Source organism: Thermoanaerobacter thermocopriae JCM 7501 (genome assembly GCF_001310975.1).
In the GTDB taxonomy this organism is placed as follows: Bacteria; Bacillota; Thermoanaerobacteria; order Thermoanaerobacterales; family Thermoanaerobacteraceae; genus Thermoanaerobacter; species Thermoanaerobacter thermocopriae.
This window is the reverse complement of record NZ_BAZY01000001.1, coordinates 57,672-173,014: the sequence shown is the minus strand read 5'-3', so window position 1 is coordinate 173,014 and position 115,343 is coordinate 57,672. Positions and strand designations below refer to the sequence as shown.

The following is a 115,343-nucleotide window of genomic DNA, read 5'->3' as shown; positions in this document are numbered from 1 at the left end:
TTCTTCTCGAATGCTTTTTATTGCTCTTTCTAATTTGTCTTTTGAAGTAGCATAGTGAGAAGCCGGAAATATAGCCACGTGTTTTCTAAAGCCTAATATTTCACCTGTTAGCACATCAATCTCCGCTATTCTGTCAATTTCATCTCCAAAAAGCTCAACCCTTATCGCCTTATTAGAAAAAGAAGCAGGGAAAATTTCTATTACATCTCCTCTTACCCTGAACTTGCCTCTTGTAAAATTCACATCATTTCTTTCATATTGTATATCCACAAGCTTTTTAATTATTTCGTCTCTGTCTTTTATCATCCCTGGCCTTAGAGAAAGCATAAGATTTTCGTAATCTATAGGTCTCCTAACCCATATATACAAGAAACACTGGCGACAATTATGACATCTCGTCTTTCAAAAAGTGCTGCTGTAGCAGAGTGCCTCAATTTATCTATCTCTTCATTTATAGAAGCGTCTTTTTCAATATAAGTGTCGGTTTGGGGTATATAAGCTTCCGGTTGATAGTAGTCATAATAACTCACAAAATATTCCACAGCATTTTCAGGAAAAAATTCTTTAAATTCACTGTACAATTGTGCAGCTAAAGTTTTATTATGGGCAATAACAAGAGTAGGTCTGTTTAGCTTTTGTATTATATTAGCCATAGTAAAAGTCTTTCCAGAACCTGTGACACCTAGTAAAGTTTGAAATCTATATCCTTTTTTTACTCCTTCAACTAATTTCTCTATAGCTTGAGGTTGATCTCCTGTTGGTTTAAAATTAGATACCAACTTAAATCCACTCATTTTTTCTACCCTCTTTGCAATTTATCATCTATTTATTATAGCACACCCTACTTGTCAACACAAACATAACCAAACAGCCGGCCTTTACAGGTCGGCTGAATTTCTTATGACTCCATCCTTGAGTTTTGGTACAATATCAAACTTATCAACTGTTAAACAAAATTCTATGTCTTCTTTATATCCTAATTCTTCTAATCTCTTTAAGTGATAGCCATGTTTCATTATTTCATACAAGTTATCTTCATAGGGTTTATACAAAAAATAGCTGGCTTTTGACAAATCATCACTTTTAAAATCCATTAAATCTTGCAGCTTTTTATATATGACTCCGGCAGTTATTATATCATCAAAAGAAATTTTCCTTCTGTACCAGCACATACAATTATTGTATCTTTATTATTGTTGTGTATATACTTAGCAATAGCAGAAGCATTTAAAAGGCATCCTAAAATTACATTATCTGCTAAAGAAACTTTTTTTAAAGCTTTTGTCCCATTGGTAGTAGTGAAAATTATTGTTTTATTTTCTACCTTTTCACGAGTATACTCCAGAGGAGAATTAGATAAATCAAAGCCTTCAATCTTCATGGAGTTCCTTTCCCCGCCCAAAAGATAAGCCGTTTTATCTAAATTTTTTACAAGTTCCATCGCTTCTTCTACTTCCGAAACTGGAATAATCTCTTTAGCTCCGTTATACAGAGCAGTAGTAATAACACTTGTAGCTCGTAGGGTATCTATTACAACCACGTTTTTATTTTTTAACTCTCTTTCATTAAAAGAATTATAAGTCTCAAAGGTTTGTAAAAACACTCACCTTTCCTCCTTATTTATTTCTCTTAAAGATGTTCTTGATTATTTCTTTTAATTTTTTAATAAATATTCCTTCCTCATTAATTTCATAAATCATAGAAGTTGCCTTTGGCACTATTAAAATTCCCAATCCCAAAATTCCTTGGGGATCTTTATATTCATAGTTAATATAATTGCCATTTAAATCCTTCACAGTAATCCACATAACAGAAGGTCTTTCATTAAGTACTCGTATTATATCATCCGGCTCCTCAATAGTAACGTCATTAATTTTTAATATTACATCTCCCGGCTTAATCCCTATTTCTCTAGCAGGAGAACCTTTGGCTGTCGCTAAAATCATCACTCCTTTATCCGGCGCAACAAAAAGAGGTGGATTTTCCTTTTCCTCCCTTTGTCCAATTAATATCAAAAGCTCGTGAACAGCTGGTGCAAAAACGGCTGCTAAATATTGAAAAGATTTAATATAAATTCCCAACACCGCTAATGCAATTAAAACTACACTAAATCCAAATAAACGCAGGGAAGAGATTCGAGTTTTTTTCTCTGGAAATTGACTTAAAGCTAAATCTCCGTACCCCAAAGCCGCAATTGCTGGCATCATCAAAAAAATTACATTATTTAAATTAATTCCAGATGGTTTTATAATGGGCCACCAATCTGGCATGCTTATAACCTGCCCTGTGATTGTAGTTCCAGTTACAATAGTTAATGCAGCAAAAGGAATAGGCCAAAACTTCTGCATAGTAAAGCCTCCTGCTACTCGCCCATCCTTAAGCCTTACAAAGATAGGAGTAGTATTCCTTGGACCATCTATATATATTAAAAGGCTTTCCATCAAATGAAGAACACCTACAATGGACATAAGGGCAGGAACATTTATATTAGGAAATCCAAAAAACAAGCTGAATAAAGAAACTATTCCTCCTGCATAAGAAAAACAAATATATCTAGGATTGACAAGCATCAATACTATGGCCAAAGGCCATACATACTGAAGCCCTATATTTTCTATTGTTATTCCTAAAAATATCATGAGAAAGCTCCCAATTATTGCAGCAATTACACCATAAAAGACAGAGTCAAGAACCAATTCTTTCATCGGTTCTTGTTCTTGTCCCATAATTTCTCTTTCTATGGCTATTTTGTTTCTATATTGCATTACTATCAGAATTATCACTATCCAGAAAAAGGGATTAAAAACTGATAAAGCTATCGTCTCTATTGCCCACCAAAAAACTTTAATAAAAGCTATCATTTTAACACCCTACTTTATCTTACTTTTTACAATTTCAAAAGCTTTTATAAGCTGAATATCTGCTTTTAAGTCAGGAGTATCTTGAAGAGTGTAATTTTCAGGAAGCTCTACTACATAGTTTGGCTCAATTCCTTTGCCTTGAATATTTGTGCCATTTGGCGTATAATACCTTGCAATAGTATATTTTAATCCTGTACCATCACCAAAGTCAACAATAGTTTGTACAAGGCCTTTTCCAAAAGTAGTGGTTCCTACTAAAACTCCCACTTTTCTATCTTTTATTGCACCTGCTAAAATTTCTGAAGCACTAGCACTGCCTTTATTTACAAGCACAGCAAGTGGCAATCCCAGACCTGGTCCTTTAGAATAATATTCTTTACTGTCTACTCTCCCTTTGGTTGTCACAACAACCCCTTTTGGCAAAATTAAATTAGAAATATCTATAGTTTCCTCTAAAAGTCCACCAGGATTATCTCTTAAATCTAATATAAGTCCTCTCATGCCCTGAGACTTTAATCTATCAAGAGCTGCTTTAAAATCTTTTGCCGTGTTTTGGTCAAACATTGTAATCTTAATATATCCAATCTTATTAGGAAGCATTTCATCATATACTGTTTCTAATTTTATTATCTCTCTTGTTATTGTCTTAGTAAAAGTTTTTCCTTCTCTCATTATAGTAAGGGTAACCTTTGTTCCCTCTGGTCCCCTCATCAAAGCTATTGCTTCATCTAAATTTTTACCACTTACTTTTTTATTGTTCACCTCAATTATTATATCCCCGGATTTTATCCCTGCTTTCTCTCCAGGGGTATTTTTTATTGGGGAAACCACCACAATATGGTCATCTTTATCAACTGCTACAACTATCCCTATTCCCCCATAAGTACCTGTTGTTTGAGTCATAAACTCAGAAAATTCTTTTTTATTCATATATACAGTATAGGGATCCTCTAAAGAGTTAGCCATTCCCTTTATAGCACCTTCTAAAAGAGCTGAAAAGTCAACTTTATCAACATACCTATTTTTGAGAATTTTCTCAACATCAAAAAGCTTATTATATTCTTTTATCAACCGGTATTCCTCACGAGAAACAATAACTTTACCATTAGGAAGGACCACTGATACTGCATTTGCTAATACAAAAGTTATAACATTTGTGACTATTAAAAGTGCTGCTAATAAAATATAAAATCTTTTTTTAGTCATAATATTCCCACCTTTTTTAGTCTCTTAAAATTTATATATATGAAGGTTCTTCTTTATTATACAACATTCACGAAATAAAAAAACAGACTGGCTATTTTAACCAGTCCATTGGGTTTACTGGAACACCATTTTTACGCACCTCAAAGTGCAAATGAGGTCCTGTACTTAAACCTGTGCTTCCTGCCTTTGCTATAACTTGCCCTCTTTTAACTGTATCTCCTTCTTTAACTAGCAAAGCAGAATTGTGCCCATACAAAGTGGATATTCCGTCCCCGTGGTCTATAATTACTGCATATCCATATCCACCGTAATAACCCGCAAAAATGACTTGTCCATCTGCTGCAGCTAATATTGAAGCTTCTGTTTGCGCCGCAATATCAATACCTGTATGCGTTCTATACTGCTTAAGTATAGGATGATATCTCGTCCCAAAAGGTGATGTTATAACGCTACTGGAAGGAACAGGCCATAACAATTTTCCGCCGCTATATTTGATTTTTGACTTCGCTTGTAATTGTTGAATAACTTTCTCCAGTTGTTTGGACTGCTTCAAAAGCTCATCTTCCTGCTGTTCATATAGTTTCTGCTGTCTCTCCAGATCTCTCATCAAACCTTCCCGAGAAGCCATAGCTAGTTGTAATTCCCTTTGTCGAGAAATTATTTGGTTTTTATAATTCTGCGCTTCTATTTGCATTTGCGCTAGTTCCTTTTCCTTTTGTTCGACAAGTTTTCTTTGTTGCTTATAGGATTCGAATAGATTAGAATCATAATCTACTATGCGTTTTACAACATCCAATCGTGTTATAAAATCTCCAAAATCTTTAGCACCAAGAAGTACTTCTAAGTATCCCAATTCTCCACTTATGTACATAGCCCTTATACGCTCTTTCATTGTTTTAAGCTGGGTATTTTCCTTTTGTTTAGCGACTTCTAATTCTTCACGCGTTTTGTTAAGTTTTTCAGTAATATCAGCTAATCGCTTTTGTACATTTGCTAATTCTTGCTGTGTAACATTAAGTTTTTTTATCTAAATCCGCTATTTGAGCAGCAATATCATTTTTTTGATTAATTACCTCTTCCTTTTTCTTTTTAGTCTCAGTAATTGTTTTTTGGATTTGATTTAATTTGTTTTTAGCATCTTGAAGTTGATCTGCTTTTGGATAAGAAGTAAAGAGTGTGGTAAAGAAAAACATCGCACCAAAGAATAACCATTTTAACCTATCTCCTCGCAACGCTACTTCCCCCTTGCTTTTTTACACATTCAAGAACCTTTTGATTGAAAGTCCACTTCCTAAAGCTCCGATTATTGCACCAATCATGGAAAAATACAGTAAAATGCCCCCTACTATTTTTTCTAATGGCAATAACTGGAACATTATCAATTTATTATTCATAACATCAAGCACATATCCATAAGCCAAAACTAATATTATAACTGATAATAAAGCACCTATCAGGCCTAATATTACACCTTCAATCAAAAAAGGCCAACGTATAAACCAATCAGTTGCTCCAATATACTTCATTATGTTGATTTCTCTTCTTCTTGCAAAAACTCCTAATTTTATTGTGTTTGAGATTATCACAATTGAAATTATAAAGAGAATAAGTATAATGGAAAGCCCCACTATCCTTATTATCTTTATAATTCCAAGAAGCTTATCTACAACATCTTGCCCATAACTTACCTTCTCAATTCCATTTATCTGCTTTATTTTATTTGAAATATCTTTCATCAAATTAGCATCTTTCACCTTTATTATATAAGATTGGGGAAGAGGGTTGTCATTTTCTAGTCCTTCTGCTAAATAGCTTTTATCTCCTAATTGTTGCTTAAATTTTCGTAAAGCTTCTTCTTTAGACTCAAAAACTACTGAAGTAACACCCTCTATTGATTTTATATCATTGCCTATCTGCGTAACTTGTTCTTTAGAAATATTATCTTTTAAAAACGCTTTAAGCTCTAATTGAGATTCCACTTGATATGTCAAACTATTAACATTTAAAATAATAACAACAACCAAACCTAAAATAAGCATTGCTGCCATTACAGAAGTTATAGAAGCTATTGTCATAAGCCTATTTCTCGCTAAATTGCTAAAACCTTCTTTTAAAAAATATTTAAAATTTCTAAAGAGCATATCCATAAACACCCCTTGCTTCATCTCGTACTATATTCCCTTTTTCCAGAGCTATTACTCTTTTTTTCATGGCATCTACTATGTCTTTTGCATGGGTGGCCATAACAACAGTAGTACCTCTTTTGTTAATTTCAGAGATGAGTTTTACTATTTCCCAGGAAGTATCAGGATCAAGATTACCCGTAGGCTCGTCTGCTATAAGAATAGAGGGTTCATTTACAATGGCTCTTGCTAAAGAAACCCTTTGTTGTTCCCCACCAGATAGCTGCCTAGGATACTTGTTCGCTTTATCACTTAACCCCACTAATGATAATACCATCGGGACTTTTCTTCTTATCACTTTGGGATGGGCCCCAACTATTTCCATAGCAAAAGCCACATTTTCAAACACTGTTTTATTAGGAAGCAATCTAAAATCTTGAAAAACTACTCCCATGCTCCTTCTTAAATAAGGTATTTCTCGCTTTTTAAGTTTTGTTATATCTTTTTTATTAATCACAATACTGCCAGATGTAGGTTCTTCCTCTTTCAGCAATAATTTAATTAAAGTGGATTTTCCTGCACCACTAGGCCCAACAATAAATACAAACTCTCCATTTTCAATTTCAAAACTAATATTTGAAAGGGCAATTATATCTTTATTATATCTCTTAGACACATTTGTAAATTTAATCAAATTTTCTCACCCCGAAATATTGTATAATTTTGTCAAAACCATAATCGTTTTTAACAGAACAGCATCATCAAAATTTTTGGCATCTAAACCTGTCATTTTAGAAATTTTATCAAGTCTGTAAACTAATGTATTTCTGTGGATGTATAACTCTCTCGCAGTCTCACTCAAATTTAAACTATTTCTGAAAAAGGCATTTAAGGTGTGTATCAATTCCTCATCTTTAAAAATAGAAAAATCAACATTTGTTTTCTTAATAAAATTATTTACTTTTTCTATATCAATTCCCCATAATAATTCCGCAAATCTGTAATCTTCGTAAATATATATTCCTTTTTCATCATCCAACTTTTGCCCAATAAGTAAGGCTGACTTCGCTTCCTCATAGGCAATATGTATATCAGCGATCGGCACAAAAGAAGAAGAACTAGCTATTTTCACTTTCACATAGCCTTCAGATTCAATCATATCTTTTATAGTTTTATAAAATTCTATCAAAGAATTCCCTTTGTAAGAAAATATCACTACAAATCTTTTATCGTCAAATTTTACTGTATATAAACTGCCTTTTTCAAAAATATTCCTAATTATCTTTATCGCATCGTCAATTTCACTACTTGATTCGACAATTGCTACTGTGTACCTCGTGTTTTTATTTATTTTATATTTTTCAGCATAGTAAGCCACTAAATCTGGCCTTAATTTACCCGTTAAGGCCTCTATCAAAAAATCTTCTCTACCATAGTTGGAGAGTAATTGCTTAAAAACTAGAGAGATTAGATAAAGCACTCTTTTTGAATGTTCATCTTTTTTTTCTAAAGCGATAGTAAAAAAAGGAATATCATTGTAACATATGTTATAGCATAAAAATTCCCCTACTTCATATATCTCTTTTTCATCAATATATTCTACATTTATCTCTAAAAATCCTGCTTTTTTTTCAAAAAATCTTTAGCGCCGTAAATTAAATTTCCAGACTTATCTATTATATATAACGGCATTTGAATATTTTTTTGAATATCGTAGGCCACTTTTTTTATAAGGTCATAACCGATCATCTTGATACCACCTTACTTTATATAGTATACAATAATTATACACTATTTCCTAGAAGAAATAATAGGCAAAAGTAAATCTATGTGGCATTTTGTCATAAAACATAAAAGGCGGAATTAACCGCCTTCAAACTTTTCACTATAAAAAGTCTCCTGCCTTTATGCTCAAGCTAGGCTATTATCTCTGAGCCAGTCTTTGGTTGTATCTAAAGTTTCGCCAAACTAACTTCGAGACTCAAACTTAACTTTGACTTTCTTCTAAAAGGCAGAAATAACCGCCTCTTCGCTTATTGTCCTATTTAAAATTGTCATTTCTGTTTCTTTATCAAACATGTGCAATTTATTTATGTCAAATCCTATTTTGATTACATCTCCTGCTTTTGCCCTTGTTCTTGGATCTACTCTTGCTGTCAACGAAACACCATTCACGTCCAAATATAAAAATGTCTCTGGCCCCATCAGCTCCGTAACTTCCACTTTTGCCTCAACTACAGCCTCTGGATATGCTTCTAAGAACACTTGTTCGTCATGCAAATCTTCTGGCTTATTCCTAACACAATTTCTTTTCCCACATAGCTTGGATCTTTTAATCTCTTTATAATTCCTTCTGGCACCAAAATGCTGAATCCCTTAAAAGTAGCATATACTTTGCCATTTTTATTCTCCAATCTTGCATCAATAAAGTTCATTTGAGGGCTTCCAATAAATCCAGCGACAAATAAATTATTTGGATACTCATAAATAGTCTGAGGTTTATCTACTTGCTGAATAACTCCATCTTTCATAACCACTATTCTTGTACCCATAGTCATAGCTTCTGTTTGGTCGTGCGTAACGTATATGAAAGTCGTCTGTAATCTATCATGGAGTTTAGCCAACTCGGTCCTCATTTGTACTCTCAATTTTGCATCCAAGTTGGACAAAGGTTCATCCATTAAGAATACTTTTGGATTTCTGACAATAGCACGTCCCAATGCAACCCTCTGCCTTTGTCCACCTGACAAAGCCTTTGGTTTCCTGTTTAAATACTCTTCCAATCCTAAAATTCGAGCTGCCTCTTTTACTTTTTTATCAATCTCTGCCCTTGGAACCTTTCTAAGCTTAAGACCAAAAGCCATATTGTCATACACTGTCATATGAGGATAAAGAGCATAGTTTTGGAATACCATTGCAATATCTCTATCTTTTGGTGGCACATCATTCACAAGTTTACCATCAATATAAAGTTCCCCACTTGATATCTCCTCAAGCCCTGCTATCATCCTCAGCGTAGTAGTTTTACCACAACCAGAAGGTCCAACCAATACTACAAACTCTTTGTCTTGTATTTCTAGAGAAAAATCTTTAACTGCGGTAACACCGCCTGGATAAACTTTGTAAACATTTTTGAGTACCACATCAGCCATTTTTAGATTCCCCCTATCAGAAAACGTTTGTTGTCTTTATTATAATACTATTTTTTTTATTTTACCATCGTCAATAAATATGATAATTAGCACAAATTTTTGTACAATATATCTACAATAGTAGGTATTTTTTTCTTTAACCTTATATCTCTTGAATTTTATTCAAAAAATTAAACCACAAAAACGCCAATATTCCATCAATGCCAATCAAACTTAAAAAAACATATAGTTTCACTATCTTCCCCTCCTCATCCAGGGGGATAATCTAAAAATGGTGATGAGATTCCCTAAAGCTAAAAGTACTGCCACGTCTATAATTAGACTATATAAATAGCGCCAGTGAAGATACTTTAGTGCCCCTATATATATTAATGAATATTCCATTATAAAAAATAATGCTGTCAAAACAAACACATTTATAAGGCGTAAAATATTATTTCTAGGATAAGTTTGTGCATACAAAATACCTACGCAAAAAGGCGCTCCCAAAGTAAAAAATAAACTTGAATTCAAAATTGTAATTTCAACATTAGAAAAATCGTAAAGATTTAGAGCAATTGCAATTTCATCTACAACAAGTTGAAAGCTTAAAGCTAATAGGCCTCCCCATACTGTATATTTTATATACCTCCAATCAATTAATAAAAATAAAATAATCCATGAAACTATGAAAGTTATCATCCATGGCATTTATATCACCTCCTACTTAGTTTGCCCAATTTTTCATTACCAATAAAAAATTTTTTGAAAATCTATTGACAGCTGTTTTCATAAATGATATTATAATTAAAAAAATTGAATAACAATACCTCATCTTCTTGGAAGGTGAGGTAGAGGCGCGGGTCATCAAGAGTAGTATACCAGAGGTATTTAAGGACCGATGAAGGTATATGAAAGGGATGCTCGCCGAAGCGCGTAAATTCCTTAAAGTTTACGCAGCTGGGCCTATGCCGAATAGGTATAGGACTGTCACTGAAGGTTTCCCGAGCCTTCAGTGAAGAGCTATCTCGCTATAGGGGGGAAGGAGGTATTACCGTGTCTATGAGGATAATAGGCAGCTGAGGTAATACTTAGCTGCTTTTATTTTGCTATTAGGTTTCATAATGTAAATTATTAAAGTAAATGAGGTTGATAGAATGTTTCATGGAACAATGAAAATAAATTCAAAAGGTCATTTGGAAATAGGTGGGTGTGATACGGTAACTCTTGCAAAAAAGTTTGGCACACCGCTTTATGTAATAGACGAAGAACTCTTAAGGCAAAATTGTAGAGCATTTTACAATGGTTTTAAAAAAGATTATCCAGGAAATGAAGTAATTTACGCGAGCAAAGCTTTTATGACAATGGCAATATGTAAAATAATTGAAGAGGAAAAATTGGGTCTTGATGTGGTCTCTGGTGGAGAATTATACACTGCGTTAAAAGCAGGGTTCCCTCCCGAAAAAATATACTTTCACGGTAACAATAAATCAAGAGAAGAACTTATAATGGCATTAGAAAATAATATTGGAAGAATCATTGTAGATAACTGGTATGAGCTAAATATGTTAAATGATTTAGCAAAAAAAATGAATAAAGTTCCTAATATTTATATAAGGATATCTCCTGGGGTAGAAGCCCATACTCATCAATATGTAAAAACAGGACAAATAGATTCAAAATTTGGTTTCCCACTTTTTAATGGAGATGCAATAAAAGCCATAGAATATGCTTTAACTTTGGAAAATGTAAATCTAGTAGGTCTACATTCTCATATCGGTTCTCAAATTTTTGATGCAGAATCTTATAAAGCTGAAATAGACATTATGATGAATTTCTTAAAATTATTAAAAGAATTTTTAGGCTGGGAAGTAGGGGAACTAGATTTAGGTGGTGGTTTTGGAATAGCATATGTAGAAGAGGACGATCCTCAGCCTATTGAACAAATAGCCTCCGAAATAATGCAAGCAGTAAAGGAATATTCCGTTGCTTTAAATATAAAAATGCCAAACATAATTGTAGAGCCAGGTCGTTCAATAATAGGAAATGCGGGAACCACTCTTTACACAGTAGGAGCAATTAAAGATATACCAGGTGTTAGAAAATATGTAGCAGTAGACGGAGGAATGTCTGATAATATACGTACAGCTTTGTATGGAGCAAAATATGACGCTATTGTAGCTAATAAAGCTAAAAATATAAAATCAGAGAAAGTATCAATAGCAGGAAAGCTTTGTGAATCAGGTGATATGTTAATTTGGGATATTACTCTTCCTAAAATTGAAGAAGGTGATATATTAGCTGTAACTTGTACAGGTGCTTACAATTATTCAATGGCCAGCAATTATAATAGGTTGCCACGTCCTGCGGCAGTTTTAGTATATAATGGTCAAGCTGATATAATTGTTGCGAGAGAAACTTATGAAGACTTAATCAGAAATGATGTAATTCCAGAAAGGCTAACTAATAAAAAAATAAAAATCGCTAACTATTAAAAAGAGAGAGGAGTAACCCTCTCTCTTTTTTATTGATCACCTTCTTTTTCTGTTTCAGCAGCTTCTTCTGCCTCTTCTTCACTTTCTCTAGGTGCCAATACAGAAACTACAATCTCATCAGGGTCATCTATAACTTTTACTCCCTCAGGAACTTGTATATCTTTTACAAAAAGTGTATCTCCAATCTCTAACTTGCTCAAATCCACAACAATTTCTTGAGGAATTTTGTCAGGCAAGCTTTCCACTGTCAACTCCCAAAGCTGATGCTGTACAATTCCACCTTTACTTTCAATAAGCCTATTCCTTCAAATTTTAACGGAACGGTGGCTTCAATTTCTTCATGCATCGATACTCTTTGGAAATCAATATGAATTATTTTCCCTTTTAATGTATCTTCTTGAATCTCTTTAACAACAGCATTATGAGTAGAACCATCCACAATCACATTGAAGAGGACATTTCTTCCATGTTGTTGTAGCAACCTTTGAAATTTGTTATATTCAACTGCCAATGGAATGTTTTCAGTCATATCCTTACCATACAAAATACCAGGAATATAACCTTGCTTTTTTAAACGGCGAGCTGAATTTTTCCCAATATCTCTTTTTATAGCTTCAATACTGACGCTCTGCATTTATCACTCCTCCTTTTGTTTATTGTTTCCAAAATATTATTTTACCACTACGTTTAATAATTATCAAACCCATTTGACAGCCTAGTCTTTTCATAGTAAACTTTTATATGTAAGGTGTGCGCCTGTAGCTCAGCGGATAGAGCGTTCGGCTCCGGACCGAGAGGTCGCAGGTTCGATTCCTGTCAGGCGCACCAAAATGCTTGAAAATACTGAGTTTCTATCAATATATATTTTTGCTTTTTTCTTTTTCCCACACTTTTCCCACAGTAAAAAATTACCTAAAGCACAAATAAAGTGCAGCCAATAAAGAGCTGCACTTTATCTGTTTAATGCTTTTTCTTTTTGTTTTTGTTTATGATATTCTTTTAGCGTTGGAGCATCAGGGTCTGTTTTTATTTCGTCTACGTATATGCATTTTATACTTTTTAAGCTATCAGTTGTTTCGTACAGTACAGAAAACTCTTTTTCGTTCTTCTTTATTGAAGTGGATAAAACTAAAGGTTTTTGTAAAGGGAAATTAAGTTCTTCGTACATTTTATTTTTTAAATCTTCTCTTGTAAGGGTTTTGTTTGTTTTTAAAAATTCTTTCACTTCTGGTAAAAGTATCAGTCTCATAAAAAACACTCTCCTTTTTGTTTTTTTAGGAAGAGTGCACAAAATATAAATAGAGGGTTATGCACTCTTCCCAGTCCAGTGCATACCCTCTATATTTCTAATTTTATTATATCAAAAATATTTTTTTTGTCAATCAAAACAATGATTTTATCGTGTAGATTTTTAGGAACAAAACTTTTGCCTTTATTAACTACTGTGATTATTCTTATTTTATTAAAATCTTCCACTTTACCCACAATAGAAATATTTGCGAAACTATCAATTATCACAAAAGTATCTCCCCTTTTTATCTCTCCCAATTGTTCTTCTGCACTTTTAATGTCGTTAAAAACTAGTGAAAGAAGAATGTCTCTTTCTCTTTTTCTTTTAAAAGCATGAACGGAAATTTCTATCCAGATTTCACTTCCCCAAAGCTCTATTAACTTTATGTTTTTATCCAACATTTATTCTCCTTTCCTTCAAAATTTAAAAAAGAGAGGCAAAAGCCTCTCTCATACGATTTTTCTCTGTTTCCTCTGAGACAGCAGGTAATCATCTATGCCTTTATATCTGCTGTCCCACGTTTTTGTTTTTACTATAAACCCTGCTTCAATAAGTTTCTTTTCTAACCTTTCTTTTGCTTTTTGTACTGCGGGATTTGTTAAAAGGTCCATATCAAAAGCAATATAGACCTTTTTGGCCTTTACTTCCCGCAGCACAACTTCTATTCCTTTTATCGCTGTTACTCCTGGCACGGATATAAACGTAAGACGTGATAAGTAGTGTGCCACGTCTGCTTTTAGAGGGCCTTCGGTGATAATTACAACTTCAGAAGGCCCGCCGTGCACTCCCTGCCAGGCATGTGCAGGGGTGCCGTTTGGTTTCCCTCTGGAGGAAAACCAAACATATTTTCTTCCCTTTTCTTCTTCATCCAGTCTTATCTGGAAGCCCTGTATTCGCCCCTGTACGTCTCTTACAGGAATCAAAAAGCCTTTGTAGTCGACAAAATCCCAGTATTTTCTCCCATCCTTTTCTCTTTCGTAAAAACCAGGGATACCCTCTAAGGAATATCCCTCTTTGATTAGCTCTCTGCATATTTCCCAGCGCTGCTGTGGTTCTTCCGGTAGAGTTTTATAAAGGTTCTTAGCCGTTTCTTCCCATGAAAGACCTCTTTTAAGGAGATTTCTGATATGTTTATGTTCTAAAGTAAGTTTGTCTAAAAAAGCTCTATATGTTTTGTCTCTTATTTCAATTGGTGCAACTGAGTTGTGCTGTGTCCTTTTGAGATTTTCTTTGACTGCCGGAAGGGTAACATTTCCTTCTTTAAGTTCTTTGTAAGCCTCTCTTGTATCAATATTTTTTAGCTTTGCATATAAACCTACTGCACTCCCACCTTCACCACATCTGACACAATAATAAGTATCTTTTGATACATTTAAATAAAGGTGTCCGTGTTTGGGATTTTCTGAATCCCCGCAGAACGGACACCTTGCAGTGTATTCTTCAAAAGAGGCCCTTCTTAAAATTTTAATCCCCAGCCTTTCTGCAACCTCTAAAATGTTAAAATTTTTAGACATTTTAAGACCTCCCTTTAGATTTTGTAATAAATTGTGTTGTCAATGTCTTTAAATCCTTGATTATAAGGCCATTCTGGAATAATAACTGTTTTGTTTATTGTAATTAATGTTTTTATTTGAGCAGGGTCATCCTCAAAATATACGTCAGCGTCTAATTGGTGCTTTTCTTTTGTGAAGTATATTTCCGGTTCGTTTTTAAAATATCTTTTTATCCAGTCTTCTGTAAGTTTTTTTAGTTTGATATTTCTGCTGGTTACAATTACAACCTCTGCACCAAAATTTATAAAGGTGTTAACTGTTTTTATTGTTGAAAAGATTGGTTTTGCATTGTATAGTGTTGTTATCCCCTCTAATGTTTCCCAGAATTTTTCAGTAAGTTCTGGGTGGGGATATACATTGGTGCTATAACCCCTTTTTTCTAGTTCGCTGTTGACATTTGCGAGTGTATTGTCAATATCAACAGCGATTATTTTCCCCTCCATTGTGTATAAAAGTTTTATAAATTTGTCTAAGTCCTTAACTCTACAAGAAAAGTAGATTAGATCTTTCATTTTAACCTCCTCCTTAAATTTTAAATTTAAAAAGGAGCTATACGGAAACATATCTCCGCAGCTCCTTTTTTGTCCTCATTATAATGTCTGGTCCGCCTTCAATCCATGTGTCAGTGTCTTTGTAAACCGTTATAACTGCTATGCTGTTTGGATTGTCGAATACGGCCATGTAGGCTGTTTTTAGTACGTGGTCGAATATTACAAATCTGTGCTGCTTTTTTCTAAGTTTTTTTATTTTAGGTTCAGCAGCCTGCAAAGACCGAAGGATGTCTAATGTAGTGATAGATGTTCTGCTTTTGAGACGTTTTAGCGCATGTTCTGTAAAGGTTACTTTTACAAGAACACCCCACAAAGAGACTATATATTCTTCCCTCCTTTTACTCATTTTTCTAGTCCTCCTTGAAATATGTTATTTTTAGATGTTTTTACTAATAACTTTGTAGCTGTAATAGATGCAGTAGGTACAACCTTTGGGATGCATATTGTTTTCTTTTTTGCATTTTTTAACCGTACTGTTAGTAATAAAGTCTTCGTATTTTTTGCACCAGTTCCCTGCTTCTATAAAAAACCTTTGGTTTTGTGTTTTCTTAATTTGCTTTTTGTCTTTTCCATTTTTACAACTCCTTTCTTTATTTTTTTATAAAAGAGCATGTGTCTGTACAAAAAGACACATGCTCTTCATTTTTTATTTTTGTGTACCTGATTAAGCAAAAGGTACACTTTTAAGTCCTTTTTGTACCGCTTTTTACGGCAGAGGGTACAGTGCCGTGAGCTTTTCCTGACAACCTCTCCTTATGCTCTTTTCCTGCACTGCACAGTGGGAGAGGTACAGCAACCGCAGGAGAAGTGTTTTACGTCAGGATAAAGCTCTATGTACAATCAGAGCAGAGATTAGCTCTGCCCTGATTTTTTAATTAAGGTTTTATTTCCTTCAATTTCTTCAAAATGTTTTCTAATTCTTGTATATGTTCTTTTGTAACGCTGAAAGACATCTCTGTACTTCGTTTTTCTTTAATAAAGTTTGTTAATGTTTCTATTTCAGTTTGGATAAGGTTAGCAACAATTTCTTTTTCTTTCTTTGTTAAGCGCATAGGAAATCATCTCCCTCTTCTGATTCTTCTTCCGATTTAATTCCAAGCACATAATCTACTGCTTTTTGTGCTTTGCCTGCTGCAGTGAAAATCCAGTTTTTATTGTTTTGAAGCTGTTTCAACCACGCCTGTATATAAGCCGTGTTGTTTTTCATTGTTTTTTCAGCAATGCCTGCATATTCGCAGAGCATTGCTGCACCTATTTCTGCGACGAGTTCTTCGATTGAGTAGGAATTTGAACCAAATATGTCTTTTTCATTTTCTTTAAAACGCTTTAGACGCTTTGGATGACCGGTTGAATGAATAATCTCATGAAATAGTGTAGAGTAGTATTCATAAACGTTTTGGAAAAAGCCTTTTTCAGGTACGTTGATTATATCTTTTTCGGTAATGTAATATGCTGCATTGGGGTCATTGTGGCTTATTACAGGCGCATTTTTGTAGCCTTCTAGGATTTTTTCCGCTTCTTCTATGGGATTATGTTCTGTCTTTTTAAGCTTGGAGGGGATTCCTTCGATGTCGCTTAGGTGAAAGACGTGGTAATACCTCAAAACAAGCAGCTCTTTTTCTCTTTCTACAATTTCACCTGTTTCCGGATCTCCTTCTTTAACAATTTTGGTATACGGCTTGAAAAATACTACTATTTCACTCTTTGCTCCCTTTTTGATTCTTCCCCCAAGCTGCTGTACCTGCCTGAAGGTGAGATATTCTCCGCCTTTTGACAGCAGCAGTACGTTTATTCCTGTATAAGGTTTCCTTGTGATGTAATTTATGGGTTGGTTGCTTCCCCAACCTTTATCCATGGTATTTCTCCCTCTTCCATCTGCCGGAGTATTTTCTCCAGCACAATATCATGTACTTTGGACATTCTTACTTCCCCCTTTTTGTTTTTGATTTTAAAAAGAAAAAGGCGGGAGCTTTTGATTGCTTCCCGCCTTTGACTTTGCCTATTTTTTAAGTAAATTTATAATTTTTTGTACACATCTCCACGATTGCCTATAAGTGAACCTCTCTCCACTGAAGTGGAGAGCATCTGGATTAAGAGCCTTCTGTATCGTTTCGGCTCGTGGAATTGTTCCACTACCTTCTCGATACAAACAGCATCCAATCCATGACGCCATATCGGCCGGTTCAGAATAACCAAAACCGGACTCGATACTCTTCATGCCATAAGGCACTAGAGGTTCATATGGCTCTTGCTTGCGCTTGAGCTGCGCTATCCAAATATTCTCTGTGCCTGTTTTTTATCAACTCTTTTATTGCTTTGTGTCTTTCTTTTTTATTGTATCTGTATTTCTCAACTATTTCTTCAATTTCTTTGTCTTCTGCACGTGCTTTTATATTTAATGCCGCTACATAATCAGCATCACTTTCGTAACCACAATATGTGCATTTAAAATGTTTGCCATTCCTATTTTTTTTGTCAACATTATGGCAAATAGGGCATTCCTGTGAAGTATATGCTGGTTCCACTTCTTTATATTTTTTACCATTCCAATCTAGTGTTTCCTGTAATTTCTGAAGAAGTTTCCCTTTTGCCCAGTTGGAATCATATTTGTTTCTTTTTTTGCCACGATCAAATTCTAATATGTTTAGATCTTCCATTACTATAAGTACTTTTTCGTTTTTTATATCGTTTATAAATTCTTTCACTGCACGTGCAATTTCCATTTGAACTGCATGGTTATAAGACTTTAGAACACGGTTCAAAGTCTTTCTGCCCTGCAGCATTTTATTTATATTGTTTATCTTCCTTCTTAATTTTTCTTTTCTTTGTTCATTTGTTTCACTTTTTAATTCTTTTTTGTATTTTTTCATCAAAGCTCTTAACTTACTTCTATTAGCCAATTTGGGAATAACTATCTTGTCATATTTCTCTGATAAATATTTAAAACTGCCATATACTTTATTTTCTGAGGTATGTATTAAATCTGTTTCTCCTGCATCCACTCCTATAATTTCCTTATATTCATATGTATGTGTCTTTTTTGCTATTGGAATAGCTACTTTTATTAGTCCGTTTTTTAATATTTTTATTGTTGGTGATCCATTTTTATATTGATTTAATCTTCTTTTTGAATTTTTTGATGTTGTTAGCGGAATTTCTATCCATTTGCCTCTTTCTAATGTCTTAACTCTAATTACATAGTCTGCTTTAATGTTTTGAGCTTTTTCTATTTCGCATAATCTAGTATCTAATTGTATTGGTGCCTCTTTTATATATGGCAGTTTTCTTGCAGTGAGTTCTTCAAAAAAAGTCATTCTTATTATTGATTTCATTTCTTCTATTTCCTGTTTAGTGTGTGTTTTAAGCATATTTAACAACTCATTATAATACTCCAATTGTTTTTGATATTTTTCTTTTATAGTTTTATTTCCTATATCATTTAAAATATTTGTTATTCTTTCTATGTTTTTTAGCAGCTCTTTTTGAGGATCAAGGTCACATATTGATGCATTTAATAGTGTTATTGAAGACACGAAATTTGAAATATCTCCTTTATTGAAATATAAACTATACATATAGTTTCTTATTCGGACGAAATGATTATGTAATTCCTTTACAGCGTGATCTATGGCGTTTTGCCCCAATGCACTTCCCAATTTATTCAATCTGTTTTGTTTTCGATTATTCTTTTCAAACTGACGTATTTGAGAATCTTTGCTGTTATTTAAGAAAATTGGCAGATATAAATTCTTGTCTTTTATAAGAAGTTCAATATAGGTATTGATGAGATCAGTATAGAGATATTCCATTTCTTTTATTTTCTCTTTTTTGGCTTGCGTTGGTTTCCCATACAAAAACACACTTTTTGTAACTTTACTCACATTTTTCACCCCCTTGTCTTTTGATTTTCAATATATTTTTTAACAGCATCTTCTGATATTGAACCTATTGTTTCGATATAGTATGAAGAATTCCAAAGATGTCCTTTCCATAACTGTTTTTGCAGTTCTGGATGATTCAGTAGTAATTTTCTTGCACTTATTCCTTTAAGCATTTTAACTATGTATGATGGTGCAACTTGTGGGTGAGCTGATGCAAATATATGAACATGATCCGTCATTATTTCCATCGTTGCTATAGTGAACCCTTTTTCTTTGGCAATTTCAAGGAATAAATCTTTTAATTCTTGTTGAAGCTTTGTGTCCAGAACCTCCTTCCTATATTTTGTTGACCAAACAATGTGATAATTAACATTGTATACACAAGTTCTTGCATGAATAAGATTATTCTTTTTCATACATATAGTATATAATATTTTTCATTTAATGTCAAATATATTAAGATATTTTCTTATTCATATAGTATTGTTTGCTTTTTATGATAAAACAACCGGCTTTCATCTCTCCAATAAATTGGAGAGGATTCCCGTCGGCTTCTCCTAAAATGCGAACTAATAGTTGACCTTGATCGATTGTGAAAATAACTCTATAATCTCCTACTTTTAGCCTATAAAGCTTATTGTATCCCTTTAAAAGTTTTACATCTCCCTCAGGTAATTTGCTAATTGCTTTTGCAAGTCTTTTTTTGTTGTGGAGGAGGCTGGTCTTTGAAAAATTTTGAAGCCTTTTTGCTAAATTCTATTTTATAGTTCTTTTTCATCAATCCCAGCCTCCTTTAACACCTCCTCAAAAGGTATAAATTCGTCTTTATTTTCATCGGCAAGTACTTTTTCAGCTTCTTCTATAAGCTGAATATCAAATTCGTCTAATTCTTCTTCTATCAATTCTTTTAAGTTTTCAAGAATGGCTATTACTTTTGCCATCTTTTCTTCAGGGATTTCATCTATTATTTTATAAGCCTGCTCCTTCAAACTCATTGCACTCACCACCATTTTTTGTTTTCCCTCTTTTTATTATAACTCTTTTTTAATACTCTTTGTACCCGTTTTTTACAGCAGAGGGGTACAGTGCTGTGAGCCTGCCCAACAACCTTCTCTTAACGCACAACGGAGAAGGGACGACTGCTGCACTTTTATGCTGGGCTGGGCTCTATGTACAGAAGAAGAAGGCAGAGCGCCTTCTTCTCACAAGCCTGCAAAAACTAAATCCTGTGAAGTATCAACTTCAATTGCTTTTACACCTTCTTTGACTCTTGCTTCAATTATTTGCGTGTTCGGTGCAGTATATTCTGTGATGCTTTCTGCATTATCGATAAAGATTGGAAGCTTAATATCTGTTAGTCCCATTATGAGATTGGCTATTTCAAGTCCTGCTTTAATTCGTTCAGAGTAGGAGAGTATGCCGAATTCTTTGCCGTCGTAAAGGATTTTGAAGTCGTCCTTAATCTCTCCTGTGCTCTGAACTATTTTCCAAAGCTGCAGTGATACTTTGTTTAAATATTTGTTTATTTCTGCTGCTTCAAGTTCTAATTTTTTAGAATTGAATGTTTTTGCATATTCTATTAGAGTTTTTACTTCATTAATCTTTTGTTCGGCCAGTTCTATATCTTCTTCTACTTCTTTTAGTTTTTTCTTTGCCTCTTCCTTTTGCATGAGTAGTGCTTTAACATTTTCATTATGGCTTATTATCTCTTTTTCCTCATATTTAAGTCCTTCTATTTGCTGCATTAATTGCTGTATTTGTTCTTTGTTTGTGTTTGTATTCAGAAGGGCTTCAAGCTTTTTAATTTTAGCCAGAATATTTTTCCTATATTTTTCTATTTTCTCTTCATATTCTTTTTTCATTTTTTCGTTTTCTTCAATAACAGTTTTCAGCTCTGCAGTAACTTTTGTGCCTTTTTCTTTTATTTCCTGCAGCTTTAATAACAAGTGTTGTTTTTCTTTTTGTGTAATATCTATTTTATTGCCACATTTGTTGCAGGTAATGTATTGTGGCGTAAGATTTTTAATTTGTTGCTGAATCTGTTTGTATTCCTGTAGAAGTTCTTCTCTGGTTTTCTGCAGAATGATTGTATCTTTCAACTGTGGTTTTTCTACAGGAGGATTTTTATACTGTTCTTTTAGTACAGCTAGTTCTCTCTCTATTTCTACGTTTTGCTCTTTTTGAAGTTCCAATAGTTTTTTTTCTAATGTTTTTAATTGAGTTTCATCAAAGTTTTTCATTTCAGGAATTTTTGCTTTTAAAATCTGTTCATATATTTCTGCATTCCCTTGTAATCTTATTTTGCTTTCTTCCCATTCTTTCAAAATTTCTCTTTGCTTTTCAATAAACGTATTTGCATTTGAAAAATTGTTTTTCTTTAAAACCTCTGTTATTTCTGCCGGAAGCTCTTTAAAAACCTCTTCATTGGAAACCTCCGGTAAAACTTTATATAGTATAGTTTTAGCATTTTTTGGTGCAAGACTTGTAAAATATAAAGGGTTAAATATAGTGAAAAATATGTCTTTGTCCTGTATGAATTGAACATATATGTCCATTTGCGTAGATTTAATCCCATTTATAGTTATTTCTATTTCGTTTTTCTTCTTTGATCGGGTTATTTCGTATTCCTTTTTGTCCTTTTCTATAATTAAAGTTACAGACATTTCATTTTCCCCTATAGTTACTAATTTGTTTGTTACATTTTCTGTAGCAAACAAATTTGCTCCTGTAAGACACCAGGTAATTGCTTCTCCTATAGAGGTTTTACCGATTCCATTATCTCCGTAGATTATGGTGTGTTTATTGTCAAAATTAATAGTCGTATTTTTGTGGCTCTTAAAATTTTTTAAGGTTATTGATTTTATTATCATTTTGCCTTTCTCCTCCTTTTTCTTTTGGGCATATTTTGAAAGCTGTTCTGCCTGTGAGAAGAATTCATCAATTTCCTCTTCTGATTCAAAGTCCGGCCAGTGACCGGGAACAGTAGTAATCCCTGTTTCTTTTATTTTTGAGACAAGATAGTTTTCTAATGTTTTATTCATTTTTCTCTCCTCCTTTTTCTTCAAAAAAAGTTTTCAAATGATTTTTTGATAACATAAATCCATTCATCAACCTCTTCTCTTGTTTTAAGCTTAGGGTAATGTTCTGGTAAAATACGAACTCCTTCTTCTTTTAATCTTTTTATAAAATATTTGTGAATTTCTTTTTCCATTTTGCACTCATCCCTTTCTTTTTATTTTTAAAACTTTAAAAGCACGTCCCTATCAAGAGACGTGCTTTCTCCTTTTATTTTTTTATTTTATAGCCCTGTTTTGATAATGGCTATTAGGATGCTTATTATTCCAATCACTGCCGTAGCTGTTGTTGCTATGAACCATTTATTTGAGCTATTAAGATCATGTAATATTCTATCCACCTTGTCATCTATTTTCTTATTAAGTTCATCTATCTTGTCATTTATTTTTCTGTTAAGTTCATCTATTCTACTATTGACCGCATCTATTTTTGTATCTATTTTCCTATCAAGTTCTTTTATTTCCGCTTTTATTTCTTTAATATCGCTTTCTATGTTCGAAATTCGGCTTGTTATATGCTCCAATGAGCCTTCTAAATATGCTACCCTTTCTTCGAGGCTTTTCATGCTATCACCTCTTTCGTCTTTTTCTACTATCATTATATCACTCCTCCTTTGTTCTTAACAGGTACTTTCTTTTTTAAAAATGATAGTCTAATACATTACCAATGTAGTACTTTTGCCCTTCCTGCAGATTGTAGCGTATAAACTCATCAAAAGTTTTCCATGACCCTTTGTGATAAATGTATATCCCGTATTTTTCTTCGATCAGATTTTTTAAAATCCACACTTTTGTGCTGTCTGTCGAAAATTCTTCAATTGTGATATCCTCTACAATTTTTCAGCTTAAAAAACCTTTCACTGAAATATTCTGCTTTAAAGCCCTCAGGGAAGACAATTGACTGTTCTTCTGAGTTGTATATTATTCCATATTGCCCCAAGTATTTTACAAAATAGTTTATTTCTTCTTCTCTATCAACATCTTCGCTTACGTAATTTGCCACGATTCCTACAAAATCGTCATAAAAATCCTCTTCGCAAACAAAATCTTCCTCAAATCTTAAGGGCTTTTCTTCTAACTGAAAAATTGTACTGTGCATAATTTTTTTCCTCCTTTTTACTTTTTTTAAAAAGGGAGAGGGAGAAATTTCCTCCCTCCTTTATATTGCTACTTCATAATTTTTTATTTTTTCTAACAGTTTGTTCCCAAGCTTAGTCTCTTCAAGAGTGTAATTTTTGATTGTTGTATCCTTAAGTTCCTTAAACTCTTCCGGAACAACCATTGTGTACTGGTTACCCTTTACATCTTTTAAAGATGCTACATAGAAGGTTGTCCCATCTTTGTTATAAAAGCCTTTAACTGCAGTAACAGTTAAAGGCCCGTATTTGCTTTCGTCATTCTGGACTTCTTCGGGGAAGAGATCTTCCGGTACTTCGTCTATTTCTTCTTCCGGAGGGAATGTGAAATCTTCGTTTTCTACTTCGTCTACTGCCTCATTTATTAATTCATCTACGTCCTTTTCTTCTTCTGCTGTTGGTGGGTTTACTGTTGCGTTCGGCTGGTAGAGATGCAGTATATAAACTGTTTTATTGTATTTGCCCTCTGCTAGCACCTTTATGGGTACAAGTGTTAGCTTAAGTGGTATCCCGGCAATCTTCCCTCCATTTGCAGATTTTATTATGTCTACAGCCGTATTTATCTTTTTGATGCTGTTAGTTGAGCTTGTATCAATTTGGAATACACCTTCAGGAATTCCCTGCACGTAAAAAAGCAGGTTCCCCACCTCTTTGCACTGGCCTTTTTGATAGTATGGGCAGTTTTTGTATTTGCACTCAATTTCTCTTATTTCTCCCGTCTTCGAATCTGTTTCAAATGCCTTTTCTCCGTCTCCTTTACAGAGAAGCCTGTTATTCCCATACCTTTTAAGCCACTGTGGAAAGAAAATTTCCGAGTCGTTTACAGGGAACATAATGTTTAGTTCTTTTGGCTTTTCCCCGTACAGTGCTTTAAATTTTGCTACAATTTCGGGGGATGTATTCCCATCTTCGTATACTACAAAATAGTCTGTTGCAGTGGGATACAGATTCCCTCCTTTGTTTTTCTGCTTTACCCCTAAATGGATTTTCCCTATACGGCTAAGCTCCTTTTTTCTGTCAATCCTTTAATAGGCATATGAATTCCTCCTTTTTTTTTGATTTTTTATATTGAAAACGTACAGAATAAGCTCTGTACGTTTTAGACTTTTTTAATGCCTTTTTAACGGCAGAGGGCATTGTGCCGTGAGCTTTTCCCGGCAACCCCTTCTTTGCTCTCTCCTGCACCGCTTAAAGGAAGGGGTACGGATTTGCAGGAGAGGTGTTTTACACCGGAATAAAGCTCTATGTACAGAAAAAGCAGGAGAAAAATACTCCTGCTTAGGATTCTTCTGTCTGCCTGTATTTTTGTTCCGTTTGTTCTGCTTTGTAAAAATAAAAAAAGGTATATTCAAAGGCTTTTTTAAAAGCTTTGAATATACCTTAATTCCACATTTTAATTGTTTTTCAATTTTCATTTTTAATAATTTTCAAAAATTCTTTTACTGTTACAATACGTATTCCACCATATTCTTTGATTTCTAACAAATCTTTGTCACCAGATACTATAAAATTACAATTTCCATCTATTGCACAATTAATGAATTTATTATCATCCTTGTCTCTTGACACTGTTACGTTACTTGAAACATGAACAAATTCTGCAAGTTCTTCGATAAAATAAAGCAGTTTTTGCTTAATTTCTTTGCGGAAATTGAACTTTTTATACTCTATAACTTTTTATATTCAGAATATATATCTTCGGATACAACCCATGTAAATTTATGCATTGCACAGTACTCAAAAAGTTCTTTCATGATAGGACTGCCAAACAAAATTGATACAAATACATTTGTATCAATTACAGCCCTAATTATTAGTCTCCCTTATTTCTTTTACAAGTTCAGAAATATTATCTTCTGAGTAGTCGTGTGATTCTAATATCCGCTTAGTTTCTTTTGTTATTTCAAACATATCTTTTACAATCTTTAGCCTTTTTTGTATCAAATATTCTACAAAATCCAGGACTTCTTTTTGTTCATCTTTTGGCATCATTTTTACTTTTTCATATATAATATCATCCAGCCTGTCATTAAGCGCTTTTGACATTTCTATCACCACCAATTTTTATTATCCCTTCTTTTCTTTTAATTATAACATTGTTACGGAAATATAAAAAGATGTATACATACTTTCAAAAATATTGACAAATCTTTTATTCACATTTTTTGTACTTTTTAATATCATTTTTTATAGCCAAAAATCGCTGCAGGTGTTTTGTAATTTTTGGCGCCGTTTTTTACGGCCTCTGGCGCCGTGCCGGCAGTCCCTTCAGCAACCCCTCCTTTCCCTGCAGTATAGTTGGGGACATAGTTTTTTCAGGGAAAGTATTTTTATGCTGAAGTAGAACTGCATCTTCACTATAGATTATGTACACCGTTTTTTCAAAAGTAAACCCTTTATTTTTAAGTAAGCGTTTACTTTAAAGTTTTTAATTACAAGGGCAGGACTTCCCCCCTGCCCTCTTATTGAGCCTTTCTTACAAGCCTTTTTAAGACGCCTGTAATTCTCTGCTTTTTGTGGTCTATCCTTGTTATGCGCACTGTAACTTTGTCGCCTTTCTCTATTTTTGTTTTCCAGTAGGGATTTGGACACAAAACGTCTATTCCTGGTTCTAAATTGACAAAGTATCCATAAGGCTGTGAGCCTGTTACAGTGCCCATGTACTCTCCGCCTTTTTTGTACTTTGTATCTACCTGCTCAAAAGGATTTGGCTTTGCCTGCTTTATTGAGATTTCTACTATGCTGTTTTCTATGTCTAACTTTGTTATTTTGGCCGGTACTTTGTCCCCAACCTGTAAAAGGTCGTTTATTCTGTCTATATAGCCGTATCCTATTTCTTCTTTTGGTACTTTTGTTTCTATTCCGTATACTTCTGCAACAGCATGGTTTTTGCCTATTGCAACTATGCGGGCAAGTATTACGTCTCCTTCTTCATGCCTTGGAAGTTCGTACTTCTTTCTTAGGTTCATTGCAAATTTCCTTGAGGCTACTGCTATTTCTTTTTCTGTGTCTATGCCACGCACTACAAAGTCTACTTCAGCACCTATCATGGAGCGTACAATTGTCTTGTTTATGTTTTCTATGCCCATTTCTTCAAAAGGTATTATTACTTTTACTCCGCCGTAAAATACGACTGCAAAGCTTTTGTCGTTCTGGCTTTCTATGGCGCTTAAAGTGCCTGTCAGGATTTTGTTTGACTGCCTTGAGGCATAAATGTCCTGCCATGCTTCTGTCATTTTTAACCTCTCCTTTCATTTTAGTTTTTTTATTTTAAAAAGAGCCCAGCATGTTTTCCAGGCTCTTTTTAAGGCTTAATATGGAATTTTTGAGCTGTTCTTTTACTTCACTGCTGCAGAATGAAATTTCTTTGAGGGTAGATATTCTGTCATTCAGTCTATTAATTTCTTCTGCTGTCTTTCTTGCTCTTTCGTCTGCTGTGGCCTGCTTTTTCAGCTCTTCGTATTCTCTTTTTGTTTTTTCAAGTTCCTGCTGCAGCAGATTTAGCTTTTCAAAAGCTTCTGCACGTTCCTTTTTTAAAGCTTCAAGTTCTTTTTTTATGCTGTCAGGAATAACTTCTTTTACTGTCCCATTTTCTAATCTTTTTATTTTTTCGCTGCTTAATTCTATTGCTGCTTCATACTGCTTTATCAGGTTTTCTTTCTTTGAGATTTCTTCTTCTTTTAGTTTCAGTGTGTATTCTCTGGACTGAAGTTCTCTTTTCAGCTTATTTATTTCGTCTATGAGCTGCTTTATGCTTTCTTCTGATTCTTCTTTGATTCTTTTTATCTGCTCTGCTGTCATTTTGTTTATGTCTTCTCCCAAACCGTAATAAAGCTTTCTCTGCACCTCTTCATCCAATGCTGCAAGCTGTACACCTTCTGCTGTTGAAAGCTTGCCTTCGTCTATCAGCTGCTGTATCTCGGGAATTAGATCGTTTAGCTTGGTAATCCGCCTTAACTGCCTTTCTGAAATGCCTATCAGTTCGGCTAAGTAGGTTTGGGACAAGTTTGGAGGTAATTCGGACATTATGTCCTGTTTTTCTATGCTATTATTGGAATTAGATGGTCTGCCTCTTCTGATACCGTATATTCTCATTAGTTCCACAAGGCATTTTGCAAGCTTTAAATCGTTCAAATTGCCTTTTCCTCTCTGCCTTAAATTTGTCTCTATTAAGTCTTTCAGTATCCAGTCTTCTTTTGTGATTCCGTCTCTCTCTTTGTATGTTCTTACCTCACACGGTACCTCTTCGATTCCCAGCTCTTTTGCAGCTCTTAATCTCTGCGAACCTGATATTACCGTATAGGTTTCATCTTCATTCTTTGTTACTACAAGAGGCGTTATTATTCCGCTTGTTCTTATGCTTTCTAAAAAGTCCTGCCATGCCTGCCCCTGTATGTCGTCAAAAAATTCTTTATTCCTCGGATGTTCTTTTAAAAGATTGGTACTTATCATTTTCAACTGTTAAAACCTCCTTTTACCAGAATTGTTTTTTGTTCTTTTTGCCCTTTGTTTTTTCTTTTTCAGCAGCAGGCTCTTTTGGGCCGTCTGCTTCACTTATTTTTAACTGCCCATTTTCTGCTGTGCTGAATGCGTTTGATATGAAAAATACTTCGTTTTCCGCAGTAATATTTTCAGAAGGCTCTTTACCGGCGGCAGGTCTGCTGTTATTTTCAACTGCTTCTGCAGGCTCATTTATTGGTTTGTTCGCAGATTCATCTTTGTGTCCTTTTTTAAGCTCATTTTTAAGTCCATCTACAGGTTTGGGTTCAGGCTTTTTATCTTCTTCTTTTGCCCATTCAGGTATATATTCATTGATTGGTACAGGCTTGATTTCCTTTGACAGCGGATGCTTTGTGTAGTCCATTTTTTCTACTAAAAGTGGCTTCTGGCCTCTCAATATTACTATTGCGTTTCTGTGGTCTAATCTTAATATTTCATCAGGAGTTAAAAGTGGCCTTTTCTGTGCGCTTATTGATATGTCTCCAAAGTCAAAAAGACCTTCCAGTCCTGCATGTCTCCTTAATGTTCTTGCTTCAACCGTTGCCTGCCCAAGGAGGTCTGATACAAACTGCGCTGTTGCAACGTCTGTGCAGCCCAAAAAAAGTCTTGTGTCGCAGTTGCCTATTATCTCCTGCCATGCATCGTTCGGGTACCTGTTTTTAAGCTGCGATATGTTCTGGAACACCACAGTTGAATGTATTCCCCTTGAGCGCATTGTGCTTATTTTCTTCGTAAAGTCAGGTATTGCGCCTATGTTAGGAAATTCGTCTAAAAGAAAGTATACGTTCGGGTTCAGTGTTCCTCCGTTCATGTCAGCGTATCTTGTGAGCTTTATGAAGAGAAAGGAGAAAAATAGGCCTGCTAAAAAGTCAAACGTTGAGTCTGTGTCACTGGATATGCAGAAGTATGCGCATTTTTCTTTTCCCGGAAGTTCTAAATCTATATCGCTTGTTTCTGTTATTCTCTGTACCAACTTGTTTTGAAAAACCTGAAGCCTTGTGCCCAAACCTATTATGATACCTGTCCTGACTGTTTCATTTGCCTGTGCGTAAATGTTATAAGGCATTTTTGCTGGATGGCTGTTAGGCAGTCCTTTAAAAATAGATTCTACTGCTTTTGGTTCTGCGCTTGCTAAAAGGGAGTACACGCTTGCAAGATTTCTTTCATGCTTTGGATATTCCATTGCTACGTAAAGTGCCAGTGCTTTTAAGAGGTTCTGCTCTGCTCTGTCCCAGAATGGATCCCCTGATTTTGCTGCTGTTACTTTTGTGTTGCTTATGATTACTTCTACGAAAAGCTGGGCGTCTATGTCGTCCTGTATGGTTTCAATCGGGTTCCACCTGTCTGAGTGCTTCATGTTTACAAGGTTGAATACTTTGACAGCGTAGCCTCTATTTTTTAAAAACTGCGCCATGTCCCTAAATATTTCTCCCTTTGGATCTGTTATTACCATGCTTTGCCCTTCTTTTGCCAGCTGCAGCATGTTTGTCCTTATATACGCTCTTGATTTCATTGAGCCGGGAGATCCAAATACTGCTACGTTCCTGTTTAAAAAGCTGTCAGGAGGTAGTGTAACTACTTTGCTGCCTATTCTGCCCAGTATTAAGCCTTTGTTTGTGCCTATGCCCAGTATTTTCTTCGCTTCCTGTACTGTCATCCAGTTTGCTGTGCCGTGTGTCCCATCGTCTCTTAAGTATTTTATTCCGTGTCCTTTGTAGTCAGTTGACTTTGCCAGAATTACTAAAACTATTATTGTTGGTATGGAGATTACTAAAAAGATAAGATAGGCTTTTAATACTGTTGGGTTTGTGAGTTCTTTCAAGCTTAACAGCGGATTTGCATACATCTGCTTTATGGGTGTAAAGTCTATTTTTGTATCAGTTTGTGGGTTTAGCTGTGAAAGCAGCTGGAACGTTTTGATTAGAGGAACAAAAAGCCATGCTGTGAGGAAAGCGTATAAAAGGAACACTGCTGTGCCTAGGAGAATTTTAGCTGTAGTGCTTTGCGGGTTTTCATTGAGGGAAGAAAAGCCCTTAAAGTCCATTTTATCAGCTCCTTTTTTTGGAGATTTGGAGTATATAAAATAAAAAAGACAGGCTTTGAGCCTGCTTGCTAAATAAAAATTGCTAAAGTATAGAAAAGCAGATTCTAAAATTGAGTTTCTACACTAGAATCTGATATGAATTTTAAAATCATTGCCCTTGTATAATTTACTAAAAACTGTAAATTTCTTTTTTTATCCTTTATATTTACTTTTTCTAAAAATATGGGTTCCCCAATGCAAATTTTAACTTTTGCCCTTTTTGGAATCCATTTTCCTGGAGGAAGCACTCTTTCCGTCCCTATTATCGCTATAGGAAGGATAGGTGCATTTGTTTTAACCGAAAGGAAAGCAAAACCAGGTTTAAATTCTTTAACATTTCTATTTACGCTCACCCCGCCTTCCGGAAAAACGCCGACTATATTGCCGTTTTTTAGCAAATCTATTGCTCGTTTTAATGTCCTTAAATCTTGCTTTTTTTCTTTTACAGGAAGCACACCCACAAGTTTTAAAATTATATTTAAAAACGGTATTTTAAATAGGTATGAAGCAGCGAGAAAAGTTATATAATAAGGTAATATAACCATTAGTATTAATGGATCCAATATGCTTTTATGATTTGATGCGATTATAAGAGGCCCTTTTTCAGGAAGGTTTTTCTTTCCTTCAACTTCAATTTTGATAAATATTTTAAATAAAAAATAAAATATCCACTTTCCTAAAAAGTAAAAAAATTTTCCTATAATCTTCATAGATCTTCACCCGATAAACTTATGTGTTGTTATATAAGTCCATCTTTTGAATTTCACTTTATATTATATTATAATACTTTTTAAATTTTCCCAATAAAAATGTTTTGTAAATAAACGGGTAAATAAAATAGTTGACACTCCCAATCCCCTGAAGAGGATGGGATTCTTAGCAGCTCTTTTCGGGCTGCCTTCCATGGAGTATTTGATACTCCATGACCACAGAGGTGTGGTTTGAATCTTACACCTCTGACGGGTGCCAATCCCGCTACTACTTGGGATTCCCTCCCAAGATACCTCTTTAAGATGTTTATCGCTCCTACCCCGTCCCTGTGATATCTAAATCCACAACTCTTGCATTCATAGTTGCGACCAGCTGGATGATTTTTGCTACCACACACAGGACAAACCTGGCTGGTGTATTCTTCTGGAATGAGTTTTACTTCAATCCCCAGTAGTTGTGCTTTGTAAGTTATCATCTCCACCATCTTTCTGAAACACCACTGATGAATTTTTTGATTAAAGTTATCGTTCCCTTCTACTCGTTCTCGAATATTTGTGACATCACCAATCACAACAGTTCCAATTCCTTTCTCCAAACATATTTTAAGGAAGTTGCTTGTTAACTTGTGCAGTATGTCCTTTATTTGATACCTTATTCGCCTTAACATTCTCCTTTTTGCTTTCAATAATTTTCTGTATCTTCTGGAACCCTTTTTGCAACGACTTAACATCTGCTGAAATTCTGCTAATTTCTTATTACGATATCTAATCAGACTGTTAAGAATGCCACCATGATACGAAATTACTTCAAAACCATCGAAGCAGGTTATTGGACGGAGTACTCCAAGGTCTACAGACATAACTTCAGGAAACTGATTCTTCTTATGATTATTCTTCACCTCTATTGCAAGGTGAAGATAATACTTTTCATCTTCATATTCATAAACAAGTTTTGCCTGTCTGATTTTTGTATCAGTCGATAGTGTTGTTTGTATTAAAATTGGTTCCTGGCTACTACCCATTGAGAGTTTCAGGATCCCGTCCGGTGAAAGTTTTATAGCACTATTTTTCCAGATAAAGGGCATGAAGTTTTTCTTTTTGTATGGCGGTTTCAGGTATGGTTTTGTTTTAATTGCATTAAAGTAACTGTTAAGTGCCTGAAAGTACTGCTGAACCATAGCCTGTTTGGAATGGGTATGGATACTAATATTACTACCCCATCGCAGGATATATTTTTGTGCTGTTCCTGGTGAAAGCCACAAACCTTTCTTCTGTTTTATCTTTTTAACCAGCGACATGGTTTTGTTGTAGATTCGAGCAGCAAGCCTGTTCAGTTCAGAACACAGAGAGTACAATTCTGTTGGAACGGGTACTTTATAGGTTCTGACTACATATCTTGACATTCTTCGATGTACCTCCTGATAGTTTCTTCTGTTCCTGTTGAACCAACATAGTATGTCCTGCTCCATAATCCTTCTTTTGTTTTTAAGTGTGGGAATTTCTCAAGAAGTTTTTTAGAAGATATTCCTTTAAACAAATTAGCTATTTGGGCAGGAGATAAACGTGGTGGTGCTGAAACAAAAAGATGAACATGGTCTGGCTGAACTGATAAAGATAAAATTTCAATCTCATGTTTTTTGGCAATTTCAAAAATAAGTCTTTCAAACTCTTCCTTAACCCTATCAACAAGAATCTTTTTGCGGTGTTTAGGTATCCATACAAAATGATAGTTCAAATTATGAAGGCTCTATCTTGTTTTTCTTAACTGCATAGTTATTACCCTATACAATTATAATACAAATTTCTTTTAGCAAACAAGCCCTTACCCATTCCCCTGAAGGAGAAGGGCTTGCGGGGCTATTTTTCTGTCAAGAAAAGCCTTGGCCCGCCTATCTTCAGAGTATTTAATTTAGCAGCTTTTTTTAACATTTCCTTTGCAATAGCAATTTTATTATTTTTTTGCCTAAAAATATAATACCAAAAAATTACTGTCTGTATAACTCCTATATTTCTTTTCTTTCTGCCGTCTCTTGTTTTAAATTTGATATTTCCTTCATTAAGCTTTCTTTTGCAAAATTAATTAGCTCTTCTTCATTTTTCACATTATCAGGATATGTACCTATGCCAAAATACCATTTCCCCGGAAGTTTATCTTTAAGTTTTTTTATTACAACCGCTGCACCATTAGCTCCTGTAACAGGAAGAATTAAAGCCAAAGTATTTTTATCAACCTCAAATACTGTATTTATGTCACGAAGTTTGTTCTTTAGCTGATCTGCTATTTTTGAAATTTCAATTTTGGTTTCCCCATTGTATTGTGACAGCACTAAAGAAAGATTTTCATTGCCTCTTTTGGCCCGATTTATTTCTTTTTTCAGCAGCTCTTTAAGTGCTGGATAGTGATCTTCTTCTTTAACATATCCTATTAGCTTTACTACACGTTTTACAAGCTCAGCTGCTTTAAAGGGCTTAATGAGATATTCTACTGCACCAACTTCTACTGCCTCTTTAATTGAAACTGGTGTAGCATCTCCACTTAATATCATCACCAGAATGTTTTTGTATTCCGCCTGCGATTTTAGTTTATGTATAAATTCAAAACCATTCTGATTCGGCAGATTAATGTCTACAATTGCTAAATCAAATAATTCTTTTCTATTTTTTTACTTTCAGCATCGCTTCTTCAGCGGTAGCTGCAATTTCAACGTTATATCCTTCTGCCTCTAATATACTTTTAGCCATAAGCCGTATTAATACAGAATCATCTATTACTAGAATATTTTTACTATCTTTCCTTTCCTCCATAGTTCTTTTAGTGAGGCTTCATTACAAGCCTCTCTTTTTATCCTCCTCCCACTTTATATTTTATTTCCATTTTTTATTCGCTCTTTGTGCAATTTCTTCCTTCACTTTTTGCTTCATAAAGCATGTTGTCTACTCGAATAAGAACCGTGTCAGTAGTATCAGTATCTCTGTATTCAGTTACTCCAAAGCTTGCTGTTACATCCTCTATTCCTTGCAGTTCCATCTTACTTATCTGTTTTCTAAGCTCTTCAGCCAGAACAACCGCATCGTCTAGAGAAGTTTCTGGCAGCAGGATTATAAATTCTTCCCCTCCCCAGCGCGCAAAGTAATCTGTTTTTCGTATCCTCTTTTTTACTGTATCGGCAACACTTTTAAGAACCATATCTCCTGCAGCATACCCAAAACGGTCATTTACCTTTTTGAAGTGATCTAAGTCAAACATAATAAGTGAAAAGGGCTTTTTATTTCGTTTTGTTCGCTCTATTTCCTGTTCCAGCATCTGCATGAAAAAACGCCTGTTGTAGATATTTGTGAGAGGATCGGTAATAGATTGACGGTAAAGCAGTTCCTCAAATCTCTTGCGCTCGCTTATGTCGCGAATAATTCCTATTGCATGCCATGCATCTTTAATTTTTACAGCAGAAAGTGAAAGTTCTACATCAATTTCATGGCCATCTTTGTGCCTTGTCTTCATCTCAACGGTCTTACCTACAACACTTCCTTTTCCAGTTAAACGGAATTTTCTGAATGCTTCTCTATATGCTTCGTACAGCCGCATATCTTGTATCATAAACATGTGCAAATCTTTACCTATTATTTCTTCTCTTGAATAACCAAGTATGCGTTCCGCTGCAGGATTCCAGAATGTCACTTTGCCACTATCATCGAGCATAATAATGGCATCTCCTGCATACTCCATTATGGTGCTTAAAATCTCATTCCTTTCTTTTAATTCTCTTTCTATTTTTTGGCGCTCTGTTATATCAACCGCAAGTGTTACAAACACCTTTTCTTTATCAAACTCTACAAGTTCTAGATGGATTTCTACTGGATATAAAGAACCGTCTTTTCTGCGGTGCACTGTGTCAAAGACGATTTGCCTCTGTTCACCTTTTAAAAGGGGCTCAAGAAGTCCTTTAAAGCTTTGTAAGGTAAACTCCGGCTTTAAGTCAACAGGAGTCATTTCTTTAAGCTCTTCTTCAGTATATCCCAAATTTCCCCTTGCTCCACGGTTTACTGCGATGAATTTCAGTGTCTGTGGATGAAATATGTAAATTTCATTAAGTGAGTCTTCAAAAAGATTTTTGTAAATTCAAGTTCTCTCTTTGCCTTCCACTGTTCGGCGATGTCAAAGATAATCAGATGCATCAGTGTTTTTTCTTGATAATCTACAGGGGATGAATATATTTCTACCAATTTCTCTTCCCCGTTAGTTAACCGCTGGAAGCAAATGCAGGGATTACAGCCATTCTTTAAAGCTTCCGAACACCTCTGACCACCATCTATGGTAGAAACTCCAATAACAGCTTCTATGTTCATCTGCAGCATAGCTTCTCTGGAATAACCGTAGAAGTGACAGGCAGCTTTGTTAGCATCAATAATGCGTCCGGCTTGTGGATCAATAAGTATCATTGCTACATCGTGATTTTCAAACATATTGCGGAACAGCTCTTCTCTCTTTTTTATCTGTACTTTAGCCTCATAGAGCTTAAAAGCCATTTCTATTTGAGATATGAGTACATACTCATCTACACCCTTAAGAACATACCCGTAAGCTGAAACTGACTTTATTTTTTTCATTATTTCTTTACTGGTATTGGCAGTAAGAAATAAAATTGGGATATCTTTATGCTGCTGAATTATTCTTGCTGCATCTATCCCGTCGATTGCTCCTTTAAGTTCTATGTCCATAAGAATTAAGTCCGGGCTTTTGCTGTTATTTAGTGCTTTTTCAACAGCCTCTTCGCCTGATGTGACTATCTTTGTTTCGTATCCGTATTTGGCTAGAATATCTGCTGTTATTTGCGCATTAAGTTTACTATCCTCTACAATCAAAACTTTCTTTGGATAGGGAACATTCATTAGTTGATACCTCCCAGCTTGTTTGCAAGCATTTTTAAAAAATTGTTTATGATTTTTATTTTCCAAAGTACTATCGTACTCTTCTCACTTAAAAAGTGCAATAAAAATTTCCTATCATAGTGTTTATTTTCCCCCATTAAAAAGTCTGCCACCTTTTTATATGTCCCACTTTCATCCTCGAATATCCGGTTTCTCCATTTTTAGTCTTTTTGGACTCTTCCATTTGCCAGCTCCAGCTAAACTTCCAAAAAGTCCTTTTGGAATCGTCCACACCACAGTAAGGGCACTAAATGCAAAGAGAAATATAAAATACCAGGGAACCCAGAAAAGTGTTTTCCATAAGTTTTTGTCGTAGTCATAATTCAAAAAAGCAGCAACTGACATTTGCACCACCCTGCAACGGAAAGAAGTGCCCCATACCAGGCTGGAATTGGACTAACTCCCAGAGGATAATGGAAAAATATACTGCTTATAGCCCACAAAAGTGTGCCAAAGACGAAGCAAAATGCCCATAAGTATCCCAGTACAAAGTCAAAATAGACAGGATAAAGATAGCGCCAGTTCCAGCTTTTAAAAATATCTTTATGAGTTCGCAGTAAATGCCAACCTCCAAGTGCCCAGCGCTTGCGCTGCTTCCAGTATTCCCTCAATGTTGCTGGAGACTGTATTAGGCTACTGCCTGAGGCACAAACCAAACTTCATAGAAACGCTTTTGAATCTTCCAGGTTATATCAATATCTTCAGTCGCAGTATATGGTGAAAAACCGCCAACTTCCTTCAAAACTTCTGTCCGAAATGCTACAACACATCCTGATACAGTCAACACCCTTCCCAGCACTCTCTGAGATCTTTTTATAAGTCCAATAATAGAGGAAAACTCAGCTGCCTGCAGCTTTTCAATAAGATTTTTCCTGTTGACAGATATAGGATTGCCAGTGACTGCTCCGAGTCTTGGCTGTTTTAAAAAGGGATAAACAAGATATTTCAGTGTATCTGGTAAAAGAATTGTATCAGCATCTATTACCACAGTAATAGATGTTGTTACCGCAGCAGATAGGGCAATATTTAAAGCATTAGCCTTTCCCTGATTTTCAGAAAGTCGAAGGAGGTGAAAATTGGGATTTAAACTAACAAATTTTCTGATAATATTCGCTGTGTTATCGCTGGATGCATCATCTATAAATACTACTCTGTAATCCGGGTAGTTTAAAAATTGTAGAGCCGTGCATGTTGCTGCAATACTTACCTCCTCATTATGGCAGGGCACAAGAATAGTAACTGACGGCCAATTTTCCGGCCATTGACTGTGTTTCCTTGAATAACTTTTCTCACGCCTCCACCAGAAATATATCCCTGCAGATGTCCAGATTATGCTCATTGCAAGAGGATAAGTAAATACATACCAGCCTATGACTTTCCATACCGTCATTTGCTTTCCTCCTCTTTAGGTATGTATCCGGAAATTTCATGAATAAAGTCCCAGTACAATCCTTTCTCTGTTATTCTTTTTATAACTTCTGGTGTAATTTCTTCACCTTCAGAAATAACAACATCTCCGCCTGGGGTACAAAAATTCTTTTTCATAATCAACGAAGGAAAGGAGGTTAAATACCCATTCTTTTTTACAGAAGCAAAGCTTTTATTGACCTCGCTATATATGTACTTTTCTCCCATGATCTTTTTTATATCTGCAGATTCTAAAGAAAGTTCTTTCCATGCTAATATCGGCGCTTCAAAAACCGGCATTTTTAATTTTCTTTTATTTTTCTTGTAATGCCTATAATAATGATATTGGGCCCATACAAGCATAACTGTCCAAATAATAACAGCCCATCCGAGAGACAAAAGAAAAGCAAAGGCTGTGGAATACACAGCTTGCGGTATAAAAAGATTTTTTCTCCAGATATATGTAAGCAAAAACCAGCCAAATGCTCCTAAAATCCAGATAAAAGCTCCTATAATCCACGACCATACACCTAAAGTGAAAATTATTAGTCCTATCCTTTTAAAAAAGCCTATCAAACCTTTAAAATTGCCTTTTGCTCTACTTTCAAAATTATTATTCCCCATAAACTCTTCCTCTTTCTTTCCAGCACCATCGGTTTAAGTATAGCATATCGTTTCTCAGAAATCAATAACTTCTACAAACAGATAATAATTATTCTCTACTTATAAACAAGGATTTTTATCAAAAACTGGAATGGGTATTTTTTTAAACATATGCTTCTTTTCATTCAATATATTTCTATTTTTCTTTACTTTTTCAAAATCCGCCCAGCAGCCTTTACCACTCCTCAGATATCTCCAGTAAAAGTCCTTCGCCTTCCCATGAAGTTTCAAAAGGAACCATTTCTTCTATCATTATGATTTTTTCTACACCACGTCTATTTAGCTCTTCCAAAGCTGCTTCCATTGCTTTGTCCACAATTTCTAGAGTTGTTGCTGGATTAAGCCAAAAAACTGTGCTTGAAATATGCTTATCTCCTGCATAGACAACTGCTCCAATTGCATCTGGAACAGGTGCTGTGTATGGAAAGTGACTTAAAAAAGATAAACAGGCTTTTATTTCTTCTTTCCCGGTAATTACGCTACTTGGACCGGTTAATATTTGTTCTTCTATTAAGAAATCAGACATAGGCTCAAATACTGGAGCAGCAGTTATCCACGAATCCGGCTGGAAAGGATCAAGATTTTCTTTCTTAAAAAATTCTTCTGCACGCTCAACATTACCAAGTGCTAATTTAAAGGGAATGTTATTCTTCTTTAAGAAAAGCACTGTCGTCTTTAAACTGCGCAAATACTTTGCGTATTCATCTGTTTTTATGCTTTCTCCAATTACAGCAAATTCCTGTGGACTCTCTGATATTTCCTCCAGTTCATCCCAGTATTTCTGCATTTCTGCTTGTATGTCCGGACGCTTAAAATATTCTTTAAATGTGTAGAAAGGTATAGCTATTTCATTAAAAGGTAATAAATTAAAGGACTCTTTGAACTTTTTTGCACTTTCCCATATTACTGGATCTGGCCACCAGCATATTAACCTGTCCGAATTTAGTACCTCTTTTTCTAAATTTTCCTGCTGCTTCGCTGTAAAGAACTTTTCTCCGTATTTTTCACTTAAGCAGGCCGCTATCATTAAGTTCCCTTCTTCCCATAAGTTTACAACGGGAGGCAGCAGTTTTTTCCGTTCTTTTCTCGAATATATGTGCCATGTTAAATCCGCAAGATCTTTTGCTGCTTCTTCTTCATCGGCTGTTGTTTCTTCTTTATCAATGATTGCCTTCAGGGGATTCCATTCTCCTGAATCGCTCTGTTCAGCAATTAATACAACATCAATTTCGGTATCATTTATGTAAGGAAAAACCAGATTAAAACTGCGTTGTTTCCCACCCTTAGATTGAGAATAGTTAATTATAATCTTGTCTTTTTTGTTTACTATTTTTCTCATTATTAGCTCCCTGCCTTTTCTGACTCTTTTTAATTACATTTTAAATTTTTTTGTGTACAGTATCAACCGTTTTTATGTTTATAATTCAAGAACCAGAGCTAAGTTTCGGTGTTTTAAGTTTGGCTTTTGAATATGGTTTATGGATATTAAGAAATAGAGCATTTATTCTAAATGCCTGCTGTAATAGAATGAGAAATAAAATTAAAGGCAGGCATTCAGAAAAAATGCCCACTCCAACTATTGACAAAAAGCCAATAAAAAAGACAGGCTTTGCGCCTGCCTGTGGTAAGTTTTTGTTCTTTATAAGAAGAAAATTGCGAGAAAAATCTTTCAACCCATACAGTAAAGAATTAAAAGCAGGGGTAGTGTCCAGTGCTGTTAATGTTGCCTTTAATTTAATTAAGCCATTCCCATTGGAGTCCACGTATACCTTACCCGGTCCTCTGTAATAGCTGTATGGTAAGCTTTGATTTAAATTATTGGTGGAAGTTTTTGATGAAGATGTATTTGATGTACTGCCGTTCCCATTGCTGCCAGCCATGTAATCTCCCGGCTTGACATTGAATAATATTGTTCTGCCATTGCTTACTGCTACTACAGTACCGCATTCATCTGTTCTATATACTGTTATATTTAATGATTTCAATCTTTCCATTACTTCTTTGTGAGGATGCCCATAGGTATTATTTTTACCTACACTTATTACTGCATATTTTGGATTAACTGCTTTTAAAAAAGCCGGAGTTGTTGAAGTGTTAGAACCGTGATGTCCTACTTTTAATACATCGGCTTTTAAATCATATCCTTTAGCAAGCATTTCTTGTTCGGATTCTTCCTCCGCATCTCCGGTAAACAAAAATGAATTGTTTTTGTATGTTACTTTTACAACTACGCTGTAGTTGTTTAGATTATTATATTCCTCACTGTTGGGAGCCAACATTTTGGCTGTTATCCCCTCACCAAGGTCTAAATCCATTCCGGCTTTTGCAGCGATTATTTTCAATCCTTTGTCTTTTACGGCATTTAAGAAGTTTTCATAGGTTTTTGTTGTATGGGTTACTTTCGGTGCATATATTTTACCTATCTCAAAATTTTTAATCACTGCAGGAAGACCACCAATATGATCAGAGTGGGGATGTGTAGCGATTATTATGTCGATCTTATTAATTCCCTGACTCTTTATGTAGTCTACTACTTTGCTGCCCATTTCAGGCGTTCCTGCATCTATCAGCATTGTTTTGCCTGAAGGTGCTTGAATGAATATGCTGTCTCCCTGTCCTACGTCTATGAAGCTGACTGTTAACTTACTACTTTTTATAGTACCTGCATCATCCTGTGAAGCAAGCGGGGACGTTGTATTAAGTGGATATATTAAAACCTCCTGTTTGCTCTCATTCCAATCTACTGTATATCCAAATGCTTCAGCTACAAATCGTGCTGGTAAATAAGTACGTCCATTTCTTATTATTGGAGCAACATCCATTTGTCTGGTCTTGCCATTTACGTAATAAGTTTTACTGCCAATAATAAGTTTTACTGTTGTGTCTGATGTCTCACCTTTCATTTTTAATGTAATTGTTTGTGTGATACTGTCCCAACCTATGTCTTCTGGAAGCACACCAAGTGATAATGCAAGATATCTTACCGGTACATAAGTACGATTATTTTCTATAAAAGGTTTGGCATCCATTGATTTCATAATATTATCCACAACATATGTTGATTTATTTATTGTAAATACTACAGAATGAGTTGGGTTAGCAAATCCCAATGTATTTATTAAAAGCAAAATGAAACATATTAAAACTCCTGCTATACTTTTTTTCATTTGCTTTGAAAGCATAATTTTATCCTCCTTTTTAATCCTCTATAAAAAAGTTCGTCAGCAAGGTCTTCAATAACTTTTCTGCGCTTTTCTGTTTCTTCTCTGTCTATTGTAATGTCAAACTTAAGCACATCGCCTTCTTTTGCTTCTTTGGGAAGGAGTTCTTTGGGAAAATTGAAGGTTTTGTCTTCGTATTCTATTACTGCCCAATCACTTTCAAAGCGGTCTATGATGCAGAGTTTCATCATGAGACCCCCTTTTTCAGTTTTATAAAAGTGTTCCCTCATGCAGGTATATGCTTACAATGATACGTCAATAATTCGTTCCATAACTTTTATAAAGGAGTGAAAATTAGCTATCTTATTCTAACCCTTTGTCAAACAGCGGATCATCAGGATTTTCCCCTTCATCTAGAAGATGCTTCATTTTTATAAACTGCTCTAGTAGCAATTTTTCCTCATCTTTTAATTTGATAGTGCTGTTGCTTAAGATTTTTACACATCTCTCCTCTAAAAGATCTAAATCTACAAAATCTTTTAACAAATTTATGCTAAGTTTCCAGTAAGTTCTTTCTACCCTATCGCCTCCTTTTATTATTCTAACTTCATGTGAAAACTTTGACAAAAAAGTTATAAGCTTCTCATCTGAAGAGATTATCTCTTTTACCCAATCTTTTACCTCGGATTCGCGTCTTAATTCCTTCCAAAAATACAGAGCAGCCGGAAGAAATGGGGTGTTTAATAATTTACCTTCTCTTGCTGCTTCCTTTACTTTATCTAACGCTATTCCCTTTAACGTTACTAATTGATTTTTGTCCAGCAGAATATTCCTATCAGGCTCTTCTAAATCCTGCTGTTTTCCATACTCTCTTTCCCACTCTCCTAATTTACTCACCATCATAGAAACTGCGTATCCTTTTTCAAAGGCATTTTTTAAAACTTCAAACCTCTTGTTCTTCTCCGGATATCTTTCTAAAAGCCGGTCAATTATTCTAGACATTCTAATATCGTTTCCCCACCAGGAGAAAAGAAAATATCTGCCTTTATCTTCTGGTATTATGAGCTCATCACCTATATTAAAGAAAGTTTCAATCACTGCAGGAATGTTATCTTCAGGAATCTCAGAAATATAATCTTCCATCTTATCTAAAAACACACTTACCTTTGTAGAGCCGTCGGAACGAATTTGTTCAGACAAAGATTTTAAATAATTACTAAAAAAATCTTTATCATGAAGACGCACCAGAATATTCTTCATTTCGTACTCTGAAATATCATCTGAAGGAACAGAAAAGCTGAAAAATCTCGGGAATATTTCTTTACTGCATATTCTGCATTTCCTTCTCCACTCCTTTTCCCAATCAGGCCGTAGCTAACACTGCTAAAAACTTTTTCGAGTTTAGGAAACAGCCTGATTAAGAGCTTCTGCACATTTTTTTTAAAATTTTCAGGAATTTCTAAGCTTGTCAGCCAATTTTCATGAAACTGTTTTAAAGAATCTGCAGAATTCTGTACGGACGAATAGGTAGAACCGCAGAACATATCAGGGTTACTTCTTATTATATGATAAACCTTCGGGCAGAAAATGCGTAGGGCTTCAACAGCAATAAAGTCTACAGCATTAACTTCTCCCTTTACAGAAGGGTAAGTCAGTTTCAGAGCATTAATTAACCTCTTTACGTCTCTAATTGTAGTGATAAATGGGTCAATACCATCCAAATATACATTACCCCAATACGTACGGTCAAAAAGCTCTTCTGGTGTTCCCTGCAAAACTTTGTCAAGTTCTTCTAATAAGATTTTTTTAATAGAAGTCCTGCTAACCCAGGGCAGTTCTATATGGGCCTGAACAATCTTTTCTAAGTACTTACTGCCGTCTCCTTCCTGCACTTTTTCCAAAGCTTTTTCCACGACTTCTTTATCAAAAGCAAGAATGTATACGGTATTCGGAAAATCTGCAACTGCTTTTACAACTGCAAAAAGCTCTCTTATTTCCTCTGCAGTAAGGCGGTCAATATCATCAATCATTATTACTATTTTTCCTTTAATTTTTTCTAAACGCCTGGCAATTTGTTCCTTAGTTTCTTCCACACTTTTTTGCGAAAGTCTAGTAGCCCTGCGCACTGCTTTTGCAAGCGGCCCAACTTTAGGTAGTTCTTCAAGAATTTCTGCATAGATCTCTAATTTATTTGCTATTTTTTCAAATTTTGCTGACTTTTTTAAAGAAAGGCTCAGGTTTTTAAAAAACTGCCACATTAAATTTTCTTTTCCGCTGAACCACCAAGGGTCAAATCTTACAATGCTTATACTGCTGTCATCCTTCAAATAATGAGAGATGAAATTTAAAAATGTTGTTTTTCCAGAACCCCACCTGCCGCAGACAGCAAAAACAACGCTTTCCTCTACCTGCATAGTTTTTATAATTTCAGCTATTCTTTCTGCAGCAGGCGCAAAGCCCAGTCTGTCATGTTCGGGAAACTGAAGAGGTTTATCAGTAAAAACTGTATTTTCTTCCACTGATCCTTCACCTCCCACCTTTTTAAGAAAATAGTAAAGTACTTTTGGAAAACTGAAATTATACCATACTATATACACGTGTTCTGGTTTTTAAATCTCCTTACAAACCAGGAAGTCTAACCGGCTGTGCTGGTATTCTATTTTCATCCTGAGAAACTTGCAGTGATTTAGCTCTTTAATTAATTTTGATTTTAATTTTTGAACAGCATGAGCTCTATTTAGTTCCCACCCTAGTCAGTAAGCATCTGCCTGTATTTCCAGTTATTTGAAATAGCCTCGTCGATTTCTTCACTGCTGAAGCCTGCTTCTTTCAGCAGACAAACCTCAATTATGATCTTCAGCTTTTGGACCGCTCGGAAAAGAGCTTTCCCTTCCAATGCCTTACTCTTAAGGATTCTGTCATAGTGGACAAAGTAATTTCTTGTACTAACTACCTCTTCGATAAATCTCTTTTTGTCAGGAATTAGCTATGTAATGTACTCAACATCAGCTAAGCTGTCAAAAATTTCTTTAAGCCTTTTCCTTAAAGAAGGCTCATTGCTGTATTTAAGCTTTTCTTCAAGCCACTTTTTATACTCTGCCGGCGAAGCCTCTAAAATCCTCTCAATCCGCTTTCTGTGCTCTTCCTGTGGCACTTCTTCATTTCTGCTCTTCCTTCTGTGGTACGCCTCCAGCGCCATTATGAAATTTAAAAATTCATGTTCTAAATAAACGTTTGAATTGTAAACCGTTCCGAAGTACAAATTACAAATCGGCTCCAATTCCTCATTTTTTTCAAGCCAGCTGTCTAAGATGCACTTCAGCTTATCTTTTATGCGGGAATACGAGTACAGCGGTACTACGGCATAAAGCAATTCCTGCCTGCGGACACCTCCGGCAAAAACTATTTCTACATCTGCAGGACTAGAACCGTTCTCTCCGCTGGCATAAATCTCATCTGGGTAAGTTGGTTCAGAAATTAAAAGAGAAAAAAGATTCTGAAACAAAAAAACATACCTGCTAATTTCCTCTAGACTCAGTCCTCCAGGTGCTTCCACAGTTAAGTATACCTTTTCTTTAATACAAACCTCTTTTCTAGGTATTTTTCCCCTAGTAATTCTCGGCAGAACTTCTAGGCAGACTTTAATACCATTTTTTAGGTAAACCTCGATGGGGGCAGGAGCTTCATACCTAACTTTAAAACTTTCATAAGGGTCAGAAGTTTCTTCTAGTTTAATGCCGCTTATCCCAAGCCAATTGTCCAAATAATGGTATGTAACAGAAATTTTCTTAAACCTAATTTCCTCTTTTCTGCTGAAGTCAGCACCTATAAGTGCAGTTTCCACATGAAAAGAAGTGGTAATGTAATGTGAAGGAAGAGAAACTTGATCAAACTTTTTAAAGCACTGGTATAGAATAATAGGCTCTCCGTCATGCGAAGATCCATAGACCACCTCTGCAGAAAGCATTTCTCTGTATTTTTTCATCTCTTCTTCACTGCCTCTAAAAAAATCGCTTATATCCAGCTGCATTTCATTATCCGGCGTAATTATGAGAGTGCCGTTCAGCCATAAACTTTCATGTAATGCTGGAAAGCACCACCTGCCTTTTATTTCCCGGACTTTTTCCATTTTTATGCCTCCCGCTCTTCTGAAAAATTTTCTAAAAACAGCTGATGCTCTTTTTGAGCTCAGCTGTGAGCATCTTTAACATTTTTAAAATAAGCACAAACAGCAGTTAGAGGGCACTTGGAGCACTGAGGAGTTCTAGCAGTGCATACTGCCGCAGCTAAATCTAAAACAGCTAAATTAAATTCTCTGCTCGCACCTTTCGGCACAAGCTTCTGTGCAAACTCCCAGAGCTCCTTATCACACCTTGCCCTCGCTTTCCTGGATTTAAATCCAAAGACCCTTTCTACTATTCTTATAAAATTTGTATCAACCATTGGAACATCTTTTGAGTATACTAGCTTAAAACTGAATTGGTGGCATACATTCCTACGCCCGGCAACTTGAGCAGTACTGCATAGTCGGAGGGAATGACGCCGCCGTACTCCTCTTCTACCACAGCTCCAAATCTTTTAAGAAGTTTAGCACGGGCATGCTCCATTCCTAGAGGCCTCAGCATTTTTTTCAGCTCATTCTCATCAGCTTCTGCAAGAGCTTTGGAATTAGGATATCTGTTGAGAAAGTCATTATATATTTTTTCTACCTGCTGGGCCGTTGTCTTTCTTAAAAGCATTTCTGCAATAAGCACATCATACGGGTTTTTTGTGTGCCGCCATGGGAAATCTCTTTTGTTCCTATCCCACCACTTCAAAAGCTGATCCACAAAAGCTTCTTTTTTCTCCTCACTAGTCCAATCAGCCACTGCTCCTGTCCGCCTCCAAAATTATTTTCACTGCCTGCGCTATCCTTTTCCCAAGCAGCGGAGGAACTGCTTCTCCTATCTGCGCTCTGACCTCTCCAATTTTGCCCTTGAACAAAAAAGTGTCTGGAAAAGTTTGCAGTCTTGCCCTTTCCCTGTTGGTCAGCTTTCCTCTTCCTCTTCTGTAGTGGTACCCCCAAGTACCGCCGCCTCCGTAAGCTACTATAGTATACGAGGGCTTAAGCGGGTGAATTCTCCGGTAGACGAGGCTCATGCCTCTACCTTCTACTTCCCACTGTGTGCCCCTGACAAATTCATGATTTTCATCCGGCGGAATAAACTTAAGCCGCTCTAAAACATCCTGAGCTTCTTTAGAAAGCTCGTTACTCCCGTCCGGGAATAACGCTGTGTCAATTTTCCGCCCATTATATCCGAGCTCTGCCAGCAGCTCTTCATGCTTTTTAAAGGCTTCTTCCAGCTCCCCTCTGTCTGCTGGTACTATCCGATTAGCAGAAAGGTAGTCCTCAACAGCATTGAAGGTGATGCTACTCCATATGGTCTGAGCCCACTCTGACGCCCGCTTCGTCCTCACAATTCCTGCAACTTCCTGATATTCTTCCATTATTTCTCTGTATTCGCTTTGAAGCTCTGGGAGGGGCTTTCCTTCAAATACCTCCAAGGGCGTTAATGGGTATTTTTTTATGATTGAGTTTTTACTAGTAAGAATTTGATTAATTTCCTGTGCCAGCTGGTGCGGAGAGTTCCATAGGACCGCAGTACATCTTCACGCACCCCTATAATAATTAAGCGCCTCCTCCGCTGGGGAACCCCCAGCTCAGCGGCATCTACTACTCCAGCAAAAAGAATGTCGTAGCTTTCTGCTGACTCATGGAGATCATTCCCGACTATCTCTCTTATTTCTTTCCAGCGGAGGTTCAGGTTTGAAAAGTCCTTAAGAATTGTTTCGTAAGCCGCTCCGCCGTTCGCACTCAGCAGGCCAGGAACATTTTCAAAAACAAAAACCTTAGGCTGCTTGCATATCAGTGCTCTTACAAAGTGCGCATAGAGCTTTCCTCTCTTTACTTCAATGCCTCTTCTCTCTTTCTCAGGCCCCCGAACAATTGAAAAGTCCTGGCACGGCGGCCCTCCAACTATTACATCAACATCTTTGCAGATTCTGCAGAAATCTAAACTGCTTACATCTCCAACAACATAAACCGGGTGCTGGTTCAGGCCAACAGCGTTGAACTTGTCCACACTAACAATTTCATGACTAAAATTTGCTGCGTATGTAAGGGCTGGTGTTTGAAGAATATCATTTGCTACTAAAAATTTAAAGCTCCCATCCATATGAAACCCTAAATCCATCCCACCTGCTCCAGAAAAAAGAGATATAACTGAATATTTTTCTTTTAACATCTTTCGTGCCTCCTTACAGTCGCTTAATCAGGTCATTCCAGCTGTCTTCTCCCATTTCAGCCCCCCTGAATGTGCAAGGAAGTGGGTGTTTGTTAGGGCGTCAATTATGGGTTCTATTTCTATTCTCAGCTCTTTTTTAGGATCGAGCTTTTTTATACGCTCGTCATGCCGAAGGTTTTCCGGTGAAAAAAGGCCTATCCCCCTAGTTACAGCTATCCGCTTGTGCTTGTCTCCTCTTATCTTGACCTCAAGGTAGTGAATGGGCATATTAAGCTCTGATTTTTCCAAAAATCCAGAAATATAAGCAGGGATTGAGTCGAAGGTTGGGATTTCATCCCAAAGCTGCTTCTTTTCTTCCTCATTAAGCTCACCCAACGATACAGCTTGTGGGAAAAGCTTATCTTTCAAAAAACTAACTGCTTTCAAAAAGGCTATAAAGTGATGTCTGAGAATGCCAATTTTACTAAGATAAAAACATCAGAGTGCTCAACCTGCGCACCTGGTACATCGAGCCAGCGGGCATTGAATTTCCCTGTCTTTATGCTTACATTAAGATTAGGTGTTCTGCGGGTCCTGTCGGGGAGTATGATTTCCGATATATCAGTGGGAAGAAATTCTTCCAGCTTTCCTCTCTTTGTATCTAAAATAATTTCTACTTTAAAGTTTTCATAAAAAAACTTTCCCACTGCAATTTCGCCGAGAAATCCCCTTGTAGTGTCAGTCCATACCTGCGCTATATCCCGCTGTCTAGAAGCACCAAAGTCGGTGCCTGCAAACTTCGGTGCAAGCCATAAAGCCCTCGTTAAAGCCCTTAAGTAGTCATCTTTATCAAGCCAAACAAGCTGATATTTGAATCTGCTTTCAAGCCATTCCTCAAAACTTGCCTTTTCGATTTCTCCTGCTTCAACAGCTCCCGTCCACAGCTCTTTAGCAAGGGAGTCTAAAGAATTTTCGTCTAACACCTTTTCTGCTAGTATCTTTTTTATCTCTTTTACCTGCTCCTCCTTGGAACCGTATTTGCTCAAGCTGAACACCTCTTTCACAAAGCTTTTAGGTTAACTAAAGACTGCTCTCTTTTATTGTACAAGATTTTAATAAAACTTTCTAGTACATTTCCTCAGCTCTGTGGGGTGCTCAGCTTTTAAATTTTTAAGCAAATTAAGTAAAGATAGGCTTGTCCTGTCCCCTGCATGAGAAGGAAGAATGTTGTTCAGTATATTAATTGAGCTGATAAGGTTACTTTAATTCATCCTTTGTCTGCAAAAATTCTAAAAACTCCTTAACTGCAAATGGTTTTTTATCTTTTAAAAACTCCTTTGCTTTCCCGGGGTAAACAGTAAAAACTTTTTGCTTCCTAACAGCAAAATTATGCCCTGCACAGAGCAGTTACTCCATGCATGGCCTTTATATCAAAATTTAGGGCCAATAATTTGTGATTGTGAGCTGTCATATATTGTGCCCTTCACTCTGACGGTAATAGTATCTACAGCTGTTTTTATTCCTCCGCCTGCCAGCTGCTTCTTATAAGGGGAAAGCAGCCTGGTTCTTTTCAAAAATCTACAAATAAACCTACTAGTGTTCCTGCAAAAGTAGCAGGCATAAAAGGGAGCTTTGCTTTGAATTTATGAAGAATAAGGGAATACAGGAGAAAAATCACAAAGAAGAAAATAAAAGGATATCCCATATCTTAAAGCCAGCATAGAAAGACAGAGCAGTTAAAACTTTTACGTCTCCTGTGCCTATTCCTCCTGAAAGCCAGAAAAGAAAAAGAGTGTAAAATACTAAAAGAAATTAAGCAGTAAAAAATTTAGGCTTATATAAGGCTTTAAAAAATAGATTCATAAGATAAAAAACTAAGAGGGTAGCGGAATAAACATCCCTCACTTTTGTTTTTTGTTCATATCTCTTTTAATCCTATTTTTCACAATTCTTCTTCTTTCATGGTCTTTATACTGCACTCAGGAAACATTTCTCTAAACATTTCTTCCTGCTCTTCCAGACATAATATCTCTATTTCTGTCGCTTTTGTATATCTGTACTGTGCCAGTATTAGATAGTTCTTTATCTTTGCAATCTTTTCTATGTCGTTTAAAATTAAAACCATTACTTCTTTATCTCCTACACTGAAGTCTGCTTCTTTCCAGCTTGGTTCTTTTAAGCTGCTTCCATAAACCTTTACCGCAGCTTCTTTTATTAAGTCTCTCTTCCCATGCTCTTTTAAAAGTTCTACTCCGTACGGATAGGGCAGCAACAGCTGCTCCTTTAGCCCCAGCCCTTCTATACCGTATCTTTTCCTTGCCTCCGGGCTTTCGTAAAACACTATGCTCCTGTATATGCCTAACTTGTGCAGCTTTTCTTGTTCGCTCTTTACAGCGTCTATTTTCTCTTTACTGGGCTCTTTCCCTATGCTGTACACTGCGTACTCTGTACGGCCTATTAAAAAGCCTAAAAAAATGCTGCTTCTGTATATTGAAGGTTTCTGCTCTTTTATTTTACGGCTGTCCACAAAAGTCCAGTCCGTTCCCAAAAAGTCAAAGTAAAGGTCGCTTATTCTCTGTACACGTTCTTTCTGCCCGTACGCTGTGGGAATCCCTTTTCTTTTTAAACCTATGCTCCTTACGTATTCTATCCCTTTTGAGCCCAGCATTACGTACCCTTTCAGCCTCCTTACGTAGTGGGCTTTTCTTAAAAGGGTTATCCTTTTTAAGTAGTATGCCTTTGTTTCGTATATGTGCGACAGGTTTTCTACTTTTATCATGCTCAGTTCTGCTAACATTTCTAAAAGCTTTTTGTCACGTTCTGTTAATTCTACATTTACAGGCATTTGGCACTCTCCTTTCTGGTTTAAAGCAAGTTTTAGTTAAAAAAATAACAAAGTATTGCAATAGTCCCATACAGTTCTTCTATGCTGTAAGGATTTTTAGAGAAAGAACTGTAAAACTTCTTAAAACGCAGAATAACTTTTTGTAAGTGGTATAACTTTGCTTAAACATTCCTGAAAAAGTTTTACAAAACTTGTGTTAAATGTTTAACAAAGTCTTTGCATACTGCTTTTTAAACCTTTAAAAACTACGTTCGAGGCTGTTATTTACCCTGTTCACTGCCTTTTCCGCAGTGCTTCTGCTTTTTTAGACCTATTATAGTACCTTCATTGCCTCTCAATCCCCTGAAAGAAATAAGCTTTCTGGCTGATTTTCTGTAAAACGAAAATAGTTTTAGGAAAGATCATACGTAAAAATTTTTAAAATGCATGTAAAATCTTTGTTTTTTTCAGCAACACTTTTTTATACTTGTTTTTATTGCTTTTTTGTTTCCCTGCTGCTCTTTTACTGCCCTGTTTTTTGTGCCTTTTATGAGATTTGCGAAAGTTTTATGAACTATTGCAAATACATTTTTAACATATCCAAAAAAGAAGACAAAAAAACCAAAAGCCCAATTAAAGCCTTACAAAGCCCTTGAAAAGCCTGCCTTTCCTCTACTGTACTTTGCTGAATGCTCATACGCTGTGTTTTTACACCTTCTCCTTCGGTGAAAGTTTCCTGCCACTCCCTGAAACCCTCTGAGCCTTCCTGTTTGTATTCTCTCTGCTGTGTTAATGAAACTCTTCTCATTTTGTGCTTTCCTTCCTCTGCCAAAACCTTCTATAGTCTTCTTGCTTGTTTTTTACTACATCGCTATAAAAGTTCTTTCTACCTGGTGCTTTTCTTTCTCTGCCTTAAACCTGCAGAACTTTCTACATTTGTGCTGTTCTGTCCTGTTAGTGTAGTTCTTTCTATTTAGTGTTGTTCTTTTACTGCCCTAAACTCCGGCAACTGCCCGCCTGCTTATCAGCAGGCAGACAGTTGCCTATTTTGAGTGAGCTGCTTTAAAAATAATCGAAATTCTGGAGAGTTCGATTAAACACCAGCCCTTTTCCTAGCTATCGATTATTTTCTCTATTATTTAACACTGAAAAGCAACTCATTTTTAACCATTTCAAAAATTTTTTAAGGTATCTTTTGGGGTACCTGTCTTTTTTTAATGTTTTTAGGGATATATTTTTAGGCATTTTTCAGTGCATTTTTGAGTGCAAAAAAAGACAGGTAACTTTTAAAGTTCCTGCAGGATTCTTAAAAGTTTTTCCGGTATTTTTTTGTATTCCAAAAGGTATATTTCTGTTCTTGGATCTTTACTGTACTGAGCATTAAATCCAAAAGAGATGTGTTTGTAATCATCATCCGGCGCTATACCTGCGTATTTAACACCATCTATGATAGGTTTTATATCTGCATTGTCAACATCAGAGTATTTTGAGGGTAAGTAAAATTTTATGAAAACAAATATATGATTAAAAAAGACTTTGTTTTTTATTGTGTTCAAACTATATGCTATATTATTTACCCATCTTTCTTTAACAGCAGTTCTAGCAGAACCAGTAACATATTTTGACGGGTGATCTGGGACAGTCAGCTTAACTATCTCATTATTATCCAGCAGTTCAACTTTCACGTTATCAGCAGGTAAAATATTACTAGGTTTTAAGCCTGCCCTAATAGAGTTATTTACTGCCCAGTAGAGTTCCATTCTTGCTTTCTCAATAGCATTGTAGCACAAAAGGAGGTGATTGAAATCAAGAGATACTTTATCACTCATTATCTCTTTCTCCATAAAAATTTCTCCTTTCTATTTCCTCAAGTCTTTCTACCAAAAAGTCTAGCTTATTTAAAGCCAAAACAGTTTTATCCCAGAAAGTATAGTAGAAATCCAGTGCTTTTCTTGTAGTTTCGCTCATGTTTCGTTCGTTCCAAATAGGAGAATCGACGTCTACACGAACGTTAAGCCTTCTTTTTTGCTCCTTTCTTTTCACCACCTACATCACACTCCTTTTCTACTTTACAGCTTGTATAATGAATGTTTTTGTGAGCTTTGCAATACCTGATAAAAAAAGAGCCGGCAAATCACATATTGAGAAAGTCATTTACCAGCTCTTTTTAAGATTTCTTCGTTTTTGTTTCTATTTCTGTGATTGCTTCGATTGTTTTTTGCTATGTCTCTGCTTGTATTAGACATAGAAGTTTGTTGTTTGAGCATTTCTTTTATCTCGAATATATCCCTTGAAATTTGTTCTATAGTGTTTTTGTTTTTTATATAAAAGTAAAGAGCATCTCTGATAAAATCTGTTCGCTCTTTTCCTTTTAAACCAGAAAGCACATCATCAAGTTCTTTATCTTCTTTTCTTGTTCTAAAGCCGTACTGCATTTTGTGTTAACACCACCTTTATTAATCATAGAAAGCCTTTCAGCTAGTAAAAACGAAAAATGTTAACAAAAGTGTTAACACTGTCTGAGCCTTTTAATATCTAGGTTTTAGAAGGTTAGGTTTGTATTTTATTAACACAAATCTCCTTTTGTTAAAAACATTGTTAACAAAATTGTTTTTTTAATACCTCAAAAAACTTACAAGACAAGGCTTTGAAGCTGTTAACAAAGCTTACTTCTGCATTTCCGCTATCTTTAAAAAGCCTAATGCATTTGCAAACTGGGCATCATTTACAAGAGAAACATTGGAATGAACAGCTTTTAAATACGGATACAAATCGCTTCCTCCACCACCTGCGACGAATACAGCAATAATTCTGTCAAAAACATCTTTTGTAGAAGCGTATATCCTCTTTTCTATTAGCTTTGCAAGCTCTTTTTTTAGCACAGTTAACTCTTCTGTAAAATCAATATATTTTCCTTTGAAGTAGATATTTTCATTTTTAAGGATTGTCATCAAACCTGCTGTATCAATAGTTGAGCCAGTTTTGGCAAGGTATATTTGTTCTATAGCAGTAAATATTTTGGATATTCCTGCATCAATTGTTCCTGAAAGATCTGGTAAAAAGTGAGGTCTGTCCTCTACTAGAAATACAATGTAATCTGTTGTTTTGAAGCCTATGTCAACCAAAATTATATATGAGTCTGTATAGAGGTACTTATCCAGGTCTTCGAGTAAAGCATAGTAAGCTGCACCTGCTGCCTGCGGGAAAACAGTAACTTTTTCAAAACTAACAGTTTTCATCAGCTTTTGCTCCGGAAAGGATACCAACGCTTTGTAGTTTTTTAATTCTTCTTCAAAAACTTTTTTGTGTGCCTGATACTGTTTTAATGGAAGTCCTGTTACAAGATTAATAGGTTCATCAGAGTTACTGTCAAGAGTTAATAAAGCTACTGCTGTTGACAGCAAAACTTTTGCTTCGGGCTGTGTGTATTTGTCTATGTCCAGTGCAAAAGAGTCAGAAAAACCTTCCCTTTTTGCAAGCTCTCCAACGTAATAGGAGCTTTCTCCATTTCCGTTAATTATCTTTACGTGCAGATTTTCTATTATATTGTTTGATCTAAAGATTCCTGCCAGAGGCCTGTCAAAGCCTATTGAAACAATTGAAGGAAAAAGTATTCTCTTATTCTGGCTGTTTACTCCTTTTACGTACCCAAAGCCCAGGTCAAGTCCAATGTTCATGCATAAAAACCTCCTCAAATGAAAATTTTAAACATTAAAAAGATTGTCTAAATCTTCTGCCGTAATTTCTTCAAAGTCTTCGTGAACAAAGCTGATTTCTTCTACAGGCTCAGCTTTTTCTTCTGCAGCTTTCGGTTCTGATACAGGTTCTTCATGTCTTGTATTTCTAGGTCTTGCAAGCAAAGATATTTCCTCTGCAGCAACTTCCAGTATGCGTACATTTTTCCCACTGCTGTCTGTATACCTTCTTGTTTGCAGCCTGCCCACAACTGCGATTAAGGTACCCTTTACTGCATATTGTTCCAGTATTTCTGCAAGTCTGTTCCATGCCACTACGTTTATGAAGTCTGCAGAACGCTTACCCTCTTTATCAGCATAATTCCTGTCTACTGCAAGAGAAAAGCGCACAACAAAATGCCCTGATGGAGTTGTAATCTTCTGCAGTTCTTTTGTTGTCCTTCCTACCAGTACAACTTTGTTGAGACTCATTTTTTTACATCTCCTTTCTTTGTGTAAAATTATACATCTATATATTACCATTGTCAATAAACAAAAATAAAAGAGGCAGAATCTATTTTCCTGCCTCTTTTTCTACCTTTTCCAACTTAAACAGTTCATTTACATCAACGCCAACAGCGTAAGCCATTTTTAAAGCGGTTTCTATCCCTGTACTGCCTTTTCTTATTTTTACTATGTTGTACATTTCCTGTGGACTTATACCCAGCCTCGCTGCAAGCTGCGACCTTTTTAACCCTTTTTTCCTAAGGACGTCATCTACGTATATCTTTACCTCCATTTTTTTAAGTTCTTCCTTTATTTGTTCGTCCCTCTCTTTTATTTCTTTTGTTGTTCTAACGTAAACTATTTTTTCAGGTTCTTTGTATTTACTGCCGATTTTCTCAAGCGTATAAAGCTTATTTACGTCTACTCCAAGTGCATAGGCTATTTTTAAAGCTGTCCTTATGCTTGTTGACTGGTTTTTTGTAAGTATATGAATGTAGTTTGGAGATACCTCCAGCATATTTGCAAGCCGTCTTAAAGATATGCCTTTTTTATTTAAAACTTCCTTTATATGGTTTTGAAATGTATACTGCTTCAGTATGTCTCTTATTTCCTCGTCTTTTTTTATTTCTCTTAATTCTTCAAGCAGCTCTTGTTTGCCTTCAAAGTCTTCAGCTTTTTCTGTTATTGTTATAAACAGGTTTGTGTCTACAAAATATATGTTGCACTTTGGACACGTAAGCACAGGTACGTTTTTTGCCATATGTCCGTCTACTTCAAAGTTTTTGTATTCAATTGTAAGTTCTCCTCCGCATTTTGGACATTTAGTTGGACGAATCATCTTTTGCACCTTCTTTCCGGTTCTATACAAAATTATATACTCATTTATTGATTTTGTATACCTCTAATTTTATAAAAATATTTACAATTTCAGGGTCAAACTGCGTTCCCGAGTTTCTCTCTATTTCTTTTACAGCCTCTTCAATGCTCATAACTTTTTTATAAGGTCTCTCATTTATTATGACATCAAAAGCATCTGCAACAGCTATAATGCGTGAATACAAAGGAATTTTTTCACCTTTTAAACCTATATACCCTTGTCCATCAAAACACTCATGGTGGTAAAGGACTGCTTCCTCAACAGTTTCGCCCATTTTTCTGCTTTTAATGTAGTTGTACCCATACCCGACATGTTTCTTCATGATTTCTTTTTCCTCTTTTGTGAGCTTATCCGGCTTATTAAGTACACTTTTTGGAATCCACAGCTTTCCTATATCATGCAGCTGTGCTGCTAGCAGCAGTTCTATTGTTTCGCTGTACGGTATATTAAGCGCTCTTGCAATTTTTTCACATATTTTTGATACACGCATTTGATGCTGTTTGAGTTGTTCTTCGATAGTTATTGTATTTACTGCTTCGTCAAAAACTTTCAAAAAAAATCCTCCTTTCTATAAAAAAAGATAGGGTCTTTGCAGAATCCCAAAATTCTTATGGATTAAGGGATTCTGCAAAGACCTAATAATTTTACACTATGGAGGGATGCTTAAATAAGCATCCATAAAAAGATTAATAGTCATAATTAATATGTGTTTTATATTTATTTATGCCATGTGTAGCCGTCAGTTGAATAAAGCGTGCCTACAACGTTATAGCTATACCATCCCCAGTGATCAACTCGTTCTTTCCCTATAGCGATAAATTGTCCATTAGAGTATTTTAATTCATATATTGGCCCAATATAGTTTGGCGATACATAATATGTTGTATACGGATAATATGTCCTATTAAGTTTAACCTCACGAACTGCTCTTGTCCACGTTACTCCACCATCGCTAGTAACAAAGATAACAGTCTCTTTTTTATATACACCATCAACTCCACCGCCAATAACTACAGTACCCTTGTTATCTGTAGCTATTGAATATAAAGGAGAACCTTTGTTAGGTTGCATAGTCTTTGTCCAGTTAATACCATCTTTACTGATATAAATATAATCATACCAAATCCAACTGCGCCGCATTTCACCTATACCTATATAAACTTGGTGTACAGAATCATAAACAAAACCTCTGAAAACATCCGCCAAATAAACTGATTCCCACGTCTTACCGCCATCAGTTGTATATTGGATGCCAGTAGAAGTTGCCCTTATATCAGAAGGTGGAATAATTGAAGGTATAGGTTGCTGTAGAGTAATTGAAACAGTTTGATTTAAATTAGAAAAACTGCTACCAACCACCGCTGTTCCTGCTGTTGTACCTGATGTAAACATTGCTGTATATTTGCCTGTTACATCTGTGGTTGGCGCTGTAGTGTTTAGTGTGCCAAGAGTTGCTGTCAAATTCACTGTGCCATCAACCAGAGGATATTGTCCATAGAGAATCTGTCCACTAATGGTTGAGGTTGATTTACCATCTGCTAGCAATTGTGTTGGATTTGCAGTAAGACTCATTGCTGGATAAATTCCTATATCCTTAGGATTGTCAAGATAGATTATAGCGTCAACATTGTCTTCATACGTTGCATTATATGGGCCAAGATATAGTCTGCCTATGACTCCTGTTACATAACCCCCATTAGCACCAACTTTAACAGGTGTTCCATTAGTTCCTACTTTTGCATACAGGTTATTTGCCCACGTACCTGTCGCTGCAATCCTTATAAGCATATTAGGAGTTGTTATGTCTATTCCTGTGTCTGTCCAAGCTTGATTGCCAAATATGATTGGGTCAATTCCCACCATTGGCATTGTTACACCGGGAGCCTTCGCAGTATCTACACTTACTGCTACAGCTTTTGTAACATCAGTCTTTGCAACTTCTACTTTGAAGTGTCCAGTTTCGTCTGTAACAGGTAAATTATCTGATACTGTTCCATTTTCAACCAAAAGAGGCACTCCTACTTCTGTAACAGGTTGGTTATTAAGCATTACAGTACCATCTAACTCGTAAGTATCATTATCAAGTTTCTTCACTTTTATATCAACTTTGCTTCCTTCAGGAGCTGGTTTTACAAAATATACTTCTGCTTTGTAGTTTGTTTTATCTTCAGGATATGTTCCTTGAGTCTCAAAATTTAAAACAACATCCTGTGTTTTGCTTGATTTAATGTGTATTTCCGCAGATCCGTCGTTTAGCTGTGCCTGTACAGGTTCAGCAATGACTCCTTCAACAGGAGTACCTTGCTTATCTACTGCACCAGTGAAAATTAAAGCTCCCTCTGTTGCGCTGTTGTCGTAATCATCGTATGCTTGGCAGTGATTACTACATCTTCAGTTGTTAGAACTTTTCCAGTTTTATTTTGTTCAAACTGCCAGTTTCTTGCTTCTCCTATAGCTGAACCTGTTTCAAACGAGAATTTGTAGTAATGCTCTGAATTTTCTTTTTCAATCATTTTCTGGAATGACTCGCTGTGCTTTTTGCTTTTTAAATAGGATTCGTATTTGTGCAGCGCTTCTTTTGTTAGAAGATACGTATCATATTTTGTATATCTGTCAAACAAAGGATGGTTTAAAGTTATCTCTATTGTGTTATTTGTTGCATTGTAACTAATGTTTAAATTTTGATTGCTTTGTGTTGCTAAAAAATCTCCCTTGTTGCTGCTTATTAAAACACCAATCCTATCTTTTTCTCCTTTAATTTCTTCTCTATTTTTTCCTTGTGTTAAATCATTCTCATCTTTGTAAACTTCTTTATAGACTTCTTGCTGTGTTCCACTTTCGATTTTATTTTCTTCGCTCAAACCCAATTCCTTTAAAAGCTCTTTAGTTGCCTTTAAAGTAATGGTTATATTTGTATCCGGTCTTACCTTTGTCTGTCTATCGGTGGGAGTCGTGGACAAAACAAGGTTCGCAATTGTTTTTGTTTCATGTTTCTGTACTTCTACGTCTTTTCCAGATGCCAAATAAGGAGAAATAGATGTAGTTAACAATGTTACAGATAATACAGCACTTAAGAAAAATTTCTTAAAATTAACCACAAAACCACTCCTTTTCCTTAATTTTCTTAGTTTTAGAAGTAAAACAAAATTTTATTTGATTTATTAAGCTTTTTATAAATTTCCAGTACCACCCCCTCTCTTCGGTTCAATATATTATAAGTCTTGATTTCTCCATTTTTCAGGAGATAAAAAATAAGAGGCAGTATAAATCGCCTCCTAGAAACTTGGTTAAAAAGTTGTTAGTCCTTCTCTTTTTAATTTTTCTGTGAAAGCAGTAGCAATTATTTCCTTCATTTCCCATTCATATTTTTTATAAAAGTCATTATTTTTTCTCTACTCAGGAGACAGCCGGACAGAATGAACTTCATTTGAATCTGCAAAGCATGTTATTGAACATTTTTCTTCTCTGTAGCAGATTTTTCAAGATATAAAAAATGATTGAAACTACAAACAACAATAGGGACAGCACAAATACAACGGCTCCGACAATAAGGTAAGCTGTATTCCATCCTTTTATAAAACCCGCAACAAGATACCCTACCAGAACCCAAAAGTAAATCCAAATATGTAAATCTGTCATACAAAAATCCTTCTTTTTAAAAAACAACCCATGCCAGGGTGATTTTTTAATTTTAACCCTTGTGAAGGTAAGTTTTAGGTACTGGTTAAATCTGAAAATACTTTGTATGCTTTACAGCTTAAGCCTATTATAACAAGCAAATCAACAAGCAAAACTGTTTTTCTCAAGAGAGCTATACTATATAAACTACTGTACATAAAAAATAGTTTAACATCAGAAAGGCTAACAAACCTATTATCAAATATTTCATCTGTAGAAAAGTTTCTTCACGCTTTTGAGGAGTAGTCATCTTTAAATCTCCTTTTTTTGTTTAATCTTTTGATAATAAAGAGGCGGGTTATTCCGCCTCTTTATATGCCTTTATAACGCTTTCTACTATCTCCAGCCTTAGCTCTTTTGTTAAAGGGAAAGCCACAAGAGAGCGCTTTCCCTCTTTGTTAACGTGGTCCGGCAGTGCTACAATTAAACCGTTTCTGCCCTGTACTACACGTGTTACTATTGCAAAAGAATCGTCAAATACTACTCTTGCAAAACCTTTTAACCTGCCATTTTCGTACTTTTTAAACGTGGTTTTTGTTATTTTCACACTAAACCAACTCCTTTCTGTTTTATGCTTGTTTTTGACAAGTAGCAAACTTGTCATTCATCACAATCTCCTAAAGGCAATGCTTTCTAGCTGGGTTATTGTAAACTTGAAGCTGTTTTATAAGCTTCATATACGGAATATATCCATACTATAGGCAGAAGAACAAAACCAATCAAAACAAGAGTTAAAACCATGCAACAATGTCTGCTATTACTAAGAATAGTCCTCATTATAGATTTGTCTTAAACCTGGAGCAAAAAAAAGAAAGTACTGCTGCAATACCAGAATTTTTATTCATTATAATTCTCCTTTTTTATTTGTTAGAAGCTAAAAGAAAAATCAGAAATACAGCGATGAAAATTGAAGGTGCAAAGATTGTCTCTGTTTTAAAATAAGTCTTGTTTTTAAGCCCTTTGAATATTCCGTATACAGTTGCTATTGTTCCAGCTATAATAAGTAAAACTATAATTTTTTCTCTAAAAAAGAAGGCTAATGCAGTAAGTAGCTTTACATCACCTCCTCCCAACTTTTTACTTGAAATAATATATATTGCAACTAGTACTGCAAACGTAGTAAGCATGTACACAATGCTTTCTGTTAACCTTGTTGGAGCCAGCAGGGCATTTACAATTATCCCATGAGTCAGCACAGCTGCTGATACCCAGTTATCAATTTCTTTTCTTTTTAAGTCTGTCCACGCTGCGTAGGCTGTTAGTGCAATTACCGGAAGACTTAGAACAATTGAATGCACTCTTTCTTTCCCCTACCTTTCTAGTATTTCTTCAAGATTTTTTATAGTAATGCAGTTAAAGTCTTTAAAGTAAAGTTTCCACTGCCTGTTTTGAGAATTTATTACGATGATAAAATCTCCATCTAGCTCTTTTATTCTTCTTGCTTCACTTACAAGACCAGATGATACTATAAGTTTTTTGGTTGAGTTTTCTAGCACAGTATTAATAATTTCGTCAACCTTATTAGGCAAGTCAAAGATTATAACGTCAAAAGCAGTTCTTGCAAACCTTATAATGTTTTCCACATCCTCAGGAGTTATGGTTTTTACAAAGCTCAATTTGGGAGGAGCCTGCAATATTGAAACATTTGAACTGTACTCAATAAGGTTCTTAAAAAAGCTTTCTTTTGTCCTTTCTTTCAAATACACTCCTATATGAGGAATAACAGGCAAATCCAATAAAAAGCTTAAATCAGAGCCTCCATCCTGAAAATTGAAATCTATTACAAGAATTTTTATGTTTTTATCAAGCATTTCCATTAGCTTTTTTACAGCAGTAGTTTTACCTACTCCACCTTTTACACTCCAGACAGAGATAATTTCCTGTTTTATCACTTTTGTTTTTTTGTCGTCTGCAGTCCCTTTTAAATAGTCTTTGATATTAACTGCGTTATCAAAAATTCCTGAAACATTAAATCCATCACTTATTATCACGTCATATTTTTTGTGTTTCGCCTTTATCAAAGCTGACTCAAGAGACAAAGCAACATCGCAGGGCTCCTTATTTTTTACTGCCTCAATTGTTTTTGGATTGTTTGATATAAGAAGGTTCAAAGACATCATCTCCTTTCTTTTCTTTTTTGTAAAAGGCATACAAAAAAGGAGTATAACGTGTTTAACGTTATACTCCTTTAGTTGAATGTGGACAAGCTGTTAATAAACCTGTAGATAAGTGCAAAGTTATTAACATAACCTTAATCCTTTAGCTGATATTGAGGTATTATCTTTTTATAGTCTGTCCAGTGAGAAGATTCTGTGTACTGCACATCTTCTACTGTTTCATACGTTACCGTTGTCTCCCAATGTGAAGTATCTTTCCAGTATCCCGGTTGATCCACAACTGTTTTCCAGTAACCCGGCCGGTCTACAACTGTTTCCCAGTGCCCCGGAGGCTGTATCCACACATAGTTAGGACGTAGTTCAAAATATTGTTGAACAGAATATCCCAGCCAATACCAACCAAGACTTACCCCATAATCTAAATAATCACTTCCGTAATAATTACTTGGAAGCAAAATTACATTTGCATCTCCTCCAAATCCTCCCCATACAATACTTATAGTTTTCCAATTATTTATATTAACTTTTCCTCCGTACTGATTTTCATAGTAACTTTCGACACTTGCATATCTATAATACCAATAAGAATTTGATGGAGTAGAAGGAAGTGTTCTTGGAGCATTCTTTATTATAAAATAAAAATCTCCAGATGAAGGTGCAGAAAAAGTTGTATACGGTGGATTTTTAAATGTTTGATGCCAATTTCCGTTTAAGTCAAAAGTACCAAGTTCAAAAGAATTTCCAGTTACATATTGGAGTCCCCATGTAGTATAATCTCTTCTATACTGTTCTATAACATGATAAAGAGTAAAATTTTGCAGTTCATATTGTCCTGGTGGCTGTACCCATACCTGATGAGTTACGGGCGGTACCCACTCCTGATGTGTTACAGGTGGTACCCATTCCTGCGACTGAACCCACACCGTTTTTGGTACTGCTACCTGCTTTGTTACTTGAACATATCCACCTTCATGTACCCATTCTCTTGTCAGACCCTGATTTGTATTGCTATCCTGCAAAATCGCTGCACCTGATATTCCATTGCCTTTCGCAGGAATATAATTAGCCCAATTTGAACTTTGAATAGTTGAATCAGGTACAGGTGGTGGATTTGCATCTGCAAAAGCTGCTGCAGGAAATAAAAACAGAAAAGCAACTACTGCTATTACAGCTATTCTTTTCAAAAAACTCACCTCCTTACAAAAAAAATAGCACCCTACAGGATGTTAATATCTTACAACAGCGATTATTTTGTCATCTTTTACAAGCATTCTTACAATGTCGCCTGCTTTAAAGTCGTTTAGATTGACTTTTTTAACGTCTTTAAGATTGTCGATGTTTTGCTCTGTAGTCTCTGGTGTAACCCGATAAAGTTTTCCGTTACTTAAAACAATTCCATTGCATTTATAGCAAACCTTTTTTACAATATCTATTATTTCAGTTCCTTCTTTTACTCTTGTTTCTTTGTGCCCTGTATAAACTACAAGATATTTTTTATTACCTGCTGAGACAACGTACGCTTTATTTCCTTTTTTAACATCTGAAGGATTGCCTACTGCAATAATTACATCACTAAGATTTATTTTCCGGTTGCCTACGGTTACTTCACTGCCTTTTACCTCTTTTATTTCCTGTAACTTCTGTGTCTCAATCTTTTTTGTCTGTCCGCAGCCTATTAGACTCAAAGCCAGAATTGTTGTTAAAGCATAAATTACGTATTTCTTCATTTTATCATCGCCTTTCCTTTCTATTTATTTATTCTCTTAAGTGCTGCTCTTCCTTCTATAGAAAATACTACATAGTTATTTCCCGGCTGGACATCCCGCAGTTCATAATGCGACGTATCAACCCACTGAGGAGAAGAATAGTTAAGAGGCATATTCTTTGGAGCATCATGCCGACATCCTGCCAGTCCCGTCCATCCTGAGAAAGCTGCCATGCTTCGTCAGTGTGAAGAATCACGTTTCCACTTGAATCTGCTATTGAAGCTATAAATGCACCGGGATTGTCTTTTCTGCTGCTTGTTGTAAAAGAAAAACTGGTAGCAGGCCGTCCTTGATACAAGTTTTGCACGTACGCTTTCACTTCATGAGTACCTGCTGGCAGAAAAATACTTGTAGAATAACCTGTCCGCCAGTTGTTACCACTTAAAACCTGTTTGCCATCAACGTACAAGGTAAAAACGTCATCCGCAGTGGCAGTTATAGTTACTGTTTGAGGTTTAGAGAGGTTAAAACGCTGCTTAACCCAGTAAGCACCGACATTTTCAACACCCCAGATCCATTTTGCGTTGCTGTCTTTCCAGTTTTGTATTACTCTCCAAGGGCCCGTTCCATATACATTAACTGACTGATTATAGCCTGTTTGAGGTACATAGTTGTTTGTATAGTATCCTGACCTTACTAAAACCTGCCTTTTACCCGGTAAAACAGGTTCCTTGTACTTCGTTACTACGTTTCCTGTAATTACTAAATATCTACCCTCTATATGTGCTGAGGCATTTTGAAGTGTGTAGCCTTTTGATTTAAAAAATTCTATAGCTTTATTTGCTGCTGCCTGAAGCAAGTTAATATCTATTTGCCCTTTTGTACTTAGATTGTGAGACTGGTATTGATATATTTCCCAAGCTGCTTTATTTGCTGCCTCGTCTGCTACTGTGTACAAATAGCTTCGTTCTAAAATAAGGCGGGTAGTATTGGTCTGGTACATATAAAGCATCAATGCTATCACAAAAACAAGAAAGAAAAATACAAACATTCCATTACCTTTTTTATCTCTTAAAAATTTTTCATGGTCTTTCCTCCCATATTTGAGTGCTTGAACCGTAAACCGTTTTGGTCTGAAGTGCAGAGAAAAACTGCGGTACAGGGAAAGAAACCTGAACTGTTACCGGATCACCGGGTTTGTTAGGAGTCTGTACCATAGTAACCTGAACCTTGTCTTTCCACCCCAGAATAAATCCCTTTGCAAAGTTTTGCGCAGTCTGAACTGCTGTTGCATAGGGTGTGGGGCTTCTTGCTGCTGCTCTGGCTGCTTCAAATGCTGCCTCATTTACAGCAAGCTGAAGCACTCCAAGGACAGTAAGCTGGATGGCCATTGCGAACAAAATCATAAGAATTGGTATTAAGGTGGCAGTTGTTACATATCCAGAAATTCCTTTGTTATTTTTTAAAATCCGTTTAATCTGCCTGATCAAAAAAAACATACACCTCCTCATAAAAAATAAGAGGGACAGTATGTCCCCCTAGTCCGGGTTTATTCGCCCTGCATAAGCCCAGAGAATAGATCTGTAGCAAAATCAAGTGAGCTGTTCCACAGATTTACTATAGCAGTCCTACCTGCCGGTAATGCCAACACTGCTATACCTACTGCCAAGCTAAAAGAGATGCCTCTACAACGTAATGGTTTATTCCTCTTGTGTCTTTCCTTAAGTCTGCAAGTGTTGACATTACCTTCTCATAAATCCCAAATGTGATCTTGTTGTACATAAAAACACCTCCTGAAAATGTTGTCCCAATAAAAAAGCGCACTGAAGGAGTGCGCCTTTAGTGATTCCCAAATATATTTGTGAAACTCACTATAAATGGAAAAATTACAAATACAAAAAGGGGAACAAAGAAACCTAACAGCACAGGAATTGCCATTACATTATCAAGCACAGAGGCTCTTGATGATTTTTCATTTATTCTGTCTTCTTCTATTTCTTTTAAAAGCTCGTCTAGCTGCTCTGCAAGTCCCTGCGACGTCTCAGAAGTTTTTGCTAGTATTTTTACAGCACGCTGAAAATATTTGTTTAAACTTTTCTCAGCAGCTTCTTCTAAACTAACAAAAAGAGGAATACCAGCATCAACTTTTTGCAGTGCTTCTTGTATCATTTCTTTTATATACCCCTTTTTGTTTTCTACAATGTACCTCATTACGTTCTCCACAGGCATTCCTACAGAAAGGCCCGATACGAATGTCTCAAGGATAGCAGGAAGCTCATTATCTGCCATAAGCCTTTTTTTGTATTTATCGATAGGATCTCTATAACCTAAATATGCTCCAATCGGAAGCCCTACTATTACTATCAGAAAGGCTTTAAACAGAGCAGGATAAAATAGAAGAAGAAAGAGTGAAATAATCAAAGAAAGTCCTATAATTACCGAAAAAGCAGAAAATAATTCTACTGCAGAAGTTGCAGTAATAAACAGTATATTAACCTTTCCAACCGCTTTTATTTCCTTATCTATTCGTGTAAAGAGGTCTTCTCCGGTTATTTTTTTTATTGTCTTCTCTTCTAAAAATTTCACCTTTTCCTCTCTCCTTTATATAGAGTTTATCTGTTTATCAATCGCTCTAAATATGAGAATTGTAGTTATTACATAGCTTGAAACTATATAAATCAGTACTACCTTCCCTGCAGTTGTACGAAAAGCATCTGTATACATGGGGCTTGTCGCATAGGTTGAAAATATTAAAAGAATCATAGTTGCAATTATCATAATAACTGTAGACTTTGTATCCCTCATAAGCGCCCTTATTCTATTGTTCTGCCTTATTCTTCCTTTTATCTTACTAGACATTTTCTGACAAATATCTGCTGTATTTGCCTTCATCAGTCCTGCAAATACCATTGAATCCACCCATGCTTCTACAAGAGGACTTCCTGATTCTTTTGCAAAATCCCTTAGTGCATCAGATAAACTTATTCCTGCATCAACTTTTGTTATAATTTTCTTTATTTCATTTTTTAGAGGATTTTCTAAAGTGTCTACTACTTTTTCCAAGGAGTTTATAAGGCTTCCTGATACTTTAAGGTAGTCTGCTATGTCCTGAACAGCATCAGCAAACTGTAAATTAAACTTAATGTACCTTCTTTGAGCAATTTTCTCAAGACCAAGTGGGACAAGCAAAAAAATTGAAACAGGCACTAAAAATGCCCACAAAATTTCATTTTTAATGATGAAAAAAGTAAACAAAAATGTATTTAAAGTAAACAAAATCAAAATTAAGTTTTCAGCATCAATTTTTCCGATACCTGCTCTTTTAAGAAGAATATCAAAGTAGTTCAGTGCTTTCCCAAAACCTAAAATTTCTAAAATGTTAAATTTTCTCTCCTTTGGCATTATAAGCTGCCTTTCCATTCTTCTTATTATTTCCTGTCTTTTATACTCTTTTGTTAGGTACAAAAACATTACAATAGAAAAAACACTTAAGGCAATTATCAATGAAAGTATCGGTATCAATTCAAACACCTCACTCCAAATTGATTTAACATAATGTTTTTTAAATAAAAAAAGAGGCAGTTTTCCTGCCACTCAACAAAAATTAGAATAAAAGTTTTATTTACCCTGCATAAGCTCAGAGAATAGATCTGTAGCAAAATTAAGTGAGCTGTTCCACAGATTTACTATAGCAGTCCTGCCTGCCGGTAATGCCAACACTGCTATACCTACTGCCAAGGCTAAAAGAGATGCCTCTACAACGTAATGGTTTATTCCTCTTGTGTCTTTCCTTAAGTCTGCAAGTGCTGACATTACCTTCTCATAAATCCCAAATGTGATCTTGTTGTACATAAAAACACCTCCCGAAAATGTTGTTCCAATAAAAAGTAAAAAGGAACACACTCTAAAAAGCGTGTCCCTTTTACCACTTAATGTATCTATAATCAAGAATGTAATCTCCCTTTTCATCAACGCCTCTAAGTTCTGCAACTTCTTTGACTGCCCGTCCTACTATATCACCTTTTTCATCTTCTTCGAGGCCTATGAAGACAAGGACATCAACCGCTTTCGTTATAAGTCGACGGACAACCCTGTCATCAATTGGCTTGAATTCTTTTATAAGTGTTTCAAGTTTATCTAGTGCCATCCCCACATTGTCAGCATGTAGAGTCGTAAAAGAGCCTTTATGACCACTGTTAAGGACATTTATAAAGGTATATGCTGATATTGGTGTTCTTATTTCCGTAAGGATAATTCTGTCAGGATTTGCTCTTAAGCAGTCATAAAGTATGTCTTCATATGTGATAGCTCTTGCCCCTTCTTTCGCCTCTCTTGTTTTTAAGTAAAAAACATAAGGGAGAGGCAGTTTCAGCTCTCTTGTGTCTTCAAGTACAGCAATTATATGTTTAGGCTGGATGTAATGCGTTAAAGCATTTACAAATGTCGTCTTGCCCGCTCCCGTTTCACCTATAACTACAATGTTTCTCCTGTTTCTAACAGACATCTTAAAATATTCCGATAAAGTGCCGTTAAAGCTTTCTTCTTCTTTCGTACGCTTTTTTATCATCTCTATTGTGCCTATACTGTCACCTAGTCCTCTTAGTCCAAATGCAAGCTCATCAAGATTTTTATTTAAGCTTGCGTGCTTTCGTATGATTATATAAGGTTCTAAAGCTTCAGGCGGAATTATTACTTTTACACGGGAGCCGTCAGGAAGTTCAGCATCCTTTGACGGCTCCGCATAAGAGATGTTCTGTCCTGAGTTTGCTACTATTCTTTCATACAGTATTCTAACTTCTTCCATGTTTCCAAATCCTTTTTCATCATCATATTTTACTCCGTCTTTTATATACATTAATCTCGTTCCGAAGCTTATTATATCCGTTACTCCATCCATCTTAAGGTACTTTTCAAATGGCCCCAGCATGTACATTTTGTCATATACTTCTTCAGTTATGGAATAAAGATTATCCACATAGTGAGGAAGGTTCTGTTCAAGGTATTTTTTTACTTCTAACCTCAAAAGTCCTTTTAGATCATCTGTGCCCTGATTCTGATAATTTATCATCTGAGGCCTTACTGCATTTACTATCAAGTCTATATCTATTTTCCGAGCTGTATTTATTAACTTAGAGCGTTCCGAAAGGCTCATGTTACCACTCCTTTACTGCAGAAGCTTCTGAAGTTCTAAAATTATCTTCTTCTTCTCTTCTTCTTTTTTCCTGTACTCATCAATTGCCTTACGAAGTTCTTTTATTTCTTCTTCCTTCTTTGTAATAGCCTCTTCCATTTGCTTTATCATTTTCTCCTGCATAGAAATCCTGCTTTCGTATATTTCCTTGTTCTTTGCAAGTATGTTTTTGATCTCATCTAAGACAATATTAATTTCATCTTTTGCTTCCAGCTCCTCAATGTTTTTAGGTTCCTCGCATTCTTTTTGAGCCATTTCAGAAATTTCTGGCTGTTTTTCCTGGTCGGTGCTATAGTGCAGTACTACAGGTTCTTCTTTTTTTAATTCTATTTCTTCTTTCTTAATTAACATTTTATCTTCCTCTCCTTTTTCATTAAGTAGGTTATTAATTATCTCTTTAGGATCTATAGGGCTGGAATATATGTCTTTGATCCCAATTTCTCTAGCGGTTTCCATAAGCCTATAGTCTGAGTGACCCGCAAGGAGTATAATTCTTTTTCCCGCAGAAAGTAAGTTTTTGATATACTCTTTATTTGAAATATATGAAATTATTGCTGCGTCGCAGTCTGCAAGACTGTCAGCTGGCTTAAATCTTGATTTAAACACCTCATCAAGTTCTTTATAACCGGTATTAACGTAAACTTTCATAGGATAAACATCACCTCTCTCCTCAGTTATTTCTCTTTCCTCAGTTATTTTCTCTTTTTCTTCTTTTATTTCAGTTCTTTCAATAACCCTATGTTTCTCATCTTTCAACTCTGTATTAATCTCTGATTCATAGCCAATTTTTATTACGTCTATGTTAGGCATATTTTCAGTTACAGGTAAAGCTGTAGTTTCTTCAAGAACTTCTTCTGCATTTGGAGTTTCAGCAGGAATTTGTACTTTTTGTTTTTTTCTAAAAAATAAAAAACCTCTTTTTTCTTTATAGAAGATGCTGGGATATAAAATACTTAGAATATTTTCTGCATGTCTTAACATTTTGGAATTTTCAAAGCTGTTTAAATTCTTGATAAAAGGAACTTTATAAATAACCGGAAGTTTTATTTCTGTTATGTTTACGTATGTTAGTTCCCTTTTTCGCACTTTGTTTACAATCATTTTTACTTTCTTTAAGTCTATGAACCCGTTTGCTCTCGCCCAGTCAATATTTCCTATAGCACGACTGTTAACAGAGCGGTCATCTTCTACAATAAACAATATGTCTTTTGACATGTCAAAATATCAATACAGCCTTCCACAAATGCAGGCTGTATGTCTACTATGATAAGTTCATACCGATTGTTCAGTTCCTCCATCATTTTTCTTAACTTATCTGGCCTTATCATCTCGTATGTGTCGGGATAACCTCCGACTATTACATCAAAACTCTGCTTTATCGGCCTCTGTATTGCCCAGTCAAGGTCTCCGTTAACAGCTTCAAAGATATTCTTTTTGCGCTCTAAATCCAGTATTGAAACAAAATCTCCGGGAGAAAAGTCAAATTCAATAGTGCATGTTTTTAGTCTCCGGCTTGCCATCTCGGAAAGGGCAAGAGCTATTGTTGTTTTCCCCACGCCTCCTTTTGGAGAAAAGATTGAAATTATCATTTTTCATCACTCCTTGAAAAGTTTAAAGTTGCCCGCTTTAACATAAGGTGCTATTATTGAGGCTTTCTCAGCGGTCGTTTCCAGTAGTGCAATTGTTGTTACTGTACCGTTGACTGCTGATGTGGTTTGTTCTATTGAGTAAACTTTTAATCCACTTATCGTCTGATTTGTACCGTCTACAGAGTTTGAAAGAAGTACAAGGCTTATTTTGTCTCCAGCAGAAATGAGCTTTGCGTCTTCATAAGGCACATTTATGCTTATTAAAACGTTGCCCGGAGCTATTTCAAGTCCTTTTTGCATAACTATACTGTAAGGAATGAAGTCTCCTTTTACACGTCCAGTGTTTAAACTTTTGCCTACAATCTCTTGAGGATTTTTTACTAAATCTGCTGCAAGACTTACCGGAACACTTTTTGTGGTGAGCATGTCCTGAGTTACTACTGTACCTGCGTTTATCGGTTTTGCTGCTGTAACAACATTTACTGTTCCCTGAACACTGTTAAGTATTAAAAAAGCTGCAAGAAATACGAATACAGCAGTAATAATGCCTATTTTGATTATTTTACTCAACTTCCCTCACCTTCCCATTCCTTTATTTTTTTATGGTAAAAATCAAGCTTCTTTTGGTTTAAAAGATAAAGCTCAATCCCATCTTTTACTTCATCAAAAGGCTTGACCGTCTGTTCCGCTGTTTTTAAAATTATATACCCTTCATTATTTACGGGAATTGGTCCATAAATTGTATTTGGCTTTAAAGACACTCCAAAAAATTTCCGGCTTACAGGAATGTCTCCCATGAATCCTCCGTTTCCGTTTATTTTGTCTATTGAGTACTGCTCAAAAAGCTTGCTGAAATCTTCTCCGTCTTTAAGTTTTTGATATACCATATCCGCTGTATCTTTATCTCTAACTGATATTTCATATACTTTCACTGTTGTGTAGTAGTCTTTGTGTGCTTCATAAAATTTTTTTACTTCTTCGGGGTTTACTGTAATGTCTCTTGTGTATTTGTTGAAGAGCTTATCTGAAAGAAGAATATCTTTCAGGTCCTCTTTTGTAAGCTTTGTTTTGTCCTTGACGTTCTGCCATGCACTATTTAGCTCTTCGTCAGTTACTGTTATTCTTTCTTTCTGTGCCTCATATTCAACTGCTTTTTTGGCTTTCAGGTTTTCTAAGGCTGTTTTTGTCAGTTCTTCATCACTTATTCCTGTAAAATCATTTTTTAAAAGCGCTTTTTCTCTTTCCAGTTCAGCCTGTGTTATTGGTATTCCGTGGATACTTGCTATTTGCTTTGAACTGCATCCTGACAGGATTGAAAGTGCGAGTACAGGCAGTATGAGAAGTAAAATTATTTTTTTCAAGTTTTTTACACCTCCTCTTCTTCGTTACTGTTTGGACATTCTGGCCTGCTGTAGAGTTCATCTTCAACAGTTTCTATTCTGTCTTCGAGATAATCACATGTCACATCAAAATCATCTACTCTTTGATTCAGCTTTTCTATGCTGTCTGCAACTACATCCAAAAAGTCAAAAAATTTTTTAAAAATTTCTCTTTCCTCACCGGAAAGCTGAGAGGCAGCTGTGAACCCTCTCAGAAATGCCAGCTCTTCTTTTAGAGTCATTGTGTCTCCACCTCACTTTTTTAAAAAAATATGCAAAAAACAGGTGTTAAACCTGTTCAATTCTACAATGCTATCCTTTTTAGTTCATCATTAGAAATACCCTCCTCTTCTTTGAGAAGTTCCAGCACTTTTTCTGCTATTTCTTTTGGCGTCAGCTCAAGATTATTTTCATGTCCAAGTACATACATTGCTTTTTCTGAATAGGTGGTTATCAAAAACAGCGCTACTGCTCTCTGAAGCTCTTTTGTTTCTGCCTGCCCTTGTTTTACTTTAATTACTGCAATTTGCCTCTCCAACAGCAAATCTATGCTCCGCATAACACTGTTCGGATTGTTTTTTAATTCCTGCTTTAATTTGGAGTTTTTACTCATGCTGTTAATATTTTTAATAACACTGTCCATGAATTCTGATTTGTTAAGAAATATTATGTGATTACTCTCTGCCAGTATATTTTTTACAATTTTAGACAATACCGGTATGAGATTTGGTGACAGAGGAACATAATTTCTGTACCGGTATTTAGCAAATCTTAAGGCTGCCTGGTATTCCAAATTTGCTTCTTTTTCAAGCAGGCTGCTGAGTTCTGTTACCTGTTTTTTCACGGTTTGTAGAGAAATCAATTTTAATCCTCCTTTCTTTTAAAAAATACTACTTTACCGCTTTTGGCTTTTTGCTCTGCGCTTTGATAGAGTTTTTCAAGCTTATCAATAAATATTATCAAAGTGGTCGAAAAGTCGTTGTATTTGTAGTCAGGCAATTTCTCAATGTCCATAAGCTCCAGTATGCCTGTTGCATTTGCAATAACTTTTTTAATTTCTTCAATAAGCTTATCAGCAAGCTCACACTGCTTTTTTGCCTCAATTCCGTACTGCTGCTTAAGCTGTTCCAGTTCGTATCTTATATTCTTAACTTCCGCTTCTGCTCTTGCTTTTTCTTCTAATGCCTGTCTTTTTTCTTCAAGAGCTTTTCTGCGCAGTTCATCAAGTCTGTTTTTTTCCTGCTCAAGTTCATTGAGGCGCTTTGTTAACTGCTCTGACTGTTCCTTAATTGTCTTTAAGGTGCTTTTTAATTCTTGATAGTCATCAGGTTCTTTTTCAATTATTTCAGGCTTTATTTCTGCAATTTTCTTTTCAAGCTCTTTTTTTATTTCTTCTGCTTCTTTTTTCTGCTTCTCAAGTGCTGCGATTTTGTTCTGCATGTCCATATACTGCTTTCTGTACTCTTCCATTTGCTTTCTTAAGCTCTCTATTTCACTTCTTTTAAGTTCAGCTATGGTTTCTCCAAGAATGTTAAAAAGTTCTCTCTGCTGCTCAGGTTCAAGGTATGCAAGCTGCTCTCCGGCTTTTGTTGTTAGTTTGCCTTCTTCGATAAGTTTTTGAAGTTCGGGAATTAGCTCGTTCAGTTTCTTAAGCTGACGAAATCTTCTGTCTGTAAGTCCTATAACTTCCGCAAGTTCTTTTTGGGAAATATTAGGAGATGCTTCGGAACCGGGTTCCGATCCACTTCCTAAATACTGGTTATTGCCTTTTTTAATGCCGTATATCTTTTCTAATTCTAAAATGCACCTTGCCAGTTTCATAGGATTCAGGTTTCCTATTCCTCTCTGCCTAAGGTTTGTCTCAATCAAATCTTTCAGCATCCAGTCTTCTTTTGTAAGTCCGTCTTTGTCACTATAAGTTCGTACTTCGCAGGGAACCTCTTTAACCCCAAGTTCTTTTGCTGCCTTTAATCTCTGATTGCCTGAAATAACAACATAATCTTGTGTTACTATGAGAGGTACTATTATCCCGCTTGTTTTTATGCTTTCAACAAACTCCTGCCAGCGCTCTCCTTGTATGTCATCAAAAAACTCTCTGTTTCGGGGATGTTCTTTTAAAAGGCTGACATCTACCATTTGCATAAAAATTCCTCCTCTTGAAGTTGTTTTTCTATAAAAAATAAAAGCGCTCTTTTTTTGAGCGTCTTAAACTTTTCTTAATCTATTCTATAAAAAAACATCAAATTACCAAGGACTTATGTATCTAAAAATAAAAAAGCAGGCGTTAAACCTGCTAATTTTACATAAGGTTTTTGATTAATTCTTCCAGATGATGTTTTCTCCAACAACCATACCTGTACAAAGTGTTTTTATTAATTGCATCTGCTTTTTCTAAACTAAACGGTTTACCTGCAGGAATCTTTAAAAGCCAGATTTTTGTCTTTTTATGATCCGGTTCTATAATTATTTCGGTATGTATTTGAATTATCTTTTTAAGCGAAAATATTTTTGTTTTTTTATCTACAGATATGCTAACTTTAATTCCTTTGACTAGTTCTATAAATTCTCCCTTTGTATCAAATCTTTTATCCAATACTGCAGGCTTCCATGAAAGTTCTATGAGCCTCAAATCTTTTAAGTCTTTAAGCCACAAAAGTGCTTTTTCTCCTTCCTGTCTTAAAGAAGAAACTTCCATATAATCAAAAGCAAACCTACTCGGTGTGCCTATTTCAGGCAGCAAAACTTTCCCATCACCAGAAAGTTCATAAATATAAGCTTTTATTTCTTTCACACCTGTTCTTTTTGCAAAACAAACCCTGTGCTTTCCTTCCACAACCCAATAAGTATTCTGATGCTTTAAAAGCTGAATAGGATCTTCTTTTAAAAAAGGAGTTTCTCCAACAGAAAATTTCTTCCAAAAACCACTACAGCGACTGTTTTTCATACATATATCTAGATATTCCGGTGTCTTTGCTGTTTCACTAAGAGCTTCCATGATTTCTTCTTCAGTATCTAAATATGGATTAAGACCTAATTCTCTTAACAATTTGCATCTGTTTCCTAATTGAGTTGGATACTCTTTTATATTTTCCATTTTAACAATTTCAATTTTTGGTTCTATAAAAGGAAAAGGCATAAAAATACTTCCTTTCTATTTGGTTTTGTTTGTGAAGTGCAGCTCATTGTTTAAAATATATCATATAACCTGTTCTTTAGAAATAACGTGCTTGAAATATCTATCCCAATTATCATAATTCTCTTCAAATAACCTCATTTTACAGCCAGGATATTTTTCTGCTGCCTCTTTTGCTGCATCTATAATCTCACTGCCGTATTTTCCACCTATTGGCCTTAAAACAACTTCTCGTCTGTTGTTAGTATCACTAAAAGAGCAAATATCTTTTCATCTGCAAGATCTGGTAAGACATTTAGAATATTTTCTATATTTGATAAATCATGCACCATGTTCTCTTTCATTTTTAACCCCTTCCCTATTTTCAATTTTTTCTAAAATAAGCAAAACAGTTTTTTCCAAGAAAAAAGGCAGAAACGCTTATATAAGCATCCCTGCCCTTTTCTTAAAACGTAATCGTCTCTGTCTGTATGTTCGTCTGCTGCCAGTTTGGATTGGACGTCTTAAAGCCTGGATTGCTGTGGTCTTGATTGTCCTGGAAAAATGTTGCATTAAAGCCGTTCACAGGTATATGAACGTACACACAGAAGTACTTATCTGTTCCATTGAGGTACAGCTTAAAATACAATGTTGAGTCTTCCTGCCCTGCTTTCCTGTACATAAACCTGAACGTTGCCTGCTGATTTGCTATGTCTATGTTCTCCATGACAGGATACTCTGTCTCCCAGTTGTCATCTTCTAAAAGGTAGTTTGTATATCTGTGTATGTTGTGAAAAGCTACAACCTTTGTGACGTATGCCGGTGTTCGCACTTCTCTTGGGCCCGTTGGAGTATCTATAATTGAACCTATCTCTACGTTCTTCCATTTAATTGTTATATCCATATACGCAGGATAGCCGTTTGCATCAGTATGCCACTTTGTAAATACAAAGTTGGGTGTCTTGTTTATTGTTATAGTTGCATGTACAGAATCAGCTGTGACCTGCCTTATCGAGGGTGTATTATTGGAAACTGTCGTATTGCCGCTGGAAGGTGGTGTACTTACTGCAGGAGGATTATTATTCTGCGGAGAACTGCTGCTCTGTGATGGAAGTGTTGGAGATGTTCCATCAGGATTGTCGCCCGGTATTCTGAACGTTGCTATACCTGAGCTTGTAGCGTAGTTTAAAACTGTATTTATAAAGTCCTGGTAGTTAGTAAATTGATCCAAAAAAATAGCTGCATCTCCTACACCACGAAATGCATCTGAACCAAAGTAATTAGCTAAATCTTGATAATAATTTCGTAGTTTTACCATTACAGGTGCACTTTGGTCTAAAGTTCCTACTATTTGGTCCGGTACTTTTATACCATGTTCCTGTAAAATTTCAGCTATAGCTTCATCAATTGAAGGATCTCCTGTTATAACCTTACCTTTTCGGGGCTTCCAGTCCCAGTTATTTGCGTATTTATCTGTCTTCTTAGTAAACTGCAAGATGAATACTCCTGCTTTATCATCGTACATAAAACCGGACTGCTTTAAGTAGTTAATTTGATCTTGAGTAAGATCTTTATATGGTACTACGTATGCTCCGTCGCTTGCCCATCCACCCTGAAACTCTACTCCGTTTACAAGCATTTCCGAACCGTCCGGTTTCACTACTCTTACTGTGCGCAGATCACCTATTATATGGGCATTGCCTAACATTGTGGTGTTGGTAGTATTAGTTCGGCTACCTGCATTTTGTCCACCACTTCCGCTGCTGTTATATCCACTGTAGGTGCTGCCGTTGTAGTTGAACCAGCCGCCCGTTGCGTTTATTGTAGCTACGACCGCCTGCATTTGTTTTGAGTCTGAAAGAGCAGAAGTGGGTACCAATCTGTCTCCCATTCTAGTAGCACTTGTTGTGGATACCTGTCCGTTTGATACGGCTATCAATGTATTATCTGTACCTGCATAGTAGTAGCTTGTACCGTTTATTGTGTAACCAGGGCTTACTGATAGTGTTGCAGTTTGTCCAGAATCTGTTTTAATTGTGGTGTTCAGCTGACCTCCGCTTGCAGCTACTTTCTGGGGAGGTACAAGATGTCCGTCCGGAGTCATTATTCCTGTTGTTGTGTATGTCTGTCCTGTTGTTGGATCAGTTACCTGTATTTGATTCCCTCCAAGCCATTTTACCGTTGTACCGTCAGACATTACATAATCGGCATATGCAGGTATGGTGCAGGAAAGCAGAAAAAGAATTAAAACTGCTACAGCAATTTTCTTCAAAAAGCTCACCTCCCGTTAAAAGCTTTATCAAACAAAAGAGGATAGGTTTTTGTTACCTATCCTCTTTTGACAATTTTTGTTCAATTTAACAGTTTCTTTACTTCTTCTTTAGGGAGTTTAGTTATTTCTACAATTTCATCAATATTCATTCCTCTTTTTAATAGTTCTTTAGCTACTGCTAATCTTCCTTCTTTTTCTCCTTCTTTTTTACCTTCTTTTTTACCTTCTTTTCTTCCTTCTTCTATTAATCTTCTAAAGGTTGCTGATTTTTCCAAATCTAGCATTTTACCACCACTTTAATTTAGCAGTTTCTTTATTTCGTCTACAGGAAGATTTGTAATTTTAGCAATTTTGCTAATATCCATTCCTTCTCTTAAAAGCTCTTTGGCTATTGCTATTTTGGCTTTCTTTTCGCCTTTTTCTATTCCTTCTTTTTCTCCCTTGGCTAGTATTTGCTTGTATATCTTAGATTCCTCAAGTATAGACACATTCATCACCTCCGAAAAATTTTTCTATGACTTTCTCATTATATACTATGTTTGACAAGATCTTTGCCTCTGTAGCTATATTCCCTTTCTTTTCTATGTCTATCGGCATATTATTTATCACTTCTACACATTTTCTTAGATATTTCTCTTTTTCTCTTTTTCTTCTTGCTTTATCTGTTAAAGGCAAAAGTGCATATAAGTCATAATAATTCGTTCCTGCAATATTTTCAAATTTTATTTTCCCGACGTCTATTATTTTATATCTGTAACTCAAAAGATTTTCTTCTCCAAAATTATAATCCAATCTATTTTCCATCTTTAATTCATTTTTCCCTAAATAAACTACTACTTGATAAGGCATTAATTTATGTTTTTCCATTATTTCTGTTGTATATCTTAGCATTCTATAAACCATTTGATTATCATTATATGTCTGAAACTCTATATGTAATACAATATTACCTTTGTCTGTACTGCACTTAAATACCAAATCACTTTCTCGTTTTTTCAACCGTTGTAAATTCTATATTAAGTTCATCCAGTTTTATATGCTTAAAACCTAAAAAATATGATGCTATGTCATCACTTAAGCTGGAAAATATATTTTTAGCAATAATATCATATTGTCCCAATTTATCACTTCCATTCTGTACATTCTTTGTTTATCTTTATCACAATTATACCACGTTTAAAAAGAAAGGGACAGACATTCCTAAAGCCTGTCCCTTATCGTGTCTATCCATTCAAGATCCCATTTCTGCGTTGCGGGGTTATAAACTCCGTCGTATGCTGCAAGTTTCCATTTGCCGTCTTGTTTAACAAGTAATGCATGAGCATAAACCGTTCCCCATACTCCGGGACTGTTAGGTCTATCTGTTCTTTGAGTACATGAATAATATACACTGGCAATATTGCCCATTGTTGATATTTTTATGACTTTATATGAATCAGGCTGTATCCAAATAGCTCCCAGTGGATAAACGTAAGTTCCGTCTGAGAGGTTGCCACCTCTTAGTAAAATACTGTCAACTACACCGTATTCGTTTCTATTTCCAAATGCTCCACCAATTGTAGGGCCTTTATGTCCGTCTGTGTCCCATACGCCCATTTTTGTTCCTTTGTAGAAGTACTTATCCATGTTCGGTAAAAAGCCGTTTTTACATTTGTCATTAAGTATATTTGCTCTATCATCTATAACCGTTGGTTCTGTCCACGGATATAAATTGTATTCTGTTACGTAATCTTTGGCTTCCTGCTGATATTCTTTTAAGGCTTGTGCAAAAATTGGATTTGGGTTAGGTCCTACATCGGCATATGTTCCATCAGGCAGTTTATAAAAATTTGTTGGTATCCAAGCCTGTGAAAGCTTTGCAATAGCTTGCTCTGCATGTGATATTACGTTTATTGCTTCCTGCTCTGTCAAGTCGCTTGGTAAAAGCCTCATAAGCCTCATAAGCATTACAACCGCTTCTGCTCTGTTTGCATATGCGTTTGGTCTGAAAGTACCGTCAGGATATCCGCTTAATATTTTTAATCCTACTGCATTGGAAATCGCTGCTGAATACGGGTCGCTGTCTGAATAGTCTTTAAAGTGCAGAGGTACATTTGCTAAAGGTATTTGATAGGATACTGCAGCATTTGAAAGCCATATCGCTATTTCTTTTCTGGTTATGTTTCCGTTCGGATTAAAGGTTCCTTTGTAATAATCAAGTGGTATAATATTCTTATTTACAAGCTGCATAATGGGTTGATAGTACCATGCATCACTTTTTACATCTTTAAAAGGATTCTGAGGCGCTGTTTGATTAAGTCCCAATGCCCTTGAAAGCATTGCTGCAAATTCTGCTCTTGTTAATGTATTCTCAGGCATTAACGGGCCTAACACTTTACAAACAACTTTACCTGTCATTTGATAATCTCTTATTGCAGTTGGCGGATTTGCCGGATAGCCTCTCACTATTTCTGCTGCTACTGCTAACTCTAAATCAGGCATTGCCCAGTAAAACTGTCCATCAGGTTCTGTGTATTTGTAAAAGTCCAGAACTCCATAAAAATCTGCTGCAAATACAGGTACTGACGCTCCCAGTGCAAGAACAAAAACCAGCACAAAAGCTAAAATTTTTCATTAAAAAAACACCTCCAATAGAAATTTTATCACATTTTTCTCAAAAAAGTAACCTTATTACAGCATCCTCCAGCTCAACAAGGGCTTCATTTATATCATCTTTTGTTACTTTCTGCCCAAGAAGTTTCATTATGCCTTTTATTTGATTTAAGGCAGTTTCTTCTTTTGTTCTGTCAGGTTCTGCTTCTGAAGCTGCAGCAGGTTCCTTCTGTACTTTATCTGCCTCCTTTACAGCTTCTCCAGAAAAGCTTACCTTTTCTCTTAGACCAAGAAAATACTGCTGCACATTTGAGAACTTTGCAGGATTTTTTACGGCATTTACAACTTCTTTAGGATCTACCGGATCAAATACAATGTCATATATCCCAAGTGCCAGCGCATAACCTAAGTGTTTATTGTCCTTTTCTTCTCCTGCAAGGAGTATTACTCTTTTATCTCTCTGCCTTAAAGCAAAGAGAAAATCTTTAAGGGGAAGTTTTATATCTCCATGCGGTGCCAGAATTACTGTATCATACAAATCTTTACTTTTTTCTTCTAAAAGATAATCTGCATAAAAGATTATTTCTGATTCTATTCCGTTTTCTTTTAACTCTTGTTTTAACAATTCATCAAGTTTTTCTATACCTGTATATATAAAAACCATTTTTAACACTCCTTTAAAGGCTTTTTAAAGCGTTTTAAAATCTTTGAGGGTATTTTATTATATATACCTTAACAAAATAACTTTGATTGTGAGGCTTTTAAATGCTTGAGGGTTTATTGTATGTGTACATCTTTTCCATCTGCTTTCTATTTTCTACAATTTTATCTACTATTTCTTTCGAATGTCCAAGTCCTGCCATTTCCGAGATAACAAGAGCTTTTACCAAAAGTTTTTCTTTATTGCTGGAAGGTTTAAGCTGCTTAACTCTTTCATAAAACTTATAGAAAAAAGCAGCCTCTAGTTCATCGCAAGTGAGCGCAGGAGACTCCATCTTCTATAAGATGGAGAGGAAGCGCTCTTTCCTCCTTTCAAACATCAATGTTTTTGCTCGTTCAATGAGTTTTAAGTTTTGCCATTTTGCCGACGAATGAATTTTCTCTCCGTTTAAGGTTATTATGTCAAAATAACCTGAACTTCTTAGCCCATAAATAATCCCTACCATATCCTCGTATCTCACCTTATCAAACCTTCTAAAACCTTTAACTTCCTTAATTGTATTTGCTGGTCTAATGCCACCTTTTATCGGATTTGATTTGTGCAATGAACGATTTTGTCTCCTAAAAAATTTCCCATAGTACCAATGGTCTATTTGTTCGATATTGTTGCTACCTCCTGCAATAATGAATGCATCATTCCTGTGTGATTTCTCAATCCCTAATTCAATTCTCTTCTCTTTCGTCCTACTACCAAAAGTAATGTCAATATCATATGTTTGTTTTAATTTGTTTACCACATACCATCCAACTATCGAAACATGGCTAGCGTCTTTTAAAATCCTAACTTTTTCAAGTTTACTATTTGGAATCTTAATTCTACCTTCATGTACAGCCTTATGTTCTTCAGCAGTTAATACTATTAAATTGGAAGGATTATCAGTTCCACCCTGATTTCTTGGAACAATATGATGTACTTCTAATACACCTTTTTTACCTGATAATTCGGATTTGTATCCTGCTCGCCACAAACAATACTCTCTGACATCCCAGAAACCTTTTTGCGGACCTTCTTGATACCCTTTACTTTCTACATCGGGATTTATTATCTTATGTGTATCAATGGTGCTATTTCAACTATAACTTTCGTAACTGGTAGTATCTTGGCTACAAAGTTTACAAGTCTAACATGTGCGTCAACTTTCCATTGAATACTTGGAGCGAGTTTTCCTTTATACTTGCGTCGGTTTAAAAATCTGGGTTTCCTATATCTTCTTTTTCTATATCTCCTGTTTCTTCTATATTCCCTTCTTTCTAAAAGCAACTTGTTAATATCCTGTCGTAGTTCAACTTCAGCACTGAACAATTCCTGCTTTTCTGTTATTGCTGAAATGCCATCTACTTTTGAACCTGTATCCAATCCTAATACAACGGGTTGTGTATAGGATGTTGTGTTATATAACAACTGAATTGTAAATGGTTCTCTTCTAACAACCTTAGCAAGTCCCTGTTTTAAAAGTCTTCTTACTTTACCATGCCTATTTGTCGGCATTAGCGGTTTGCCTTCCTTCGAAATCACATAAACCATATGCGGTAAGCCTCCTTTTGGAGTTAGATGCTCATCCCAATGTTAGACTGGCTTGTTTTGTCTGCCACACTGTTCCTACCACTCAGGACTGTTTAGTGACAGACGACAGAGCTGGAACTTGAGCAGCATCCCAGGGTGTCATGACCAGTCTAACGTAGCCCCGCCAGCCTTTAGCCGGTGGCTGAGGGTAGTCAACTAGGGCTTGCCTTAATACAAGCCCCCGCCTCTATAGGCGGGTGGTAGTTGACCCATTTTTACCACCTCTATTTTTGACTCTCTTCTGTATCGCTTCTTTAGCTTCTCTTACCTGATTGAAAAAGTTCTGACGCCTTTCCTGCCAGCCTTCAGGAAAGTACACATCAAAGTGAGCTTTCGTGAAACCCCCTGTAGGATCAGGTTCCTGAGGAGGTACATCACTCTGCTGCCGGTTTGCGTTTATATTCCTTGCTCTTCTTAAGTAAAATGACTGTCCATACCAGCCTAACAGGTTGAAAAAGATCTGAATTAAAAAGCCTATCAGCCACATTATCAGCAAATTCCTTGCAAAAGGATTCATATGAAGGTAGTTTATGAACTTATTTGTCCACATCGGTATATCTTGAGGCAGCTCAATAAAGATAAAACCTTTCATGTTGACTACAAAATCAGTCATCTGCTTTAAGGCCTCTTTTGAATCTCCAAACAAAGCTATGAAACTTGTAGTCAAAAGGAGTATACCAAGTAAAGTACCGAAAAAACCTGCTATAACATAAACAGCTTTCTTAAAAAGCTCTTTTCCTGCAACATACACGAACAAAAAAGGAAAAGATAAAATAGTTATTATAAACATCAAGTTATCAAACAAATTATTTCTTCTCATACAAAACACCAGCTTTCTTGCAAAATTTTTCCTAACTTCTTACATATATTATACACCTATCTATTAATATTGTCAATATATTTTTGTTTGTATTTTTCAGCAATTGACATTACTTGATCCACATACCACCATGCATGGTTGTAGTTCCATACAGCCTTTCTCAATGCGTCTATATCACTGTAGCCTTTTTTCTTGTACAGGTTGTAATTTGCACTTAAGTAGTGTGCAGCGGTGTAAACTGCATCAGAAGGATCAAAAGGCTTATTATGCCGTCACCATTGCCGTCAACACCATACTCACCGAATGTTTCAGGAAGAAACTGCATCATTCCAACAGCAGATTTGTTGTAGTCAGGCAGATAGGGGCCAACAGCGTTTGGATTAAAGCTTGATTCTCTATAAGCTATTGCTGCAAGGACAGTCCACGGTATTCCATACTTTTCTCCGGCTGCTTTGAATACAGGGATTAATTCATTTGGTATTTCACCCGGCTTTACATCATATTTCTGCCATGGAGGTACTCCTTCTCCCATTGAGTAGTCTGAACTGTCAAGCAGCCATTCAATATTTTCTTTGTTTTCCATAAACGAAGCTGCAGTTTCTAAAAGCATTTTCCTATTAAGTTCTGAAACATAGTAAACTGTTCCATCTGACAGCACCAAAGTACCGGAAAGGTACTGTAGTGGATCAACAGGCTGGCCGTCTTTCCTTATTTCAAAATGAAGATGCGGACCTGTTGAGCGCCCTGTACTTCCGGATAAGCCTACAACTTCTCCCTGCTTCACTTCTTTTCCTTCTTCCACTTTTATTTCGGAAAGGTGTCCGTAAACCGTTGACAGGCCATCTGTATGTTTTATGACAACTGCTCTTCCGTATCCTCCGTATTCTCCTGCAAGAACAACAACACCATCAGCTGCTGCTTTTACAGGTGTTCCGGAAGGAAGTCCAAAGTCTATTCCCGGATGAAATTCCCTGCTGCCAGGATTTTCAGGATTCTCTCTCATGCCAAAAGGTGATGTTACAGGATAGTTTCCATCAAAAGGCTTTATTATCTTTCCACCCTTAACATGAAATTCCTGTACATTGAAGTTGTTTGCTGAAGTGTTAACATAAGCATATTTTGCAATTGCAGCATCCAGCCTTGTCCAGTCGGAATAGAAATCTATTCCTGTTTTTGCTATATAATGAGTTATTGTGTGTTTACTGTAATCTGTTCCTTTTGTAAAGTTTTCACTGGCAAATTCTTTGTAATGTATTACATATATTCCTGCATAGGTATTCACCTGAGAGATATATTTCCTTGGTGTCCTTATTTCGTAATACTTTGTCTGCCAGTTTCCATCTTTGTCTTTAACACTTTCCCAGACCTGAGTTACTTCATCATAATCAAAGTACGTAAAAACAGGGTTAAGATCTTTGGTTATATCTGCTACCATGTCCTTATCAAGAGTGTCATCCCAGTCTCTTGCATAAAGCTGAAGAGCGTAAGGTACTGCCCATGGAAGGAAAAACTGCTCTTCCATTTTATCGGAAGATATAACAGGAGGTTTTAAAGAAGATACTATAATTTTGGCTGTTTGGGCATTGGCTGAAACAGCACTGTCTCCATATGCAGCACCAAAAATTCCTAAAGTGACAATTACTCCAAAAGAAATGAGAAGTAAAAAGCCTGTTATCATCCAAAAGTAAGGATTTTTTACAAGAAAATAAAGTATGCGTCTTTTTGCAGCTCTTTTTAGATAATTCTTTAAATACTCACCCAACACAATCACCCCAACAAAAACAGCAGAGGGAATATCCCCCTGCTACTTCCATCTGAATTCATCAGGGTTTTTTGACACATTTTTAATCCATTCATAACCTTTTCTTATACCTTTTACAGTCACTTCTCCGGCCTTTCCTCCTACTTCTGCTGCTTTTGCTCCAAAAGGAGAAAGCACAACCGTACCGGTTATCTTCCCTACCGCATCTGCTTTGTGCTCACTGCCTGTTATGTTCTTTATCCTGTCTCCAAAGCCTGCCCTTCTGTACGGAGTATATCCGTGCTCCTGGGCTTCAACTTCTGTCCTGAAAGTTTGAGCAGGTTCAACGCTGTCATATCCCTCATCACCAGGCATGTAGTACTTTAAAGTTCCATCTTCAAGCTTTACTCCTTTTATCAGGCCGTTGCCTTTTTCATCAACGTACAGCTTATTGGGATCATCCGTTGCATATCTGTAGCTTGCAGTCTGGTATCCCAGTCCTCCTGCTGTGCCCAAAAAGCTTCCACCTGCTCCGCCTAAAGCTCCCGCTATTCCTCCTCCTATGGTTCCAAAGTCCCTGACGGCATTTCCGCCCAGTGCAAGTCCCATAGCCCCTCCTATTATTGAGCCTGCTGCATATCCGACTCCACCAAGGATATCCCCTGTCTTTTGTGCACTAGAAAGCACTTTTTGATATCTTCCACCGGGAACATCCTTTTGGAACAGTTTTCTAGTGATTGGTGCACTCTTTCTATAAGAAGAATACTGAGGTACTGCTGTATCGGATGAAGGATACACACCTGTGCTTGATGCATCTCCTTCTGCAGGAGGAGGAACAATGCTCTCTGTGTCCTTTTTTAAGCTGAAAAGCGTGGAATTTCCAGCTTCTGCCTCTTGACCTCCAAACGGGCCGCTGCCACCTCCGCTGGTTCCTGTGCTGTCGCTTCTTCTTTCTCTTGAAACAGTGGTAAAACCTGCACTTCTTTTCATCCTGAGCCCTTTTCCTGCAAGGGAAACAATAGATGCCATGCCTGCAAGTCCGCTCATGGCAAGTCCGGCGTAAAACTCTTCATTGACTCCGAGCCATCTCAAAAAGCCCATGAAAAGCTGTCTTAAAACCGCTGCTGTTGGTATTAGTGCAACTAAGCCAAAAAGCTGTGCCCACCAGAGAGAAAAATCAGAAGATACGCCTGGAGAAACTAAAACAGCGTATAAGGACAAAACCAGTGCATGTGAAGTCTGCATGAAGGCATTTGAAATTATTTCACCAACAACCAAACTAAGACCTCTGCTGATTCCTGTTATGCTCCAGCCCCATACAGCTATAGGAACAACAACAAGCATGGAAATTAATACAAACTTTCTTATGGTGTACAAAATGTTAAAATATATCATCAGCCCTACAAATGCGCATTTAATAAGAGCCGTTGTCAGTATGCTGCTTGTCTGTATGCTTTCAATAAAATCCCATCCGGTTTGAGCAAATTTCCCTCCGCCGTATGCTGACAGGAGATTCTTAAAAAGCTCTGTCAGATAGGCATTGCCCATAAAGACAAGCTGAGAGAGCAGAGGCAGAAACCATATGACAGCATAAGCTAAAACAGTTAAGCCCATTTTCTGCATTGCATCGGCTCTCTTTGAAGGATTAGCTCCTGCTGCCATAAGCCTCATTCCTGCTGCAATCATTGACACTACTGCAAGCCCGCCTGTTGCAATTTCTACTGCATGATACCATTTCATAGCAATGTCCCATTCGTCCTGAGTGAAAGGTGCTGTTGTGGTGTTTGGCAGGTAAAAAACCAGCTCATCTATAGTTTTAAAGCCCAGTTTTTTGCTGCGCCCACAAGTCCGTTGAAAGGCGAAGCAGTATGCGGTCAACAAAAGTATCAGCTGAAGCAAAAGTCGGAATTATTAAAAAAAGAAGAAGGATAATAAGCAGTATGTTAATTTTGTTCGTTAGGATTCGTTGAAATAAATTCTTTTTCATAGTCTGATGCCACCACCTTTAATACAGTGGAATTTCTGCCTGTTTTTATCAGTGCCTCACCTATGCCTGATGACAGAAGGAATTCTCTTTCACCTTTGGAAAGATGAAAAACTTCCTGCACTGCGTCTATATCTGTAGGAGACTGTCTTAAGAGAAAGACTGTTGCTGCATTTGTTAAAACTGCTCTCCCCTGCTGGGAGTTCGCAAATTCCATAAAGCTCTGTGATGCAATTGTAAGAGATGTATTTCTTTTCCTTGCTCTTCTCGCAAGGTTTTCTAAAAAGTTTGCCGTGCTTTCATATTTCATGAACATCCATGCCTCATCAACTATGACGAATTTCTTCTGCTTTATATTTTTCTTTACAAACTTTTCCCATACCCAGCTTGTTACTACATAAAGCGCATATGTTTTTAAAAATTCATCCATAATGTCAAAAAAGTCAAAAGCAACCAGCAGAGTGTCCTTCAGGTCTATATTGGTCTGTCCATCAAAAAGTCCCATTGTACCGCCTTTTAAATAAGGCTTTAGAATCTGCGCAAGCTTTTCACCTCCGGGCTTTTTGCTGAGTCTTTCTGCAAAAGATGAAAGCGTAGGCATTTCTTTTATTCGTGTGCCTATATAATATTTTCCGTCTCTTTCCTGAGTACTCTGCTCATACAGGCTTTCTGGACTTCTTGTTATTCCACGTGCTCTGTACTCTTCAAGTATTGTTTCTTCTATTAGTGAAAGTTCATATGCAGTAAGAGGAGTTTTGCTGATTTTTTCTATTATCATGCTTACCAAGCCTTTTATTTCATTTGCTTTCTGGAGAAGGTCTATAAATTCTATGCCCTCATCATCAACATCTACTTCTATGTCAAAAGGGTTTATAATGTGCTTGCAGTTGGGTTCAAGCTTTATATGAACTCCTCCAACCTTGTTTACAACATTTTTGTACTCTCCATCCGGGTCTATAAAAACCGTTCTTACTCCCAAAAGGCACTTCTTAAAGCAAGCAGTTTCATCATAAAAGATTTTCCCGTACCCGATTGTGCAAATACGGCTATGTTTGCATTTGGCAGCACAGGAGGTCCTATAAACGGATCGAATATTACAGGAGATCCTGTAAAAAGATTTATGCCAATAGGTATCCCCTGCTTGTGAGAGTATTCGGGAGAAGCAAATGGAAACAGGGAAATGGCTGCTCCTACATTAAAGTTTCTTGATGAGTCTGCTAAGTAGTTTTCGGCTGTCGGGACAAGGCTTTTAAAACCCTGCTCCTGCCTGAAGATTGCTGAACGTGCTTTTATGGATTTACTTGCTAGAACTTCTTCCAGCGTTTTTGAGTTGTGCTCAAGCTCCGCTAAGCTGTCTCCGTACACTGCTATGACAATTGTTACATAAAAAAGCTTATCACGATTCATCTGGATGTTTTCACGCAGTGCTTCAAGGCTTTCTGATGCTCTTTGGAGTATTCCAAGCTCTGCAATGTTTCCTTCCTCTTCGTCAAGCATGAGCTGTGACTGAAGCTGTACTATTTTGTTTGTCAGCCTTTTTACTGCATTTGCGTTGGTTTCGGGGTAAATATGAATTGAAATGTTTGCATTTGAAAACAGTTTTAAGTCCTCAAGCCAGCCGATATTTACCGATGCAGGATAGTCCGTAAAATAGTAAATTCTAACGTATTTGCTGTTAATCTGCATATAATTCCTGTCTATATATATTGCATCAGGAGCTGTTATCTGTTTTATGTCTGCCACATGATTAAAAGGGTCATGAAAGTCATTTTCTTTTTGCTTTTCGACTTTTTGTTTTTCAGTTTTTCGTTCCTTATCTTTTTGAACTTTATCACTTTTTTTACTGAGCAGGCTGAATTTCAAGTTCAACACCTTCTTTCATAAAGCTTAGTGCGCCATTTTCAATAAGAGTGGAAGCAGTAATTTTTGTTCCGGGATTTAAAACTTCATGTATTAAGTCTATAAGCTCATTTGTGTCTAAAAGTCTTGGATTTAAACCACACTTTATTAAGCCGTCCATAACTATCTGTATTCTTCTGGACATTTCGCCTCTCGCTTTTGCATAGTTATTTTCTTTGTCGTCGTAAGTTATTATGAGGTAGTTCTGGTTTATCATTGTGTTTTCTGCGTAATAAGATAAAAACTTTTCAAGTTCGTATTCGTACCTCAGCATTGATTCAGGCATTCTGTGTCTGTTGGCTCTAAATGCCTGAATTGAGTCTTTTAAGTTAACTCTCTGTGTTAAAGAAAGTATCTGTATAGGAAAGGTTATAGAAAGAAGCATTGAGCCAAAAGCGTCTTCTAAAGCGTTCTGCTCTGCAGGAGTAAGCAGAGCAAAGTTTATTGGATCGGATGTAATTACTGCTCTATACCTGTGGCCTTTCAGGATAATGAGGCCGTCTTTTATGTCTTCTATGTCTAAAAATTCAGATGTCTTTTTCAATTTCCACACTCCCCTTCCACACATATTCTTTTTCCTGCAGTAAAACTGAATGCTGTAAGAAATATATTTGTCAAGAGTTATTCCATCTTTATCAAAATTAGCTCCCCAAAGGCCTATCAAAACAAATATAACTGCCGGAATCACTGCAATTCGTATGTTGAAATATCTGTACATCTCTATAAATACAGCTATCCCTAACCCTATGCCTATTATGAGGATAATAAACTGTCTTAAAGAAAGCTTTCCACCAAAGATTTTATCTTCTTTCATTAGATCCAATGGTACCGGGTACATTCTCATCTGCTGTAACCTCCTAATTCCTTAGTTTCAAATTTATAAGACTATGAATAGTACTTAAAGTTAAAAAAAATAAGGCTATCATGTAAAGATAGCCCAAAAACTGAAAATATGCACATCATTGCGGTTTAAATCCAAGTGCAACTCCAACAAACCACTTTGCCCCAAGCGCAACAATAGCTCCGAGAATAGACCAGAGAAGTCCTGTCATGGCTTCAGACCGCCTTGCAGGGTTTGTAGAGCTTGCCATTATCTTGTAACCGTTCCATGCAATAAAGCCTACTGCTACAACTACTGCAACGTCCATAAGAGCATTGACAATATTCCAAATGAAGTTTTTTATTCCGCTTGTGTCCACAGCTGCAACACCATTATCTGCATATGCAGCTGTCATTAAAGAGTACATAAAAGCTGCAGCAGAAGCAAAAAATGCTTTTATCTTTTTATGCATAGATATTCTCACTCCTTCCATAAAAAATGTTTATTTGAATGACTGGCTCACAACCTGAAGCACACCAAATATGGTTGGTATTGCATAGTATAAAAGTACACCCACCGAAACCCCTATCATGCCTCCTGCACCTGCACGTCTTAATGTTGATGCGTGGAAAATACTCCCTAGTATGAACATTATGATTGACACTGTGAATATAAATCCTGCAAGAGGCATGATAATGCTGCCGATTACCTGTGTCAGTACAGAAAGTGCATGTGCAACTTTTGTGGCAAATTCTTGAGGTGTTACAGGATGAATATTTGCAGGCTGGATTGGAGTTTGAGGCATTTTTTTATCACCTCCTTAAAAATAAAAAAGCAGGCTTTGCGCCTGTTTTTATGAATTCGGCTTTTTAAAATCACTCCAGCAAACAAAACACCAAATAAGTCCTGCTCCAAGCAATAATCCTGCAAAAAGACCTGTCCCAAGCCCTACTGCAAACTGGTACATTTTCACCATCTCCTTTTGCTTAATTTTCATATAAAAAATCTTGGAGCATTTTTCTGACGTGCCGGTTTCTCTGGAGCTTTCTTAATGCTGTCTTTTCAAGCTGCCAGATTCTCTGCTTCGAAACTCTTAAGATTTCTGCTATTTGCTTTTGTGTCATTGCTGGACCTTCTAATCCGTACCGCAGCTTTAATACTTTGCGTTCAGCTTCAGTTAGTATTCTAAACGATTCTTCTAATTTTTCTCTTAATTCCTTCATTTCATGTTCTTTACTTATTTCGCTTTCACTCTGTCCATCAGGAATAACATCTATTAAGTCTACGCCATCCTCAACAAAAGACTGATTTAAACTTATTATAGTAGCTTTTAAAGTTAAAAGCTCTGCAGCTTTGTCTTCTTTTAAGCCCATTTTAGCAGCAATGTCTTCTACAGAAATATCGCCGTACTTTTGTTCAAGAGAATATATTTTGTTAAGTTTCGAATAAGTCTTTGCAGAAACATGCACTGCTTTTGACTGCTTCCATATATACCGCTGTATTTTCTGCTTTATATAAGGAACAGCAAAAGTGGAAAATTTAAAACCTTTTGTATAGTCAAACCTTTCCACTGCAGTAATTAAACCTATGATACCTTCCTGTATTAAATCTTCCAATTCAGCGCCATATGTTTTTGAAAATTTCAAAGCAGTGCTGACAACAAGCCCCATATTTCTTTCAATTATTTCATTTCTGGCACTTTTATCTCCGCTTTTAAGGCGTTCAAAAAGTTCAAATTCATCTGTCTTTTCTTTAGTCAGCACGTTCATTTTTTAATCACCCCATTTAAAAAAGACAGGTTCACTGCCTGTCTTTACTGCATAGTGATCTTATTTTTAAAATTGCAAAGTTTTTATATTCTTCAAAAAGGTTGCTATAGTAATCTTTATCAGAACCTCTTTTTGACATATCAAGCCTCTCTCTAGCTTTTTCTATTTTTTCTCTGCTGATTTTCCTGAACGATGTAAATTCCTTTCCCAAATTCCTTTTCCATCAGATTTTAAACACTCCTTTCTGTTAAGAATTAACATTCCCTGAGTGAACTTTTTTTGACTGTACTAGGTGGGACATACAGTATGTAGTGCTGTTCAGGAAGTCTTAAGTTTGGCCAAAACATAATTTTGTTTAACGTATTTTTGAATGTTAGTATTTTTTGTACTGTTTTTATAGAGGGCTGTATTTTCGATGTTTCTATGATTGTGCAGGCATCGCTGTAAACACCTCTTAGTCTCAATCCACCATACTCACCTTTTACATAAAAGTCATATTTTGCAGTCGAATCAACTTCTCCAACTCCTAATACAAAGTTTCCATGAACTGCAGGAGCTGTTTCTAAGCTGTAGATGGGTTCTTGCGAAACAACTTTTCCTGATAAACGTACGCATCTGCATTAAAAAAACTTACAATAGGCATAAAAAAAGCTATAAAAAGGCTTGCTTCTGCCAGTCCCATAAAAAGGCTGCCGTCCGAATCTATCTCATTAAGCATTATCTCTATGATAAAAGCAAGAACAAGAAGAACAGCTCCCAAAATCATTGCTCCTCACATCTCCTTTTCTTATTAGTAATTGACATCTCCTGAACAGACCTTGCAGCAATTAAAAAAGAGAGCAGATTAATACACTCCGCTCTCTTTTTGTTGTATAATTTTTTGTTTTATAATCTTTTTATTTTGCCTTGATTAATTGGTTATGAACTCTACTTATTACCGTGTATTTTATTATAGATTGTATCTCCGGCTCAGCATTTTGTATTTTTATTTTCACCTTGAAATTTTCTAATCCCATCTCTTCTACTAATCTGCCAAAGCACTCATCTGCAAAAGATTGAGAAGTACCTTTTACTCCATAACAATCAATTATTAATTTGTTTTCCTTTGATAGCATATCTTTAATAGAATCTCGTACTTTTTTACCCAATTCCCTTCCTAATAATATATCACCAAATGCATTTAGCTTTAACATGTTATCACCCTCTTTTCAATTCTAAAATATCATATCAACATCTAAACCATCTAATTCTAGCGGTATACTACTATCAAATATTTTTTTAACATCAACATATGTGTCCAAATTAAATTTCATATGAACTATTGTCCCTTTGTTATATCTAGAAATATTCTTCTTTTCTATTTGTCCTCCAAATAATTTATATTTACCATATCCAGATAATATCACAAGTTCTCCCTTGTTCTCTTCAATAAATTTTTTCGTAAAATATAATCCCTCGCCTGAATTAGTATTATCCGTTTTGCAAGTTACGTACAGCTCCAAAGCTTTTTCAATAGCTTCTATATCAGTTTTAAGATCTTTATATTTTTTAGAAAGACTGTGTTTAATTCCTATTCCGGCATCGACCACAGCAATTTCAACAACCCTTTCCACAGGATAAACTTGAGCACAAGCAAAACCATTTACCGGCGACTTACTGTGATGAAAGACGTTTTCTATAACTTCTGCCACAGAATATGAAATACAATTTTTTAATTTATATTCTCCCTTTATATTTCTAACAATTATTTCGTTGATTTGTTGGCTTACGTTATATACATCTTCTGGAGTCTCAAGTTCCCTTATTTCACAAAATCTACCTTCAGAATCGTGTTTAAAATATGGATAAGGGACAGATAAATTAAGTAGATCATAAAATCCCATTCTTGCCAAATAATCATGTACATTTTTATTACGAGGCTTAATAATTTTATAACCCTTACTATTTCTTAAGTATTGACTATATTTTATTAATGTAATCACGTATGCAATACCAACAGGCTTAATAAACTCCAGTTCTGACAGATCTATAATTACTTCATTATGAATATTATCAAAAAACTCCTCACTGACAAAATCATTTACGTTATCTATTGATAAAGTACCATTAAACCTAATTTCCATATATTATATTCCCCTATTTACTTTACTTTGAGTTAAAAACAAATTGTGTTATTTTACTGTATATTATAAAATTTATAATTTCTCAAGTCAATAAATTTTGTATTATTTAGTCTTATTTATTGCCCTTTATTTTCTATCAGCAGTTGTTTTCTTTCTCTTCCTGTTTTAATAACATGTCTAATGGATATGTATTTTTAGCAATGTTATCAAAATAATAAATACAACAAATCTTATTACCAGTGGTAATTATTCCATATCCCCTATAGCTTATGATGGTTGTATTGTATTTTTATATTCCAAGCTCCAAAAGAAAATTTTGGACATTTAAATTAATTTTTTTCCCTATTTTCTGAACATCTTCGTTTCTTATACTTTTTCTCGTGAACTGACTAAAGCTTTTATACTGTACAACATAAATAGAATTGTGCTTCCAAAAAGCAAAAACTAAAAAAGCTTTCCCTCCAGCTTTTTCAAAGTCTTGAAGGAAAGCTTTTTCTTTTTCAGGGAAGTGAGATTCAGTGAGCTGTATCCTGTCCGAAGTAGTTTCTTTACACTCCAATGCAACAGGAATCCCTTTTATTACACCCAAGAAATCTACCGGAGCACCTTTTTTGGGGAAAACTCTGCCGTTGTAGTTAATCCATAGAACATTTTGTTTCAAAATGATTCCCTGTCCGGATAACCTTAACTGCACTGCAAGGCTTTCTATTAGCTCCTCAAGTGCACCGCCTTTCTGCATGTACCCACGCTCCTCTCTTTATCTTTGATGTGTTCATCAACTTGGCTCACTTCCTTATTGGTAAAATATTGCAAACACTTAATCTTTAATTACAAGTGTGCCTGCGATCATGTCATGGAGAGCTTGCTTTTTGGAAGTGAAACCTGCCATAATGAAGCCTATAAAGAAAACTGCAGTCGAAAGTATTTTGCTCCAGTATCTTGCATTTGCTCTGCCAAAGGAAATTTTTTCTCCGTTTAAATCTGTGACTTTTATTTTCATAATTCTTTTGCCAATTGTTGCCTGTATGTTTGAAGATTCCAAAAGAGTAAAATAAAGCCACGCACCTATAAGCCCAATAATTTCATACGTAGTTTCTAATGCTGTGCTGTTTGTGTCTCCGAAAACAAAGGCGAGAATAAATAAGAGAACAGCACCTGCAAGAGCAAGAACAATGTTATCAATTATTAACGCTACAACCCTTCGCCAAAAACCAGCATACTGCGTCATAAAAATCATTCTCCTTTCTAATTTTTTAAAATAACAGGGTTCTCATCAAGCACCATCATTTTCATCCAGCCGTCTTTTATATAAGGGCTTACAACAAGTTTTACTCTATCGCCTTTTTTATACGGTCCGTTTAAGAAAAATCCAAACTCTCCGTTAATGGTTATTAACTGCCAGTTTGATCTGCTCTTACGTCCGTAACCGTACCTTCCAGTAAAAAAGCAGGCTCCGGATTTTTGTAGCCAAAAGGTTCAAAACTGTCAAAGGTCATAATTTCTTCTAAAGCAGGCTTCCTTGTTAAAATACCATCCAAATCCCTTACCTCTTCTTTTGGAGGATTTTCTTCTGTGTACTTGTTTAACAAGCTTTGAAGTTTTTTAAAGTCTTTGACATGATATGTAATACCTGCTGCTGATTTGTGCCCTCCAAAAGTTATGGCTATGTGTTTAGATATATACTCAAAGGCTTTTACCAAGTCAAAATCTCCATAGGTTCTTGCAGAAGATACCGCTTTGCCGTCACTGTCAACACTGCTGACAATAACCGGTTTTTTAAATTTTTCTGTAAGACGTCCTGCAATAAGCCCTATTATGCCTCTGGGACAGTTTCTGAAGGCATACACTGGAAACTTATCTTCTCTGTCTTTAATAAGATTTAGATAGTACCTTACAAGTTCCAAGCGCTTTTTATTTAGTTCTTCAACTTCTTCAGCATTTGTACCGTAAAGTAAAAGCTCCAAACCCATCTGCGGACTTTTTAGACGGCCTGTAGCATTGATTCGAGGAGCTATTATCCACCCTATATCAAAGCCTGTAACATTTTCATGATTTCTTCCTGCAGCTCTTAAGATTTCTTTTATGCCTTTTATGGGCTGCTTTCTCATAAGCTCAAGGCCCTTCCTTGCAAGATACCAATTGTTGCCATCAAGAGGTACAACATCTGCTACAGTTGCCAGACCTGCAAGCTGTATCATTGCAGGAGTTACTGAAAGATTTTTCTGCCTTAAAAGTTCTCTTGCAACCAGATACGTTACTCCTGCTCCTGCATATTCCTGATACTTGCCCCTGTAAAGCTTGGGATTGAAAATTTTATATGCATCAGGAAGATGTACTAAAGGTTCATGATGATCTGTTATAATCAGCTTAATGCCTGCTTCTCTGGCTGCTTTTGCTGCCTCAAAGGCTGTTATGCCGTTGTCAACAGTAACGATTGTGTCGAAGCCTTCAGCTTTTATTTGCTTCACATGGACAGGTTTTATTCCGTAGCCTTCTTCCCTTTCTGGTAAAAATATTTTGTTTTGGATTCCCAGAATATCTAAAGCATTCTTGAGTATAAGTGAAGAAGCAATTCCATCAACGTCATAATCTCCAAAAATGGCAATGCTTTTGCTTTCAAAAATAGCTTTAACAATGTCAGAAAGGGGGTAGTCGCTGGAAGTTACAGGATACTTCCTCTGCAGTTCAATTTTTGTATTTGGATTATATCTCCAGAGCATATAAAATCCCCCTTTCCATTTGTTCTTTTTGTTCCTTAAGCCTTTCTTTCAAGGCTGTGTACCTTTTTGAACTGTCAATTGTATTTATGGCTATTTTTATAGCTGCATGTCTCCAAAAATCTTAACAACGTTTTTAGCTCTTGTGACGGCAGTGTACAGAAGATTTCTTTTAAGCATTATGTAGTGATTCATTGCAAGCACCACGATTACAGTATCATACTCACTGCCCTGAGATTTATGTATCGTAATCGCATAGGCAGGAATTATTTCTTTCAGCTCCTCTTCTATCAGATCGACTATTCGCCCATCGAAATCTATCACAACATGCCTTAGACCCTCTTCATCTCTGTAAGCTCTTTTTACATAGCCCGTGTCGCCATTGAAAATTTCTTTTTCGTAGTTGTTTTGAGTCTGCATAACTTTATCTCCAACTCTGAATATTTTGCTGCCATACGCTATTTCTTCTTTCTGGGGATGTGGTGGATTTATTCGTTCCTGTATCAGCCTGTTTAACTCCAAAGTGCCTATGTCTGTCTTTTTCATCGGCGTTAAAATTTGAATGTCATCAAGCGTTTTGCCTTTTTCAAGTTCTTTTACAAATTCTTCTACAACCTGTTCCGGACTCACAAGTTCGTGGAAGATAAAATCTTTGTTGTTGAAGTGCACCATTTTTCCTTCTCTTATGAGTTTTGAGTTGAAAATTATTCCTGAAGTTTGACCCTGCCTGAAAATAACATCAAGCTTTGTTACGGGTATTATGCTCGATTCAATTAAGTCCCTTAGCACGTTTCCTGCTCCTACTGAAGGAAGCTGATCCATGTCTCCTATTATGACAAGCTTTGTATCTTTCCTCAGGGCTTTAAACAGGCTTGCAGCAAGCTCATTGTCAACCATTGAGAATTCATCAATAATAACCACATCCTCATCAAGAGGATTGTTTTCATTTCTAAAGAATCTCACACTTCTAAATTCTCTATCGAATCTTGCTTCAAGCAATCTGTGAATTGTCTTTGCCGGATAGCCTGTGACTTCTTCCAGCCTTTTTGCTGCCTTGCCTGTAGGGGAGGCCAGTGCTACAGCTTTGTTTTGCTTCTGAAAAATATACAGAAGAGCACTGACAATCGTTGTTTTTCCTGTGCCAGGGCCTCCTGTTATGATGGATATGTTGTTTTCAATTGCCTTTTTTACAGCTTCCTTCTGCTTTGGACTGTACCTGATGTTTTTTGTAATCTCTGCCTCTTTGATAAGCTCATCAATGTTATTTATTCTCCATGGCTTTTCATTGAGCATTCTAGTAATTTTCTCAGCAATGTACTTTTCGTTGTAAAAATTTTTAGGCAGGTACACTTTCCCTTCATCGTCGTAAAGTTCCTGTGCAGCTGTTAAATACAGAGCCTGATCTAAAACTTTTGTGTAGCCTGTTTTTAAAATCTTCTCTGATGCTGCTTTGCACAGTGTCGTAATTGGCAGGTATAAGTGTCCTTCTGTTTCGGCAAGATACAGTGTGTATTTTAAACCTGACTGAATCCTGTAGGCATTATCCTGCTCTATGCCAAATTTTCTGGCTATTTCATCGGCTTTAACAAAGCCTATTCCGTCAATTTCTTCTGCAATTTTGTAGGGATTTGCTTTTACCTGCAGGAGTGTGCTGCTTCCATAGCGGTCATAAAGCTTTTTTATCATGTTAAGCGAAAATCCTAAAGGCAGAAGCTCAAGCTTTATTTCGTTGAACTCTTTGTTCTGTGTAATTTCGACATTCACTGAATCAACTACTTTTTGCGGTACCCCAATTTCTCTAAGTTTTTCAGGGTTTTCTTCAATAACCTGCAGAGTGTCCTTTCCAAACGCTGCAACTATTTTCCTTGCTCTTACCGGACCTATCCCTTTTATGTTCTGCAGGAAAATTTCTATATCGCTTTCTGCTGCGTCTTTTGGTATTTCTGCAAATACAACTTTGAACTGTCTTCCGTATCTTCGATGGACGTACCATTCACCTATTAAATTAAGCCTCTGCCCTTCTTTATAGCTGCCGTGGAATGTAGCAGTGAAACTGTTGTCATCTGAACGCACTGCTGCAACCAGGTAGCCGTCCTCTGATGTGAAAATTATTTTTTCAATTGTGCAGTTTTTGATTTCCTGCAGGTTTTCTATCATGTTAACCACACTCCTGTAACTTTTCAAGCTGTTCTTCAGAAAAAATCACTTCTATGTCTCTCCCGAACATATTAAGAGAGACACTTATATTCCTGCCGTTAATCTTTACAACCTTCCCTACAAAGTTCTCAAATGGACCATCTGCTATCATGACAGTATCACCGACTTTGAATTCTTCACTTAAGTCGTCCTGTATTCTTGCTCTTTTTACCTCTGCCGGTGTTATGGGAACAGGCTCATTCCCGCCTCCAACAAAGTGAGCCACACCGTTTATTCGCCTTAGTGCTGCCATGACCTCTGGAGTCATGACAGCTTTTACAAAAACGTATCCGGGGAAAATTTTTTCTTCAACCTGCTTTATTTTTCCTCCTCTGGATACAGTTATCTTTTGAACAGGAACTTCAGCCTTTATAATACGTCCCCGATATTCGTTTTTTGCTAAATTGTTTATGTGTTCTTTAACTCTCTTTTCTGCGTTGTAGTACGTAAAAAGCACGTACCACAATGCCTTCTTTTCTGTCTTTGCCAGAGTCTGGACTGTCATTTTTATCCCTCCTGCATTAATTATACATCTATAAGTTCATTATGTCAATATTTAAGTTTAATTCCTGCTGAGTCTTTTGCGTCAAGATACTTCTTCAGCTCCTCTGCATTGAAAGTCCACGTCTCTATTTCGCTCTTATTTCCCTTCTTCAGAGCTTCTGCAAGCCTTTTTAAGGCGTTGTAGTAAAAAGCTCTGTCTAAGTCTGATGTGCTTTTTGCAAGCTTATTCCACTCACCAGGAGTCCTTGACAGTGCTATTTTGTGAATTTTCTGCATTATCACCACTCCCTTTCGTCTAAGTGCACTCAGATGCGCCCAAGCAGTTTTCTTTCCAGTTCTTCTATGCCCTTATCTGTAACACCGGGTAAATTACTTTCTTCTTTGCCCTTCCTGTAGCTGTATTCGAGCAGTTTCTTTTCTAGCTCTTTTACGTTGTAGGTTCTCTGAGTATAGCCGTTAAAGTAATTTCTAGGTGGAATAAATTCTTTCTGTGTTTTGTATCTAAAAGGCTGTATGTCCCAATTATTTTTCAGCGTAGAAACAACAAAACCTTCTGGATTAGAAATTTCCTCCTGCAGTGTAGCTTTTTCTAAATAAGCTACAGCATTTGTTATCCTTTCTGCAGGATATTTCTTTAAGAGAGTAACAAAAAATGAGTGTTTATCTCTTCCAGTGATTTTTTTATATTTTTTGTTTATTTCAGCAGCTGCAGTAATTACACCGCCGTTAGGCGGGTTATTGCTATTGTTGTAATCTCTGTAGTAATCTCTGTAGTAATCTATTGGTATTGCTCCGTCAAATTGACCCTCTGAAGGGACATTATGACCTTCTGAAGCGTCAAATTGACCCTCTGAAGCGTCATTTTGTCCATCCGAAAGGACAAAATCTTGTCCTCCCGAAGCGTCATTTTGTCCCTTCGAAGGGACAAATTCTTGTCCTTCCGAAGGGTCATTTTGTCCTTCCGAAGAGACAAAGTTTTGACTTTCCGAAGCGTCATTTTGTATTTCGGTGGCTGCAGGTTCTTGCTCTTCTAAAACATTAGTTTGTTCTTCAGAAATATCATTTTGTTCTTCTAAATAAATAGAAGACTCTATTTCTAAATCTTCACAGTTATCTTCTTCTGAAACAAGCTCTGATATATCGTATTTGTATCCATCCAGCGTATATCCGATTTCATGCAGCTTCTTTGCTATATAAGTTAAATTAACTCTGTACTGTAGGGTTTTGTCCCATTTGTACATCGGATTTTGTCTTTCCTGCAGAAAGCCTTTCTCAACAAGGTTTTGTACTTTTCGGCGAATTGTTTTTTCGGAATCAGTCAGCATAGTTTCATCTTTTAATTCACTTATTTTTTTGTAAATCCAGCCGTTTGTTAAAGGGAAATTCAGATTTATTCCATTTGCCTGTGCACGTTCTTTTTCCTCTATAATAAACCTGTCAAAATCCTCAACCCTTTCCGACCAGTACAAGAACTGGTTTAGAATAATTGCCTCAATTATATCGCCTGTAAGGGCTACAAGCTCTTCTTTTATAACTACACGTTTTAATTTCCTCATGCTTTTTTACCTCCTAAAGCTTTTTTGCTTTTAAAAAAATAAGCATGGCAATTTTTAATGCCCTGCCTGAAGGGGAGAGTTATGTAGTGCGTAAGCAGGCCCTTGAAAAAATAAAAAAAGGCAGCCAGCCGGCTGCAAAAGAAAAATAAAAAATTTTAAGGGGGGAATGCCTTAACCGCAGGAGGACGAATACACAGGCCCAAGGGGGAACGAACAGCCCGTGCAGTGCACCCTCCCTCAATAAAAAAGGGACGTTTCTGCAACGTCCCTGAAATGTTTTATATGAACTTTTGAAAAAGTACAGCCACAAACATAAGACTAAATGTTAGTCCAATTGAAATATCTAACAGTGAACCTGTACGTACCAAAGGAATTTTGAAACTCTTGTTATAAGGATAAAGCAAAGGAATACCCGAAGGAGTAAGCAAATCTGCTGCTAAGTGTGTACCATAACCTATTATAGCAGGCAGTATAATTGTTTTATTTGACATAAATAGAATAAGTGTAAAAAATATAAAACCTGCAAGAGAATGTGTGAAACCTCTGTGTGAGCCTATAAAAGCGAGTACTATGTAGGTCAGGTATAACATTAGGCTTATTAGCGAAAAATATCTGTATTTAAATAGAAAATAGCCTGCGACTATTAGCACAGGAAAAGTTAGTACTCCAGTATATTTGTTTATTTGACGCCTCAGTGTGCCTTCCGGTGTGTCTATATCAGGCAGAAGTGCACTTGCTGCAGCAACAGTTAAAGAAAAAGGCAATTGAGCAGGGTTTTTTACAATAAGTGCTGTTGCTGCGAGTGCTATGGCTATATGGGTACGTCCTAACATGTTAATCAGCTCCTTACAGCAAGTTTTGAAGCCTAATATAAAAAGCACTGTTTATTTTACAGTGCTTTTTATAATGGAAAATGTTGGTGTTTTCAACCTTTTTCGTCTCCTGTTTTTGGGCACAAATATCCTATATAAGGCTGTGTGCCCTTTTTTAATGCTTTATTTGCAGAATTTTTTCTTTCTTTATATAATATGTCTACTTTTTTTAAAAAGTAAATAACATTTTTATCGAAAAATAAAATAAATACAAAAAATCAAGCTTGGAAGGGAAAACATGTGGGCAGGCAGGAGTGGTATCTGGCTGTCCCCACCAAGCAGCTGCCCAATAAAAAAACTGCACTGCTTATTTCAGTGCTTCTTCTTCTACTTTAGAATTCCATTTTTCGGATTCTATTTCATTTGCATAATCTCTAAATTGAGGAAGAATAATGTTATGTGGATTATAAGTTCTTGGCAAATCGGCAGGTTTGTGGTGTGGATCTATGTACCTTAGTTTTTCATCTATTTCTACATACTGGCTCAGTGAGAGTTCTACAAGCTGTGCGGTAGATATTCTCTTTTTTTTTGAAATCATTTGAGCATGTATTCCCTGTTGTTCCATCATTCCCCACAATAATCTTTCTTCTTCTTCCTGTTTCTCTTTTTTATATCTAAGTTTTGCTTCTTTATGTTGTACTTTACTTTTTTTCTTTTTTTTTCTTGTTTTATTATGTTGTAATTGGTGTCGCTTTTTAAAATCCTTTTAACTGTTCTAGTACTGCAGTTAAGTAATGCTGCGATTTCTTTTTGTGTATTTCCCTCTAAATAAAGTTTTTTAATTTCTCTTTTAAAAATTTCAGGATAAGACAAATTTGATTCCCCCTTTTAAAATTTTTTGGTAATTATTGGTGTTTTGTCACTTTTTCGTCTCCTGTTTTTGGGCACAAATATCCTATATAAGGCTGTGTGCCCTTTTTAAATGTTCTATTACAAAATTTTTCTTTCTTCTGTAACTTTTTTAAGCCATTCTTTAAGTAGTTCTCTATTTATCAAAAACTTAGTACCCACCCGAAAGGCCGGGAAACCCGATTCTGGGTTGTGTGCTAGTTCCAGTATTTTATCTCTGCCAATTCCAGTGTATCTAGCTGCTTCTTCGATTGTGAGGGTAAGTTTATATTCATAAGTTGCTTCTCTGATTGCATCTCTAATAATCTCTTTAAGTTGCTCAAGTATATTTTCTTTAACATTCTTTTCTTTTAATTTTTCTGAAGGCACATGAAATACCCCCTTGGTATTACTATTTTTAATTATTGACTTTTTTAGTTGAGTTTTGCTCAATATTATTTTCAAAAAAAATTTCATTTACATTTACACCTAATATTTTGCTTATTTCCATTGCTTTATCAATAGTGATTGATACACGCCCATTCTCTAAATACCAATATCCACTTCTATCCTTATATCCAAGAGCTTTTGCCATTTGCTCTTGGGTTAAACCCCTCGCTTTTCTGAGAATTTTTAATTTTTCAACCCCCATGTATGTTCACCTCTTTGGTTGAATATATCTCTACTACATCTTTATTATAATAGAGAAATATTAAACTGTCAATATTTTTTTACGTTAAAAAGTTGATTTTTATTAAACGATATTTACATATTTCGAATGGAGGGTTATAATTAAAAATAGTTGAAATATATTCAACATATTAATTGAGGAGGAATAAACGTGAGTACATTAGGAGAAAGAATAAAACAATTAAGGTTAGAACATGGGATGACACAAGAGGAATTTGGTAAATTATTTGGTGTAACAAAATATTCTATCTCTTTATACGAAAGCAATAAAACATCACCCAGTGATGAAATAAAAAAAAAGATTGCCGAATACTTTAATGTCTCCATGGATTGGTTAATGGGACTAACTGATGTACGCAAACCATTTATCCCTGAAAACTACAAAGAAAAGTATAAAATTACAAAAAGAGATATGCTTCAATACGAAAATTTTATTCAGCATGTCAACGCTTTTTTATGGATGATAAAGTTGCAGAGGAAGACAAGGAAAAACTTTTTAGAGATATATCTGAACTTTTCTGGAAAGCCAAAGAAATAAATAAAGAAAAATATGGAAGAAAAAAGAAAAAAGAAAAAACTGATTAGAGAGGTGCTTCACATGCAGGAGGAGAGGTACATTAAAAAGATTTACAAAAAAGTGAAGCACCTTGTAAAAGAACATGAAACAAGAGATCCTCAGAAAATTGCAGAATATTTGGGAATCCACGTAGTATACAAAAGTTATTCTCTCTATACAAAAGGTTATTTTGTAAAAACACTGCGAAATAAATTTATTATTATTAATAATGGGCTGGATGAAAACGAAAGGAAAATCGTCTTGGCGCACGAGCTTGGACATGCTGTGCTCCATTCTGTTAGGCCTATCTCCTTTATCAGAGAATATACACTTTTCCCAGTAGGAACGTATGAAGAAGAAGCGAATATATTCGCTGCGGAATTATTAATTGATGATAGTGATATAGAAGAACTAAAATATTTTTCAGTACCTCATATTGCTGCTGTCTTGGGTGTCAATGAAGGACTTGTAAAATATAAACTTTTAAAGTTTTTATAAAAATTTTGTGGAGGAGGATGTTTCATGTCCGTGAAAACAAATTATGTTAAAAACGGAAAGGAGTATTACCGCGTTACAGCTACTGTTGGAAGGGATGCAAATGGAAAGCTAATACGTAAAGAGTTTTATGGTAAAACAAAAAAAGAGGCTGAAGCAAAAAGAGATGAGTATCTAAATGGAATAAAAAATGGATTAAATATTGATTTTCAAGACATTACTTTGGGAGATCTAATGCATGTATGGCTTTTTGAAGTAGCTAGAGTTTCAAGAAAGCCTTCTACATTTGCAAGATATGAGGGATTGTATAGGAACTACATAAGGGATAGCGAATTATATGGTTTAAAAATTAGTCTCATAAAATCAATACAGATACAGAGGTACTACAATAAGCTTTATCAAGAAGGGAAAAGCAGCAAAACAATAAAAACTTTAAATAAGTTTTTAAAAACGTTTTTTAACTATGCAATAGATGAAGGATATTTAGTTAAAAATCCTTGTACAGGAAAAAAGATAGTTATACCTGGTACTCCAGAAGAAAAAGCTGAAGCAAAAATTGAAACTTTTACTGATGAAGAAATAAAAAAAATTACTGAAGCACTAGAAGGACATCGCTTAAAAGCATTATTTTTGTTGGCATTTGGTACAGGTCTAAGGCAGGGAGAATTATTGGGTTTAAAGTGGCCGGACATTGATTTTGAAAAGAAGGAGTTGAAAGTTCAGCGTACAATTAAACAGGTAACTATCATTGACCAAAATGGAAACAGAGAATATAAAACTATAGAACAAATACCAAAAACAAAAAGCAGTATAAGGACAGTTCCAATTCCATCATCGCTTATACCAGTGCTCAAGGAATATAGAAACAAGCAAAGAGAAGAAAAATTAAAGGCAGGTCCAGCCTACCTCAATGATATTGAAAAAGGTTATGTATTTACAACAGAATCAGGCAGTATTATAGATGCAAGGAATCTCCTAAGAATATACAAGAAAATTTTAGATAAAGCAGGAGTAAAATACAGAAAATTTCATGCTATACGTCATACCTATGCTACAAAATTATTTGAAAGAGGAGTCCCTCTCAAAATAGTATCAGAACTATTAGGACATTCTAATATTTCTACTACAGCAAATATTTATACTCATGTAATACCCAAAGAAAAAACTAACGCAGTAGAAACATTAAATGACCTTTTTATATATAAATAGCTGTTTCAAGGCTTTATTTTATTCCCACACTTTTCCCACAAAAGTTTTAGATAGATGTAGTTTATTTTAGTACGTTAAAGTACGAAAAATCAGTATTTATGCGGGTTTAGGACATTATAGAAAGTTATAAATTACTCAAAAACGTCCCGAGAGGTCGCAGGTTCAATTCCTGTCAGGCGCACCATTTATTTTTTATTACTTTTCAGCAACATCTTTTTCATTGTTTAATCCCTCTATAATTCCTAACAACTCTTCTCCCAAAGAATCCACAATAAAATCTGCTTCTGATAAGTCCTGATTCCCTGAGTTGGGATTTTTAAAACCAATCACTGTCATCCCTGCTTTTTTAGCACCATGAACTCCATTGTATGAATCCTCAATTACAACACATTCATAGGGTTTTACTTTTAATTTGGCTGCTGTATATAAAAATATATCTGGTGACGGTTTGCTATTTTCTACATAATCTCCAGAGACAAGAACCTCAAAGCAATTGTCAATTGCTAACTTTTTGACTACTAATTTTATCACATCTATAGGAGAGGAAGAAGCAACAGCTAATTTATACTTTTTTTCAAAAATTTTTTTACCGTCTCTGTTATGCCTTCTATAGGAATTATTTCACCTGTTCTCAACACGTGATCTAAATACATTTTCCTGTCTTTCTCTACAAGTTCTTCTACGCTTTGTGGAAGATTAAATCTTTCCTTTATTTTTCTCCACATGTAATAAGAAGATGCGCCTACAAATGTCAAATGTTCTTCTTCACTTATCTCTAACCCTAAACTTTTGAATAATTCATTTTCTAATTTAATGTGTATCGGCTCGCTGTCAATGATTACGCCGTCCATGTCAAAAACAACTGCTTTAATCATTTCATCAACTCCTTATGAATTTCTCATTCTCTATCTCGATAGTAAAGGCTTCTTTTAAACGCATAAAAGCATTTTTAAAATCTTCAAATCTCTGAAGTAATCTTTTTTCTATAATATACCTCTACTCCATCCTTCAATATGTTTTCTTTTAATTCCTCTTTCGTAATACTTTTAAAACTTACTACATCAAACTCAAGAGGAGTATTTATTAATTCTCTTAAATCAAATTCTAAAAGATTTACCTCTGTATGTGTCACTTCATCTCCAAAAAGGCAAATATCAATATCCGACGTTTTTCTAAAGTCTCCCCGACCTCTGGAACCAAAAATAACTGCTTTTTACACTTGTATATTTTGATGTTACTTTTATTATTTCTTTCAATACTGTGACATATAGTCCTGTTTTCCTACTAATATCTAGGAATTTTAATTCTTCTTTCATATCCCAAACCTCTCAATATTATCTAAAAAGCTTCCTTGGTATATACCTTGCTATCACTTCTATCATCTTTTCATTTGGCTCAAAAAACAAAACAGTTTTTAGCCCTTTATCTTCAAAAACTGCAAAATATACATCAGGAGAAGACATAGAACTTACTGCTTCAATTCGATTTTTAATAGTTTTTATATCCTGTGTAAATTTATCACTATTAATTTTTGCCATGACTTCGAAATCTCTGCAATCAACGCTTATAACATGTTTTCTCTTCTTTTGGTCAATTATTTTATCCACATCCAATTCGCTATTTGTAAGTGAATACTCAAACTCAATGTTTCTCGACCTTATTAAGTAATAGGCTAAATAGGCAAACAAAAATAAAAAGAAGATCCACAAATTTCTGACTATTGGTATTAAAGGTATCACTCCAAACACAATAATTAATGCAGCTACTACAACACCAATACTAAATAAAGTATCTTTCGAAGTTTTTTGTTTCTTGACTAATTTTTCTATAAATGCATCCATCTTCTTTTCACCTCTCTTTTAATTATATCAGTAATGCGAAAATTACACAACTTAATATAATATAAAGAAAAGTCTCCATCCTTTTAACAATGGAGACCTTATCCTTTACATTTCAATTTCAATATTATCTCCTGGCTTTAATATATCTGTATAGGAGGCACGCCTTCCGTTAAGTTTCATTTCTGGTACTTTGTTATCATCCAGTTTCAAATCTATAAAATTAAATATGTCTACAAACAGATACTCATCTTTTCCCTTTAACACAACTTCTTTTCCATTTACTGTAACAGCAAAGCTTGTCAAATCTTCTTTTATAACTATCTCATCTCCATTTTTTATGACATATTTTTGATCAACTTTTGAATTATTAACAAAAATTGCTTTTCCTTTTTGCTGCTTAAGTAGTTCGCCAGCGGTTATTGTAGCATCTTGACCTCTTTTGCCCTTTACAATTGTTATCCTATCTCCATCCTTTATAGGAGTCTTTAAATTTGCTAATAAACCATTTACATATATTTTAGGAGGTACACCTTCCTCCCCTTTAATAACAACTTTTTGACCGTTTAACCTGAAAACCAAGTCTTCACCTTTTTCTACAATTAAATTTTTAGAATCATAATTTATAGCAATCAAAGCATCCATTACAGTTGGATTTTTTATGTTAAAAATTTTTATTGTTTCATTGTCAATATAAACCTTTATAAAGTCTTTTCTTTTATTTATCATTGCAGAGTAAGCTATTCCTATTGGAGTTATGCTTTGTGGGCCTTTCAACTCTTTTCCTTTGTAATCTAAAATTTCCACTGATTTTATATCTCTTACGGATACTCTGCTTATAGGTAATTTCAATAGAGAAGCTATTTCCTCAGGTAAATTTGGAAGATTACTACTACCTCCCACTAAAAATACTGCAGAAGGACTTTTACCATTATATTTTACAATTTCATCACATATTTTTTGCGCCAAAATTTTAACTTGTGGCGCTATAATTCGTAACACTTCTTCTTTAGTTATTTTGTGTTGTATATTTAATACGTCTTTAAATTTAATCTCTTTTTTTGTACTCTTCTTTATTTTTTCGGCTGTATTAAAATCTGTGAGGAAATGGGTGGCAATTGATTCGGTGATTTCATCGCCGGCATAAGGCACCATAGAATAAGCTATTATGTTTCCTTCTTTAGATATAGCAATGTCAGAAGTACCTGCCCCTATATCTACAAGGGCGATATTAAGCATTCGAATTTCAGGCGGAATCGCCACATTTATCGCCGCTATAGGCTCTAAAGTGATATAGCTAACTTCAAGTCCTGCTTTTTTTACTGCAGCATAGAGACCCTCTACTACATCGTAAGGGAGAAAAGTAGCTAAAATTTCTACTGCTATTTCACGACCTTTATGTCCCTTTAAATTGGTAATAGGAAAGCCATTTAAATAATAATTGGATACTGTATAACCGACTGTATGATATTTGGTAATCCCTGATTGCGAAACAACAGAATTTTGAGCAATCTCAAGAGCTTCCAACTCAAGATTGTTGATGTCTTCTACTGTTATTTCGTGCTCTTCATCAATATTTTTTTCCGCTCTTGCAAATTGAGTTTTTAAAGACCTTCCTGCTGCTGCAATACACACTTCTGTTAATTTTATGTTTAAAGAACCTTCAAGCCTTCTCTTTATTTTTTCAACAGCACTAGCAACTTTATCTATATCATGAACTTGCCCATCAAACATTACTCTGCTTTCATGTTCCATCTGTTCCACAGCAAGCACTTGGAATCTCCCGTTATTCTCAACTCCAACTATCCCTACAACTACCCTTGTCCCAATGTCAAGAGCAAAAATAATATCGCGGTTATCCATCTTTTAACCCCCGAAACTATTACTTTATAGTTTTATTATACAGTTTTACATATTATTTCGGAAGGTTTTTAATAAGTTTAATATAGATTAACATATCTAATAGAAGATTAAGTAAAGGAAATTGTAGGGTGTAAGTTGAAGTGGACAATTAACTAGCTGTATTTGCATGTACTCTTTTACTAGTGTTGTTAGACCACCTGCCGCACTTATCTCCCCATCTTGAAATTACCTCATCTTCTTGTACAAATTCTACGACTTCACATCGATTAGGACAAAAAGTACACTCAAACCCTACTGCTCTATATTTAAAACCACTTACCTCAAAGCCTTTAAAAGAAGTATATCCTTTTTCTTTTACTGCTTCTTTTGCCAAAATTGCTGCCCCGATGGCTCCCATTACGCCGTAATGTTCAGGGACATATACTTTCATCCCCAATGCCTTTTCAAATGCTGCCTTTATTCCCTTATTAGCAGCAACACCACCTTGAAACACTATCGGCTCTTTTATTTCTTTACCTTTCCCTACATTATTTAGATAATTTCTGACAAGGGCATCACACAAGCCACTTATTATGTCAGCAAGAGCATATCCCATCTGCTGTTTGTGAATCATATCAGACTCTGCAAAAACACTACATCTACCCGCAATCCTAACAGCTTTTAGATTGTAAGGCTATGTCACCAAACTGTTCAATGGGAATATTTAATCGGTGTGCTTGCTGGTCAAGAAAAGAACCAGTACCTGCTGCACAGACTGTATTCATTGCAAAATCTACTACTACCCCATCTCTTAAAATTATGATTTTTGAGTCTTGTCCCCCTATTTCAATTACCGTTCTTACATCTTTTATTACATTGGAAGCCGCCACAGCATGAGCAGTAATTTCATTTTTGACTATGTCCGCCCCTACCATTAATCCAGTTAATTGCCTTGCACTTCCTGTGGTACCTACTCCTTTAATAACCATATCACCGATTTTATTTTTTATCTCACGAAGAGCAGTTTGAACTGCTTTAATAGGTTGACCCTGTGTTCTTATGTAAATAGAATCTACCACTTTATTGTTTTCATCAATTACAGCAATATTAGTACTAACAGAGCCTACGTCTATTCCCATGTATCCTTTCATATCTACCCTCCTAATCGTTCATTTATTTTACATTTTTGCCTTCAAAATCATTTTTTATACTTCTTCAATTAGCGAATAAATTGTATTAATAAGCAAAAACTACATTCAGAATAAAAGTGGGGGCGAGAAATTATGAAAAAGAATTTGCACATTATTATTTTAGTGCTTTCTACATTTATAAATTTACTTTTTATTTACATCTTTATCTCAGAAGTAAAACCAAATTTAGACCTCAATCTCTCTTTTATCTTGACAATAGCAGTAATTGTCGTAACTTACCTGCTATTTAAAAATAAATTCTCGGAGCTCATGCCTGTAAACTATAATAATATAACTGAAGCAAAGGAAGACACCAGTCATCGCAAAAATAATATCACTTTTAAGGATGTGGCGGGATTAGATGAAGTAATCGATGAACTAAAAGTTATAATCGACTTTATGACAAACACAGAAAAGTACAACAAAATGGGAGCAAAAATTCCTAAGGGTATATTATTTTACGGACCACCAGGTACAGGAAAAACTCTTTTAGCTACAGCACTAGCTGGTGAAACTAATTCTACTTTTATCAGTGCTTCCGGTTCAGAATTTGTAGAAAAATATGTAGGAGTAGGTGCAAGTCGTATAAGGGCGCTTTTCGCAAAAGCAAAAAAAAGTACTCCCAGTATTATTTTTATAGATGAAATAGATGCAGTCGGAACAAAGAGAAACTCAGATAATAACTCAGAAAAAGACCAAACTTTGAATCAATTATTGGTAGAAATGGATGGATTTAATAGCAATGAGGGGATTATAGTAATAGGAGCAACAAATAGGATTGACATGTTGGACGAGGCATTACTGAGGCCTGGAAGATTTGATAGGACCATCCACATTGGAGCACCCAATATGAAAGGAAGACTGGAAATATTAAAGGTACATACTCGCAATAAACCCCTTGACGAAACGGTATCTTTAAGTGAATTAGCCCGAAAAACTCACGGTATGACAGGGGCACATCTGGCTACTATGTGCAACGAAGCAGCAATACTGGCGGTAATGAAAAACAAAAGTAAAATTGGAAAAGAGGAATTTGATGAGGCATTAGAACGCGTAATCGCGGGTCTTAAAAAGAAAAATCCATCTGTATTAGAAAAAGAACGAACTATTGCAGCATATCACGAAGCAGGTCACGCTATTATTGGAAAAATTTTGAATGTAAATACTATAGAAAAAATTTCAATCGTCCCTCGAGGTGAAGCATTGGGATATGTATTGAACTTTCCAAAGGATGATACTTTCTTATTGACAAAAACAGAGTTGAAAAATAAAATAACCATGCTTTTAGGGGGTAGAGCTTCTGAGGAGATAACATTCAATGAAATCTCAACAGGAGCCGAAAATGACCTTAAAGAAGCTACAAAAACTGCTTATCAGATGGTTTGCAACTATGGAATGAGCGAATTAGGAAACAGAGTGTTTGACCTTCATACGTTAAAATCTACAGAAACTGTTGATAAAGAAATTGACAAAATTATAAATAGCTGTTATACGCTTGCCAAAAAATTATTGTTGGAAAACAAACATAAAGTTATTGCAATAGCCCAAAAGCTTTTAGAAAAAGACTCAATTACAAAAGAAGAATTAGAAACATTATGGGAAGAAGAAAATACTTTATGCGTATGACAAAAAGCCTATTTAAAAAACAGGCTTTTTTGTCATTTTCATGATCCCATATACTATTCCAAGTATAACTGCAAAAGTAAAAAAAGCATTTTTGAAAATTAAAAATACCACATCTTGAAAAAATTCTAAAGGAAACATTTGTATAAGTCTATCTCTTTCAACGTCTAATAACCACAAATCATTGTCAAAAAACACAAGGTGAAAAACAGTAAACCAATCATCAAAATTCAGCATTACTCCTAATGCAAAAACTAACAACAAAATTATTATAAATATAGTACTTTTTAAAAGATAATCTAAGACTTTATAAAAAGATTTTGTAAAGAGAAAATATGTAAAAATTAGTAAAAATACAATTATTGACATATTTCTTATAAAAAAGCCCATTTGAAACAAGTTTTTTACATCTTTCATATGAGCTAATTCTCTATCATTAAACATCCTCTGCCTACTGCCATTAATCTTTGCCATTACATCTAGGGTTTCTTCCTTACCCATTAAATACCTCTGCATTATGCGGGTGACTCTCATAAGCTCTTCAATATTCATGCCTGTTACTAACATTACATTATTCTTTACATATTCCTCTTTATAAAAATCTTTATTAACTACTACATATTGTAAATTAGTAAGAAGAACAGTCAAAAACAGTGATACAACCATGCCACTGATAAAAAAGGTATTAATAATTTTTCTCAGCATTTTAAATAACATCCTTTGCACCTTTTATTATAGCTTCATAAAAGTTTTTTTGTTTTTTTTTAAATCCTTGTAAAGCTCTATTTTTTTCGTTACCGTATGCATAAAAGATAATTTTCTACTCTGCGAATTGTCAAGCTCAATAGAATTTTTTATATAATGCAAGACTTCTTTTTTAAAATTTTGAGGTACAGGAATAATTCCCATAAGTCTTCTCAATCTCGCTTTTCTATACTCATTTTTCATGTTTCTTGAAATATCTTCGATTAAAGAAATGACTTTTTTTATTTCGCCTTTTATTACAGCCATATCTATAGGTTCTTCTTCTACTTGACCATCCTCGAGTACAATTTCACTTGTATCATTTAATAAATTTTCAAATTCTGAAAGTATTTCAATTTTTTGTAATATAACTTCATCTATAATTTCTCTAATATCCAGATCAGAATAGTCAATTTCTCCTAATAATAAATTATACCTATACAATTCGAAATACCAATTAGAAATTACATTATCGCAAGTTTTGATATTTTTTTCTATTTCTTCTAAAGAATTTCTATTTAACTTGTTATAAAAAACTATATAATCCACTATGAAAGGTTCTTTACTAATTAAAGTTTTAAAGCTATTTTTTGATACAAATACTATTAATAGCCTATTTATAATTTTTAAAACAGAAAAACAAACTTCTCTTAATTGTTGGATACTTTCTATTAATTCTATACTTTTTTTAAAGTAGGTATCCACTTCTTCCCGAGTCATATGTTTAAAATCCAGTGATTGTAAGTATTCAATTTTCTCAGCAATATGAGGAAAAAATCGCCATAGCCTTCTATTAATTTACCATAAAAATTTTCCTCTATATCTATTACACTTTCCAAAAAAGCTTCATAATTTGAATAATCCTTTTCCAGTCCCCTTGTTAAATATTCATAAAAGCGCTTTTTAGACATTGCAAAAGGAATGCTAGATAATATTTCTTTTATTCTTTCTTCTTTTTCCTCTTCAACCTCATTTATGAAATTAATAACGCCTTCGTAAAATTCCCCCTCATCTATCAATTCTTCAGAAAAAAAATCTCTCGCTCTATCATTTATCACATCGTTAACATATCTCGACTCTACATAATATCCATACAAAACATCAATAGCATTTTCAAAGTAGTCCTTATATTTTCTGACTGCCCTCTCCGTCTTTTTTATTATTTTTTCTTCCATAAATCCGAAATACTGTGTATTATCTACTATATTTTTGATAGTCTCTAAAATGTTTTGTGTTTCTCTATCCAAATATGCTAAAGTATTAGCTCCACTCTTTTTTCTAAATAGTACATGGTATAAGTACACTGTCTCATTAAAAAGTTCTAAAATGCTAATTATTTGTACTATTTCCTCCTGTTTTTTTATTATTCTTTTTAGCAACATAGAAATTTCCTTTGGTGTCTTTGGAGTTTTATTGAGTTGTTCCCGCAATTTCATTACTTCATCTTGTTGCATTGTTACACCTCTCAGTCAATTATCTTTTAACATTTGCGCAAGTTTTTTGTCAAACAATACTTTTTTTATTTATTTTTCACTAAGTCTTTCTACCTCCATTATATTCTTTTTTCCCCGCATAATCAATTTTTCGTGTAATTAAATCTCTTTTAATAGATGTTTGTTAAATCTTGATAAATTTAATGTATTACAAAAAAGTCTGGACTTTGTCCAGACTTAGAATTATTTTACAATTTATTAAGTTTTTTGGATTCCTCTGCAACCGAAAGAACTTTATTAAAATCACTACCTATAGAAGCTTCTACACTAGCTGCAATTGCTCCTTCCACTAAAGGAGCATTGGCAATTTTCACTTTTCCCTCGTATTCTTTTCCCAAAAGCTCTAGTGCCATTTGTGCACTCATTACAGCACTTCCAATATCAACTAAAACTACTACTCCTTGCCCTTCGTCTACTTTTTTAATTTCTTCCATTATCTTAGTAGCATCTGTTCCTAATCTGCCATCTTGTGTCCCGCCAGCTAGCCCTATGGAAACCTTTCCGCCTGTCATTTGGCTTGCCAGTTCATAGACTCCCTCTACTATTTTTCTTGAGTGAGAGACTAACACTATTCCAACCATTTTTTCCTCCACCATTATGATAAATTGACAACATCACAAAAAGTTTTTATCATCAAATAGCTGATGTTGCCCCTGGATCTAAGTGTCCAATACTTCTTTCTCCCAGGTAACTTGCCCTTCCTTTTCTTGCAGAAATATTTTTAGTGTATTCCATTCCCTCTTTAGCAGCATTAGCTGCTCTATTTAATGCTTCAGGCAATGCAATGTTATTTTCTAAACTCTCTTTTAAAGCTTTATATGCAGGTTCAATAGAATCTATCATAGTCTTGTCTCCTGCTTCAGCTTTTCCTCTTTGTTTGATGCCATCTAAAGCAGCTTCAAAGATTTTAACTATATCCTCTTCAGAAAGTTCATTTTTACCCTGAACTACTTGGCCAGCTCTCATAAAAGCTGTACCATATAAAGGACCAGAAGCTCCTCCCACCGTAGATACAAGAGTCATGCCTATAGTTCTTAATATTGTCCCTATATCAGTAGTTTCAGGCAATGTGGTCAATTTTTGCTTTACGGCATCAAATCCTCTATCTAAATTTATTCCATGGTCCGCATCACCAATAGCAGCATCCAACTCTGTAAGGTACTCTTTATTCTCTTTTATAACCTCTACAATTTTGTCCACAATTTTCAAGACATCATTTTTTGTTATAACCATCCTCTACCTCCTAAAAATTTATAATTGTTTAAAAGCAGGTGTATCTGCCTTTGCATCTAACAATGTTTTAAGTTCTTCATCTAATTTTAACATTGTTATAGAAAATCCACTCATTTCAAGAGAAGTCATAAATTCTCCTACATATGTTTTGTAAACTTTGATCTTTTTATCCTCTAAAATTTCTGCTACTTTCCTGTTCGCAACATAAAGTTCCATTAAAGGAGTTGCACCAAGCCCGTTTATCATAACAGCAACCTCGTCATTTTCTTTATAAGGCAGGTCATTTATTATTTTCTCCATTAAATGTTCTACTATTTCATCTGCAGGTTTTATTTTCTCTCTGTGAGTTCCAGGCTCTCCATGTATTCCTATACCAATCTCTATCTCATCTTCTGCAAGAGTAAAGCTAGGTTTCCCTGCTGCTGGAACAGTACATGGTGTTAGTGCCATTCCCATTGACCTTACATTTGCAATTACTTTCTCAGCCACTCTTTTTACTTCTTGCAAGCTAGCTCCTTCTTGTGCCTTTGCTCCAGCAATTTTATGAACAAATACAGTTCCAGCAATACCACGCCTACCTTGAGTCCAAGTGCTATTTTCTACTGCAACATCATCGTTCACTATCGCTTCATCTACTTCCATTCCATCCATCTGTGCCATTTCTCTAGCCATTTCAAAATTCATTACGTCGCCTGTGTAGTTTTTAATAATCAATAATACTCCTTTCCCTCCATCCACTGCCTTAATCGCTTCATAAATTTGGTCAGGTGTAGGTGAAGTAAAGACAGCACCAGGCAAGCCGCATCCAACATTCCATAGCCCACATATCCTGCATGAGCAGCTCATGGCCACTGCCGCCACCACTTACAAGTCCAACTTTTCCTTCTACAGGTGCATCTTTTCTGACAATTACATCTATGTTGTCAAGTTTTCTCAGGTAAGATGGGTGAGCAGTCAATAATCCCCCTATCATTTCTTTCACGACATCATTAGGATTATTAATCAACTTTTTCATAATTTACCTCCTTCCAATTTACTTTTGCCAATTTTTAAATGCAATTTATATGCCAAATAAATGTAGCAAACAGGTATAGCTTGTTGACAAAATAAAAAATTTTTAAAATAGGATATTTTGCATCGTCACTCCGATGTTCCAAAGCGACAAAACTAAACTCGACCTTCGGGTTACGGCAGGGTACCGCACATTCGACATCCTTGTCTTAGTGCCCGCCTCCGCCATCCGTGGCTACGGCCCTGCCTCCACCCTCGGTTTTGTTAAGTTTTGTTGCCGCTTTGTCACAAGTCGCACCGATTGCAAAATATCCTATTTACGAAAGTTTGTCTACAGTCTGAAATAGCCTTCAAAGGCTATTTTGGTAAAAAGTATCAGCCAATTAATCCTTTTGGAATTATCTATCAACAAGTCCAAATTTCCTTGCTTTTGCAGCAATAGTTTTATGGGTAAGTCCTAAAACTTTTCCTGCTTTATTAAAACTTTTATACCTTTGTAGCGCAGCTTTTATTATTTTGCGCTCATATTCTTCCATTGTAAGTAGCTTGTTGTTTTCTCCAAGATAAATAATATCATCATCTGAGAGAACAGCACTTTCATTTCGAATATAATGAGGTAAGTCCTTATAATCGATGTAATCATTATCACTCAATGTTATACATCTTTCAATTATATTTTCTAATTCTCGTATATTCCCAGGCCAATCATAATATATCAATGCTTGCATAGCTTTTCTAGTAACCTTTTTTACATTTTTATTTAATTTTTTGTT

At 35.6% G+C, this 115,343-nt stretch carries 124 protein-coding genes, 1 tRNA gene, 15 pseudogenes and 1 riboswitch (2 of these 141 cut by a window edge); of the genes and pseudogenes, 6 read left to right on the top strand and 134 right to left on the bottom strand.

What is annotated here, in order from left to right:
- The 11 genes and pseudogenes from uvrB to JCM7501_RS00820 all read right to left on the bottom strand — a co-directional run.
- A pseudogene (uvrB, locus tag JCM7501_RS00865) lies at positions 1-794 on the bottom strand (excinuclease ABC subunit UvrB); it reaches 1,191 nt to the left of the window's first position.
- 84 nt (positions 795-878) lie between these two features.
- Positions 879-1,603, bottom strand: a pseudogene (locus tag JCM7501_RS00860) (2-phosphosulfolactate phosphatase family protein).
- A gap of 13 nt (positions 1,604-1,616) precedes the next feature.
- Entirely contained in the window at positions 1,617-2,861 is a 1,245-nt protein-coding gene (locus JCM7501_RS00855; protein ID WP_012995737.1) for a PDZ domain-containing protein, read from the bottom strand.
- Between the two features lie 9 nt (positions 2,862-2,870).
- Entirely contained in the window at positions 2,871-4,067 is a 1,197-nt protein-coding gene (locus JCM7501_RS00850) for a S41 family peptidase (protein ID WP_028991452.1), read from the bottom strand.
- Between the two features lie 91 nt (positions 4,068-4,158).
- Positions 4,159-4,959: a M23 family metallopeptidase gene (locus tag JCM7501_RS00845; RefSeq protein WP_256200960.1), complete on the bottom strand. Its 801-nt coding sequence runs from the start codon at positions 4,957-4,959 to the stop codon at positions 4,159-4,161.
- A gap of 121 nt (positions 4,960-5,080) precedes the next feature.
- On the bottom strand, positions 5,081-5,299 hold the full coding sequence (locus JCM7501_RS16360; protein ID WP_256200959.1) for a hypothetical protein: 219 nt from the start codon (positions 5,297-5,299) through the stop codon (positions 5,081-5,083).
- A gap of 21 nt (positions 5,300-5,320) precedes the next feature.
- Entirely contained in the window at positions 5,321-6,214 is an 894-nt protein-coding gene (ftsX, locus tag JCM7501_RS00840; protein WP_028991450.1) for a permease-like cell division protein FtsX, read from the bottom strand.
- Complete coding sequence (gene ftsE / locus JCM7501_RS00835; protein WP_028991449.1) at positions 6,198-6,884, bottom strand: cell division ATP-binding protein FtsE; 687 nt, start codon at positions 6,882-6,884, stop codon at positions 6,198-6,200. Before ftsE ends, ftsX begins: the two co-directional genes overlap by 17 nt.
- 6 nt (positions 6,885-6,890) lie before the next feature.
- A pseudogene (locus JCM7501_RS00830) lies at positions 6,891-7,939 on the bottom strand (PucR family transcriptional regulator).
- 255 nt (positions 7,940-8,194) lie between these two features.
- Positions 8,195-9,342 (bottom strand): annotated as a pseudogene (locus JCM7501_RS00825) (ABC transporter ATP-binding protein).
- A gap of 234 nt (positions 9,343-9,576) precedes the next feature.
- The gene (locus JCM7501_RS00820; RefSeq protein ID WP_013150686.1) at positions 9,577-10,032 is read right to left on the bottom strand and encodes a hypothetical protein; all 456 of its coding nucleotides are present in this window, start codon (positions 10,030-10,032) and stop codon (positions 9,577-9,579) included.
- Between the two features lie 133 nt (positions 10,033-10,165).
- Positions 10,166-10,355: riboswitch (Lysine riboswitch) on the top strand.
- A 123-nt stretch (positions 10,356-10,478) separates the two neighbouring features.
- On the opposite strand from JCM7501_RS00820, the gene lysA reads away from it, so the two are divergent.
- Complete coding sequence (gene lysA, locus JCM7501_RS00815; protein WP_013150687.1) at positions 10,479-11,816, top strand: diaminopimelate decarboxylase; 1,338 nt, start codon at positions 10,479-10,481, stop codon at positions 11,814-11,816.
- 29 nt (positions 11,817-11,845) lie between these two features.
- On the opposite strand, the pseudogene JCM7501_RS00810 reads toward lysA, so the two are convergent.
- Positions 11,846-12,450: pseudogene (locus JCM7501_RS00810) on the bottom strand (50S ribosomal protein L25/general stress protein Ctc).
- A 118-nt stretch (positions 12,451-12,568) separates the two neighbouring features.
- Here JCM7501_RS00810 and JCM7501_RS00805 point away from each other — a divergent pair.
- Positions 12,569-12,644, top strand: a tRNA-Arg gene (locus tag JCM7501_RS00805).
- A gap of 124 nt (positions 12,645-12,768) precedes the next feature.
- On the opposite strand, the gene JCM7501_RS00800 is transcribed toward JCM7501_RS00805, so the two are convergent.
- The 109 genes and pseudogenes from JCM7501_RS00800 to JCM7501_RS00310 all read right to left on the bottom strand — a co-directional run bounded on the left by JCM7501_RS00800 (position 12,769) and on the right by JCM7501_RS00310 (position 101,298).
- A complete protein-coding gene (locus JCM7501_RS00800) occupies positions 12,769-13,065 on the bottom strand; it encodes a hypothetical protein (RefSeq protein ID WP_028991446.1) in 297 nt (98 codons plus the stop codon).
- An 89-nt stretch (positions 13,066-13,154) separates the two neighbouring features.
- Positions 13,155-13,505 (bottom strand): hypothetical protein, encoded by a 351-nt coding sequence (locus JCM7501_RS00795; RefSeq protein ID WP_054644763.1) that lies wholly within the window; start codon positions 13,503-13,505, stop codon positions 13,155-13,157.
- Positions 13,506-13,556: 51 nt separating this feature from the next.
- Positions 13,557-14,621 (bottom strand): DUF3854 domain-containing protein, encoded by a 1,065-nt coding sequence (locus tag JCM7501_RS00790; RefSeq protein WP_028991444.1) that lies wholly within the window; start codon positions 14,619-14,621, stop codon positions 13,557-13,559.
- Positions 14,622-14,635: 14 nt separating this feature from the next.
- A complete protein-coding gene (locus JCM7501_RS00785) occupies positions 14,636-15,172 on the bottom strand; it encodes a 5' nucleotidase, NT5C type (RefSeq protein ID WP_028991443.1) in 537 nt (178 codons plus the stop codon).
- A gap of 37 nt (positions 15,173-15,209) precedes the next feature.
- On the bottom strand, positions 15,210-15,557 hold the full coding sequence (locus JCM7501_RS00780) for a hypothetical protein (protein ID WP_028991442.1): 348 nt from the start codon (positions 15,555-15,557) through the stop codon (positions 15,210-15,212).
- A 529-nt stretch (positions 15,558-16,086) separates the two neighbouring features.
- Complete coding sequence (locus JCM7501_RS12845; protein ID WP_154653773.1) at positions 16,087-16,263, bottom strand: hypothetical protein; 177 nt, start codon at positions 16,261-16,263, stop codon at positions 16,087-16,089.
- Positions 16,254-17,066, bottom strand: coding sequence for an ArdC family protein (locus tag JCM7501_RS00775; protein ID WP_054644762.1), 813 nt, complete (start codon positions 17,064-17,066; stop codon positions 16,254-16,256). Before JCM7501_RS00775 ends, JCM7501_RS12845 begins: the two co-directional genes overlap by 10 nt.
- 382 nt (positions 17,067-17,448) lie before the next feature.
- On the bottom strand, positions 17,449-19,092 hold the full coding sequence (locus tag JCM7501_RS00765) for an RNA-guided endonuclease InsQ/TnpB family protein (protein WP_028991438.1): 1,644 nt from the start codon (positions 19,090-19,092) through the stop codon (positions 17,449-17,451).
- Positions 19,093-19,097: 5 nt separating this feature from the next.
- The gene (gene tnpA / locus JCM7501_RS00760) at positions 19,098-19,508 is read right to left on the bottom strand and encodes an IS200/IS605 family transposase (RefSeq protein WP_028991437.1); all 411 of its coding nucleotides are present in this window, start codon (positions 19,506-19,508) and stop codon (positions 19,098-19,100) included.
- Positions 19,509-19,853: 345 nt separating this feature from the next.
- The gene (locus tag JCM7501_RS00750; protein ID WP_038001820.1) at positions 19,854-20,087 is read right to left on the bottom strand and encodes a hypothetical protein; all 234 of its coding nucleotides are present in this window, start codon (positions 20,085-20,087) and stop codon (positions 19,854-19,856) included.
- Positions 20,088-20,294: 207 nt separating this feature from the next.
- Positions 20,295-22,133: an AAA family ATPase gene (locus JCM7501_RS00745; RefSeq protein ID WP_028991435.1), complete on the bottom strand. Its 1,839-nt coding sequence runs from the start codon at positions 22,131-22,133 to the stop codon at positions 20,295-20,297.
- A 20-nt stretch (positions 22,134-22,153) separates the two neighbouring features.
- Complete coding sequence (locus JCM7501_RS12840; RefSeq protein ID WP_156202095.1) at positions 22,154-22,303, bottom strand: hypothetical protein; 150 nt, start codon at positions 22,301-22,303, stop codon at positions 22,154-22,156.
- Positions 22,304-22,390: 87 nt separating this feature from the next.
- Positions 22,391-22,765 carry a coiled-coil domain-containing protein gene (locus JCM7501_RS00740; RefSeq protein ID WP_051421904.1) on the bottom strand — a complete coding sequence of 125 codons (375 nt, stop codon included), beginning with the start codon at positions 22,763-22,765 and terminating at the stop codon, positions 22,391-22,393.
- A 215-nt stretch (positions 22,766-22,980) separates the two neighbouring features.
- The gene (locus JCM7501_RS00735; RefSeq protein ID WP_054644761.1) at positions 22,981-23,265 is read right to left on the bottom strand and encodes a hypothetical protein; all 285 of its coding nucleotides are present in this window, start codon (positions 23,263-23,265) and stop codon (positions 22,981-22,983) included.
- A 60-nt stretch (positions 23,266-23,325) separates the two neighbouring features.
- Complete coding sequence (locus JCM7501_RS00730; RefSeq protein WP_256200963.1) at positions 23,326-24,288, bottom strand: recombination directionality factor; 963 nt, start codon at positions 24,286-24,288, stop codon at positions 23,326-23,328.
- 418 nt (positions 24,289-24,706) lie between these two features.
- Complete coding sequence (locus JCM7501_RS12450; protein WP_082392646.1) at positions 24,707-24,973, bottom strand: putative toxin-antitoxin system toxin component, PIN family; 267 nt, start codon at positions 24,971-24,973, stop codon at positions 24,707-24,709.
- Positions 24,970-25,101, bottom strand: a complete 132-nt coding sequence (locus JCM7501_RS16065) for a hypothetical protein (RefSeq protein WP_409373518.1) — start codon at positions 25,099-25,101, stop codon at positions 24,970-24,972. Before JCM7501_RS16065 ends, JCM7501_RS12450 begins: the two co-directional genes overlap by 4 nt.
- A gap of 7 nt (positions 25,102-25,108) precedes the next feature.
- Positions 25,109-25,348: a DUF2281 domain-containing protein gene (locus JCM7501_RS00725; RefSeq protein ID WP_081723080.1), complete on the bottom strand. Its 240-nt coding sequence runs from the start codon at positions 25,346-25,348 to the stop codon at positions 25,109-25,111.
- 416 nt (positions 25,349-25,764) lie between these two features.
- Positions 25,765-26,538, bottom strand: a complete 774-nt coding sequence (locus JCM7501_RS00720) for a S1 RNA-binding domain-containing protein (protein ID WP_028991431.1) — start codon at positions 26,536-26,538, stop codon at positions 25,765-25,767.
- Positions 26,539-26,572: 34 nt separating this feature from the next.
- Complete coding sequence (locus tag JCM7501_RS00715; protein ID WP_245599027.1) at positions 26,573-27,754, bottom strand: ParB N-terminal domain-containing protein; 1,182 nt, start codon at positions 27,752-27,754, stop codon at positions 26,573-26,575.
- Positions 27,755-27,776: 22 nt separating this feature from the next.
- Complete coding sequence (locus JCM7501_RS00710) at positions 27,777-29,846, bottom strand: VirD4-like conjugal transfer protein, CD1115 family (protein WP_245599022.1); 2,070 nt, start codon at positions 29,844-29,846, stop codon at positions 27,777-27,779.
- Between the two features lie 104 nt (positions 29,847-29,950).
- On the bottom strand, positions 29,951-30,595 hold the full coding sequence (locus JCM7501_RS00705; RefSeq protein ID WP_028991429.1) for a lysophospholipid acyltransferase family protein: 645 nt from the start codon (positions 30,593-30,595) through the stop codon (positions 29,951-29,953).
- A gap of 80 nt (positions 30,596-30,675) precedes the next feature.
- Positions 30,676-31,998 carry an RNA-guided endonuclease InsQ/TnpB family protein gene (locus JCM7501_RS00700; RefSeq protein WP_211232380.1) on the bottom strand — a complete coding sequence of 441 codons (1,323 nt, stop codon included), beginning with the start codon at positions 31,996-31,998 and terminating at the stop codon, positions 30,676-30,678.
- Positions 31,983-32,330, bottom strand: coding sequence for an IS200/IS605 family transposase (gene tnpA, locus JCM7501_RS00695; RefSeq protein WP_161629559.1), 348 nt, complete (start codon positions 32,328-32,330; stop codon positions 31,983-31,985). The genes JCM7501_RS00700 and tnpA (JCM7501_RS00695) overlap by 16 nt, the downstream gene beginning before the upstream one ends.
- Before the next feature lie 268 nt (positions 32,331-32,598).
- On the bottom strand, positions 32,599-33,213 hold the full coding sequence (locus JCM7501_RS00690; protein ID WP_304650781.1) for a response regulator: 615 nt from the start codon (positions 33,211-33,213) through the stop codon (positions 32,599-32,601).
- A 37-nt stretch (positions 33,214-33,250) separates the two neighbouring features.
- Positions 33,251-33,400, bottom strand: coding sequence for a DNA-binding transcriptional response regulator (locus JCM7501_RS13490; protein ID WP_245599021.1), 150 nt, complete (start codon positions 33,398-33,400; stop codon positions 33,251-33,253).
- 73 nt (positions 33,401-33,473) lie between these two features.
- Positions 33,474-35,482, bottom strand: a pseudogene (locus JCM7501_RS00685) (PAS domain S-box protein).
- Positions 35,483-35,653: 171 nt separating this feature from the next.
- Complete coding sequence (locus JCM7501_RS13485; RefSeq protein ID WP_256200954.1) at positions 35,654-35,866, bottom strand: hypothetical protein; 213 nt, start codon at positions 35,864-35,866, stop codon at positions 35,654-35,656.
- A gap of 283 nt (positions 35,867-36,149) precedes the next feature.
- Positions 36,150-36,911: a glycosyltransferase family 2 protein gene (locus JCM7501_RS13480; RefSeq protein ID WP_256200953.1), complete on the bottom strand. Its 762-nt coding sequence runs from the start codon at positions 36,909-36,911 to the stop codon at positions 36,150-36,152.
- Positions 36,908-37,552 carry a hypothetical protein gene (locus tag JCM7501_RS00675; RefSeq protein ID WP_028991426.1) on the bottom strand — a complete coding sequence of 215 codons (645 nt, stop codon included), beginning with the start codon at positions 37,550-37,552 and terminating at the stop codon, positions 36,908-36,910. The genes JCM7501_RS13480 and JCM7501_RS00675 overlap by 4 nt, the downstream gene beginning before the upstream one ends.
- Before the next feature lie 214 nt (positions 37,553-37,766).
- Positions 37,767-38,930 (bottom strand): hypothetical protein, encoded by a 1,164-nt coding sequence (locus tag JCM7501_RS00670; RefSeq protein WP_028991425.1) that lies wholly within the window; start codon positions 38,928-38,930, stop codon positions 37,767-37,769.
- Positions 38,931-39,459: 529 nt separating this feature from the next.
- Positions 39,460-40,233: pseudogene (locus JCM7501_RS15680) on the bottom strand (ComEC/Rec2 family competence protein); the annotation flags it as partial.
- A 78-nt stretch (positions 40,234-40,311) separates the two neighbouring features.
- Positions 40,312-40,629: pseudogene (locus tag JCM7501_RS15675) on the bottom strand (copper amine oxidase N-terminal domain-containing protein); the annotation flags it as partial.
- Positions 40,630-40,754: 125 nt separating this feature from the next.
- The gene (locus tag JCM7501_RS00660) at positions 40,755-41,003 is read right to left on the bottom strand and encodes a DUF3006 domain-containing protein (protein WP_054644759.1); all 249 of its coding nucleotides are present in this window, start codon (positions 41,001-41,003) and stop codon (positions 40,755-40,757) included.
- 112 nt (positions 41,004-41,115) lie between these two features.
- Entirely contained in the window at positions 41,116-42,012 is an 897-nt protein-coding gene (locus tag JCM7501_RS13230) for a hypothetical protein (RefSeq protein WP_218184413.1), read from the bottom strand.
- The gene (locus tag JCM7501_RS13225) at positions 42,009-43,271 is read right to left on the bottom strand and encodes a KAP family NTPase (RefSeq protein WP_218184412.1); all 1,263 of its coding nucleotides are present in this window, start codon (positions 43,269-43,271) and stop codon (positions 42,009-42,011) included. Before JCM7501_RS13225 ends, JCM7501_RS13230 begins: the two co-directional genes overlap by 4 nt.
- A 230-nt stretch (positions 43,272-43,501) precedes the next feature.
- Positions 43,502-44,881 (bottom strand): annotated as a pseudogene (locus JCM7501_RS00650) (ApeA N-terminal domain 1-containing protein).
- Positions 44,882-44,940: 59 nt separating this feature from the next.
- Positions 44,941-45,195: an HhH-GPD family protein gene (locus JCM7501_RS00645; protein ID WP_054644758.1), complete on the bottom strand. Its 255-nt coding sequence runs from the start codon at positions 45,193-45,195 to the stop codon at positions 44,941-44,943.
- A 20-nt stretch (positions 45,196-45,215) separates the two neighbouring features.
- Positions 45,216-45,620, bottom strand: coding sequence for an HhH-GPD family protein (locus tag JCM7501_RS00640; protein ID WP_054644757.1), 405 nt, complete (start codon positions 45,618-45,620; stop codon positions 45,216-45,218).
- Positions 45,613-46,296: a DNA cytosine methyltransferase gene (locus tag JCM7501_RS13220; RefSeq protein WP_218184411.1), complete on the bottom strand. Its 684-nt coding sequence runs from the start codon at positions 46,294-46,296 to the stop codon at positions 45,613-45,615. The genes JCM7501_RS00640 and JCM7501_RS13220 overlap by 8 nt, the downstream gene beginning before the upstream one ends.
- Positions 46,297-46,316: 20 nt before the next feature.
- The gene (locus tag JCM7501_RS13215) at positions 46,317-47,036 is read right to left on the bottom strand and encodes a DNA cytosine methyltransferase (protein WP_218184410.1); all 720 of its coding nucleotides are present in this window, start codon (positions 47,034-47,036) and stop codon (positions 46,317-46,319) included.
- Between the two features lie 27 nt (positions 47,037-47,063).
- On the bottom strand, positions 47,064-47,444 hold the full coding sequence (locus JCM7501_RS00630; protein ID WP_054644756.1) for a hypothetical protein: 381 nt from the start codon (positions 47,442-47,444) through the stop codon (positions 47,064-47,066).
- 23 nt (positions 47,445-47,467) lie between these two features.
- A complete protein-coding gene (locus tag JCM7501_RS00625) occupies positions 47,468-48,061 on the bottom strand; it encodes a hypothetical protein (RefSeq protein WP_054644755.1) in 594 nt (197 codons plus the stop codon).
- A 628-nt stretch (positions 48,062-48,689) separates the two neighbouring features.
- Positions 48,690-48,779: a hypothetical protein gene (locus tag JCM7501_RS16025; protein ID WP_407701843.1), complete on the bottom strand. Its 90-nt coding sequence runs from the start codon at positions 48,777-48,779 to the stop codon at positions 48,690-48,692.
- A 178-nt stretch (positions 48,780-48,957) separates the two neighbouring features.
- Positions 48,958-49,860, bottom strand: a complete 903-nt coding sequence (locus tag JCM7501_RS00615) for a hypothetical protein (protein WP_028991420.1) — start codon at positions 49,858-49,860, stop codon at positions 48,958-48,960.
- A gap of 553 nt (positions 49,861-50,413) precedes the next feature.
- Positions 50,414-50,647 carry a hypothetical protein gene (locus tag JCM7501_RS00610; RefSeq protein WP_154653771.1) on the bottom strand — a complete coding sequence of 78 codons (234 nt, stop codon included), beginning with the start codon at positions 50,645-50,647 and terminating at the stop codon, positions 50,414-50,416.
- A gap of 478 nt (positions 50,648-51,125) precedes the next feature.
- The gene (locus JCM7501_RS00605) at positions 51,126-51,683 is read right to left on the bottom strand and encodes a hypothetical protein (RefSeq protein ID WP_028991418.1); all 558 of its coding nucleotides are present in this window, start codon (positions 51,681-51,683) and stop codon (positions 51,126-51,128) included.
- Positions 51,661-51,885, bottom strand: a complete 225-nt coding sequence (locus tag JCM7501_RS00600; protein ID WP_028991417.1) for a hypothetical protein — start codon at positions 51,883-51,885, stop codon at positions 51,661-51,663. The genes JCM7501_RS00605 and JCM7501_RS00600 overlap by 23 nt, the downstream gene beginning before the upstream one ends.
- A gap of 104 nt (positions 51,886-51,989) precedes the next feature.
- Positions 51,990-52,274 (bottom strand): hypothetical protein, encoded by a 285-nt coding sequence (locus JCM7501_RS00595; protein ID WP_054644754.1) that lies wholly within the window; start codon positions 52,272-52,274, stop codon positions 51,990-51,992.
- A gap of 231 nt (positions 52,275-52,505) precedes the next feature.
- Entirely contained in the window at positions 52,506-53,516 is a 1,011-nt protein-coding gene (locus tag JCM7501_RS00590; RefSeq protein ID WP_038001816.1) for a ParM/StbA family protein, read from the bottom strand.
- 27 nt (positions 53,517-53,543) lie between these two features.
- Positions 53,544-54,005 (bottom strand): single-stranded DNA-binding protein, encoded by a 462-nt coding sequence (locus JCM7501_RS00585; protein WP_051421900.1) that lies wholly within the window; start codon positions 54,003-54,005, stop codon positions 53,544-53,546.
- Positions 54,006-54,087: 82 nt separating this feature from the next.
- Positions 54,088-54,858, bottom strand: a complete 771-nt coding sequence (locus tag JCM7501_RS00580; RefSeq protein WP_038001814.1) for a helix-turn-helix domain-containing protein — start codon at positions 54,856-54,858, stop codon at positions 54,088-54,090.
- Positions 54,859-54,898: 40 nt separating this feature from the next.
- Positions 54,899-55,450 (bottom strand): HD-GYP domain-containing protein, encoded by a 552-nt coding sequence (locus tag JCM7501_RS00575; protein WP_038001812.1) that lies wholly within the window; start codon positions 55,448-55,450, stop codon positions 54,899-54,901.
- 164 nt (positions 55,451-55,614) lie between these two features.
- Positions 55,615-56,991 carry an Ig-like domain-containing protein gene (locus JCM7501_RS00570; protein ID WP_054644753.1) on the bottom strand — a complete coding sequence of 459 codons (1,377 nt, stop codon included), beginning with the start codon at positions 56,989-56,991 and terminating at the stop codon, positions 55,615-55,617.
- 233 nt (positions 56,992-57,224) lie between these two features.
- Entirely contained in the window at positions 57,225-57,995 is a 771-nt protein-coding gene (locus JCM7501_RS00565) for a hypothetical protein (RefSeq protein ID WP_054644752.1), read from the bottom strand.
- An 878-nt stretch (positions 57,996-58,873) separates the two neighbouring features.
- Positions 58,874-59,122: a SpoVG family protein gene (locus JCM7501_RS00555; protein ID WP_028991411.1), complete on the bottom strand. Its 249-nt coding sequence runs from the start codon at positions 59,120-59,122 to the stop codon at positions 58,874-58,876.
- 313 nt (positions 59,123-59,435) lie between these two features.
- The gene (locus JCM7501_RS00550) at positions 59,436-59,873 is read right to left on the bottom strand and encodes a prepilin peptidase (RefSeq protein ID WP_028991410.1); all 438 of its coding nucleotides are present in this window, start codon (positions 59,871-59,873) and stop codon (positions 59,436-59,438) included.
- A gap of 12 nt (positions 59,874-59,885) precedes the next feature.
- Entirely contained in the window at positions 59,886-60,686 is an 801-nt protein-coding gene (locus JCM7501_RS00545) for an AAA family ATPase (RefSeq protein ID WP_409373517.1), read from the bottom strand.
- Between the two features lie 140 nt (positions 60,687-60,826).
- Entirely contained in the window at positions 60,827-61,876 is a 1,050-nt protein-coding gene (locus tag JCM7501_RS00540) for a hypothetical protein (RefSeq protein ID WP_028991409.1), read from the bottom strand.
- A 42-nt stretch (positions 61,877-61,918) separates the two neighbouring features.
- Positions 61,919-62,419: a hypothetical protein gene (locus JCM7501_RS00535; RefSeq protein WP_028991408.1), complete on the bottom strand. Its 501-nt coding sequence runs from the start codon at positions 62,417-62,419 to the stop codon at positions 61,919-61,921.
- A gap of 67 nt (positions 62,420-62,486) precedes the next feature.
- Positions 62,487-63,449 carry a hypothetical protein gene (locus JCM7501_RS00530; protein WP_054644751.1) on the bottom strand — a complete coding sequence of 321 codons (963 nt, stop codon included), beginning with the start codon at positions 63,447-63,449 and terminating at the stop codon, positions 62,487-62,489.
- Positions 63,450-63,480: 31 nt separating this feature from the next.
- Entirely contained in the window at positions 63,481-63,888 is a 408-nt protein-coding gene (locus JCM7501_RS00525) for a hypothetical protein (protein WP_154653769.1), read from the bottom strand.
- Between the two features lie 169 nt (positions 63,889-64,057).
- Complete coding sequence (locus JCM7501_RS13475; RefSeq protein ID WP_256200952.1) at positions 64,058-64,180, bottom strand: hypothetical protein; 123 nt, start codon at positions 64,178-64,180, stop codon at positions 64,058-64,060.
- Positions 64,181-64,237: 57 nt separating this feature from the next.
- Positions 64,238-64,984 carry a type II secretion system F family protein gene (locus JCM7501_RS00520; RefSeq protein WP_028991404.1) on the bottom strand — a complete coding sequence of 249 codons (747 nt, stop codon included), beginning with the start codon at positions 64,982-64,984 and terminating at the stop codon, positions 64,238-64,240.
- Positions 64,985-64,999: 15 nt separating this feature from the next.
- Entirely contained in the window at positions 65,000-65,920 is a 921-nt protein-coding gene (locus JCM7501_RS00515) for a type II secretion system F family protein (RefSeq protein ID WP_154653768.1), read from the bottom strand.
- Positions 65,921-66,016: 96 nt separating this feature from the next.
- The gene (locus tag JCM7501_RS00510) at positions 66,017-66,250 is read right to left on the bottom strand and encodes a hypothetical protein (RefSeq protein WP_154653767.1); all 234 of its coding nucleotides are present in this window, start codon (positions 66,248-66,250) and stop codon (positions 66,017-66,019) included.
- Positions 66,251-66,320: 70 nt separating this feature from the next.
- Positions 66,321-67,550 carry a CpaF family protein gene (locus JCM7501_RS00505; protein ID WP_028991401.1) on the bottom strand — a complete coding sequence of 410 codons (1,230 nt, stop codon included), beginning with the start codon at positions 67,548-67,550 and terminating at the stop codon, positions 66,321-66,323.
- Positions 67,551-67,562: 12 nt separating this feature from the next.
- Positions 67,563-68,804: a hypothetical protein gene (locus tag JCM7501_RS00500; RefSeq protein WP_054644750.1), complete on the bottom strand. Its 1,242-nt coding sequence runs from the start codon at positions 68,802-68,804 to the stop codon at positions 67,563-67,565.
- Positions 68,777-69,178, bottom strand: a complete 402-nt coding sequence (locus JCM7501_RS00495; protein ID WP_054644749.1) for a tyrosine-protein kinase family protein — start codon at positions 69,176-69,178, stop codon at positions 68,777-68,779. Before JCM7501_RS00495 ends, JCM7501_RS00500 begins: the two co-directional genes overlap by 28 nt.
- Before the next feature lie 6 nt (positions 69,179-69,184).
- Positions 69,185-69,748 carry an SAF domain-containing protein gene (locus JCM7501_RS00490; RefSeq protein ID WP_028991400.1) on the bottom strand — a complete coding sequence of 188 codons (564 nt, stop codon included), beginning with the start codon at positions 69,746-69,748 and terminating at the stop codon, positions 69,185-69,187.
- A complete protein-coding gene (locus tag JCM7501_RS00485; RefSeq protein WP_028991399.1) occupies positions 69,745-70,539 on the bottom strand; it encodes a peptidyl-prolyl cis-trans isomerase in 795 nt (264 codons plus the stop codon). Before JCM7501_RS00485 ends, JCM7501_RS00490 begins: the two co-directional genes overlap by 4 nt.
- A gap of 5 nt (positions 70,540-70,544) precedes the next feature.
- The gene (locus JCM7501_RS00480) at positions 70,545-70,799 is read right to left on the bottom strand and encodes a hypothetical protein (RefSeq protein WP_028991398.1); all 255 of its coding nucleotides are present in this window, start codon (positions 70,797-70,799) and stop codon (positions 70,545-70,547) included.
- A gap of 62 nt (positions 70,800-70,861) precedes the next feature.
- The gene (locus JCM7501_RS00475; RefSeq protein ID WP_028991397.1) at positions 70,862-71,419 is read right to left on the bottom strand and encodes a hypothetical protein; all 558 of its coding nucleotides are present in this window, start codon (positions 71,417-71,419) and stop codon (positions 70,862-70,864) included.
- 2 nt (positions 71,420-71,421) lie between these two features.
- On the bottom strand, positions 71,422-72,699 hold the full coding sequence (locus JCM7501_RS00470; RefSeq protein ID WP_051421897.1) for a ParB/RepB/Spo0J family partition protein: 1,278 nt from the start codon (positions 72,697-72,699) through the stop codon (positions 71,422-71,424).
- Positions 72,700-72,856: 157 nt separating this feature from the next.
- The gene (locus JCM7501_RS00465; RefSeq protein WP_028991396.1) at positions 72,857-73,693 is read right to left on the bottom strand and encodes a hypothetical protein; all 837 of its coding nucleotides are present in this window, start codon (positions 73,691-73,693) and stop codon (positions 72,857-72,859) included.
- A gap of 215 nt (positions 73,694-73,908) precedes the next feature.
- Positions 73,909-74,034, bottom strand: a complete 126-nt coding sequence (locus tag JCM7501_RS13470; protein ID WP_256200951.1) for a hypothetical protein — start codon at positions 74,032-74,034, stop codon at positions 73,909-73,911.
- A 101-nt stretch (positions 74,035-74,135) separates the two neighbouring features.
- Positions 74,136-75,608, bottom strand: a complete 1,473-nt coding sequence (locus JCM7501_RS00460; protein WP_154653766.1) for a hypothetical protein — start codon at positions 75,606-75,608, stop codon at positions 74,136-74,138.
- A gap of 413 nt (positions 75,609-76,021) precedes the next feature.
- Positions 76,022-76,225: a hypothetical protein gene (locus tag JCM7501_RS00455; protein WP_028991393.1), complete on the bottom strand. Its 204-nt coding sequence runs from the start codon at positions 76,223-76,225 to the stop codon at positions 76,022-76,024.
- Positions 76,226-76,237: 12 nt separating this feature from the next.
- Positions 76,238-77,061, bottom strand: a pseudogene (locus tag JCM7501_RS00450) (Rpn family recombination-promoting nuclease/putative transposase).
- A gap of 80 nt (positions 77,062-77,141) precedes the next feature.
- Positions 77,142-78,536, bottom strand: coding sequence for an S-layer homology domain-containing protein (locus tag JCM7501_RS00445; protein WP_054644748.1), 1,395 nt, complete (start codon positions 78,534-78,536; stop codon positions 77,142-77,144).
- Positions 78,537-78,594: 58 nt separating this feature from the next.
- Positions 78,595-79,197 (bottom strand): hypothetical protein, encoded by a 603-nt coding sequence (locus tag JCM7501_RS00440; protein ID WP_028991391.1) that lies wholly within the window; start codon positions 79,195-79,197, stop codon positions 78,595-78,597.
- A 97-nt stretch (positions 79,198-79,294) separates the two neighbouring features.
- Positions 79,295-79,528, bottom strand: a complete 234-nt coding sequence (locus tag JCM7501_RS00435; protein WP_028991390.1) for a hypothetical protein — start codon at positions 79,526-79,528, stop codon at positions 79,295-79,297.
- A gap of 3 nt (positions 79,529-79,531) precedes the next feature.
- Entirely contained in the window at positions 79,532-80,221 is a 690-nt protein-coding gene (locus tag JCM7501_RS13465) for an HNH endonuclease (RefSeq protein ID WP_256200950.1), read from the bottom strand.
- A gap of 74 nt (positions 80,222-80,295) precedes the next feature.
- Positions 80,296-80,778, bottom strand: a complete 483-nt coding sequence (gene iscB, locus JCM7501_RS13460; RefSeq protein WP_322785887.1) for an RNA-guided endonuclease IscB — start codon at positions 80,776-80,778, stop codon at positions 80,296-80,298.
- Positions 80,779-81,004: 226 nt separating this feature from the next.
- The gene (locus JCM7501_RS00425; protein WP_028991388.1) at positions 81,005-81,637 is read right to left on the bottom strand and encodes a hypothetical protein; all 633 of its coding nucleotides are present in this window, start codon (positions 81,635-81,637) and stop codon (positions 81,005-81,007) included.
- 214 nt (positions 81,638-81,851) lie between these two features.
- On the bottom strand, positions 81,852-83,399 hold the full coding sequence (locus tag JCM7501_RS00420; RefSeq protein ID WP_156202089.1) for a peptidoglycan DD-metalloendopeptidase family protein: 1,548 nt from the start codon (positions 83,397-83,399) through the stop codon (positions 81,852-81,854).
- A 42-nt stretch (positions 83,400-83,441) separates the two neighbouring features.
- A complete protein-coding gene (locus tag JCM7501_RS00415) occupies positions 83,442-85,118 on the bottom strand; it encodes a sunset domain-containing protein (protein ID WP_054644746.1) in 1,677 nt (558 codons plus the stop codon).
- Between the two features lie 203 nt (positions 85,119-85,321).
- Positions 85,322-86,341 carry a VirB4 family type IV secretion system protein gene (locus JCM7501_RS13455; protein ID WP_256200948.1) on the bottom strand — a complete coding sequence of 340 codons (1,020 nt, stop codon included), beginning with the start codon at positions 86,339-86,341 and terminating at the stop codon, positions 85,322-85,324.
- Positions 86,332-87,225 carry a VirB4 family type IV secretion system protein gene (locus tag JCM7501_RS13450; RefSeq protein ID WP_256200947.1) on the bottom strand — a complete coding sequence of 298 codons (894 nt, stop codon included), beginning with the start codon at positions 87,223-87,225 and terminating at the stop codon, positions 86,332-86,334. Before JCM7501_RS13450 ends, JCM7501_RS13455 begins: the two co-directional genes overlap by 10 nt.
- The gene (locus JCM7501_RS00405; protein WP_054644745.1) at positions 87,203-88,105 is read right to left on the bottom strand and encodes a PrgI family protein; all 903 of its coding nucleotides are present in this window, start codon (positions 88,103-88,105) and stop codon (positions 87,203-87,205) included. Before JCM7501_RS00405 ends, JCM7501_RS13450 begins: the two co-directional genes overlap by 23 nt.
- A gap of 115 nt (positions 88,106-88,220) precedes the next feature.
- Positions 88,221-88,553, bottom strand: a complete 333-nt coding sequence (locus JCM7501_RS00400; RefSeq protein ID WP_081723077.1) for a pilin — start codon at positions 88,551-88,553, stop codon at positions 88,221-88,223.
- 30 nt (positions 88,554-88,583) lie between these two features.
- A complete protein-coding gene (locus JCM7501_RS00395) occupies positions 88,584-88,886 on the bottom strand; it encodes a hypothetical protein (protein WP_028991383.1) in 303 nt (100 codons plus the stop codon).
- A 181-nt stretch (positions 88,887-89,067) separates the two neighbouring features.
- Positions 89,068-89,850: a sigma-70 family RNA polymerase sigma factor gene (locus JCM7501_RS00390; RefSeq protein ID WP_028991382.1), complete on the bottom strand. Its 783-nt coding sequence runs from the start codon at positions 89,848-89,850 to the stop codon at positions 89,068-89,070.
- Positions 89,851-89,881: 31 nt separating this feature from the next.
- Positions 89,882-90,061 carry a hypothetical protein gene (locus tag JCM7501_RS00385; protein ID WP_028991381.1) on the bottom strand — a complete coding sequence of 60 codons (180 nt, stop codon included), beginning with the start codon at positions 90,059-90,061 and terminating at the stop codon, positions 89,882-89,884.
- A 351-nt stretch (positions 90,062-90,412) separates the two neighbouring features.
- On the bottom strand, positions 90,413-90,610 hold the full coding sequence (locus tag JCM7501_RS00380) for a hypothetical protein (RefSeq protein ID WP_154653763.1): 198 nt from the start codon (positions 90,608-90,610) through the stop codon (positions 90,413-90,415).
- Positions 90,611-90,746: 136 nt separating this feature from the next.
- The gene (locus JCM7501_RS00375; RefSeq protein WP_028991379.1) at positions 90,747-91,043 is read right to left on the bottom strand and encodes an STAS-like domain-containing protein; all 297 of its coding nucleotides are present in this window, start codon (positions 91,041-91,043) and stop codon (positions 90,747-90,749) included.
- Positions 91,044-91,064: 21 nt separating this feature from the next.
- Positions 91,065-91,973, bottom strand: coding sequence for an ATP-binding protein (locus tag JCM7501_RS00370; RefSeq protein WP_028991378.1), 909 nt, complete (start codon positions 91,971-91,973; stop codon positions 91,065-91,067).
- 289 nt (positions 91,974-92,262) lie between these two features.
- Positions 92,263-92,712, bottom strand: a complete 450-nt coding sequence (locus JCM7501_RS00365) for a Holliday junction resolvase RecU (RefSeq protein WP_028991377.1) — start codon at positions 92,710-92,712, stop codon at positions 92,263-92,265.
- Positions 92,713-92,790: 78 nt separating this feature from the next.
- Positions 92,791-93,201 (bottom strand): RDD family protein, encoded by a 411-nt coding sequence (locus JCM7501_RS00360; RefSeq protein ID WP_081723076.1) that lies wholly within the window; start codon positions 93,199-93,201, stop codon positions 92,791-92,793.
- Positions 93,202-93,364: 163 nt separating this feature from the next.
- Entirely contained in the window at positions 93,365-94,693 is a 1,329-nt protein-coding gene (locus JCM7501_RS00355) for a single-stranded-DNA-specific exonuclease RecJ (protein WP_054644744.1), read from the bottom strand.
- A gap of 96 nt (positions 94,694-94,789) precedes the next feature.
- Positions 94,790-96,847, bottom strand: coding sequence for an SF1B family DNA helicase RecD2 (gene recD2 / locus JCM7501_RS00350; protein WP_054644743.1), 2,058 nt, complete (start codon positions 96,845-96,847; stop codon positions 94,790-94,792).
- 1 nt (position 96,848) lies between these two features.
- Positions 96,849-97,391, bottom strand: coding sequence for a transcription termination/antitermination protein NusG (nusG, locus tag JCM7501_RS00345; RefSeq protein ID WP_028991374.1), 543 nt, complete (start codon positions 97,389-97,391; stop codon positions 96,849-96,851).
- Positions 97,392-97,435: 44 nt separating this feature from the next.
- Positions 97,436-97,666: a hypothetical protein gene (locus JCM7501_RS00340; protein WP_028991373.1), complete on the bottom strand. Its 231-nt coding sequence runs from the start codon at positions 97,664-97,666 to the stop codon at positions 97,436-97,438.
- Between the two features lie 29 nt (positions 97,667-97,695).
- Positions 97,696-98,946: a hypothetical protein gene (locus JCM7501_RS00335; RefSeq protein ID WP_051421892.1), complete on the bottom strand. Its 1,251-nt coding sequence runs from the start codon at positions 98,944-98,946 to the stop codon at positions 97,696-97,698.
- A gap of 278 nt (positions 98,947-99,224) precedes the next feature.
- A complete protein-coding gene (locus JCM7501_RS00330; protein ID WP_051421891.1) occupies positions 99,225-99,779 on the bottom strand; it encodes a metal-dependent hydrolase in 555 nt (184 codons plus the stop codon).
- Positions 99,780-100,125: 346 nt separating this feature from the next.
- Positions 100,126-100,386 carry a hypothetical protein gene (locus JCM7501_RS00325; RefSeq protein WP_054644742.1) on the bottom strand — a complete coding sequence of 87 codons (261 nt, stop codon included), beginning with the start codon at positions 100,384-100,386 and terminating at the stop codon, positions 100,126-100,128.
- Positions 100,383-100,631: a helix-turn-helix domain-containing protein gene (locus tag JCM7501_RS00320; RefSeq protein WP_054644741.1), complete on the bottom strand. Its 249-nt coding sequence runs from the start codon at positions 100,629-100,631 to the stop codon at positions 100,383-100,385. The genes JCM7501_RS00325 and JCM7501_RS00320 overlap by 4 nt, the downstream gene beginning before the upstream one ends.
- Before the next feature lie 117 nt (positions 100,632-100,748).
- Positions 100,749-101,036, bottom strand: coding sequence for an excisionase (locus tag JCM7501_RS00315; protein ID WP_028991371.1), 288 nt, complete (start codon positions 101,034-101,036; stop codon positions 100,749-100,751).
- A gap of 28 nt (positions 101,037-101,064) precedes the next feature.
- Positions 101,065-101,298, bottom strand: a complete 234-nt coding sequence (locus JCM7501_RS00310) for a helix-turn-helix transcriptional regulator (protein WP_011026227.1) — start codon at positions 101,296-101,298, stop codon at positions 101,065-101,067.
- A gap of 189 nt (positions 101,299-101,487) precedes the next feature.
- On the opposite strand from JCM7501_RS00310, the gene JCM7501_RS00305 reads away from it, so the two are divergent.
- From JCM7501_RS00305 to JCM7501_RS00295, 3 genes are read left to right on the top strand one after another with little or no spacing between them, the layout of a single operon-like run.
- Entirely contained in the window at positions 101,488-101,874 is a 387-nt protein-coding gene (locus tag JCM7501_RS00305; RefSeq protein WP_218184409.1) for a helix-turn-helix domain-containing protein, read from the top strand.
- Between the two features lie 60 nt (positions 101,875-101,934).
- Positions 101,935-102,390 (top strand): ImmA/IrrE family metallo-endopeptidase, encoded by a 456-nt coding sequence (locus JCM7501_RS00300; protein WP_028991370.1) that lies wholly within the window; start codon positions 101,935-101,937, stop codon positions 102,388-102,390.
- Positions 102,391-102,414: 24 nt separating this feature from the next.
- Positions 102,415-103,596, top strand: coding sequence for a tyrosine-type recombinase/integrase (locus JCM7501_RS00295; RefSeq protein ID WP_028991369.1), 1,182 nt, complete (start codon positions 102,415-102,417; stop codon positions 103,594-103,596).
- Between the two features lie 195 nt (positions 103,597-103,791).
- Here the strand turns inward: JCM7501_RS00295 and JCM7501_RS00290 are convergent.
- From JCM7501_RS00290 to JCM7501_RS00270, 6 genes and pseudogenes are all read right to left on the bottom strand, one after another.
- Positions 103,792-104,471, bottom strand: a pseudogene (locus JCM7501_RS00290) (HAD family hydrolase).
- Positions 104,472-104,554: 83 nt separating this feature from the next.
- A complete protein-coding gene (locus tag JCM7501_RS13445; protein ID WP_245599025.1) occupies positions 104,555-104,749 on the bottom strand; it encodes a hypothetical protein in 195 nt (64 codons plus the stop codon).
- Positions 104,750-104,768: 19 nt separating this feature from the next.
- Complete coding sequence (locus tag JCM7501_RS13440) at positions 104,769-104,912, bottom strand: hypothetical protein (protein WP_232192554.1); 144 nt, start codon at positions 104,910-104,912, stop codon at positions 104,769-104,771.
- Between the two features lie 18 nt (positions 104,913-104,930).
- Positions 104,931-105,437, bottom strand: a complete 507-nt coding sequence (locus tag JCM7501_RS00280) for a hypothetical protein (protein WP_028991367.1) — start codon at positions 105,435-105,437, stop codon at positions 104,931-104,933.
- A 105-nt stretch (positions 105,438-105,542) separates the two neighbouring features.
- Complete coding sequence (locus JCM7501_RS00275) at positions 105,543-107,297, bottom strand: cell division protein FtsA (RefSeq protein WP_013150691.1); 1,755 nt, start codon at positions 107,295-107,297, stop codon at positions 105,543-105,545.
- Between the two features lie 148 nt (positions 107,298-107,445).
- A pseudogene (locus tag JCM7501_RS00270) lies at positions 107,446-108,427 on the bottom strand (acyl-CoA dehydratase activase).
- Between the two features lie 132 nt (positions 108,428-108,559).
- Between JCM7501_RS00270 and JCM7501_RS00265 the strand changes: the two are divergent.
- Positions 108,560-110,092 carry an ATP-dependent metallopeptidase FtsH/Yme1/Tma family protein gene (locus JCM7501_RS00265; protein WP_013150693.1) on the top strand — a complete coding sequence of 511 codons (1,533 nt, stop codon included), beginning with the start codon at positions 108,560-108,562 and terminating at the stop codon, positions 110,090-110,092.
- Positions 110,093-110,104: 12 nt separating this feature from the next.
- On the opposite strand, the gene JCM7501_RS00260 is transcribed toward JCM7501_RS00265, so the two are convergent.
- From JCM7501_RS00260 to JCM7501_RS15555, 7 genes and pseudogenes are all read right to left on the bottom strand, one after another.
- Complete coding sequence (locus JCM7501_RS00260) at positions 110,105-110,806, bottom strand: TIGR01906 family membrane protein (RefSeq protein ID WP_028991366.1); 702 nt, start codon at positions 110,804-110,806, stop codon at positions 110,105-110,107.
- Positions 110,807-110,821: 15 nt separating this feature from the next.
- On the bottom strand, positions 110,822-111,553 hold the full coding sequence (locus tag JCM7501_RS13435) for a hypothetical protein (protein ID WP_256200946.1): 732 nt from the start codon (positions 111,551-111,553) through the stop codon (positions 110,822-110,824).
- Positions 111,550-112,287 carry a hypothetical protein gene (locus JCM7501_RS13430; protein ID WP_256200945.1) on the bottom strand — a complete coding sequence of 246 codons (738 nt, stop codon included), beginning with the start codon at positions 112,285-112,287 and terminating at the stop codon, positions 111,550-111,552. The genes JCM7501_RS13435 and JCM7501_RS13430 overlap by 4 nt, the downstream gene beginning before the upstream one ends.
- Positions 112,288-112,514: 227 nt before the next feature.
- Positions 112,515-112,907: a dihydroxyacetone kinase phosphoryl donor subunit DhaM gene (gene dhaM, locus JCM7501_RS00250; RefSeq protein ID WP_028991364.1), complete on the bottom strand. Its 393-nt coding sequence runs from the start codon at positions 112,905-112,907 to the stop codon at positions 112,515-112,517.
- A gap of 14 nt (positions 112,908-112,921) precedes the next feature.
- Positions 112,922-113,559 (bottom strand): annotated as a pseudogene (gene dhaL / locus JCM7501_RS00245) (dihydroxyacetone kinase subunit DhaL).
- A gap of 18 nt (positions 113,560-113,577) precedes the next feature.
- Positions 113,578-114,574: pseudogene (dhaK, locus tag JCM7501_RS00240) on the bottom strand (dihydroxyacetone kinase subunit DhaK).
- 394 nt (positions 114,575-114,968) lie between these two features.
- Positions 114,969-115,343, bottom strand: a pseudogene (locus tag JCM7501_RS15555) (sigma 54-interacting transcriptional regulator); it runs 1,258 nt beyond the window's last position.

What these genes read in the sequence shown, in the direction of transcription:
- JCM7501_RS00480 (WP_028991398.1), bottom strand. Translation starts at nt 70,799, where the DNA reads ATGACTCTAAAAGAAGAGCTGGCATTTCTGAGAGGGTTCACAGCTGCC.
- JCM7501_RS00275 (WP_013150691.1), bottom strand. Translation starts at nt 107,297, where the DNA reads ATGGATAACCGCGATATTATTTTTGCTCTTGACATTGGGACAAGGGTA.
- JCM7501_RS00775 (WP_054644762.1), bottom strand. Translation starts at nt 17,066, where the DNA reads ATGGATAAAGGTTGGGGAAGCAACCAACCCATAAATTACATCACAAGG.
- dhaM (WP_028991364.1), bottom strand. Translation starts at nt 112,907, where the DNA reads ATGGTTGGAATAGTGTTAGTCTCTCACTCAAGAAAAATAGTAGAGGGA.
- JCM7501_RS00495 (WP_054644749.1), bottom strand. Translation starts at nt 69,178, where the DNA reads ATGATAATTTCAATCTTTTCTCCAAAAGGAGGCGTGGGGAAAACAACA.
- JCM7501_RS00605 (WP_028991418.1), bottom strand. Translation starts at nt 51,683, where the DNA reads ATGGAGAAAGAGATAATGAGTGATAAAGTATCTCTTGATTTCAATCAC.
- JCM7501_RS00580 (WP_038001814.1), bottom strand. Translation starts at nt 54,858, where the DNA reads ATGATTCGTCCAACTAAATGTCCAAAATGCGGAGGAGAACTTACAATT.
- JCM7501_RS00610 (WP_154653771.1), bottom strand. Translation starts at nt 50,647, where the DNA reads ATGAGAAGAGTTTCATTAACACAGCAGAGAGAATACAAACAGGAAGGC.
- JCM7501_RS00340 (WP_028991373.1), bottom strand. Translation starts at nt 97,666, where the DNA reads ATGCAGAAAATTCACAAAATAGCACTGTCAAGGACTCCTGGTGAGTGG.
- JCM7501_RS00335 (WP_051421892.1), bottom strand. Translation starts at nt 98,946, where the DNA reads ATGAGGAAATTAAAACGTGTAGTTATAAAAGAAGAGCTTGTAGCCCTT.
- JCM7501_RS00750 (WP_038001820.1), bottom strand. Translation starts at nt 20,087, where the DNA reads ATGAGTTTGAAGGAGCAGGCTTATAAAATAATAGATGAAATCCCTGAA.
- JCM7501_RS00325 (WP_054644742.1), bottom strand. Translation starts at nt 100,386, where the DNA reads ATGATGGAACAACAGGGAATACATGCTCAAATGATTTCAAAAAAAAAG.
- JCM7501_RS00470 (WP_051421897.1), bottom strand. Translation starts at nt 72,699, where the DNA reads ATGCAAATGGTAGATGTCAGCCTTTTAAAAGAACATCCCCGAAACAGA.
- JCM7501_RS00800 (WP_028991446.1), bottom strand. Translation starts at nt 13,065, where the DNA reads ATGAGACTGATACTTTTACCAGAAGTGAAAGAATTTTTAAAAACAAAC.
- JCM7501_RS00465 (WP_028991396.1), bottom strand. Translation starts at nt 73,693, where the DNA reads ATGCCTTTTCCTTTTATAGAACCAAAAATTGAAATTGTTAAAATGGAA.
- JCM7501_RS00400 (WP_081723077.1), bottom strand. Translation starts at nt 88,553, where the DNA reads ATGCATAAAAAGATAAAAGCATTTTTTGCTTCTGCTGCAGCTTTTATG.
- JCM7501_RS00735 (WP_054644761.1), bottom strand. Translation starts at nt 23,265, where the DNA reads ATGCACAGTACAATTTTTCAGTTAGAAGAAAAGCCCTTAAGATTTGAG.
- JCM7501_RS13440 (WP_232192554.1), bottom strand. Translation starts at nt 104,912, where the DNA reads ATGAAAGAAGAATTAAAATTCCTAGATATTAGTAGGAAAACAGGACTA.
- JCM7501_RS00780 (WP_028991442.1), bottom strand. Translation starts at nt 15,557, where the DNA reads ATGAGTAAAAGGAGGGAAGAATATATAGTCTCTTTGTGGGGTGTTCTT.
- JCM7501_RS00850 (WP_028991452.1), bottom strand. Translation starts at nt 4,067, where the DNA reads ATGACTAAAAAAAGATTTTATATTTTATTAGCAGCACTTTTAATAGTC.
- JCM7501_RS00435 (WP_028991390.1), bottom strand. Translation starts at nt 79,528, where the DNA reads ATGGAGTCTCCTGCGCTCACTTGCGATGAACTAGAGGCTGCTTTTTTC.
- JCM7501_RS00595 (WP_054644754.1), bottom strand. Translation starts at nt 52,274, where the DNA reads ATGCAGTACGGCTTTAGAACAAGAAAAGAAGATAAAGAACTTGATGAT.
- JCM7501_RS00675 (WP_028991426.1), bottom strand. Translation starts at nt 37,552, where the DNA reads ATGGGGAATAATAATTTTGAAAGTAGAGCAAAAGGCAATTTTAAAGGT.
- JCM7501_RS00845 (WP_256200960.1), bottom strand. Translation starts at nt 4,959, where the DNA reads ATGAAAGAGCGTATAAGGGCTATGTACATAAGTGGAGAATTGGGATAC.
- JCM7501_RS00705 (WP_028991429.1), bottom strand. Translation starts at nt 30,595, where the DNA reads ATGAAGATTATAGGAAAATTTTTTTACTTTTTAGGAAAGTGGATATTT.
- JCM7501_RS00440 (WP_028991391.1), bottom strand. Translation starts at nt 79,197, where the DNA reads ATGGTTTTTATATATACAGGTATAGAAAAACTTGATGAATTGTTAAAA.
- JCM7501_RS13490 (WP_245599021.1), bottom strand. Translation starts at nt 33,400, where the DNA reads ATGGAGGAAAGGAAAGATAGTAAAAATATTCTAGTAATAGATGATTCT.
- JCM7501_RS00365 (WP_028991377.1), bottom strand. Translation starts at nt 92,712, where the DNA reads ATGCAGAAAGGCGGTGCACTTGAGGAGCTAATAGAAAGCCTTGCAGTG.
- JCM7501_RS00530 (WP_054644751.1), bottom strand. Translation starts at nt 63,449, where the DNA reads ATGTTTGTATTTTTCTTTCTTGTTTTTGTGATAGCATTGATGCTTTAT.
- ftsX (WP_028991450.1), bottom strand. Translation starts at nt 6,214, where the DNA reads ATGGATATGCTCTTTAGAAATTTTAAATATTTTTTAAAAGAAGGTTTT.
- JCM7501_RS00355 (WP_054644744.1), bottom strand. Translation starts at nt 94,693, where the DNA reads ATGCTCTGGAGATATAATCCAAATACAAAAATTGAACTGCAGAGGAAG.
- JCM7501_RS00300 (WP_028991370.1), top strand. Translation starts at nt 101,935, where the DNA reads ATGCAGGAGGAGAGGTACATTAAAAAGATTTACAAAAAAGTGAAGCAC.
- JCM7501_RS00390 (WP_028991382.1), bottom strand. Translation starts at nt 89,850, where the DNA reads ATGAACGTGCTGACTAAAGAAAAGACAGATGAATTTGAACTTTTTGAA.
- JCM7501_RS00500 (WP_054644750.1), bottom strand. Translation starts at nt 68,804, where the DNA reads ATGTCAAAAGACATATTGTTTATTGTAGAAGATGACCGCTCTGTTAAC.
- tnpA (WP_028991437.1), bottom strand. Translation starts at nt 19,508, where the DNA reads ATGAAAAAGAATAATCTTATTCATGCAAGAACTTGTGTATACAATGTT.
- JCM7501_RS12845 (WP_154653773.1), bottom strand. Translation starts at nt 16,263, where the DNA reads ATGCGCTTAACAAAGAAAGAAAAAGAAATTGTTGCTAACCTTATCCAA.
- JCM7501_RS00265 (WP_013150693.1), top strand. Translation starts at nt 108,560, where the DNA reads ATGAAAAAGAATTTGCACATTATTATTTTAGTGCTTTCTACATTTATA.
- JCM7501_RS00855 (WP_012995737.1), bottom strand. Translation starts at nt 2,861, where the DNA reads ATGATAGCTTTTATTAAAGTTTTTTGGTGGGCAATAGAGACGATAGCT.
- JCM7501_RS00510 (WP_154653767.1), bottom strand. Translation starts at nt 66,250, where the DNA reads ATGTACAACAAGATCACATTTGGGATTTATGAGAAGGTAATGTCAGCA.
- JCM7501_RS00715 (WP_245599027.1), bottom strand. Translation starts at nt 27,754, where the DNA reads ATGATAAGTACCAATCTTTTAAAAGAACATCCGAGGAATAAAGAATTT.
- lysA (WP_013150687.1), top strand. Translation starts at nt 10,479, where the DNA reads ATGTTTCATGGAACAATGAAAATAAATTCAAAAGGTCATTTGGAAATA.
- JCM7501_RS00700 (WP_211232380.1), bottom strand. Translation starts at nt 31,998, where the DNA reads ATGTCAAGATATGTAGTCAGAACCTATAAAGTACCCGTTCCAACAGAA.
- JCM7501_RS13215 (WP_218184410.1), bottom strand. Translation starts at nt 47,036, where the DNA reads ATGTTAAAAGAAAAATATTCAGTTATATCTCTTTTTTCTGGAGCAGGT.
- JCM7501_RS00785 (WP_028991443.1), bottom strand. Translation starts at nt 15,172, where the DNA reads ATGAAAGATCTAATCTACTTTTCTTGTAGAGTTAAGGACTTAGACAAA.
- nusG (WP_028991374.1), bottom strand. Translation starts at nt 97,391, where the DNA reads ATGACAGTCCAGACTCTGGCAAAGACAGAAAAGAAGGCATTGTGGTAC.
- JCM7501_RS00415 (WP_054644746.1), bottom strand. Translation starts at nt 85,118, where the DNA reads ATGAAATGGTATCATGCAGTAGAAATTGCAACAGGCGGGCTTGCAGTA.
- JCM7501_RS00310 (WP_011026227.1), bottom strand. Translation starts at nt 101,298, where the DNA reads ATGGGGGTTGAAAAATTAAAAATTCTCAGAAAAGCGAGGGGTTTAACC.
- JCM7501_RS13435 (WP_256200946.1), bottom strand. Translation starts at nt 111,553, where the DNA reads ATGACTCGGGAAGAAGTGGATACCTACTTTAAAAAAAGTATAGAATTA.
- JCM7501_RS00260 (WP_028991366.1), bottom strand. Translation starts at nt 110,806, where the DNA reads ATGTTATTTAAAATGCTGAGAAAAATTATTAATACCTTTTTTATCAGT.
- JCM7501_RS00295 (WP_028991369.1), top strand. Translation starts at nt 102,415, where the DNA reads ATGTCCGTGAAAACAAATTATGTTAAAAACGGAAAGGAGTATTACCGC.
- JCM7501_RS12840 (WP_156202095.1), bottom strand. Translation starts at nt 22,303, where the DNA reads ATGGAAAAAGAAATTCACAAATATTTTATAAAAAGATTAAAAGAAGAA.
- JCM7501_RS00670 (WP_028991425.1), bottom strand. Translation starts at nt 38,930, where the DNA reads ATGAGAAAAATAGTAAACAAAAAAGACAAGATTATAATTAACTATTCT.
- JCM7501_RS00425 (WP_028991388.1), bottom strand. Translation starts at nt 81,637, where the DNA reads ATGAGAAGAAATAATTTGTTTGATAACTTGATGTTTATAATAACTATT.
- JCM7501_RS13475 (WP_256200952.1), bottom strand. Translation starts at nt 64,180, where the DNA reads ATGTACAACAAGATCACATTTGGGATTTATGAGAAGGTAATGTCAACA.
- JCM7501_RS00660 (WP_054644759.1), bottom strand. Translation starts at nt 41,003, where the DNA reads ATGATGAAACTCTGCATCATAGACCGCTTTGAAAGTGATTGGGCAGTA.
- JCM7501_RS13430 (WP_256200945.1), bottom strand. Translation starts at nt 112,287, where the DNA reads ATGCAACAAGATGAAGTAATGAAATTGCGGGAACAACTCAATAAAACT.
- JCM7501_RS00280 (WP_028991367.1), bottom strand. Translation starts at nt 105,437, where the DNA reads ATGGATGCATTTATAGAAAAATTAGTCAAGAAACAAAAAACTTCGAAA.
- JCM7501_RS13470 (WP_256200951.1), bottom strand. Translation starts at nt 74,034, where the DNA reads ATGAAAGAGAACATGGTGCATGATTTATCAAATATAGAAAATATTCTA.
- JCM7501_RS00790 (WP_028991444.1), bottom strand. Translation starts at nt 14,621, where the DNA reads ATGTCTAAAAATTTTAACATTTTAGAGGTTGCAGAAAGGCTGGGGATT.
- JCM7501_RS00405 (WP_054644745.1), bottom strand. Translation starts at nt 88,105, where the DNA reads ATGAGAATGTACCCGGTACCATTGGATCTAATGAAAGAAGATAAAATC.
- recD2 (WP_054644743.1), bottom strand. Translation starts at nt 96,847, where the DNA reads ATGATAGAAAACCTGCAGGAAATCAAAAACTGCACAATTGAAAAAATA.
- JCM7501_RS00370 (WP_028991378.1), bottom strand. Translation starts at nt 91,973, where the DNA reads ATGGAAATTAGGTTTAATGGTACTTTATCAATAGATAACGTAAATGAT.
- JCM7501_RS00375 (WP_028991379.1), bottom strand. Translation starts at nt 91,043, where the DNA reads ATGTTAAAGCTAAATGCATTTGGTGATATATTATTAGGAAGGGAATTG.
- JCM7501_RS00725 (WP_081723080.1), bottom strand. Translation starts at nt 25,348, where the DNA reads ATGTCAAAAGCGCTTAATGACAGGCTGGATGATATTATATATGAAAAA.
- JCM7501_RS00820 (WP_013150686.1), bottom strand. Translation starts at nt 10,032, where the DNA reads ATGCCATGGATGATAACTTTCATAGTTTCATGGATTATTTTATTTTTA.
- JCM7501_RS00720 (WP_028991431.1), bottom strand. Translation starts at nt 26,538, where the DNA reads ATGACAGAAGCATGGCAGGACATTTATGCCTCAAGGCAGTCAAACAAA.
- JCM7501_RS00615 (WP_028991420.1), bottom strand. Translation starts at nt 49,860, where the DNA reads ATGCCTGTAAATGTAGAATTAACAGAACGTGACAAAAAGCTTTTAGAA.
- JCM7501_RS00360 (WP_081723076.1), bottom strand. Translation starts at nt 93,201, where the DNA reads ATGACGCAGTATGCTGGTTTTTGGCGAAGGGTTGTAGCGTTAATAATT.
- JCM7501_RS00745 (WP_028991435.1), bottom strand. Translation starts at nt 22,133, where the DNA reads ATGAATAAAACATTAGAAAACTATCTTGTCTCAAAAATAAAAGAAACA.
- JCM7501_RS00590 (WP_038001816.1), bottom strand. Translation starts at nt 53,516, where the DNA reads ATGAACATTGGACTTGACCTGGGCTTTGGGTACGTAAAAGGAGTAAAC.
- JCM7501_RS00740 (WP_051421904.1), bottom strand. Translation starts at nt 22,765, where the DNA reads ATGATAGTAGAAAAAGACGAAAGAGGTGATAGCATGAAAAGCCTCGAA.
- JCM7501_RS00455 (WP_028991393.1), bottom strand. Translation starts at nt 76,225, where the DNA reads ATGCTAGATTTGGAAAAATCAGCAACCTTTAGAAGATTAATAGAAGAA.
- JCM7501_RS00535 (WP_028991408.1), bottom strand. Translation starts at nt 62,419, where the DNA reads ATGAAGAAATACGTAATTTATGCTTTAACAACAATTCTGGCTTTGAGT.
- JCM7501_RS00645 (WP_054644758.1), bottom strand. Translation starts at nt 45,195, where the DNA reads ATGGTTGATACAAATTTTATAAGAATAGTAGAAAGGGTCTTTGGATTT.
- JCM7501_RS00330 (WP_051421891.1), bottom strand. Translation starts at nt 99,779, where the DNA reads ATGTTAGGACGTACCCATATAGCCATAGCACTCGCAGCAACAGCACTT.
- JCM7501_RS00395 (WP_028991383.1), bottom strand. Translation starts at nt 88,886, where the DNA reads ATGCCTCAAACTCCAATCCAGCCTGCAAATATTCATCCTGTAACACCT.
- iscB (WP_322785887.1), bottom strand. Translation starts at nt 80,778, where the DNA reads ATGGTTTATGTGATTTCGAAGGAAGGCAAACCGCTAATGCCGACAAAT.
- JCM7501_RS00585 (WP_051421900.1), bottom strand. Translation starts at nt 54,005, where the DNA reads ATGAGTCTCAACAAAGTTGTACTGGTAGGAAGGACAACAAAAGAACTG.
- JCM7501_RS00505 (WP_028991401.1), bottom strand. Translation starts at nt 67,550, where the DNA reads ATGAGCCTTTCGGAACGCTCTAAGTTAATAAATACAGCTCGGAAAATA.
- JCM7501_RS13485 (WP_256200954.1), bottom strand. Translation starts at nt 35,866, where the DNA reads ATGTCAGTTGCTGCTTTTTTGAATTATGACTACGACAAAAACTTATGG.
- JCM7501_RS13230 (WP_218184413.1), bottom strand. Translation starts at nt 42,012, where the DNA reads ATGAAGAATATTCTGGTGCGTCTTCATGATAAAGATTTTTTTAGTAAT.
- JCM7501_RS13480 (WP_256200953.1), bottom strand. Translation starts at nt 36,911, where the DNA reads ATGACGGTATGGAAAGTCATAGGCTGGTATGTATTTACTTATCCTCTT.
- JCM7501_RS00710 (WP_245599022.1), bottom strand. Translation starts at nt 29,846, where the DNA reads ATGGACTTTAAGGGCTTTTCTTCCCTCAATGAAAACCCGCAAAGCACT.